Origin of the sequence: Niallia endozanthoxylica (genome assembly GCF_008710145.1) — a bacterium.
Lineage (GTDB): Bacteria > Bacillota > Bacilli > Bacillales > Cytobacillaceae > Bacillus_BD > Bacillus_BD endozanthoxylica.
In genome coordinates, this window is sequence record NZ_VYKL01000020.1 from 1 (window position 1) to 115,343 (window position 115,343).

Below are 115,343 nucleotides of genomic sequence, written 5' to 3' on the forward strand. Positions count from 1 at the left end.
GCTGTTCCATCATTGGCATTTGGCCCGGCATCATCGGCATCTGCTGCCCCATCATTGGCATTTGCGCTCCCGTATCTGGATAACCAGACTCTTCTGATACACCCTGTACCTGCGGGAGCGGCTGCTGTTCATATGACGGCATTTCTTCACCGCCTATTACAGGCGAAAACATTGGCGGCATAAAAGGTGATGACTCTTCATACATATTAGGACCTTCCTGCACCCCGGCTACCATTCCAGGCTGATGTGGAAGCTGCGCCTCCGGCATAAATGCCCCTTGTACCTGCGGGTAAGGTTGATGTCCATGCATCGGCGGATATGGCATGTTCATTCCCATTCCCGGAGGACATGGCATCGGCGGAGCCGGCATTTGTGCTCCCTGCACCTGTGGAAATGGCATCTGCGCCTCTGGCATATAAGCTCCCTGTACTTGCGGGAATGGCATTTGTGCCCCCTGTACCTGCGGATAAGGCATTGGCTGACCTGGATAACAAGGATCAAAACATGGATTGAAATAATTTGGCATATATGGATACATTGGCTGGTATTGACCTCCTACATACTGATTGATTGGTGGTTCCATCATTGGTGACTCATCTATCGGACTTTCTTGAACAGGTACTTCAGGCAGAACATTTATTGGCTTCGGCGGTAATTGTGGTAAAGGCTTTTGCTGCTCATGAACATTGATATTTGCCATATTCATCATAAAGTGATTATTCATATCCGCCTCAGAGATTGGCAGCGGCATTTTAGGCAGATACGGCTTTTTCGGTTGCTCGATTGGCTTTGCCTTTGGAACCTCTTTTACCGGCTCGATTGGCTTTGTCTTTGGAACTTCTTTTATCGGCTCAATTGGCTTTGCCTTTGGAACTTCTTTTACTGGCTCAATTGGCTTTGCCTTTGGAACTTCTTTTACCGGCTCAATTGGCTTTGCCTTTGGAACTTCTTTTACTGGCTCAATTGGCTTTGCCTTTGGAACTTCTTTCGGAACAGGCTTCGGGACCTCTATTGGTTTGGCCTTTTGCACTGGTTTCGGTGCTTCAACAGGTTTTGGTTTTGGAGGCTCTGGCACTTGAGCTATTGGCTCTTCAATTGGCTGTGGCATCTCCTTTGGCTTCTCTTTTATCATCTCTTTTATCATAGGAGCCTCTTGCTTTGGCATTTCTTTTTTAGGACCCATATTAATTTTTGTCCCTTGTACTCCGGTAGGAGCCTCTTTCTTTATATTGCCTCCTGATGTTGGGACTTTTATTTTCATACCGGGCATAATCATATCGGGGTTGCTAAGCTGTGAATTCATCTTTTTCAGCTCTTCGAAATTTACGCCGTACTTCTTGGCTATTTTCCAAAGAGTATCCCCTTTTTGTACGATATGGATTTTCACTCTGATTTCCCTCCCATGCATAAGTCCTTTCATTCTATGTTGAATTGGGCAAATTGTTATCAAATTCGCCCGCCGAATTTGCGCCCGGATTTTTATCGAGCTTCAAAACGCCACATCCTGTGGCTTCGCCCGGCTAGGACGTCCTAGCCGTCGTCGAGCTCGCTCGATAAATTACCTTTAAAAAATCCGAGGCATCCACCGGAGGCTTAACTTCATTCAGCTGGGATTTAACCCGTCTGAATTGGAGAGATTATTTGCATTCATCCTTGAACTTTAAAGATAGAGAACTTCTGCTGATTGAAGTTAGTCTTCATAAAAACTTATGCTATTTTTTGAATAAATATGATTAAGCAAAAAAAGTGTCAGGCACCTTAAAAAGACATCTGTCTTTTCAAGGTGCCTGACACCATGTACATTCTTATTTTTGCAGCATTCTATCAAGTGCTAGTTTTGCTTTTACTGCTACTTCTTCATCTACTTTAATAATATTTCTAGACTCACCCTTTTCGATTGATTCTAGTGACCAAGCAAGATGAGGAAGATCAATACGATTCATTGTTAAACAGGAACACATATATGGGTTTAATGAAACAATATGCTTATCTGGGTGCTGTTGAATAATCCTGTTCACCAAGTTCTGCTCTGTACCGATTGCCCAAGATGAACCCGATTCAGCTTGATTAATTGCTTCGATAATATAATTGGTTGAACCAGCCATGTCACTAAGAGCAACGACTTCACGAGAGCATTCTGGATGCACAATAATTTTCATTTCCGGGTGTTGTTTACGAACATTTTCAACGTTTGCAACAGTGAAATTTTCATGAACAGAGCAATGCCCCTTCCATAAAATCACTTTCACGTTTTCAATTGCCCCTTCATATTCAAGTCTATTCTCCTGTGGATTCCACACAGCCATTTCTTCTAATGGTACACCTAGATTGTAGGCTGTATTTCGACCTAAATGCTGATCAGGCAGGAATAAAATTCTCTCTTTTTGCTCAAATGCCCAGGCAACCATTTTTTCCGCATTAGAGGAAGTAACCGTTGCCCCGCCATGTTCACCGACAAATGCTTTGATGGCTGCCGTTGAGTTTACATATGTTAATGGAAGAATGGTGTCTCCAAAAGTATCCATTAATACTTCCCAAGCTCTTTCTGTTTGGTAAATATCCGCCATATCTGCCATTGAACAGCCTGCACGCATATCCGGTAAGTATACCTTTTGCTCGGATGTTGTTAAAATATCAGCTGTTTCTGCCATGAAATGAACACCACAGAATGCGATAAATTCAGCATCCCGATTCTCTGCAGACAGCTGTGCAAGCACTAGGGAATCTCCTGTTGCATCTGCAAATTGAATAACCTCATCCTTTTGGTAATGATGCCCTGGAATAAACAAACGATTTCCTAACCTTGCTTTTACTTCTCTAACACGATTTTCTAACTCCTCTGCAGACATTTGTTTGTACATGTCTGGTAGCATCGTTCTATTTAATGTTTCTAAAATTGTCATATCCCCACACCCTTTAATTTTAATAGTAATTCTAATAATCTGCCTAGCAAACTAGTATTCTAACCGATTTTAACCTTTACACTGATATCAAGAGCTTTTACTGTATGCGTCAAAGCTCCAAGAGAAATGACGTCTACTCCTGTATCACTGTAATCAGCCAGATTATCCAAAGTAATCCCGCCAGAGGCTTCTGTTCGAATTTCGTCTGGCACCATTCCAATCCAGTCTTTAATTTCCTCAGGAGTACGATTATCAAACATAATAACATCCGCTTTTGCTGCGACTGCTTCCATTACTTGTTCTTTTGTTTCTACTTCTACTTCTATTTTCACCATATGTCCCACTTGGGAACGTGCCTTTTCAACAGCCTTTGTAATGGATCCGGCAAAAGAAATATGATTGTCCTTAATCATAACGGCATCGTACAAACCGTATCGATGATTTGCCCCGCCGCCGCATCGCACCGCATGTTTTTCAAGCATTCGAAGTCCAGGCGTTGTTTTTCTTGTATCTGCAACTTTCGTATGCTGACTGTTTAATAGATTGACAGCTTCATTCGTTTGCGTAGCAATGCCGCTCATTCTTTGCACAAGATTCAGAACGACCCGCTCTCCTTGAAGTAAGCTTGCTACCTTTCCTTTTACACTTGCAAAAGTCTGTCCTTTTTCGATTCTGTCGCCTTCTCTTACTTTAAGATTTATTTCACAATTTGGGTCTAATAAAGGAAAGCCTGTACGGATGACATCCTCCCCGCAAAAAATGCCATTTGCCTTTGCGATAAAAACAATTTCTCCCATTTCCTCTTCACCGAAAATCGATTCACTTGATAAATCCCGCTCGCCAATATCCTCAATAAAAAATTGTTCAAGTTGTAAGCGCAATTTCAGTTTGTTCAATGCGACCACCCTTTTTATGTTGAATAATTTGTGTTTGTTCCCATGATTTATCCTCATTTGGATAATCTGTGCGAAGATGCCCCCCACGACTTTCTGTTCTTGCCATCGCCGCTTTCGTTACTAACCAAGAACTAATCAGCATAAATACTTTATTTAATTCCTCTACTGATAATTGATCTAAATCAGCCTCAAGCCACTGATTAATCGCAAACCCTTCAAGATAGTCCAACTGTTTTTTTAAATTACTTCCAGATCTCATAATGCCTGTTCGTTCCATCATACTATTTTTCAGCCTTGTTATATCAGGTAATAGACTGCGGGAAGGCGTAATCCTTTCATTCGTTCTTTTTCGGATTAACTTCTTTCCTTCAACCTTTGATTGATTAATATAATCAGCTAGCCGTTTTCCAAAAAATAATCCTTCCAGCAAAGAATTGCTCGCAAGCCGATTTGCCCCATGTACTCCTGTACATGCTGCCTCACCGACAGCGTATAGATTGGGAATAGTGGTTTGCCCATTTAAATCTGTAACAATACCGCCCATTAAAAAGTGGCATCCTGGCACGACAGGAATTTTTCCACTTTTCACATCAATCCCGTTCTCCTTACAAATGGAAGCAACCGTTGGAAAATGGTCTTCAAAATCTTCAATCTGCGAAATATCCAAATAAACAGTATGCCCTTTTTTCATCCAATCAAAAATCGTTTGTGAAACGACATGTCTTGGAGCTAAATCTTTATACGGATGAACACCTTCCATAATGTAAGTGCCATCCTCTGCAACAAGCCTTGCACCTTCACCTCTTACCGCTTCTGATACAAGCCCGGCACCCTTTCCGTCCGCATGTAAAAGAGTTGGATGAAATTGAACAAATTCCATGTCCGCAAGTTCAGCACCTGCACGATAAGCTAAGGCCAGCCCATCTCCAGTCACCGTCTGCGCATTGGATGTAAAGCTATATATCTGTCCCAGGCCGCCTGTCGCAATAACCGTATGATCAGCAAACACTTGAATAGTCCGGCCACTCGAATCCTTTGCCTTTACTCCGATACATCTATCATCACTAATCAATAATTCATAGACTGTCATATTTTCAATAACATTTATATGATTAATTTGCTGGTATAAAAAATCAACAACTGTTTTTCCTGTTGCATCTCCTCCGCCATGAATAATCCTTTTTTCGCTGTGTGCACCTTCAAGCCCCAGCTTAAGGCGGCCTGTTGCAGCATCACGATCAAAAGAACATCCCTCAGAAAGAAGTTCATTTATTAATTCAGGAGCTTCCTTTGTCATTAACGAAACAACTTCATGATTGTTATGGAAACGTCCTGCTTCTAATGTATCTTGATAATGTTTAAATGGATTGTCTTGTTCCGATAATGCAACAGCAATTCCTCCTTGGGCTAGATAAGAATTACTGGTTGTTACTTTAGTTTTTGTGATAATAATCACATGCAGGTCACTGCTAAGCTTTTTAGCTAATTGTAAAGCTGCTATCCCGCTTCCAATAATAATTACATTTGCTTGCATATCCCTCATCTGCCCTTCATCTGCTCTTTATAAGTTAACAGGTGTCTTGACACATATATTTACATAGATTTAAACTAATGACAAGCATTTTTTATGAAATTCCAACAGATTACTTTATTTTCTATGAATTTTTTCTTTTATGCTTAATGGTTTAATAGATTTAATCTTTTTTTGTGAATTTATGATCATTTATTCTTTTATTTTAAAATATAGAAAGTTGGTGAATAGTAATGAAATATTTTGATTACGCAGCAACCACACCTTTGGATTCGGAGGCAGCCAAAATATATGTTCAGGCAGCTACTGAATATTATGGCAACACGGGAAGTCTGCACGATATAGGAAGTACAGCAAAAGATATTCTTGAAAATTGTCGGCAAGAATTTGCCCAACTGCTTGGAGTTGCGAAGGACGGCGTTTATTTTACTAGCGGAGGATCTGAAAGCAATTATTTAGGAATACAAGCTCTTCTTTCAGCTAAGAAAAAAAAGGGCTCACATATTATTTCCAGCCTGGCTGAGCATTCTTCTATTCGCAGTACATTGGATGCACTGTCATTACAGGGATATGAGATTACCCTCCTGCCATTTACTGAGAATGGACAAATTGATTTCGAAGAGTTGAAAAAATCAACCCGTGATGACACCGTTTTAATAGCCATTCAGCATGGAAATTCAGAAATCGGCTCCCTGCAGCCTGTAGAGGAAATCGGCAAATGGTGTCAGGAGCAGCAAATATTATTTCATAGCGACTGTGTTCATACATTTGGGAAAATAAATTTGAAAAAGATAACAAAATGGGTCGATAGCTTATCAATCTCATCACATAAATTTTATGGTCCAAAAGGAATTGGCGTTGGTTATATAAACCCTAAGCTTGCATGGAAGCCGCATTACCCGGGAACGACTCATGAAAAAGGCTTTAGGCCTGGCACAGTAAATGTTCCTGCCATTGCTGCCATGGCCGTTGCTGCTCAAAAAAGTATAGAAAAACAAGATGAGTGGTTTACAAATATAAAAAAACTTCGTCAGATGCTATTATCTATTTTACTTGAAGCCCGCAATCACATAACTATTTACGAAAATACCCAAGAGCACCAACTGCCCCACACTCTTGGAATGCGCTTGAACGGATTAGAGGGACAATGGGTGATGCTTGAATGTAATAGACTAGGCTTCGCCATTTCAACAGGCAGCGCCTGCTCTACAGGCCTTACTTCAGCATCAAAAACAATGAAAGCCATGAATATACCAGAGAAAATCGGCAAGGAATTCATCCGCATCTCCTTTGGGCAACATACAACTGAACAGGATGTTAAAGAGCTGGGCGAAACGCTGCTAAGAATTATCCACGATAAGCAATAAGGGGGAACAGAAGAATGAAAGAACAGAAAAAGGTCTTCGGAGAGGAAAGACGAACACTGCTGCTAGCCCTCTTAAAAGAAACGAATGAACCCATGACAGGCAGCGAATTAGCAGCAAAAACAAATGTAAGCAGGCAGGTCATTGTAGGTGATATTTCGTTATTAAAGGCAAAAAACGAGCCAATTATCGCCACAAGCCAAGGGTACCTCTATTTAAAAAGCAATTCCCCTGTTTCGATGTATGAGCGGACCATTGCCTGTAGCCATCCATCCGAGCGAACAGAGGAAGAATTAAATATATGTGTAGACCATGGTGTAACCGTAAAAGATGTCAAGATTGAACATCCTGTATATGGCGATTTAACCGCTTCTATATTAGTTTCAAACCGGAAGGAAGTAAAACAGTTTATCAAAAAAATAAAATCTACCCAGTCATCCTATTTGTTGGAGCTTACAAACGGAATCCACCTTCATACCATTTGTGCTCCATCAGAAAAGTCATTGGATGATGCAATAGAGGCTTTAAGAGAAGCACGCTTTCTAATTGATTCAACCGTTTGAAGCAAAAGCAGAGCGCAGACTAGAAAGAGTCAGACACATCTAGCTTGTCTGACTCTTTCTTTTTACTTTTTTAATTGATAGTATGGGTAACTGCCTAATACCTTTACATGACAGTTGAGAGCCTCTATTTCGGCAATGGCACCAGGAATTAATACGTCATCAAGAGCTGTATCTAAATCAACGATGAAAAAGTAATTTCCCAGACCTGTTTTTGTTGGTCTTGATTCAATTTTAATTAAATTCAATTTTCTCCAGGCAAACGCGGATAATACTTGATGAAGCGCCCCTGAGTGGTCTGCTGGCAGCGTAACCATTAAGGTTGTTTTATAGCCGACATAGTCTGGTTTAATCGGCAGATTAAATGGCTGCTTTGATAAGAAAATAAAACGGGTATGATTATAGGCAAAATCATGAATATCATATTTCGCAATCGCAAGACCATATTCCTTAGCGGCTAATTCATTCGCTATTGCCCCAATTGGCTGATCAGGGTGTTCGGCCACATATTGAGCAGCACCTGCTGTTGATGTAAAGCCTTCCGCTCTCACACCATTTAACTCCTGATGTAAAAACTTATGGCATTGAGCAATGGCATGCGTATGACTATAAATCTTCTTTAATTCTTTCCAGTTATTAAGCTGATCAGGGTGCACCATTAAATGCTGACGTATCGGTGCTGAAAGTTCCCCTCTAATCGGTAAATCCACTTCATGAATTAAATAATCAAGCGTAATGTTAACGGAGCCTTCCAAAGCATTTTCAAGCGGAACAACCGCGATATCTATTTCTTCATTCACAACTGCTTCAATGCAATCAGGAATGGTTGTATAGGCAACGGATGGATATTCCGGAAACATTTCGCGTACGGCCAAATCTGTAAATGTTGCTTTAGGACCTAAATAACCTGTTTTCAATTTATTATTCTCCCTATTTAGTATTTTACAAATACTTTACCACTTAAAAAAATAAATGTACATAGAAAAGCGGAAGCGCCTTGCTCAGCTCCGACAAGCATAAGTTAAGCCGGCATGAAGGTCGTTCTTTAACCTTCTTGACGGATTGGCTTATGACCTCGAGGGGCTAGGCGCTGGAGCTAGACACCTAAAAGCGGAAGCGCCTTGCTCAGAATCTGAACACTAAAACATTTTATAAAAATATTATATTTTTATAAAATAAGCTTTGTTTATTAACATTATTGATTCCTAACCATACAGCAACCTTTCAGCACAGCTGAAAGGCGTGAGAAATGAACATTTCTCACGGATGAGTCAAAAATCTGACTGATCAACATGATTCATTAACATAGCTATCAAATAAAAAAGTGCTGTTTCAAGCGCGTTTCTACGCACCCGAACCCAGCACCTCTACTTTTTCAACGAACTCCAGACGTCTAAGTCTTGTTAGAAGCTCTTCAATATCGATTTCCATACCAACAGTATTAACAGATAGAGTTACGTTCGCTCTCCCTTGCAGAGGAATGGTTTGATGTATAGTGAGTACGTTACAGCCTGCTGAAGCCACTGTTGTTAATAGATTAGAAAGTGCTCCTGACCGGTCCTCTAAATAGAAAAATAAAGTGATGATACGTTCTTTTACAACGGTGTGGAATGGGAAAACCGTGTCTCTATACTTATAAAAGGCACTTCTGCTCAAATCAACACGCTGTACAGCATCCCAGACCGATTCAGCTTTTCCCCGCTCAATCATTTCCTTTGCCTCAAGCGTTTTTTTCATTGCCTCAGGCAATACATCTTCCCTTACTAAATAAAACTTTTTATCAGCTTTATTATGTCTCATTCCTCTACCTCCAAAAACAAATCCGCAAGTTTCTTTACATTTCTCTACTCTTGCGTTTAAACGATGTTTTTCCTACAACGCTAGTTTCACAGGCATTTTCTCTCTTTAACAAACTTATTCAATAAATTCAAATTCAAATTCTAACAGCCTAACAGTGTCTCCGTCTTTTGCTCCTCGTTCACGAAGCGCCTCGTCCACACCCATCCCGCGAAGCTGACGGGCAAATCGCTTAACTGACTCATCTCTTGAAAAGTCCGTCATTTTAAATAGCTTTTCAACTGCATCGCCAGACAAAACAAAGCTGCCGTCCGGGTCTCTTGAGATTTCAAATTCCTTCTGCTCTGCTTCATGCTTATACAGTACATGGTGTACACCATCATCCTCTGTTTCAGCCTGCAGCGGAAATTCAGGGGTTTGCTCAATCTTATCTGCAATGGCAAATAACAGGTCTCTAAGACCCTTTCTTGTAACAGCTGAAATCGGAAAAATAGGGTAATCCTCATTGAGTTTCTTTTTAAACTCCTCTAGATTACTTTCAGCTTCCGGCATATCCATCTTATTAGCCACAATAATTTGCGGTCGTTCCATTAAACGCAAATTATATTGTTCTAGTTCATTATTGATTGTTACATAGTCCTCATAAGGATCTCGGCCTTCCATCGCTGACATATCAATTACATGAACGATAACTCTTGTTCTTTCGATATGACGTAAAAATTGATGGCCCAATCCTACACCTGAGTGTGCACCTTCAATCAATCCCGGCAAATCGGCCATAACAAAGCTTCGCCCATCCTCTGTTTCAACCATTCCTAAATTGGGTACAAGCGTTGTAAAGTGATAATCAGCTATTTTTGGCTTTGCTGATGAAACAACTGATAATAAGGTGGACTTTCCAACACTTGGGAAACCAACCAGTCCGACATCTGCTAAAAGCTTTAATTCTAGAACGACGTCTCTTTCTTGACCCGGTTCGCCATGTTCTGAAAGCTCTGGAGCAGGATTAGCCGGTGTAGCAAAGCGCGAATTCCCTCTGCCGCCTCTGCCTCCCTTTGCAATGACAGAACGCTGACCATGCTCCGTTAAGTCGGCAATAACGGCACCTGTCTCAGCATCAGTCACAACGGTTCCCGGCGGAACTTTTACAATCATGTCCTTCGCACCGCGGCCATGTTGGTTCTTAGACATTCCATGTTCACCGCGCGTTGCCTTAAAATGACGCTGATAGCGAAAATCCATCAAAGTCCGTAAGCCTTCCTCCACTTCGAAGACAACGTCTGCTCCCTTACCGCCGTCGCCGCCTGCAGGGCCGCCCTTTGGCACATACTTTTCTCGACGAAAGGCGACCATCCCATTACCGCCATCTCCGCCCTTTACATACACTTTGACTCGATCCACAAACATATTTTATTTCCTCCAAACAGTATTTAAGAACAAGAACACACTTACTTATAGGGAATCATCACCTCAAGTGTCAATTCCCGTTCATTCATATCAACTTGTTTTACATTAATTCCAAAAGAAGTATTATGTAAAAACGTTTCTATTGACTCTCTATTCTCTATTATTCCACAAAAGTCAAAAAAGAAACGAAGCCCTTCCTGCTGCTGCTCAATGGTCAGGATTAAATGATTATCATAATAGCTTTTCATACTTTCATTTAAAACAGTAAAGAACTCACTTGTCCATGTAGTCAGCTCTTCATCATTAAGCTTCCCGCATTTATGATCATCAATCACTTCAAACTCCAATTTAAATGACTCCGTTTCCCAATTATGCAATAAGAGCAGCGTTGTAAAATGAGGAAGGTTCAAGTTTGATAGTTTGGTTTCATGCTGTGCTTCGATGACAATTTCTCCAATAATTTCTTTTACGCGGTCAATTTTATTTAAATCGATATTTCCTTTAATTAATTGCAGCTTATTTAGCCAATCATGACGTACATGACGTAATACTTCAACCGTATTCCATTCTTTTTTCATCATCAAATACCCCTACACATTTATTTAGTGTCAGAAGACTGCTTTTTGCTAGTATATCAAAAAAGTTAGATAGAGTAAGCAATTTAAAGGAAAAAAGAAGAAACGAAAGTGTAAAACATAGAGTTTCCAGGTAAATACAGGAAGTATAGAAAGCAAAAGAAATCCGATTATTACATTTTTTTCTGCAACATAAAGAAAACTCTAACCGTTACAGTTAGAGTTTTCTTTCTAATTATGCTTCTTGAGCTACAGGGTATACGCTCACTTGTTTACGATCACGGCCTACACGCTCAAATTTAACAACACCGTCAACTTTTGCGAATAGAGTATCGTCACCACCACGGCCAACGTTTACTCCTGGATAGATTTTCGTACCGCGTTGGCGATAAAGAATGCTTCCGCCAGTTACGAATTGACCATCCGCACGCTTAGCACCTAGACGCTTTGCGATTGAGTCACGACCGTTCTTAGTTGAACCTACTCCTTTTTTAGAAGCGAAAAACTGAAGATCTAATTTCAATAACATTGTATTCCACCTCCTACTTTTTGAAGGTTATTTTTATGTGCTCTCCGTATTGTTCTTCAATCGTTTGTAAGGAAATCACCATAGCTTCGAGGATAAGCTGAATTTTCTCCTGTACAGTGTCCGGAATATCTTCTGGAACTGCAACACTCAAAAATCCATCCTCACCCTGCTCGATGGAAGGAATGATTCCTGTTAACTCATGAACAGCATTAATGGCACCGAAGGATACCGCAGATGCTCCTGCACAGACAATATCCTTACCATGTTCATCAAATAATGCATGTCCCGTTATTGTGAACGATTGAATCAATCCAGATCTGTTACGATTAATCGTAATTTGTATCATCTTAAACCTTACGCGTTGATTTTTTCAACTGTAATTTTTGTGTATGGCTGACGATGACCTTGCTTTTTGCGGTAGTTTTTCTTCGCTTTATATTTGAAAACAATAATCTTCTTAGCGCGACCTTGTTTTTCAACTTTAGCTGTAACTGTAGCACCCTCAACAACTGGGCTTCCTACCTTTACATTTTCACCACCAACGAAAAGAACCTTATCAAAAGTAACTGTTTCGCCTGCTTCAGCGTTTAGCTTTTCAATGTAGATTGTTTGACCTTCTTCTACTTTAATTTGCTTACCGCCTGTTTCGATAATTGCGTACATAACTGCACCTCCTTATAAACTCAGACTCGCCAATCACAGGTGTTTTGCTAAAATAACAAACTCTTAATACCTGTTCTGAGCGGTTGTAGCACGGGTGCTACAAACATAACATAAGAAATATTATCACATAAGGAAAGAGAATGTCAATACAGAAGCGTACTGAACAAAATAATTATTGGATGAAGGTTTTGTCTCTATTGTCGTATCTTTCCAATATGATAGAAAGGCCGCTTGCTGGTACGCACATCAAATTGCAGCGTAAATCCCAATATTTCTTCCAACCTGTTCCTATGAACATTTTGTTCTCCGCAAAATACGTTTTTTACTTCTTCTGTTAATTCAATCACAACTTCTTCAAGATCACGGTATCGATACTCATAAAGCTCTCTCTCAAGACGGAAGGCAACCGTTTCAGAGCTGGGAATTTTCCCAGTGCCTTCACACTCAGGACATCTTTCCATAAGACCTTCTGCTAGAGAAACTCTTGTTTTTTTCCTTGTTAATTGTAAGATACCAAGCTGCGTGAAGCCGATTACATCTGTACGGCGGTCATCTTTTTCTAATTCCTTTTTTATTTTCCCAATGACTTGACTGCGTTCTTGATCCGTCCTCATATCGATAAAATCAATCAAAATCATTCCGCCAACATCACGAAGGCGGATTTGTCTTGCGGCCTCGCTCGCTGCAAGCAGATTGGTTTTTAGAACGGTATCCGCTAAATTGTTCTTTCCCGAGTATTTCCCCGTATTGACATCAATAATCGTTAATGCTTCAACCTCATCAATCACTAAATAAGCCCCGTTATCAAGCCAAACCATACGTTTTAATAATCGCTCCAATTCCCCCTCTAGATGGTAGAATGAGAAAATATTTTCTTTCTCTGTATGTATGGTTATGGGCAAATGAGGAAATTGCTTTTTTAGATTTTCCGCCATTTGGCGGTCATCTGCGATTACCTCGATATCGTCTGCAATCGGTTTAATATCTGTTATCATCTCTAATAGGAAATGATCCTGCTCTTGTAATATCCCTGGTTTTTTCATTGCTTTTGCCTGAACTTCAAGCTCATGAAAGACCTGTCTAAGTTCAGCCAATTCCGTACGAATGTCCTGCTCAGATACAGTAAGACTGGCTGTTCGAAAAATTAATCCTTCATCATCTTCTTTTAGTTCATATCCAAATTGCCGCATTTTTTCTCTTTCTTCCAACTGCTCCATTTTCTTCGATACGGCTACATATTTTCCTTTTGGCATGTAAATAATCGATTGACCGGAAAGCTCAATGACAGCATTTAATCTTGGACCCTTTGTTCCTGTTGCATCCTTGTCCACTTGAACTATCAGTCTTTCACCTTGATGAACGAAGGATGAAATACTCTTTTTCTCTTTCTTTGCTTTCTCCTCATCTGAAAGTACATAGGAAGGCAATTTATTACGATAGATAAAGCCATTCTTTCCTTCCCCAATGTCAACAAAGGCTGCATTCATTCCAGGAAGCACTTTCGTTACGGTTCCAATATATATGTTTCCGACAAGAGAGGCATGTCTTGGCTGCTTCACCACAAACTTTTCCATTTTTTGATTATCTACAAGGGCGAAGCGTTTTTCTCTTGTTATATAATTAACCACTAGTTTCTTCAATTCACGTTCCTCGCTTTACCAACTTAAACAAGAGTGAATATCCTAATATTCACTCTTGTTCCTTCACTCTTATTATTATGTCGATTTAATAAGGATAAAGCAACTCTCCGATTTTTGCATGCAGCATTTTCTCAGAAAAGTAGGCATGAAGCAATTCATTTTCATCTAATTGCTCCGTTTCAGCATCTTCCTTTTCAATAATAATTAAATGCTTACAGCCGCGTTGAAACTGCTCCAGTACTCTTATGACAGACTCATCCTCATGGACATAAATATGCTTTAAAGATTTGAATTCCATTTTATTTCCATAGTACCGTTCGAGTAAAAAGCGCACGAATACATAACGTCTTTGTTTCCATTCATAGAAAAGCGAGAAACTAAGAAAGCCAATCACAATCCACATATTCAAATTAAAAGGCTGTATGATAAGTAAGAGCATAAAGAATAGCAGAAGAGAAACAGCTGAAATGATGACTGTTTTACTATGTGCGATAGGAAAGGATTCCTTTTGTGATCTCCATAAATAAACAAGCTTACCTCCGTCAAGCGGCCAAATCGGAAGCAAATTGAACAAAAGCACCATCAAATTATAATCAACAAATATCATATAAAAATACTCCGGCATCAACGACAATTGATATAGAATAAACGCTAAACCAATCATCCATAAATGCTGCAGGGGTCCTGCTAGAGTGACCAGCGCTTCTTCCTTTAACGGCCTATTTCCATGTTCGTCCACTTCCGCTACGCCGCCAAATGGCAAAAGTGAAATCCGTTTGATTCGCCAGGAGAAAAACGCGGCTGCACATGCATGACCTAGTTCATGCATCATAACAATAAACAAAAAAAGAGAAAGTTCAATAAAATGAGCCGTCCAAATGGAAAAAGCCATCACAAGCCATAACAAAGGATGAATATGAATGGATTTCAATACAGTCAACATACTAGTCAAATTGAATCACCTGTATCGGATCAACAAAATCTTCACCCTCTTTTATTGCAAAATAAAAAGAGCCTTTTGTTCCATCACCATAATCGGTGGCCTTTCCAACCTTTGTGCCCTTTTCAATGTATTGGTATAAAGTAACGTTAACCTCGCTTAAATTCCCATACCATGATTCGCTTTTATCTGCATGCTGGATGACAACGGTTTGACCAAACCCCTCCTGTTCTCCAATCATACGAACAAGTCCTTCATTCATGGCCTCAACAGCAGCTCCTTGGCCGGTTTCAATGGTGATTCGCTGCCCATTTTCACCGAAATTCTCTAGTATTTTTCCTGAAGCAGGCAAAGCATACTGCTGCTTCGAATCGACAGGTCCGTTTTCTTCACTTTTTTGTTCATTGACAGGCAGTAATGCCAATGGTTTGCCAAAAGTACTTTCATACCAGTCAGATACCGCTGCAAATTGAAACTCCTCATTCATGGAATTCGTAACAAAATCTCTGGCCGAATCCAACTCTGGTGTCTGATTTCGAAACATTATAGCAATAACCAGTACTAAACAAGCAGAGGCTAATACTTTAAAAATAAACACTTCTTTACGAAAAAGAGGATGATTTTCCTCTTCCACTGGACCGCTTTCATAAGACGCCATTCTGTCAAAGCCATAACGCTCCTCATCTTCTGTCCAAGGAAGTTTGGTTTCCTGCTGCTTATTTGGCCGGTCTCGCTGTTTTTTTCTTTTCTCAATCCTTTTTCGAATGTCATCACTTCTTGAGCGCATGATCCTCCCACCATTCCTTTAAAGGCTTAGTAGTACAAGTCTATGAGCCTGTCAGGCAAAATATGACTAGCCAAAAAGGAACCTAGTACAGCAGGAGCCCGGATTCCCATACGTCTGAAAAAATAAAAAAACCGGAGATTTCCTCCGGTTTATTTAACACCAAAAAATTTCTTTAACTTTTTAAATACACCCGGATTTTCCGGTTCTAATGTTTGAAGCGGAATGGATTCACCCAGGATTCTTCGCGCAATATTACGATAGGCAATACTTGCTCTGTTGTTAGGATTTAATACGATGGGTTCACCACTGTTGGAAGCTTTAATGACCTCATCATCATCCGCAACAATTCCGATGAGTTCAATCGATAAATGAGCGGTCACTTCATCTACATCAAGCATGTCTCCATTTTTCATCATATGACTGCGTATACGGTTAATAATCAGTCTAGGAGGCTCTATCCCTTCCTCCTTCTCCAGCATACCAATAATTCGGTCTGCATCCCTTACAGAAGATACTTCCGGATTGGTCACAACAATCGCTTTATCAGCACCAGCAACCGCATTTTTATACCCTTGCTCTATTCCCGCAGGACAATCAATAATAATATAATCATAATCCTGCTTCAATCCATCAACTAAATCTTTCATCTGCTCCGGTGTTACAGCTGTCTTATCGCTAGTTTGAGCAGCAGGAAGAAGATAAAGGAGATCCTCAAATCGCTTATCCTTTACGAGCGCCTGATGAAGCTTACATCGCCCTGCAATTACATCGACAAGATCGTAGATGATTCTATTTTCAAGACCCATGACTACATCAAGGTTGCGAAGGCCGATATCTGTATCGACTAAACATACACGCTTTCCCTGAAGAGCCAAAGCTGTACCAATATTTGCAGAAGTCGTCGTTTTTCCAACTCCGCCTTTTCCTGATGTAATAACGATTGCTTCTCCCATCCTACCTTCCCCTTTCTAATCTCGTTAAATTCGGTCGAATATGCATTAATACTTGTAATTTATCAATCATCATTTGATTATCTTCATTTATAAAAGCACATTCCATTTCTTTTGATTCCTCTTCATCATAATGATCTGGTGCCCGATTAATATGTTTACTTATTCGCAGCTGAGATGGCTTCATAACAGAAGCGGCAATGATTGCCTCACTATTCCCAAAGCAGCCAGCATGGGCAATCCCTTTTAAAACACCCATGATAAATATATTTCCTCCGGCCATCACCGTGCCGCCCGGATTTACGTCGCCAATTAGTAATAAATCTCCCGGTACCTTTAATACTTGACCGGAGCGGACAATCCCAGTAACAGAAACGATCTCCTGCTCTTGTTTCATTTTCTCTATTTCTTCTTTTGTCATAACATTAGAAGTAATCGAATCAACTATAAAGTTCTTTTTTTTATTAATCAATTCTTCTAACTCTTCAGCATGCTGTTCTGTTAAATAACGATTACCCACTTGGACTTTTACTGTAATTAGCTGATCGCCATCGTGTAAGCGGGAAGTTTCCGATAATTTCCACTGGAGCTCTTTTTTTAGCTCTTCAAAGGAACAACTATCATTCAAGTGAAGAGTAAGCCCTTCTTTTGTTCCTCTTATGGTTACATTTTGGAGTTTTTTCATGAAAAGATGGTCACCTCAACTAGAGCACTATATAAGATCAAATTTGCCTCTTCGAATTTGCGTCCGACTTTTTGCCGAGCTTGCTCGGTAAATTACCTAAAAAAAATCGCATGACTCGCCGGAGGCTTAACTTCATTCAGCAGGGGTTTGAATCCCGCTGAATCGGAGAGATTTTTTCATTCATCCCTTAACTTTAGAAATTAAGAAGTCTGCTGAATAAAGTTAAAATAGATTAAGAGAATTTATATAAAATGGAAGATAGTTTTATCTGATTTTTGACAAATTCACCATTTGATTTTTAAATAATAAGCATGATTACCTAGTAAATAAAAACTGTTTTAATACTTCGACAAAAATCGTAAAATCTCCTTTTTTAAAATAACAAAAAGAAAAGATGAATGATGGCAGAGATTACATTTCAATATCTTACAAGAATGGATTAACAAGCAAAAAAAGGTAAACGACTAAAGCGCGGCGCTTTAATCGTTTCTTAATGCTTCGGCATAGCTTTCCAAATACTTTTTCAATGGAATAGCGATTAGTATGATAAAGATGAGATTAAGAATTAAAGTGGGCATAAGCCTAATATCAACAAAACGGGAAAATATCATGTCTGTTCTGTGAATGATAAAATTCATTTCGTATACTCCTAATTCTAATAGGGTAACCCCTAGCAGAGCAACAAAAGAAACAATAACAATATTACTTTGCATCACCTTCATAATCCAAGAGGTTATATAGGCAACCAATGGGAGCATAAATAAGTAAATTCCTATTATTTCAGTGTAGACAACATCGAACAACAATCCAAAAATAAACCCATACATAAGTCCATGCTTTCGACTTCCGTATATCGTTGTAAAAATAATAGATACCATTAAAAAATGCGGTACGACCATTCTATTGCTGACAAGTGACTCCACCGTAAGCAATTCAACAAAGATACTTTCAAAAATAAAACAGAGGCTGATAATGAGAGGAAGAAAAGCCTTTTTCACTTTTTCTCCTCCTCCTCACCTATCATATCACTCAGCTCCGGCTGGGTCATTCCCCGCTTAACAACCATGACATGTTCAATATCATAGAAATTGGCTCCTGGCTTAACATAGGCCATTTGCGTTAAACCATATTCATCTGGAACAACCTCTTCCACTGTCCCGATGACAAGCTGTGATGGAAACACACCGCCCATACCGGATGTTTGAACAATCTGTTCTTTTTCAATTTTTGCTTCATATGGAATTCTTTTCAACAGAAGCATTTCTTTTTCTCGATCAAAGCCTTCAATTTGACCATAGTAGGTTTCAGTTCCTACAACTTCAGCTGACACACGGTTCGTCGTATCATTTGAGCTTAATAATTGAACGGTTGCAGTGAATTGACGGCTGTTTTTTACTTTTCCAATTAAACCTGTGGACGTAATGACCGACATATCCTTCTCGATACCATCTGTTGAACCTTTATTAATAATTAACAGTTCATTCCAACGGTCAGGATTCCGGCCAATAACGGTTGCTTGAATCGGCTCATAATCGCTTAAGGATTCCTCCTTATCTAAGATATCTTTCAGCTCTTTATTTTCCTCTGTTAAGCTCTGAACTTCTGCTTTCAGCTGTGCCAATTCATTTAATCGTGATTTTAATTGTTTGTTTTCTTCATATGTATTTTGCAAGTCCTTCACATTTTCAAAAAAACCGGCAAAATAATGAGCCGGTCTTGACACAAGGGTTTGAACCCAGCCGGCCGTATCCTTGATAAACTGTTCCGGCCAGGTCAACTCGTCACGTTCCTTAAGTGAAAACCCTATTAATGCCACGAGAATGATAATGCTAACAAGCAAAATAATCAGGCGTTTGTTCAAAAAGAACTGTGGCATTTGGAACACCTCTATTATCAAATTCGTCCGTCGAATTTGCGTCCGGATATTTACTGAGCTCACTCAGTAAATAACCTTTAAAAGATCGCAAGACTCGCCGGAGGCTTACCTTCATTCAGCAGGAGGTTGAACCCCCGCTAAATCGAAGAGCTATTCGCATTCATCCCTTAACTTTAGAAGAGGAAGACTTCCGCTGAATGAAGTTAAGGGTTAGCGAGAATCCCGCGCTTTGTTTTTAAATAAATGAATATGGTCAAGAGCCTTACCTGTACCAATCGCTACACAATCCAAAGGATTCTCTGCAATTAACACAGGCATTTTTGTTTCTTCGCTAATCACCTTATCCAAATTACGCAATAGAGCGCCCCCGCCCGTTAAGACGATTCCTCTATCCATAATATCGGCAGCAAGCTCAGGCGGAGTTCTCTCAAGTGTTACTTTTACAGCATCCACAATTGCATCGACTGTATCTTTTAATGCGGTTGCAATCTCCTTCGCTGTAATTTCAATTGTTTTTGGCAGACCTGTTAATAAATCACGTCCGCGAATTTCCATATTGTCAATTCCTTCTGCATCACCTGCAGAACCAACTTCCATTTTAATTGCCTCAGACGTACGATCACCAATCATCAAATTATAGGTTTTACGAATATAATTCACAATCGCATCATCCATCTCGTCTCCGGCAATGCGGATCGATTGACTTGTCACAATCCCGCCAAGAGATATAATAGCCACTTCTGTTGTCCCGCCGCCAATATCGACGACCATGCTTCCCGTTGGTTCCCAGACTGGCAAGTTCGCTCCAATCGCAGCCGCAAACGGTTCTTCAATGGTATAGGCATCACGAGCTCCGGCCTGACGTGTCGCATCTATGACCGCTCTCTCCTCAACAGCCGTAATACCAGAAGGAACACATACCATAACATACGGCTTCCCTGAAAAAACACTCTTTGTTTTCAGCGCTTCCTTTATATAGTATTTCATCATAACTGCGGTGGTTTCATAATCAGCAATGACTCCATCCTTCATCGGGCGCATAGCTACAACATTTCCAGGTGTTCTCCCAATCATATTTTTCGCGTCATTTCCAACCGCTACAATACTTTTTGTATCTGTTTGTAATGCTACAACAGAAGGCTCTCTAACAACTACCCCTTTTCCCTTCACATAGACTAGCGTATTTGCAGTACCGAGATCGATCCCAAGATCCCTTGTCCCAAATCCAAACATGATTGTATCTCCCTTTCTGAAACAAAATGCAAACTTTCAAGGTAAGGCCTTTTGGTCCTCTTCTATCAGCAAAGCCGACCTATTGATAAAAGTTTCACTTACTATTTGTTAATTCCTATTTCCCATAACTAAACAATTCATGTATGCAATAATCATCTTTATGTCCTAAATATTCGTGAAAATCCGTCAAAAAATCACAAACTATATTATATCCTAACGTCAGATAAAATCATAGTCTTATAAGTACCCTTTCTCCTTTAAAGATACAAATTTATTTTCCCCGATAATGAGGTGGTCAAGAAGCTCAATCCCGAGAATTTTGCCGCACTCGCTGATACGGCGTGTTACTTCAATATCTTCACGGCTTGGTGTCGGGTCGCCGCTGGGATGATTATGAGCACAAACGATAGATGCTGCCGAACGGCGCAGAGCTTCTTTATAGATTTCGCGCGGATGGACAATTGATGCATTTAAGCTGCCGATAAAGATGGTCTTTTTGTGGAGAACTTGATTCTTTGTATTTAAATAAAGGGTCACGAAATGTTCTTGGGAAAGAAATCTCATGTCATTCATGACATATTTAGCACCGTCTTCCGGTGAACGAATGACATAGCGGTCATCATGATGCAGATTGGAGATTCTTCTTCCTATTTCAACAGCGGCCAATACTTGAATGGCTTTAGCTGTTCCAATCCCTTTAATTGAGGTGATTTCATCAAGAGATGCATCTTTTAAAAGTCTTAATCCTTCAAAATGCGTAAGAAGGCGGTTGGAAAGCTGGATAACGGATTCTTCCTTTGTTCCAGTTCTAAGCATGAGCGCAAGCAATTCCTGGTTCGATAAGCTTTCAGGCCCATATTTAATAAAACGTTCCCGCGGCCGTTCATCCTTTGGATAATCACGAATCATTAACTGTTCTGATTGCATAATGGTCTCCCTTTCTAAGAACGCTGGGAGTACGAAGATAAAGTAAAACTTCCATCAGTGGGGGTTTTCTTCATCCCCCACTGATGGTTAATCACGCAGAGCCTGATTGGATTTTCTAAGGGCTGAAGCCCAAAGAAAATCCTATTCTCACCAATCGTACCTTTACGGGCAGTTGATTCCCCACCTATCTTCTTTTATATACTTAGAATCTTGAGGTGGGGGTCTTACTGCCCGTTAAGAGTGGGATAAATGAATTAGCTGCTATACCCGGCCTTTTTTAATTCTCTAATGGTCCGTGCAACCGGAAGACCGACTACAGAAAAATAGTCTCCTGATATTTTTTTCACAAGGAGACTGCCAAATCCTTGGATTCCATAGGCTCCAGCCTTATCAAATGGTTCGCCTGTGTCAAGATAGTCGTTAATTTCATCATCCGTTAACTCCCAAAATTCCACATCTGTTTTTTCGAAAAATTTACATACATTTGACTCTGAAACAATCGCCACCCCTGTATAAACCGAATGAGACCTGCCGGAAAGACTCTTCAGCATAGAAAAGGCTTCCTCACGGTTTTCCGGTTTGCCAAGAATGGTCTGGTCCCTAACAACAACTGTATCTGAACCAATGACAAACGAATCTTTATACTCCTTCGATACTGCTTCGGCTTTGCGATGAGCTAATTCCATGACAATTTCCCCTGGACTCCATGTTGGATTATAATTTTCATCTACATCGCTGCTTATCGTCTGAAAAGTTATTTGAAGATTTTCAAGAAGTTCTTTTCGGCGTGGAGATGATGAGGCTAAAATGAGGTTTTGCATTGTTTCACCTTACCTTTTAAAGAATTTTGGGAGATACAGCTTCATCGTATCATTAATACTATAGACAAACAATTAATTATCCGGCATACCACTCTTATATTAATCCTTTCATATCATTTACTGGATTTTCTAAAAGAATACTCTATTGATTAATGAAAATTAGACGATGAAAAATAAGCGATAAGTAGATAAGCCTTACTTCTGAAAGCTTATCTGCCTATCACTATGCATACATTATTTCCTATTATAATTTCCCGGAAAATACATATATCGATCTTCTATGACAGATAATCAGATTAAAATCTCCCTTACGAATTGACTATAGGCTTATATAAGCAGCCATAAAAGACAATAAACTTTGTTGTAGTTTAAGGAAGGTACTATCTTCAGGATTTTTCTCATAGAGCTTTAATTGTGCTGCGGCTGCTTCAAGTTGAGAATACATATCAAGGACAGCTTTATTTTCTAGCTTTTCTTTATCAATCTGCGACAGGACAGCTGTTTCTTTTTCTATATTTTTCATTGCAGCTTCACTTATGTTGTTTGAAACACCTGCAGTGGTAGCACTTGCTGTGAGGATTTTAAATAGCTGCGGGGATAATTCGAGCAGTTTCTTTTCTTCTTCATGCTGCAAACTAATTTTTTTCTCGCCAATTGTAAATTCCTTTGAAAATGTTTCTCCATTTCCATCTATATTTTTGCTGATTATTTTAGCGTCTGCTACAGTATCGGCCATACTTATGAAAATCGCATATTTCCCATCTATCGGAAGGATGGCTGCCGGGGTTCCCTTCTCTTTTAAGGATGATAAATTATCTTCAGCGATGCTTTGCGATGAATAGATTCCCTCCTGAACAACCGCCGTTGTTAAAGGCGGAAGGGTCACATCTATACTCCCGTTCGGCTTAGGCTGTTCAGTTGTCTGTTCAGTTGTCTGTTCAGCGATAACTGGTGAGTCTTCTTCTCCTCCAACAGCTTGATCGGTTGGTACTAATTTAAGTAAAATAAGTCCAAAAACCGTTCCAAGGATAATAGCAAAAATAACAGAAAGCAGCATGGTCACATTCATTTTTTTAAAGCTTTTTGTTTTTGCTTTTGCGCTTTTCACTTTATCATTTTTCGTTTTATGATTTAAAAGAGATTTGAATGGAATTGGCAGTTTTTCTTTTTTTCTATCATGAAGATGAATAACCTTTGATTCATCCTTCTTAGGGAGATGGTTACCGCTTGGTAAAATCCAGTCAAATGTATCATCCTCTTCGCTAGACTCCCTTGTTGCAGCTGACTCATGTTCCATTGGTTTAGCAGGTTGTTTATCGCCTTTTTCATTCCCTTTTTTTTGACCATCTGGCGGTATTCCTTTGTTGCCTTCTTTAATCGGATTGTCATTTCCGTTGATTTTGATTTTAATGGTATTCCCGTTATTTTGCTTGTCCATCTCTCAACCCTCCCTGTCGCAACTTGGTTGGTTTCATCCTAACATATGGCAAAAAAAAAATAACAAGACTTTTGTCGTCTTGTTATCGAATGTTTCGTCAAATTACTTAGGAGAGTTTTGTTCTGCTGCATCCTTTTCTTTTTCGGCAGGGATTATTAGCTTTTGACCAGCATAGATTTGGTTCCCTATAATTCCATTTGTATCCCTAATCTTTTGCAGTCCTTCATTTGAGTTATAAAATTGAACAGCAATGCTGAAAAGGCTGTCCCCTGGCTTAACGGTATAGATGACATCTTCTCCGTTTCTTACAATTGGATCGTTCGTCGGAGTATATACTGCTGTTACCTTCCCTTTATCATACTGACCAAAATTGCTAAATGGATTTTTCTTATTCGCTGGTTCTGGACTTTCCATTTTCGGCAGATGATCAATTAAATCGGTTAAGGCAGGCATATAAAAAGCCGATACCGTCACCTGATAGGATAGCGGTTTATCTATTTGTTCGGTTTCAATGATTTCATCATTTGCCGTAAAGTCAATGGATTCTATCACCGTAATTCGTTGCGAGTTTTCAAGCGTTTGGAGAAACGTTTCTAATTCAAAATAACTCGGTGACTCAACGGTCATCGTGACCGTCACTTTTTTCACACCTGCAGGCAAAGCAGGAGCAGCTGGTTTTTCCTCTGTTTCATTTTCTGCTGAAGCTTTTTCCTCTTCCTCTGCTTCTCCTTCTACATCTACTTCTAATTGTGGTATCTCTTCTGTCAAGTTTAATTCCGCTTCTGAAAAGCCCATCTGAGAGACAAAGCTGCCTGAGACCACCTCTGCCTTTTCAATATCTAATAAAAATTGCTGCTCTAACGGTTTGACAGGTACCAATTTTTGTAAAGAAGACGTACTTGCAAATGTATTTTTATTTGATGAGACCATATTGCTTTGTAGTGCAGATAAAATTTTCTGCTGGGTGTTTAATTCACTTTCTTTCCGCTCAATTAATCCGATTTTAGGATACAGTACGAAAAAGTATATACCAGTAAACAAAAGGATAATAGTTAATAATGTTCCTATAACCGCCCATTTCCCTTTTGGAAGTTTCAGATTCATGAATCCTCACCCTCCTTCTCGTCGGAGGATGGTGAAACTACTTCACTCTTGATTAACTCTTTATTTAAAGTGAGTTCAATTTCCGCAATGTAACGCGGAACATACTTTTCATTTGCTAATTCTGATTCATCTCTTTCAGATTCTCCCATTTGTTTATCAAAGAAACCGGTCTCAGCATTCACACTAGACATTTTTGCATCCTCTAGCCAGTCCCATTGATGCAGACTATTTAAAAAGTAGGCAGCTTCTCTTGTTGATTCAAACTGGACACTTAATTGAATCGTTCCTGTTTCTGTATAATTAAAGGTTTGAATAAATCCTCTCTCAGGAAGCAGTTTAGTCAATTCCTTTATAATCGGAACCGTTTTAATCGGGTACTGTTTGGCCCATTCAATCGTTTGCTCTAACTGAGCCAGTGAATCCGATGATTGGTAGGAGGTCATTTTTTGCTGCTCGATTGCCACAATCTCTTCTGTTGCAGTAATTTCCTTTTCAATCGAAGAAAGTTTATTTTCATGTGATCGATTTAGCCAAAATGCGAAAAATCCACCAATAAGGAGGATAACAATGGAAATTATAGCAAGCAGTAAAAGGGATTTACTCTTTGTCTCTTTTTCTGGTAATAGATTAATGTCTATGAGCATGTTTTACCCCCCTTTTAATGCAAGCCCTAATGCCAGATAATGTGTATATGGCAAGCTGTGATCATCCTGAATCCCCTCAAGTGAAATGGTCTCAATTGGAATATCAAAACGGTCTTTAAAATCGCTTTGAATCTTTTCAATCATTGGATGATCTCCATTTAGTAAAATCTTTGACACTTTCTTCTTCCCTTGGTGTAAGGAATAGCGGTAAAAATCCATCAAGCGGTTAATTTCTTTATAAATATCTTCAAACTGATAATCTAAGTCACTTTGTTTTCCTATAAAGTTTAACTCATATTGCTCTGCCCGATTTAATTTCGCTTCCCATTTTTCCACATCAAATTCAATTGGCAGATGATGCATAAAAAATGGAATATGGTTTTCAAAAATACAAATATTTACTGTATTAATATCAAATTGAACAGCAAGTAAATCTCCATTCTCTTTATCCTCTTGCAAATGATAATACAAACGATAGAGTGCAAGCGGTGAAATTTCTGCTTCGACAGGATTTAATTTAACCTCTGAAAATAAATCAGCATACTCCATGACATTTTCTTCTTGTGCAGCAAAAATAAGAATTTCTTTTTTCTCTGCATCAGACGATAGGACGACTGCATCAAAAACAGGTTCATCAAACGGTAAATGGATGCTCGAACCCAATTCTAAATACAAATAACCTTTTATTTCGTCATCCTGCACATTCGCAGGAATATTCAATTTACGAATAATAACAAAGGATTCAGGAACTAAAAAGCGTACTTGCCGCTTCTGAATCTTCCATTCTTGCAGACATTCTTCCAAGATCATTACGAGTGTTTCATAATCTTGAATTTTCCCATTACTAATCACTCCAACAGGAATCATACGTTCGCCAAATTTATGAGCAATGGGAGGGTTTGCTTGTTTTAACTCAACATAACGGATGAAATGATCCGTAATAATCATATTCACAATTCGTTTTTTCGGAGATAAAAAGGATAAAGGCATAATAAAACCCTTTCACTAAAGACCTAAAATAAGAAAAGCTCAGGCGCCTTGCTGAGCGATGTGTGGACTGACTTACACAGGATGTGCTGACATCGACGTTCGCCACAGGACGTGTCGGTCTTTAGTCGATGTTCCTCTTACTTTCGGACTGAGATAAAGGAAACACGAAGAACGCGCTAACGTGATTCGATGTTTCCTTATCGTAGAAGGAAGTCTGAAGTCCACTAGCCGCTGAAGCTAGAACGCTATCAAAGTTTAAAAAGTTATACTTTCTTATCTAAATAAAAATTGCAGATACCAGCCAATAATCTCTTCATAAAAAAAGTAGGCTGTGAGCGTTCCGGCAGCAATAAATGGGCCAAATGGAATCGGTTTTCCCCGCTTCACAAGCTTGAATAACAGTCCAATAATGCCAAAAAACGCTCCATAGAACGTAGCTAACATAAATGATAATAACATCGTTTTGGTCCCGACAACAAAACCAATCAGCGCAAATAGCTTAATATCCCCGCCGCCCATACCGCCTTTTGAGACAATCGCAATAATCAGCAACAGTGTAAATCCGATTGCTGCTCCTAACAAAGAATCCCACCAAGGCCTTAGCGGAATAAAGATTCGTTCTATTAAAAAAATCCCTGCAAAAACTAGTAAAATCTTATCAGGGATTAGCATATACGCGATATCAGATACAAAGATAATCATAAATAAAGAAATAAGCGTCCATGCGACAAGTAGTTCTACTGTCCAACCAAGAACAAGTGGAGCAGAAACAAATAATAACCCTGTTATAAACTCTATTAATGGATAAATAGGAGAAATGCCGACTTTACATTTACGGCATTTCCCCCCTTGAATTACATAGGACAGCACAGGTATCAACTCAAGCACTGTTAACTGATGGTGACAGTTCGGACAGGATGAGCGTGGTGCTATGATTGATTTATTTTTTGGAACGCGCAAGCCTACTACGTTGTAGAAGGAGCCTAATGTTAGACCATACAACAATATTAATAAATTTAAAATGTTCAACTCTACACTTCCATTTTTAAATCTTAATTTATTAAATATACTCTAAATAAGATTTAGGAATAGATACTTACTTTTATCCACACTACTGTCTCAAGGTTAAAATAAAAGTAACCTAAGCTACAGTATTATATAATTCTAAACCCTAATATTAATTAAGTCGCTGGTTTTATTGCAGTTTTATTATCATAATCCATCTTATTAATATCACTACGTGTTTTGTCCTTTAGTATTGGTGCACTACCACTTTTATCCGGGTGTTTAAAAGTTACAGATAGTGTAATTACGTTGGTACCGGGATCCTTAGCAATTGTCCAATTCTCTTCCACATTATCTAGAGTTATATCAAGATACTTTGCTGTATTAGTGGCATTTACCTCTTCCCCAGCAGCATCAGCCATTGTGGCGGCGTTGATAATTTGCAATGCATCTGCTTTTGATGCATCAAATTTTGACTTAGCAACAATATTACCAATACTAGGAATGGCAATCGCTGCAATAATCCCCAAAATAACAACTACTGCAAGCAATTCAATTAAGGTCAAACCGCGTTGATCCTTTAAATGCCTTTTGATACTTTTCAACATTTCTTTCTCCCCTTTTAAACTAAAATATTATTATAGTTATTTTTAACTATTACCATTATACTCTACCAAATTTTAAGTCACAATATCACATATTCTGTCAAAAATATATGAATTTTTTCGTAAATTTTTTCAATTTTTAACCAACTTGATTGAAAATCTCAAACATTGGTACCATGATTGCCGTCACGATTGTTCCTACTAATCCGGCAAGCAGTACAATCATTAGCGGCTCAATGAGCGATTTCAAACGGTCCGTACTATTTTCTACTTCCTGTTCATAGAAATCAGCTACTTTTCCAAGCATAGAATCCAGTGAACCAGTCTCTTCTCCGATGGCAATCATCTGTGAAACTAGCGGAGGAAAAGCCCAATGTTTTTTCATCGGCTCTGCTAATGATTGGCCTCTTTCTAATGAATCACGAGATTGTCGAACAACCCGTGAAATAACCTCATTTTCAACTACATTCTCGACAATCGACATCGCTTGAAGAATTGGTACAGAACTTGTAAATAACGAACTCAATGTTCTAGTCATCCGTGCCAGCACAGCCTTCTGTAACATATTTCCAAAAATAGGAATTCTTAAAACGAAATAATCAAGATAATATTTTGTTTTCTTATTCTTGTTAATAACCATAATGAACGCGACAAAGGCAATCATTAAACTGACCATTAACCACCAGAATTTCTGCATAAAATTACTTGCACCCAAGACAAACTGAGTAATCGCTGGCAGCTCCCCGCCAAAATCAGCAAACATATCCACAAATGTCGGTACAACTGATACGAGCAGAAAAATAACAACAGCAATCGCAATAATTCCAACAACAACCGGATAGGCAAGTGCCGATTGTATTTTTGACCTTGTATTGTGTTGCTTTTCAAAATGAACCGCTAGACGTTCCAATGTGTCATCCATATTTCCGCCTGCTTCACCGGCACGAATCATATTAATGAACATCACAGAAAAGATTTTTTTATGCTTCGCAGCCGCCTCCGATAACGGCCTTCCTTCTGTTAGATCCTGTTCCATATCAAGGAGCGCTTTTTTCAATGCTTTGCTTTCTGTTTGCTGTGCGAGAATCCTTGTTGAATCAACAATCGAGACACCCGCTTTAATGAGAGTTGAAAACTGACGTAAATAAATCACCATATGCTGGAGCTTCACAGGTGAGCCAATGGAAATATCCTTTGTTAACAAGGTCTCCGGGATTTCCGTCATTTCTAGTACTCTTACGCCATCTGTCCGCAGCTTCTGCATCGCTTCTCTTTTTGAAGAAGCCGTAATTACGCCTTGTTTCTTTCCTTTACGGTCCCTGCCTGAATATTTAAAGCGTGCCATCTTAACTCATACTCTCCTGTAAATATGGTTCTGCAGTCTCTTTAGAAATCGCACCGGATTGGATAAGTTCCATGATGCTTGTCTCAAGAGTATGCATACCGGCTGCACGTGAAGTTTGCATTACATTCGCAATTTGATGGATTTTCTCATTCCGAATGAGATTGGCCACAGCCGAGTTATTAATAAGAATTTCTGTTGCTGCCCTGCGGCCTTGTCTATCTGCTGTTTGAAATAACCGCTGGGAAATAACAGAAACAAGCACAGAAGCCAATTGAATTCTTATTTGCTGCTGTTGTGATGGCGGAAAAACATCAATCATCCGGTTAATTGTTGTTGGTGCACTTGACGTATGCAGGGTCCCAAAGACTAAATGCCCTGTTTCTGCTGCTGTAATCGCCGTTTGAATCGTTTCTAAGTCACGCATCTCTCCAACGAGAATCACATCAGGATCTTGTCTTAAAGACGCTCGCAGTCCATTAGCAAAATCCTTCGTATCAAATCCCACTTCGCGCTGATCAATAATACTGTGTCCATGCTTATGCAAATACTCAATCGGATCTTCTAATGTAATGATGTGTTTTCTCATTGTCTGGTTCATGTACTGAATAATAGATGCCAATGTTGTCGACTTTCCGCTTCCGGTCGGCCCTGTTACAAGTACGAGCCCTTGTGGTTTTTCGGCTATTTTCTTTAACACATCAGGCATTTTCAATTCCTCAAGCGTTGGGATTCTCGATGGAACCACTCTTAATGCCAAGGAAATGCATGATCGCTGAAAATACGTATTCACACGAAACCTGGAAACACCTGGAATACCATAGGAAAAGTCTAGCTCGCCTGTTTCCTTAAATGTCTCCCACATGTTCATTGGAATGATGGCCTGTGCCATCTCCTCTGTGTCATGAGGATTTAATACTTCTTTGCCAAGTTGCTTTAATTCCCCATTGATTCTAATAATAGGCGGAACTCCTACTGTTAAATGAATATCAGATGCCTTTAACTCAAAGCTTACTCGCAGTATATGGTCAATCTTTTCTTTCATACTTTTGCACCTCTATTCAGGTAATGCCACACGTAATATTTCTTCTGTCGTTGTCAGTCCTTGTTTCACCTTAAGCAATCCATCGTCAATAAGAAAAATCGTTTTGTTCTTAATCGCTAACTCTCTGAGTTTGAGAAAAGAATCTCCGTTCATAATGACCTTTCTCATCTCATCGGTTATTACTAGCACCTCATGGATAGCAATCCGGCCTTTATATCCAGTCATATTACAGGAAGAACAACCCCGCCCGCGGACAATTCTATCTACCTTTAGGCCTCTTTTAGCAAAAATCTCAATTTCCCTTTTTGTAGGAGCTTGTTCTTCTGCACAATCACGACAGATTTTTCTTACTAACCGCTGAGCAACAATTCCACTTAATGCAGAAGCCACTAAGAATGGCTCTACACCCATATCAACTAATCGATTGACCGTTCCAAGCGAGTCATTTGTATGGATTGTACTTAATACTAAGTGTCCAGTTAATGACGCACGGACTGCAATTTCGGCCGTTTCTTTATCACGAATTTCCCCAACCATGATAATATTAGGATCTTGACGAAGAATGGAACGAAGCCCTGCGGCAAATGTCATCCCTACATTCGTGTTAACCTGAATTTGGTTAATCCCTTCAATCTGGTATTCTACCGGATCTTCAACCGTAATAATGTTTACCTCTTCACTATTCAGCTTATTTAAAGCCGCATACAGTGTAGAAGATTTCCCTGAGCCTGTAGGACCAGTAATCAGGACAATTCCAGTAGGCTTTTCAATCATATTGATGATTCGTTTTAAGTTCAGGCTATTGAAACCTAGTTTATTAATGTCATTTAGGGAGCTGCCCAAATCCAATATCCGCATAACAATTTTTTCGCCATATACCGTTGGCAATGTGGATACACGGAGATCAATCGGATGAAATTCCAAGTTAACCTTTATACGTCCATCCTGTGGGACACGGTGTTCTGTAATATCTAAGTTAGCCATGATTTTAATTCTTGCCGTCAAAAGACTTTGCATATGCTTTGGCAGTACTCTTTCTGTTCTCAAAACACCATCGATACGATATCGAATGGCTACTTTCGTTTCCTGGGGATCAATATGAATATCACTTGCTTTCATGACTACAGCATTGGATAATAGCTGGTTCACAAGGCGGACAACCGGTGAATCTTCAGCCGTCATAGTTTCTTCCTGTGCGGCCTCACCGCCCTCTGGAAGAGTTCCAAGCAGCTCCTCGAAGCCGTCTTCAACGTTATAATACTTGTTAATAACCCTTAAGATATCATCTTTTGTTGCAATCGCCGGGTCAATCTGAAATCCTGTTGTCAGACGCAAATCATCAATGGCAAAGAAATCCATTGGATCAGCCATCGCAACCAACAGCCTGTCTCCCTCTTTTTTGAGCGGTATAAGCTGGTTCCGTTTTGCCATTTCTTTCGGAATTAAATTTAATAGCTTTGTATCGATTGGATAACGGAATAAACTGATGTGAGGGATTCCAAGCTGAAATTCCAATACCTCTATCAGCTGCTGTTCTGTTAAAAATCCTCTTTGCAGCAAAGCATCTCCAAGCTTTTGACCAGGGCTTTTTTCATTTAATGTGATTTGAAGCTGTTCTTCTGTAATAAGACCTGATTCAACGAGTAAGTCTCCAAGCCGTTTACGGGTTTGCTTCATCATTAACCTCACCGCACATATTTATAATTTTTAGAAAGAATTCACTTTCTATTTGTCTACTCTAGCTATTCGTTTGTAATTGAGTGACTACTCTACTGTCCCTTCTGCTGACGGATCAGTTGCTGCATCCTTTTTATCTTCGGAAGTATCTGTTGATACTTTGTCTTCTTTCTTCTTATTATCATCTTCGTTTTCTTCAGAGGATGAATCGTTTGTTTCATTATTTGAGTCATTATCTTCCTCTTCATTCATAGTCGAATCCACTTTATTCTGGATTAAGCCCCGAACGACAACTCGATGAATTGGCGGATAGAAATCTTCTGAAATGGTCTCTTTTTTAATAGAGGTGCCATTTTCATCATAGTGCTCCCGATACACTTTAATGATTTGCCCCTCTTTTCCCTCTTCCTTTACAGAACTCTCTGCTGGACTTAACTGTGGATTAAATTGGACGATTTCCTTTGGTTTAAAGCTGTCCTTGCCTTCCAGCTTAATCTCATATCGATTTAGAAACTCAGGCCCTTTAAGTGAAACAGTAAGGGTGCTATCCACATTCTCAAATTCTATAAAATAACTAATCTCGTTCGGATTTGAGAATATTAAATCGTATTGAAGCTTATCATCTACTTTCGCTTCATATCCAAGTTCTGCATATTCAGGCAGTTCGCTGCTTATATGTCTTTCAATCATCACAAAGTTAGTTGGCAAAGCCACTTCATAAATAGCAGTAGCCAGCTTATTTAAAGATAATGGCGAAAGTTTTATTTTTTGATCCTTGAGATATTGAAGCAGTGAAAATTGCGCTAATGATCCCACTTCCATTTTTTCACTTGCTAGTCCTTCCAAATCTGCCACCGTTTCTTCCAGATTAATTTTCGACTCATTAATGACAGCCTGCTTTTCTTCTGTATTCGTCAAGAATGGTTCAAGACGTACTTCATAGCTTCCAGACTGAAGCATTTTAGCATTTACAAGCATTTGTGATTCTAAATCGTTCATATTTATATCACTGCTGTTAAGACTTGATGATAGAGTTGTTAAAGTTTTTTCTAGAGAAACTACCTTTACTACCATCTCATTTTGTTGACCTCGTTCAGCCTGCATGACCGTTTTTTCAACATCAAATATGAAATAATCCTTGTTAACCCCTATGACTTTCTCCCTATATTTAATTGTCAAAGTTGTTTCCTTTTGCCATTTTGTTAACGCCTCTTCTACTGCTTGAAGCGCGTCATTTCGAGTCATACCTTCTATGGATACGGAACCAATCATTGTTCCTTCAGAAAATTTATCATCACTGCCCATCACTGAATCATATGCTAGACTACCAAAATGGGAAAAGCTAAAAATATAAGTTGTACAAAGAAGTAGAATGATAAATAATCCTAACGTCTGCTTATTCCCCATATGACCTATATCTCCTCGTTTATTATGAAACCATTTTCCTATTTCTATGAGTATAATATACTAGTTATTTTACACTAGTATATACTAATAATAAAGAAGATAGAAAATATTCCCATATCCCTTCATCCTATTTATTGCACATAGAGTTCAATAATTTTCAGATAATATTCTAATAATATTAAAACTTTCTAACATGAATTAGAAGTAAGCCTTGTCCATCATGATAAAATCAAATAGACAAGGCTTAAAAATTCCCTTCTTATTAAGCTTCCACATTCATGGATAATTCAACAACCGTACTTGGACTGTCATTTTGTGCTTTCATGATATCCTCAGGTGTTAGTGTAATTCCTTTATCAAATAGTACGTTCCCATTTGAATCATAAATCGTTTTTGATAATCTTTTTCCATTTAATAAGTCGATTTGCTTTTTCTTTAAAGAGGCTAGTTCATTATCTTCTGTTTTTCTTTCTTCTACTGGTAGGATATAGATGCTTTCCTTCACATCATTTACAGCTTCATTAACAGCAGCCGTACTTTCTTTTGTTGGGTCAAGTTCATTGGCATTAGTAATGTAGTTTTGAGTTGCCTCTTCTTTTACAATCAAAATATCTTTTCCATAAGTAAGTACAAATTCAGATGAAATGGTTAACTGTTGATTGGGTGTTTTTAATTCCATCCCAAGAATCTGACCCGTTTCATCATCAACAAAATACTCCGAAACCTCTCCAAGCAGCTGGCCTTTTCTTGTCATAACCCGAGTGTCTTTAATCTGGATTTTTTTGTTTACAAGCTGATTAGCAATAGGAATCTCATTTAAATCAATCACTGCGTTGCTGCTTTCAATTGTCAGTGCAAACTCACCGACACCAATTACTTTTTTATATGGAATAGCTTTAATGCTTGCTTGCCAGTCCTCATGCTCAATTGTTAAAAAGTCAATCGAGCCTTTTTCAGGATTTAAAACTAATGAACGAACTTTTCCAACCTGTACCCCATCTGAAATACTAATAATGGGAAGGCTAATGATTTGTGCACTGCTTTTCATTTATTTCACCACACCTAATTATTGAATTATGACTATTACAATACAGGAAGAAAAAATATAATACTATAATAAATTACTTCTTAACATATTGCTCTTGTAAATAATGAATTTCCTGTAACAAAATTGGAAAATGGGAAAATTCATCCTCCATTTGCCCTAGTAATTGTAATAACAATTGTTCATTTTTTATTTTAATATAATGCTCTGCTAGTAACAAAGACAATGTATATTGTTCTACTGCTGGTAACTTATTACTTAAAAAGCTAATCAACATTTGCTCATATTGATCAGGTTCAAGTGTTTTTTTCGAAATATCCGCCTGTACAAGCATCGTTTGGAATACTTGTTTTTGCTGCTCATTCAGCCCTATTTGTTCCTCTGTTTGGCTTAGAACATTGTCATCCTCTGCTGTCATATCAGTACTATCGTCCGTTTCATGATCTATAGGAAGATGTTCAGGTACTTCACCTATAAGAGTATTTTCAGTCTCCTCATTTACAACAGTCTCCTGTAAGTCAACTTCCACATCCTCTTGTTCAACTAGAGGGATTGGATGATAATCCTTCTTTTCTGTCTCAGCCGTTGGGGACTCCGTTCTCTCTGAAACACCATCTTTTTCTTCCTCTTCAAGTATGAAATCATCTATGTTATCTTCTTCATTCTCTAGAACAGATACTTCTTTTGTATTTTCTCTATGTTCAGTTACAGATGGTTCTATTATATCTTCTAAAGTTTCAAGGATTGATTGGTCATCTATATTCTTTAAAGTTTCAAAGACAGCTGGTTCTTCTATAGCCTCTAGAGTTTCAAAAGCCGTTGGTTCTTCTTTAGACTCTAGAGTTTCAAAAGCCGTTGGTTCTTCTTTAGACTCTAGGGTTTCAGGTTTAGAAATTTCCTCTATAACCTCTAAGGTTTCAAGATTAGAAAATTCTTCTATACCCTCTAAAGTTTCAAAAGCCGTTGGCTCCTCTATAATCTCTAGACTTTCAAGGGTAGAATTCCCCTCTATATCCTCGGGAGTTTCAAGTAACACCGCAACTTGTTCATTCGCCTCTAATTGGGGATGATTTTTCAATAACATTTCCAGCTCATCTACGTTTACTAGCATATCCTCATCTATTATCAATTCAGTATTATCCTTACTGTCTTCCTCCAGCGAGTTTTCAGACAGCATCACTTTTTCTAATTCAGATAAGTAACTCGTACTCCGATCAGAAGGATTCTTGTCATCTTGTACAGATTCAAGATTATTATCTATGGAAGAAGATAACTCCGCTTCATCTACAACCATAACATCTAAATTGTCCAACCAACCATTCTCAACAGCAGGTAATTCGTCCTTTTGAATGGAAAAGTTCTCATCATTTAATACATCCTTAGTGAGGTTTGATTGATCCTGTTGGTCAATATCAGTATTTAACCTATCTTTTTCTTCACTATTTAAATTAAATGGCTCCATTACATCTAAATTGTCCAGCCATTCGTTCTCACCAGCAAGTAGTTCGTCCTTTTTAATGGAGACATTTTCATTATTTAATATATCATCAGTGAATATGGCTTTATCCTTTTGTTCAAGAGTATTTACCCTATCTTTTTCTTCGTCATTTGAATTGAATGGCTTTATATCATATAATGGACTTTCTTCTCTGTTAAACGAATCTAACAGTTCTAACTCAAATTCCGGACTCTTCTCATGGTCTTCAAATAGAAGTGCATCCTGATTTAGTCCTTTATCATGAATCGAATGTGCATGTAAGTCATCTGCTTGTTGCTCCCCTAAGAATGGAAGTTCTGATTTTTCTTCAGGGTGAAGCCATTGCGCTTCTTTCGTTACGATTTCATCCTCTTCATCTTCTTTCATCATCGTTGCTTCAGTTGTTTCAGACTTATTTACAAAAAATGACGAAAATCTTTTTGATAGTATCAACGTAAGCAGCATGACTAATGCAATGATCAATAAAATACTTTGCCACAATGACAAAAATAATTTTGTCAACAAGCCACAAATTAAAGAAATCCCCAAAGAAGCTGCAACAATAATCAGCTTGCCCTTTGTTGTTATTTTAAGAGGAATAAAATAAATGATGGGAATGAGTATGACCATTGATAATAATGAAAAAATAACAACATTCATTTGCCTACCGCCCCCCCTCCTTTTAAGCACTATTTTCCTACTTTCCCTTTTTCAATTTAAGTTAATAAAACCGTTTGTATTTATTTAAAATAGGCCAAAAGAACAGAGTGCGAATTATACACGTGACTTTTGCACTTCCTAAAACCCATTTTTCAACATAATTATACATGTATCGACTCTTTGAATATTGTATAATAAACTCAAGTATTTTAAAAGCAAGCAATTACTCGATTTGCTGTAAAATAATGAAAAAATAGATAAAAATAAATGGTTTACCTAATAGGAACAAAGGGGGAGATAGATTGAATGACAAAAGTCGCTATAGTGAAAATGGGCTAACCTTAGTAGAAGTTCTTGTATCGATAACCATTTTAGCCATCATTTTAACCTCATTCCTATCCTTCTTTAATCAAGCCTATTCCTATACAAAAAAAAATGAGGATAAAACGGTTGGAATAAATGTGGCAAAGAATGTGCTTTATTATTTTGAGCAGCAAGACTATGAAACATTTAGTAATTACATTAGTAAAAATTCAGAGGCTTCAACAATGACTTATAATAGCTGCGCTGATCCAACATTAAATTTTAGCAGTGAAGAAGTTAAAGTTTGCCATGGTTTCTTTTCAACAACCATCAATAATACTCCATTTGAAACAACGGTCACATTGCAAAAACACGAAAGTCTATCAGACTATCTTATCCCTGTAAAGGTGACAGTTACTTGGAATGAGAATAAGCAAACAGCAACAGTTGAGGGAGTCATAAAAAAATGAAAAAAATACTCTCATCACAACGTGGCATAACTTTAGTTGAAGTTTTAGCAACCCTAGTTATAATGGCTATTGTATCCGGAGGCATTTATAGTGTCTTTACTACAGGATTAAAGCTTTATCAAAAAACAGGCATTGAAGCTCAGCTGCGAGACGACGCTGACTATGTTGCGACGATGATTCTTAACGAGATGTATAACAGACCACCAAATTATATAGCTAAATATGAGACAGCCGAAGCTAAGGGTATTGAAATGGTCCGCTACAAACAAAAAACAGTTAATCATTACATTGTTGAAGAAACAGAAGAAAAGGAATACCGTATATTCATTTATTTTGAAAATGAAAAATTCTATATTGAAGAAGTAGATCCGATTTCAGAAGATACTATAGAAAGAATGGAACTTTCATCCGATAGTTCAAGGTTTACAACCTTGAATGGTGAATCTTCATCAATTTCCTTTACACCCACATCATTAGATAGTAATGGCAATGGTGTACATGGGAGAATAGAGTTAAAGCTAATCATAGGAGATAATAGTGAAAATTTATCTAGTTTTCTTAAAACAAAGCCCTTAAAATTGGAGAGTTCTTTCGGGTTTTAATGGGGGTTATTATATGATAAAAAATGAACGCGGCTCAACACTAGTAGTTGTTATGCTTATGCTGATGGTATTTACTGTACTAGGTCTTGCCATTATATCCACTAGTATTGGAGGGGCAAAAAGGACAGAAATAAGAGAAGAACAGGTTACGAATGATTTAGATGCGATTCGTCATCTTAATGAAGCGGTTGCTTATATTAAGGAAACAATCAATCAAGAATTTAATATAAAAAACCCTGATATGTCGATTCGGGCCTATCAGAATCTTATTCAAGATGACATCATAGATAATAAGTATCAATATCAAATTGCTAATATTAGCAATACCTATGAAACCATTAACGAGAGCGAAGATTTTACAAGAGTATTGCAAGTAACCAGTGGAAACTATACCCAAAAAGTCTATATAACCGGAATGCCAAGCTTTCTTAAATATGCGGTCGGTTCAAGAGGAACGTTAACTCTTAACGGATCTACTTATGTAGAAGAAGGCAATATCTATGCTAGTGATAAAATAATTATCGCTAATGAAGCAAAATATATATTTAATGGCGATGATTTAGTAGAAAAAACAACCTTCCCGTCTGTCGCTAGTAATAAAAGCTTATTATTCCTAGAAAATGAAAATATAGACCTTTGCAACTATAATTGTTACTCTGAAAAAACGAAAAATAACGGTTCATTCCATTCTTTAAAACTAGAAAATCTTGACGATGCATTTGATCCTACTTCGCCAACCTATTCAAAAGATAATACCGAATTTGTTGAAGTTGATATTGAAAAAACATTTAAAGAAAAGCTTCAGACAGCAGGTTTTGTTGATGATAATGCTAATCCCTACAACATGGACATTAATCAAATGATTGCTAACGGCAGGAGTCGTTCATCAGTGAAGCTAATTACATCATTTAAAGACATTGACAACGATCCTTCCATCGAAGGTTATTTATATGTCAGTCCAAGTCAAGAAGATACCTATATTGAGATAGACAACCTAACGCTTGATAAATCAAAATGGCTAGTCTTTGATGGAAATGCGATTATTGAAAATATCGGTAGAGACCCAATGAATGTTTCAGCAAATATCCTTGTCACAGGGGATTTAACATTAAGAGGAGCAATTAACTTCAATTCGACAATTTACGTTTTTGGAAATACGACAATCAACAATGTAGATATCAAAGGTTTAAATGATGGAGAGTTAATTTTAATGACACAAGGACAACTAGAAATCGCAAGAATCAATAAATTTACAGAAGACAAAAGCTCTATTAAAGCCTATCTTTATACCAATCAAGATGCTGAAGTTTATGCAATGGGTTCTTATCTTTATGTTGAAGGCGGCATTTTTGCCCGTGGAAACTTAGAAGTTAACGCATATCGCGGTTCTGCTGAGGATGAGGGTACAGGTATAAAGTTTACAGATAATGATAATGAAACCGCCTCACGACTCATTATAAAAAATAATAAAAAACTATTTATGAACCAAGAACAGGGTCTCCCTAAGATTAATCAATTAGAAGTAATGACAGATTTAATGAAAAAAGAATAAGAAAAAGCCGATATGTTTCTATCGGCTTTTTTCTTATTCTCTGACCTATTAGTATTTATCATCATTATTTGGTCTCGATTTTTCCTCTACAATTTTTACTGTCATACCAGCAGAAAACTTATTATTACTATCATCTTTTACTGTAATTTCAATATCTGCTTCACCCAATCGTTTTGGAATAATCTCCCCATCTGATTCTACTTCAAGTATATTCTCATTTGTAGAATTAAAGGTTGGAGTACCTTCAATATTTGAAGCATCTGATGGACGATAGGTAATATAATCATTTACGTTCTTATCAGTAGCACCCTTTTCAATGATTATTTCATCTGGAACATTGATTCCTTCCAGTGGGGACCCTACCTTTACCGTAATAGTGGTTTTCACATCACTGCCATCATCAGCTCTAATTTCAATTTCTGCTGTTCCTGTTTGTTTACCCTGGATATGGTTTGGCCCCAAGATGGAAACAATGGATGGATTTAAAGATTTCCAAATGAGATTTTGATTTGATGCATTTGTTGGTTCAATGTTAATAATAAAATCACTAAATTCATGCAGTTTTTTCATTTGAACAGGATTTGGTGTAACAGTTATCCTAGTAATTAATACTGGGTTGATTCTAACCGGTACCTCTTCCTTAATCTCATCACCAGCAATATCTGTAGTCGTAACAATTAACTTTGTATGACCCTCTTTTAATCCTACAAGTTGCCCATTCTCATATTTAGCAATGGATTCATCTGAAAGCGATACATTAAATTCGCGATTTGTTCCATCTTCAGGTGTTACTTTTATATTCAGTTTAACTGAATCACCTACATTTAATTCAATTGGATTTGGGTCAACGACAACAGATTCTTTAATGATAGTGATTGTTTTTGCAACTGGATTGTCATTAAGAGAAAATCCGCCTTTTGTTCTAACCTGAATGGTTATCTCTCCTTTTAAATTCTTTGGCAATTCAATATAATCGGTTGGGTCAAATGCCGCCCACTCCGTCTGTGAATCGTTTGAAATAAGCTGATATTCGTATACAACACCCTCACCTGAAATTTTATCTGTTATTTTAAAGCCGACACGACCTTTTGTCGTTGCTCCAGGTTGAAGGTCCTCACTTAAAGAAAGATTTTTTAATTTAAAATCAGTCTTTAGCATTAAAACTGCAGTAGTATCATCATAGTATGTGACTTCGATAGCATGACCTTCGTTAATCAGCTTCATTGCTTTTACTGGTTTTTGTATTTTTCCTTGATCATTAGAAAGCTGTGTTTCAGCAATGACCTCTCCATCCTCTGTAACTTTTGTGATAGAACCTAAATAATCACCGATATATTCACTAAATTGCGCACCCATTTTAAGTAAATGAACATTCATAGATATTAGTTGTTCATCAATATTGAGTGTCTGTACTTGATCTCCAAATCGAGAATCAACAAAGCTCAAAGCAGCTTGCGGCATGGTTGTTAACGGTATGGCCCAATCCGCTTTTAATTTTAATTGTACAGTATAATCATCGATTGAGAATTTACCAGATTCATAGGCAATATTGTTGCTGCCTAGACTAATTTCTATATCTTTTCCATTATTAATGATTCTTACTTCAGCACCAGCTATTTCTGCCGGTTCACCATTTTTATACAATTTGATTTGCTCGGTATTAGCTAATGATATTCCCTCAGGTATTGGCTGAACAATCTTCAAATTGCTGATGGTACCTTTTGTCACTGAAGTAAAAACGGTGTCTGGAATTAATTTATATTGCACCGTAAATTCATTAGTCTCCGAATCTTTATCTCCAAACTTTACCAAACCATCTGGTGAATATTTGGCGTTTCCTAGACTATCAACCTCATTTAAGAAATATGGTGCCGTTTCGTCTTTTACAACAACAGTAAAAGGATTATTAGGAAAAGACCTGCTGTTACCATTCGCGTCTGTATAAGTCATCATAATATTATCTTTAAATTCATACGTACCAGCTTTTTTAAATTGTAACGGCAAGGATTGCTGAATTAAACTTGGATCTGGTTTTTCTCCAACAGGAAACGTAATCTTAAACGGTATTTGAACCACTTGATTACTATCTGCTATAAAATTAGAAGTTGGATCCACAATCACTTCTCCATTAAACTTTTTTAAATCAATCGTTACATTCCCCGAAATGGTTGTTGAATTCACTTTTTTAGAGATTGCATCAAAAACACTTGTTAAATTATCAGGATTTCCTTTAACAGCATATCCAGCTGTTTTACTTGACATATCTTGCAACAATTGGAAATTAACTTCCCCTTCATTAGCAAAAGCGATGCTATACATGGTAATATTCCTAGCACCTAGTAAAGCTGCTGAATTTAAAGCTTCTGATTCTATTACTTTTTTTGTTTCATTGTATTTTCTACTACCATCAAAGTAAACTCCAGCATTATAACCGGATTTTCCATCAGAGTGTAACATATAATAGTCTTTACTAGTTTTATACAAAACGCTAGGCTCTCCATCAGTCAGAAAAATAACATACTTATTCCGAAGTGTGCTATCAAACTTTTTCATTGCTTCACTCAGTGTCTGAGTGTAATTCGTTCCTCCCTCTGAAAAATAATCTAAATACTCTATCACGTTTTTAATACTAGATAGTCCCGTTGTCGGCTGAAGATTGAGCCATCCGCCTCCCCATCCGCCTACCCATTTCGTTTTATCGCTAACATTACTATCAAATGGAACAAAGAAAAATCTGTCCTCTTGTTTAGCATTATTTTCAAAGTACTTGATTGCAGATTTTAAGGCATTTTTTGCTGTTGTATCTTTTCTAACTCCATTAAGTGTAAATGCCATTGATCCCGATGTGTCATGAACAAAAACCACATCAATTGGCAATCTTTCATCTTTTGGTGCCATTCCCTTTGGAATTACAGTAATATTGATATTTCCTCTTGCATTTTCGTTTGGGGGTTTAACAAATTCCTCTGCCGATGGTTGAACCGAAAATGCAGCACCAGGTATTGAATTCATGTCTTTTTTAATTGTAATTGTAAATGGCTGATGGACTTTTGGTGATGTTCCATCATATTCAAGTTTTATATTATCAAAGGTATATGTGCCAGCATTTTTAAAGATTAACGGTAAGGATGTTATTAATGAATTTGGGTCTGGCTGCTTTCCAACTGGAAAATTAAATTTAAATGGTATATGTGCAACTTGATTCACATCAACAACGGCGTTTGACATTGGATCAACTGCTACATTTCCATTAAATTTTTTTAAATCAACATTTACTTCGCCGCTAATTGTATAGTTATCAATTTTCTTTGAAATGTCTTCAAAAATACTTGTTAGATTGGCAGGTGTTGCATGTACTGCATCTCCACCCGTTTTTCTTGACATATTTTCTAATAATTGAAAGTCAATTTCGTCTTCTCTCGCAAAACCAATACTGTACATCGTTATATTACTTTGAGATAATTGTTCACTCGTTTGTAACGCCTTACTATGAATGAAATCTTTTGTCTTTTGATAGTTCTTACTAGAAGTCTCTCCTTCATACAGAGCTTTACCGTTTGTATATAGAACATATTTCCTTTTATTATAACTTAATACAGTTGGCTCCCCATCTGTTAAGAAAATAATATATTTATTCTTATTGCTGCTTTGAGTCAATAGATTTTTAGCATATTCAAGAGCTTGTGTGTAATTGGTGCCACCCATATTATTGTTATATTTATCTAAGTGCCTGGCTCTTTGTTCAATCGTTTTTAAACTTTCCACTGCTCTAACATCACCCTTAGTACGGACACCATCACTAAAAGGGATAAAATAGAAATTATCACCCGATTTGTTATTAGACTGAAAGTAATTAATAGCCTTATTGATTGCACTTTGGGCACTAACTGCTTTTCTTATCCCATCAAAGTTATCATTCATTGAACCTGATGTATCATGAACAAACGCAACATCAATCGGCTCTCTCTCTACTTGATTAACATTTCCCTTGGGAGTAATGGCTATATTAAGATTCCCTTTTGCTTCACCATCTGCATTTAATGTATAGTCATTTGCTGCAGGAACTACGGAAAAGTCAACGCTCGGTTGTCCATCAGCTTTTGTTACTAATGGATATGAGAATGAAGATATTATTAAAAATAATATGGTCAAACACACTGAAAATACTCTTAATTCCTTTCTCATAGAGGTTACCTCCTTTTTTATATTTTCTATGTTCAAAAATTAAATATTCTATGCCTATATTACTATTATTATATCAATTCTCCATATTTATTAATAGTTGCAGTTAGTAAGATTGGCTGTTAAACCTAGTAAAAAAGACTGAATTTTTATGATTAATAATCGTGCCTTGCAAAGTTTTGATTTTAATCAAAAAGTTATAAAAATATATAAAAAAAGGAGTGTCATCCCTGACAACTCCTATCACAAAATAGTATATATATACACTTAATGAAAATAAATTTTAAAGACAATTTACAAAGTTGATTCTCGAAGAAAATGTCTAACTTGTGAAATAAAATATAGCGAACCCGTTACTACCAAAATTTCATTTTCGTCTAGCAACATGTATTCATTCGTAATCGCGTCTTTCCAATCGTCCTGCATATACTTTTTCTTAGAACTGCTCAAGCTATACAACGCCTCAGTTGTGGATGCTCTAGGATAATCAAAGCTGACAAACGTGATTTCATTAGCTGTCTTATCCAATTTCTCAATCATCTTATCTAGCTTTTTGTCAGCTAATGCGGAAAAGATGATTTTGATTTTTTTATCGTGATATCTTTTCGTCAGCTCGTTTGTCAAAGCAGTAATTCCTTCTTCGTTATGGGCACCATCTAGAATCAAGACCGGATTTTGCTTAACCATCTCAAATCGGCCCGGCCAAAAAGCGGCTTTCAACCCTTCTCGAATATCCTTTTCCTGTATTTGGATACCATGTTCCTGTTCGAGGAGATTCGCAGCCATTATCGCCAATGCTGCATTCTCCGTTTGGTGTTTACCAAACATTGTAATGGCAGCATCTTTAAGCTCCAGATTTTTACATTGCCAAGAGAATACTTCACCTGATTCAACAGATTTATGATCCTTAATGGAAAAATCCTCATTCAATAAATAAATAGGAGCCTCTAATTCTCTTGCCCGCTTCACAATGACTTCCCTCGCCTCAGGCTGTTTAACGGCCGAAATGATACTCTTTTCTTTTTTAATAATTCCCGCTTTTTCAAACGCAATTTCTTCATAGCTGTTCCCTAAAAATTGCGTATGATCCAAACCTATATTTGTAATAATCGACAAAAGCGGATGAATGACATTCGTTGAATCAAAACGCCCGCCAAGACCTACTTCAAAAATCACGATATCGACTGGATGTACTTCAGCAAAATAATAAATCGCCATCGCTGTAATAATTTCAAATTCAGACGGTCCGCCAAGTTCCGTTGCTTCCAGTTCCACAGAAAGAGGGTAAATCCTATTTGCCAGCTCCACTACTTCCTCGTCTGCAATCGGAGCACCATTTAAGCTGATTCGTTCATTAAACTGCTCAATATAGGGAGAGGTAAAGGTTCCAGTCTGAAAACCGGCATGTTCAAGAATAGAACGTAAATATGTAACCGTGGAGCCTTTCCCATTTGTTCCGCCAATATGTATACACTTAATTCTTCGCTCTGGATGATTCAGCTTCTCCATCATCCATTCCATTCTCATTAATCCTGGCTTAATCCCCAAACGAAGCCGGGAATGAATCCAGTGCAGTGCTTCCTCGTATGTTTGAAACATCGTTGCATCTCCTTAACATAAAGGTGTCAGGCACATCAAAAAGACATTTGTCCATTTATAGTGCCTGACACCAGATTTATCCCACTCTTAACGGGCAGTAAGACCCCCATCTCAAGATTCTGAGTATACAAAAGAAGATAAGTCGGGGATCAACTGCCCGTAAAGGTCCGATTGGTTCAACTAACCATCAGTGGAGGATAGAAAAAAACCACTGATGGAAGTTTCACTTTATTTATTCGCCTTTTAATTCCTTTAAGCGTTCTTCAACAGCCGCTCTTTTTTCTGTATAATCTTTTTCTTTTGCTTTTTCTTCTTCAATGACCTTTGCTGGTGCTTTGCTTACGAAGCCTTGGTTGCTTAGTTTCTTCTGTACGCGTTCCACTTCTTTATTTAATTTATCTAATTCTTTCTCAAGACGGGCAATTTCTTCATCCAGATTGATTAAGCCTTCAAGCGGAAGAATGATTTCTGCTCCTGTCACAATAGATGTCATGGCCTTATCCGGAATCGCAACCTCAGTCGCTAGCGTCAATTCCTCTGGATTACAGAAGCGCTCAAGATACGCTTTATTATTCTCAAGCGTTGCAAGCACATCTTGGTCCTTTGCTTTGACAATCATATTGATTTTCTTGCTCATTGGCGTATTTACTTCCGCACGGCTGTTACGTACAGAACGAATGATTTCTACTAAGAGCTTCATTTCCTCTGCAGCCTTCACATCGGTAAAGGAAGCATTCACTTCAGGCCATGCAGCCACCGTAATGGATTCACCTGAGTGAGGAAGGTTCTGCCAAATTTCCTCGGTGATAAATGGCATGAACGGATGCAATAGACGCATCGTGTTATCTAGTACATAGGCTAAGATAGAACGAGTTGTTTTCTTTGCCGCTTCATCTTCTCCATATAGCGGAAGTTTCGCCATTTCAATATACCAGTCACAGAAATCATCCCAAATGAAGTTGTAAAGCACACGACCAACTTCACCAAATTCGTAACGGTCAGACAGTCTTGTGACATGCTCAATCGTTTCATTTAATCGCGTTAGGATCCATTTATCAGCAACTGATTTTTCCCCGCTTAAATCAATTTCTTCATATTTCAATCCATTCATATTCATTAAGGCAAAACGGGAAGCATTCCAAATCTTATTGGCAAAGTTCCACGTTGCTTCAATTTTTTCCATACTGAAACGTAAATCCTGTCCAGGTGATGAACCTGTTGCAAGGAAATAACGAAGAGCATCTGCACCATATTGGTCAATAACATCCATTGGGTCTACACCGTTGCCCAGTGATTTACTCATCTTTCTGCCTTCCGCATCACGAATTAACCCATGGATAAGAACATCTTTAAATGGACGCTGTTCTGTAAATTCAATTCCTTGGAAAATCATCCGTGATACCCAGAAGAAAATAATATCATAGCCTGTTACAAGAGCATCTGTTGGATAGTAACGCTTAAAGTCAGCACTATCTTGATCAGGCCAACCAAGCGTTGAGAACGGCCATAAGGCAGAGCTGAACCATGTGTCTAATACATCATTGTCCTGCTGCCAATTCTCGCTGTCACTAGGTGCCTCAGCGCCGACATATACTTCACCTGTTTCTTTATGATACCAGGCAGGAATTCGATGGCCCCACCAAAGCTGACGGGAAATACACCAATCACGGATATTTTCCATCCAGTGTAGATAAGTCTTTTCAAAACGATCTGGCACAAAGTTGACTTTACCTTCCTGCTTCTGTAACTCAATCGCTGCATCAGCTAATGGCTGCATCTTAACAAACCATTGCGTGGAAAGATAAGGTTCTACCACCGCACCGCTGCGCTCTGAGTGTCCAACCGAATGCAGATGATCTTCAATTTTAAATAAAACGCCTTGTTCCTGAAGGTCTTTCACAATTTGCTTACGGCATTCAAAACGATCCATCCCTTGATATTTACCGGCTCTTGCGTTCATCGTCCCGTCTTCATTCATCACAAGTACACGCTCTAGATTATGACGATTACCCACTTCAAAATCATTTGGATCATGGGCAGGTGTGATTTTTACAGCTCCGGACCCAAATTCCATATCCACATAATCATCACCAACAATCGGAATTTCACGGCCGACAATCGGCAGAATAACAGTTTTGCCAATTAAATGCTTATAGCGCTCATCTTCTGGGTGAACGGCAACTGCTGTATCACCAAGCATCGTTTCAGGGCGTGTTGTAGCCACTTCAATCGAACCTGACCCGTCTGAAAGCGGATATCTCATATGATAGAATGCCCCTTGGACATCCTTATAAATAACTTCAATATCAGAAATCGCTGTTTTGGTTGCCGGGTCCCAGTTAATAATATATTCTCCGCGATAGATCAGGCCTTTTTCATATAATTTTACAAATACTTCATTCACTGCCTTTGAAAGACCTTCATCCATTGTAAAACGCTCACGAGTGTAATCCAGTCCAAGTCCAAGCTTTGCCCATTGCTCACGAATGAATCCTGCGTACTCTTCCTTCCAAGCCCATGTTTGTTCAAGGAATTTCTCTCGGCCTAAATCGTAGCGGCTTTTTCCTTCTTCACGTAGTTTAGCCTCTACTTTTGCCTGTGTGGCAATCCCTGCATGGTCCATCCCTGGCAGCCATAGAACGTCATAGCCTTGCATACGTTTCATTCTAGTAAGAATATCTTGAAGTGTCGTATCCCATGCATGACCTAAATGAAGCTTCCCTGTTACGTTTGGCGGTGGAATCACAATCGTATACGGCTCTTTTTCCTGATCATCCTTCGCTTCGAAAAACTTCCCTTGTAACCACCATTGATATCTGCCCTTTTCAATCGAATTAGGATCATATTTAGTCGGCATTGTTAATTCATTTTGTTCCATCTTTTATCCTCCTATGTATTACGGTGTCTGACACCCTACTAAAATAAAAAAGCCCCATCCGTCATAAAAGGACGAATGGAGCTGTAGTTCGCGGTACCACCTTTTTTCCGGCACAAAAAAGCTAGCCGGCACTTACATCGATAACGGGTCTTCCGTCTTTTACTAATCAAAGGTTCATCTTCTTTCGCAAAAGAAGCTCAAGGGTGACTTTCCAATGGTTTCACTTAGAAAACCTTTCAGCTATTGGTCTTCCTCTCTAAAAGCAAAAATTCATTGTACTTTTCCCTGTCAACGCAGTTTATGTAATTAGAACTAATCATTATAGTACCTAAAAAAGAGACTTGTCGTCAATAAGGATTACCTTATTTTTTATCATTTATACTTCTTTAACTAAATCCTATTCACCTTAGTAACTTATATATCTATTTAGGCATACACTTGAATAAGGATGCTTTTCAACAAGGGGGAAAAAGGATGAAAAGACGCTATAATCCTTACACGCTTCCACCATGGCTGCGGACATTTCGAGGGGTCTGCCAGCAGTTTGCTATTCCATTTAGTGTGTTCCAAGGAATTCGAACCATTTTGCTTCCAACAACCTTTGATGTCCTATTTTTGGCTGTATTAATATTAATTGCCTGCGCTTTCCATCTTGATTTAATATAATATTCAGCAAGTAGATTCTTGACCCAACCAGGTAAAGCAAGAAAAAAGCCCAGCAGAATGACTAATCCTGCTGGGCTGCTTCTTCTTGCTTTTTTTTCTTTTCAATTTCATCAATGCGAAAAACAAGGTATTCGGTATTTTTCAAATACCAATAGTCTCTTTGCAGCTTTTGTACAACCTGCTGTTCATTCCGCTTTTTTCCTTCCTGAAAAAAACGCTGAGCCGTATTAATTACATTCCCCGGATGCGCTAGATAGCTTAAAAATAACTGCATTTCATCCTCTTTGAGAGGAAAGTATTTAAAATACATATAAAGCCATTCAACCACTTCTTCTGATTGCTTTAAATACCCTTTTAAAGACCTGGCTAAAAACGGCAGTAAATCATGGGTTGGAGACCCAATTCTGGACTCTTCAAAATTTATAAAATAGCCATAGCCCTTTTCATCAAAAACAAAATGATTACTTGCCATTTTCCCATGTACGATGACTATGCGTGCTTTTTCCTTTTCTTTTGTTTCTTCATGCCACTCTTTCAATTTCTGCTTCGAAAAAAACAACGCTTGTTTTACCGTATGATAATAAGTACAAAATGTTAATTCAAACGGTGACATGTATATCTTTCTTTCACAGGCCTCCAAAAACTCATCTAAAAATTCTTCTTCCTGTTCCAGCTCTTTGACTGTTTTCTCATAATGGGCCGTACGCTCCTCTTTTTTCACCTTTATTTCCCGAGCTGAGATGGAATGGAGTCGGGCTAACTCGCGAAATAGCTGCTGCTGGCTTTCAAAAGGATCCCTCTTTTCTTCACTAGAAACCCAGGGCATTAAATAATACAGCGTGTTTTCATATAATACAGCATATCGGCCATCTAAGGTTGGATAAATGGGAACAATCCGATTGTATCCCTTTTGATACAAGGCTTGAATATTCCTAATAAAATCCATCCCGTGCAGTGGATTGATTTTTTTTAACACAAATACACCTTGTTTAGCATACACCTTTTGAATCTTTCCCATTTCTTCAACGAAATATGGTTCAATCCTATAGCTTTCTAAGATTTTAATAGCCTTTTTTAAGCTGTCAGATTCTCTCATATGATCCCTCTATTTTGTTTGGGACTTACCTTTGTGATTGAGCTATAGGAATATATAAGACTTGACCCTCGTAAATATCTTGGTTTAATTCCATTTGATTGACTCTTTGAATCTGTGACACCTGAACATCATATCTCTCTGAAATCGTGTCCAGTGTCTCTCCATTTTGCACAATGCACATCGTTACTCTTATATGCTCTTCCTCCGCCTTCCGAGCAAAAAACTCAGATAACGTCAGACTTTGTTTATTCTTCTTTTTACTCTTTTTCTTTGTACTCTTTTTCTTTGGAGCCGGTTCTTCAGGGGATGATTCCTCCTCCATATCCTCCATCATGTCTTCCATTTCCATAGGCTTGACATGTTCAGGTGCTTCCCCCTTTATTTCTTGTACTTCCTCTATGATTTCCTCCGCTTTTTCCTCTAGCACAGGAGCCTGCTTCTTTTCTTCACTGCGCTTGGCAGAAAAAATAATTTCCGGAGTAGACACCTTTTCAGTCTCTGCTTGAATTTCCTCTTCCTTGTTTACTAGTTCCTGTTGGGACACTTCTTCAGGATAGGTCTGTTTATTTACTGATGGATTTATGTCTTTTCGCTGGTATAGATATTCCGATTGATCAGCTTTGTCCAGATTTGCCTCTTCTTGTTTAAATTCCTCTGCCTGATGATCATACTGTATTTCAGCTTTAGAATCTTTTCTGGCCTCCACCTCAAATGGTTTATATACCTCTGATGATTCTTCGTCAGCAAATTGTGGTTTGGCAAATGGATTTTTCCTTTCACTATAATCTTCTTCCATATACTCTTCTTCCAATTCTTCTTCCGTTTCTCGATACAATGTTTCAAATTCATATATCTCAGGTTCTGGCTGATTTTCAATCAGTTCATGTTGTTGTTCGCCATATAACCCTGTAATCATTAGATCAGCAGACAGCCGCAAACAACTTTTCTCTGGAAACGCATAGTCAAAGGTTTCTACGGTCACGTGAATGTCATGTAAATCCATTATGCGATTTTTGGGAATGGTTATTTCAACCGGAAAATGATGAGAGAATAAATGAACACCTTCTTCTCTTACCTCCACAGTTTGGATCAGCTTTGGATTAATAAAATCATCTATTTCCTCTGCATCAACCGGTTCACGATTATATTCACCTGTTAACTCCAGCGACCCCTTAATCGTTACATACTGGTCACTTTCCTTAATTGTAATAATCGGATCTAATGATATCGAAACTAATTCGTCTACTTCCTGTCCTTTTTGAAACCAGACTGACTCTTCTAGTGAGAATCGTAAATATGATTGATTTCCATGCGACAAAGCGAACTCCTCCCTTCCATTCCATCCAGTTACTCACTATGTCATTAAACACTCTATGAATCAGGAGGACTATTTATGATTTACCACACAAAAAAACACCCATTAGTCCAATGAGTGTTTTCTATTCTTGCCTATATTTAATTACGTAATGTTGAAAAAGAATAATCAATCGCTTGGATGGTTTTTTCAATATCCTCATCACTATGTGCCTTTGATAGGAACAATCCTTCAAATTGAGACGGTGGAAGAAATACTCCCTGCTCAGCCATTCCACGATAATAAGTAGCAAAGAATTCTAAGTTGGATGTCTTAGCACGGTCATAATTAATGACCGCTTCATTTGTAAAGAAGAAGCCAATCATGGAGCCTGCACGGTTTACTGTTGCAGGAATATCATGCTTCTGGGCAGCAGCCTTAATACCAGCCTCCAATCGATCGCCTTTACGCTCAAATTCCTTATAATCATCCTCTGTCAACTGGCTAATTGTTTCGTAGCCTGCTGTCATGGCAAGCGGGTTACCGGATAATGTACCTGCTTGATAGATCGTACCGCTCGGAGCAATATTTCCCATGATTTCTGCTTTACCGCCGTATGCACCAACAGGCAGACCGCCGCCGATTACTTTACCTAGACAGGTAATATCAGGCGTGATGTTAAAATAGCCCTGTGCACAGTTATAACCGACGCGGAAGCCTGTCATAACCTCATCAAAGATTAACAGCGCTCCGTGCTTTGTCGTAAGCTCACGAAGCCCCTCTAAGAAGCCTGGAACCGGCGGTACAACCCCCATATTTCCTGCTACCGGCTCAACAATCACTCCGGCAATATCTTTGCCATATTGTTCAAATGCATATTTGACGCCGTCTAAATCATTATATGCAACTGTAATCGTGTTTTTAGCTACGCCTTCAGGAACACCGGGACTATCAGGAAGGCCTAATGTTGCAACGCCAGAGCCAGCTTTAATTAATAGTGAATCAGATGCTCCGTGATAGCAGCCTTCAAATTTCAAAATAATATTACGGCCGGTGTAACCTCTTGCAAGCCTTAAAGCACTCATCGTTGCTTCTGTACCTGATGAAACCATGCGAATCATTTCCACTGACGGTACACGTTCGTTTACTAGCTTAGCTAATTTATTCTCTGCTAAGGAAGGTGCGCCAAAGCTTGTCCCTAATTCAGTTGTTTTCTTTAACGCTTCTACCACTTGATCATTGGAATGTCCTAAAATCAGCGGACCCCATGATAGCACATAGTCAATATATTCATTTCCGTCAATATCATATATTTTGGAACCCTTCCCTCTCTCCATGAAAATCGGATCCATATTGACCGATTTAAAGGCGCGAACTGGGCTGTTAACACCGCCAGGCATTAAGTGTAAAGCTTCTTGAAAAGCTTGTTTCGATTTTTCGTAAGAGCGCATGATAATCCCTCTTTCCTCCATTTATTCCACTTAATTGATAATGGAAATATTGCGAAATTACTTTTTCTTCGTTATTATTATTACAAATTACTGTTCTCTTAACCAGCGGGCAGCATCCTTCGCATGGTATGTAATGATAAGATCGCTTCCAGCACGCTTCATGCCGGTCAACAGTTCCATTACAACCGCCTTTTCATCAACCCAGCCATTTGCGGCTGCGGCTTTTACCATGGAAAATTCACCGCTTACATTGTAAATAACAATTGGCAGATTAAAGCTGTTTTTCACATCACGAACAATATCGAGATACGGCATACCTGGTTTTACAATCAGAAAATCCGCTCCCTCGTTCACATCAGACTCAGCTTCACGGAACGCTTCGATTCGATTACCCGGGTCCATTTGATACGCTTTTCTATCTCCAAATTGAGGAGCACCATTAGCTGCTTCACGGAACGGACCGTAAAATGATGATGCATATTTAACAGCATAGGACATAATCGGTACATTTTCAAAACCGGCTTCGTCTAATCCTTTACGGATTGCGGCAACAAAACCGTCCATCATATTGGATGGCGCAATAATATCAGCGCCTGCTCGAGCTTGACTGACAGCTGTTTGTGTAAGTAACTCCAAGGAAGGATCATTTAAGACCTGATCACCTTCGATAACGCCGCAGTGACCATGGCTTGTATATTCACAAAGACAAGTATCAGCTATCACAATGATATCCTTGTAGCGTTCTTTAATAAAACGTGTAGCTTCTTGTACAATTCCGTGGTCGTGATACGCACCTGAGCCGCATTCATCTTTTTCAGATGGAATCCCAAATAATAGGACGGACTTAATTCCTAATGAAACAACTTCATCCATTTCTTCTGACAGTCTATCAAGTGAAAACTGATAAATACCAGGCATAGAAGAGATTTCATTCTTAATATTTGACCCTTCAATCACAAAAATAGGATAAATAAAATCCTCCACTCTAACAAAGGTTTCTCTTACTAACGCACGCATATTAGCTGTTTGTCTCAATCTACGGTGACGTGTAAATTGTAAATCCATAGTAAACCCTCCTATAATAATGATTCTTTTCCCAAATAATCAGCAACTGCTTCTAGCATCTTTTCGACTGTGTAAACAGAAGGTACAGCATGGATGGTCAACCCAAAGCTTTCTGCCCTCTTTTGAGCAACAGGTCCGATGCAGGCAAAAATACACGAATCAATCCTATCAGACAGACCGTTTTCCTTAACAACCTCCATAAAATGATTGACGGTTGAGGGACTTGTAAACGGAATAATATCAAGCTTCTTTTCTTTAAGCATTTGTGCTAATTTCGCTTTACTTTCATCAGGAAAAAAGGTTTCATAAATAATTATTTCATCCACCTTTGCCCCAACCTTACTTAATCCAGTTGAAATATAGTCTCTCGCTAGATTTCCCTTCGGAATTAATACCTTCATTCCTTCTTTCATCAAGGGGGAGAATTCCATTACAAATTCTTCTGCCACATATTTAGCCGGAATAAAATCAACCTTTAATCCCTTTTCTACTAATGCCTGTGCAGTTTTCTCACCAATAGCCGCAATTTGTTTAGGAAGCGGTGAACCTTGTGGCCAATTGGATAAAAAAGTGGCAACTGTCACACTGCTGGTAAAAATAACCCAATCATATGTATGTAACTTGTTCATTATATTCTTAAGTTCCACTGTCAGCTCAGCAGACCTAAAAGCTAGTAGAGGGATTTCAACAGGTGTACCTCCATATTTTCTTACGATATCTGAAAAACCTTTCGCTTGACTCTTTCCCCTCGGAACTAATACCGATTTATTTTTTAGGGGGAAAGAGGCCGTCATTCCTGACCAAGCTCCTCTTTTACGTTATCAATTAAATCCTTGGCACCTTTTTCAATCAATTTTTGAGCAAGCTGTTCTCCAAGCTCTTCAGGGTTTTGCCCGCTTAATTGTTCTTTGATAATCGTTTTTCCATCAGGTGATGCCACAAGCCCAGTTAACACAAGATCAGCTTGGTCGTTGAGCTTAGCAAAGCCCGCAATCGGAACCTGACATCCGCCTTCCATTTTATTTAAAAAGGCTCTTTCAGCGAGAACTGTCTGCTTTGTTTCTATACAAGTAAATTTCTTCAAGAGTCCTAGCAGCTCTTCATCATTCCCGCGACATTCAATGGATAAAGCCCCTTGCCCTACTGCTGGAAGACAAACCTCCGGCTCTAAGAATTCGGTTACCACATCTTTTGCCCAGCCCATTCTAGAAAGACCTGCAGCAGCTAGAATAATGGCATCATAATCTTCATTTTCCAACTTTGCCAATCTTGTATCAATGTTTCCTCGTATCCATTTAATCTCTAAATCAGGACGTTTTGCCAAAAGCTGGGCACTTCTGCGCAAACTGCTTGTCCCTACAATCGAACCCGGCTTCAAATCATTTAGCTTAACACCGTTCTTTGATATTAATGCATCACGAAAATCCTCGCGTTCGGGAATACAGCCGATGACCAATCCTTCAGGCAGAACGGCAGGCATGTCTTTCATACTATGTACAGCCATATCAATTTCTTGATCAAGCATCGCTTGCTCAATTTCTTTAACAAATAAGCCTTTTCCGCCTACCTTAGAGAGCGTAACGTCTAAAATTTTATCGCCCTTTGTAACAATTTCCTTTACTTCAAAATCAAAAGAATCATCTAATTTTCTCAATTGCTCAATAACCCAATTCGTTTGCGTTAACGCAAGCTTGCTGCGTCTTGAACCAACAATAATTTTTCTCATAAAGCGCCTCCTAGATAGTCTACAACCAAATATGAAAGGATGAAAAGCTTCCAATTAAAAAGAAGTTAATTAATAGAATAAGAAATGCAGCGATATTAAATAGCGCAAGTGACTTTCCTGCTATCCCCTTTCTAATTCGTAAATACAAATAAACACAGTATATAGCAAGAACAAATACGGAACCAATTATTTTCGGGTCAACCCATGATACATTTGGAAGCTTAATGTATGCCCATTGAGAGCCAAGAATGACTCCAATTATCAGCATCGGCGCTCCAATTACATTTAATACATATGACATTTGTTCAAGCTTCGACAGATCAGTGATTCGCCATAGTCTCTTTCCCCACTTTTTCCCTTTTAGTAGATTATATTGAAACAGATATAAAAGAGAGAAAACAAACGATAAAGAAAAAGCACCATACGATAATATTGCAGCCGTAATATGAATGAATAGTAATTCTGAAACAAGCTGCTGCGCCTTGACGGTTGAGTCAATTTGGTCAGGAGCAAAGGTATGTACAACCATAAACATGAAACCAATGACATTTGTAAAGAATACAATGAAATCAACACGCAACAGACGGTTAATAATCAGCGAGAGCGTCACTAGTATCCAAACATAAAAATAAAGCCCTTCAAAAATAGTCAAAACTGGAAATCTCCCTACTTTTACCATGTAAAAATACAAAAAGAGAGACTGCAAAACCCATACAAATGAAAGTAACCAGAAGGCAGTGCGGTTTGCCCTCCGGTTATGATGAAGAAAATCAATAAAATATAACAATACACTAACAGCATACAGAATAACCGTTAACTCATGCAGCCGCGTTATTACGTTATCCATCATAAGTCTAGAACCTCTTTACGATTGAAAGGCTGGCTGTGATGAATGAACATTTACCGTTTTTTGTTCGGCCGCTTTCACTTCTCGCTGTTTTTCAACAAGTTCTTCAATATTAAAAATAGACATAAATAGTTCTAGTTTTTTCTCAGCATCTTTTGAACCGGCTAATTCCTTCGCTTGTAAAATCGGATCCTTTAGCATTTGATTAATGATACTCTTTGTATGTTTGTTTAATACTTTCATATCACGATCACTCAAATGTGAAAGTTTTCTTTCCAAGCTTTTCATTGTTTCTGCCTGAATGGTTAAGGCCTTTTCACGAAGGGCTGAAATGACCGGTACCACTCCAAGCATATTTAACCATTGCTTAAATTCCACAATTTCCTCTTCTACCATTAAAGAAATAGTTTCAGCCGCTTTCTTGCGTTCTTGCAAATTTGCTTCCACAATTCCTTCTAAGTCATCTATATCATAAAGAAAAACACTATCCAATTCACTTAAAGCAGGGTCTAAATCGCGAGGTACAGCGATATCCACCATAAACAGAGGCTTTCCTCTGCGTTTTTTCTCAATATTTTCAATCATTGTCTTTGTAATAACAAAGCCTTTTGCGCCTGTAGAACTAATTAATATATCTGCATCCATTAGGGCAGATTGCAGTTCATCTAACGATTTGGCTGTTCCATTAAAACGAGTTGCCAAGGACTCCGCTTTTTCAAAGGTACGATTAATAACCGTTACTTTCTTTGCTCCGTTCCCATGAAGGTTCTGAATGGCTAACTCGCCCATTTTCCCTGCGCCGATAATAAGAACATGCTTATTTTCAATCGTGCCAAATATTTTCTTTGCCAGCTCAACGGCAGCATAGCTGACTGATACTGCATTTGCTCCAATATCCGTTTCAGAGTGTGCCCGTTTTGCAAGAGTCACAGCTTGTTTGAACAGCTGATTAAATACTGTACCTGTTGTATTTTCGTCTTGGGCCAATAAAAAGCTTGAACGAACCTGGCCTAAGATTTGAGTTTCCCCAAGTACAAGTGAATTCAAACCACAGGCTACTTTATAGAGATGCTCAATAGCACCATCCTGATCATAAATAAATAGAAATGGCGAAAATTCACCTTGCTCTATTTGGAACCATTCTGAAAGGAATTCTTTTATATAGTACCGACCTGTGTGTAGTTGATCTACGACTGCATAGATTTCTGTCCGATTACATGTTGATAGAATGACATTTTCAAGAATACTTTTTTTAGCATTCAGCTTTTTCATCGCTTCCCCTAGCTGTGAAGGGTCAAACGTCAAACGTTCTCGGATTTCTACTGGAGCCGTTTTGTGGTTAATCCCAACGACAATAATATGCATGTTATGTTTATCCCCCTATAAAAATAAGCATAATTCCCCTGTCATTATTATAGCATGTGTCATATTTATATTTTTTACAAATATATGAATATATATTAAATTATTTTCAGTTATTTTTTTAATAATATATTTTGAATAATGCAAATTCTGCAGTTTATCCTCGATCAGTGTGGTAAGATAATTAAGAATATCGTTCTAGTAATTAAACTTAATCTGTCTAATTACCTATATCAGTACAGTAACAAAAAAACATATAATATTCAAGAAATCATTATTGGAAGGATTGTCAAATGAAGAACCCACGTATTTTCCCTGGAATCATTTTAATTGGCTTTGGAATCTTCTTTTTTCTGCAGCAAGCGAATCTTCCTTTATTTGCTCAATTTATGACGTGGCCCACACTGCTGATGATTGTAGGAATTGCCTTTTTATGTCAAGGCTATGCCGGAACAGATTATGAAGCCATTTTACCTGGTGTCATATTAACCGGCTTTGGCTTCCACTTTCATGTTGTGAACCGCCTGTCAATATGGCCAGATGCTCTCGGTGTTTTTATCCTAATCATTGCTCTTGGTTTTTTACTTCGCTATCAAAAGACTGGGAACGGGCTGTTTCAAGGTGTTTTATTTCTTTCTTTAGCCGCACTGTTACTTTTCTATAATCAAGTCATGAGCTGGCTTGGTCTAATAGAAAGTAAAATTGCCGCATTTAGCAATTTTTGGCCCGCGGCACTCATTCTTGTCGGAACCTCCCTCTTATTTTCCAGAAAAAAAAGAGAAAGAGAAAGACAAAAATAAAAGCGGAACTTGCTTGTTCCGCTTTACTCTTCTTCAAATTCTTCTATTTCATCCTTCATATAGCTTTTCATCACTGCCCATGCCTGATCTTTTCCATATCCTGTTTCTGATGAAAAAAGAACAATGGTATCATTTGGGTCAAGCTCCAGCGTTTCCCTTGTTATTTTCAAATGCTTTTGCCATTTTGATTTTGGAATCTTATCAGCCTTTGTATTGATAATAATAACGGGAATATCATAATGCTTTAGAAATTGATACATCATGACATCGTCCGCAGTCGGCGGATGACGCAAATCAATAATTAATATGACTGCCTTTAACTGCTCTCTTGTTGTCAAATACGTTTCAATCATTTTCCCCCACGCAGCACGCTCGGTTTTCGACACACGAGCATATCCATAACCGGGAACATCCACAAAATAAAATGCTTCATTAATAAGAAAGAAATTTAATGTTTGTGTTTTCCCTGGTTTCGAGGAAGTGCGAGCAAGACTCTTACGATTCAATACTTTATTAATAAATGACGATTTCCCAACATTAGAACGGCCGGCTAAGGCAAATTCCGGTAAAACTTCACTCGGATATTGATCAGGCTTAACAGCACTTATGACAATATCAGCACTTTTGATTTTCATTCCTGTCCCTCGCTTTTTAGTGCATGCCGAAGCACTTCATCAACGTGGGAAACTAGTACAAACTCTAATTCTTCCCGAACACTTTCCGGAATATCATCTAAATCCTTTTCATTTTCTTTTGGACAAATGATTTTAGTTAGTCCTGCGCGATGTGCACTTAATGTTTTTTCTTTTAATCCGCCAATTGGCAATACACGGCCGCGAAGGGTTATCTCACCTGTCATACCCACTTCTTTACGGATTGGTTTACCCGTTAATGCTGACACTAGTGCCGTTGCCATTGTAATTCCCGCTGAAGGACCATCCTTTGGTACGGCGCCTTCCGGTACATGAATGTGAATGTCGTACTTCTCATGGAAGTCCGGATCAATCCCAAGCTCTGTAGCTTTTGAACGAATATAACTAAAAGCAGCCTGTGCTGACTCCTTCATCACATCGCCTAGCTTTCCTGTTAGGACAAGCTTTCCTTTACCAGATGACAGGGATACTTCAATTTGCAGTGTATCACCGCCAACGGTCGTATAGGCAAGCCCTGTTGCAACTCCCACTTGATCTTCCAGCTCTGCTTGGCCGTAATGGAACATTTTCTTCCCAAGAAAATCTTCTAGATTTTGCTCAGTAACGATTACTTTTTTCTTTTCACCAGATACAATAATTTTGGCCGTTTTCCGGCAAATGCCTGCTAGTTTTCGTTCTAATCCCCTAACACCGGCTTCACGTGTATAATAGCGGATAATATGAAGGATTCCCTCATCACGAATCTGCAGCTGTGCTTTTGTTAATCCATGCTCTTTTATTTGTTTTGGCAGTAAATGATCCTTGGCAATATGAAGCTTCTCAAGCTCCGTATAACCGGCAATCGAAATAATTTCCATTCGGTCACGAAGCGGACCTGGAATCGTACCTAAATCATTGGCTGTTGCAATAAACATAACCTTTGAAAGATCATAAGTTTCCTCAATATAATGGTCGCTAAAATTATGATTCTGCTCAGGATCCAATACTTCAAGCATGGCAGCAGATGGATCACCGCGAAAATCACCGGACATTTTATCAATCTCATCTAATAAAAAGACAGGATTAATCGTACCAGCCTTTTTCATTCCTTGAATAATTCGCCCTGGCATTGCCCCCACATACGTTCTCCTGTGGCCGCGGATTTCTGATTCATCCCTGACGCCTCCAAGTGAAACACGGACAAAATGACGGTTTAAGGACGTAGCGATTGAGCGGGCAAGACTTGTTTTACCGACTCCCGGAGGACCGGCAAGGCATAGAATCGGCCCCTTCAAAGAGTTTGTCAGCTTTTGTACAGCCAAATATTCGATTACACGCTCTTTTACCTTTTCTAGGCCGAAATGATCCTGATTCAAGATACGCTCCGCTTTTTCAATATTAATGTCATCTTCCGTTGCATTGGACCAAGGAAGTGAAATCAGCCAATCAATATAATTACGGATGACAGCACTCTCAGCAGAACTGGAGGGAACCTTTTCATAACGATCCAATTCCTTTAAGGCCGCTTGTTTAACATGCTCAGGCATGCCAATCTGTTCGATTTTCTCTGTCAGTTCAGCTACTTCACCTGACTTTCCGTCTTTATCACCTAGCTCTTTTTGAATAGCCTTCATCTGCTCACGCAAATAATATTCCTTTTGCGTGCGTTCCATTGATTTTTTGACTCTCTGTCCTATTTTCTTTTCTAAACTTAATACTTCTTTTTCATTATGAATAATTTCAATGACCCGATTCATCCGGTCCTTTACTTCAATCAGCTCTAAAATATCTTGTTTTTCTTTAAGCTTTAACGGAAGATGCGATGCGATGATATCAGCCATTCGCCCCGGTTCCTCTATATCACTGACTGATGAATAGGTCTCCGCAGAGATTTTTTTTGACACTTTTATGTATTGTTCAAAGTATTCAAGCATTGTTCTCATTAAGGCTTGATCTTCCGAATCAATTGTCTCTTGATCCTCATATGTTTTTAAACGAACTAAAAAATAATTCGGTTCATCGATGTACTCAATAATTTCTGCGCGCTTTAAGCCTTCAATCAGTACTCGAATGGTGCCGTTCGGAAGTTTTAGCATTTGCTTTACCTTTGTTAACGTTCCCACCTGGTACAAATCTTCTTCCTCCGGCATATCAACTGACAAATCCTTTTGTGTGGTTAAAAATATAAGATGATTGTCAACCATTGCCTTTTCAAGTGCCTGCACAGACCTGTCGCGGCCAACATCTAAATGAAGAACCATTGTCGGATAAACAAGTAAGCCACGAAGCGGCAGCAAAGGGACGATTACTTCTTCATGATTTGCCATTCCTTACACCCCCATATGGTCATTTTTCCATATATCACTAACATTTTCCTTTTTACAATTTTATCGTATTTAAGTCCACGTGTCTAATAAGGCGGATTCTTGTCAAAAGATTATACGAGACACACTTCATTCTCCATGATAAAAGCTATATAATAAAGCTTCGTCTTGTCCGCAAAGAAACAAACCGAAGCTTCCTTTTTCTATTTTAAAATAGTATGTGAATCCCTGCTCAATTAGAGTGCTTTTTTGCATTCATCTCTAACTTTAGAAGTGGAGGGCTTCTGCTGAATGAAGTTAAATACTTTCTTTCTTTGTCACTTCAATAGATGATGCAGAAATAGATGGACTGGAGCTGTAGTCCTTCTTTAACGCCACGTCAAACACTTCATTTATATGAGTAACAGGGATAATCTCGATATCTTTAATTTCCTGCAGAATCGTTTGCATGTTTTCTTTCGGGATAATCACTTTTTTCACACCGGCTTTTTTCGCTGCCTTCACTTTTGGATATACTCCTCCAATTGGCTTCACATTCCCATGAATGCTAATTTCACCGGTCATCGCTACCGTGTTGTCAATTGGAAGATTATAAATAGCCGAATAAATTCCGGTTGCCATCGCAATTCCGGCAGACGGGCCATCAATTGGAACTCCTCCAGGGAAATTTACATGGATATCAAATTCATCTGCAGGAACACCCATTGAGCGTAACACTGTAATAACATTCTCTATAGAGCCTTTTGCCATACTTTTTCGGCGTATCGATTTTCCACTGTTGCCGATACTTTCTTCTTCTACAATGCCAGTAATATTAATTGACCCACTCTTTTTTGCCGGAATTACGGTAACTTCTAATTCAAGCAGTGTTCCTGTATTTGGTCCGTGTACGGCAAGCCCATTCACAAGACCTATAGCAGACTCAGTGTTTACCTTGCGTTCCATTCTTGGACTGAGCTGGCTGGAATGGACCACCCATTCAATGTCCTCTTCTTTTATGTATTGACGATCCTCAGTAATAGCTAGCCCTGCAGACAGCTGAATCATATTGACAGCCTCCCGTCCATTTCGTGCATAAGAGGCCAGAATCCCAATCCCTTTTTCACTAATCTGCATATTTACTTTATCCGCTGCTTTTTTTCCGACAGCAGCAATTTCCTCTTCCGTTAATTCGCGGAAAAATACCTCCATGCACCGTGAGCGAATAGCCGGAGGAATTTCGCTTGGAGTCCTTGTTGTAGCACCTATTAAACGGAAGTCTGCCGGTAGTCCATTTTTAAATATATCATGAATATGATTTGGAATCTGAGTATTTTCCTCGTTATAATAGGCACTTTCTAAATATACTTTTCGGTCCTCAAGCACCTTTAATAATTTATTCATTTGAATCGAGTGCAATTCTCCAATTTCATCAATAAACAATACCCCGCCGTGTGCATTTGTCACTGCGCCCTGCTTCGGCTGAGGAATACCGGCTTGTCCCATCGCTCCGGCTCCTTGATAAATGGGATCATGAACAGAACCAATCAATGGATCTGCTATCCCTCTTTCATCAAATCTTGCTGTAGTAGCATCCAGTTCTATAAAAACCGAAGATTGTTGAAATGGAGATTTCGGATTCTTTTTTGCTTCCTCTAATACAAGTCTGGCAGCTGCCGTTTTACCTACTCCCGGAGGACCATAGATAATAACATGCTGTGGATTGGGACCGCATAAAGCAGCCTTCAATGACTTTATTCCATCCTCCTGCCCGACAATATCCTTGAAGCTTGACGGACGTACCTTTTCAGAAAGCGGTTCACTTAATTTAATCTCTCTTAGTTTTCTTAACTGGTCCATTTCTTTTTTCGATTCTCGGTCAATAGATACCTTTTGCGTACGCTGATTTTTTAATAAATTCCAGAAATATATCCCTATCACGACACCGAAAAATAATTGTATAAACAAGACAATGCCCGTCCAACTCATCGTATTCCCTCCTGCAAATTAATACTAGTTGATATTTGCTAGTATCTCCTTCACTAAGCAGGAATAAACAAATTTTTGACGTAATAGCATGCCGTTATGGAAAAAAAGCCAAACCGGGAATGGTTTGGCTTTTTTCATAAATCTTGCTCCAGCGCTTACGCTTTTTTTATTATGCAGATGTTTTTCTTTTTTCTTGTACAACAGTTCCATCTGTAAGAACTAACTTTGGATCCGTTTTATCAACAACGGTTTCCTGTGTAATGATACATTTAGAAATATCATCACGTGATGGAAGCTCATACATGACATCAAGCATAATTCCTTCGATGATGGAACGTAATCCACGAGCACCCGTTTTTCTTTCAATAGCCTGCTTAGCTATTTCAAGCAGCGCACCTTCCTCAAACTCAAGCTCAACATCGTCAAGCTCAAGCATTTTTTGGTATTGCTTTACTAAAGCATTTTTCGGCTTAGTTAAAATCTCAATTAACGCATCTTCATCAAGCTGTGAAAGACTCGCGATAATAGGTAAACGTCCGATAAATTCCGGAATAAGTCCAAATCGTAATAAGTCCTCTGGTAAAACTTTAGAAAGCAAATCTTTTTGTTCAACTTCCTGTTCTTTTAAGTCAGAACCGAAACCAATGACTTTTTGTCCAAGTCGGCGCTTAATAATTGTCTCAATTCCATCAAAGGCGCCGCCGCAAATGAATAAAATATTCGTCGTATCAATTTGAATAAATTCTTGATGCGGATGCTTTCTTCCACCTTGAGGCGGCACACTTGCAACCGTTCCTTCAAGAATTTTCAACAATGCCTGCTGCACACCTTCACCAGATACATCTCTTGTAATGGATGGGTTTTCAGACTTACGAGCAATTTTATCAATTTCATCAATATAGATAATTCCTTTTTCAGCCTTTTCAACATCATAATCTGCTGCTTGTATAAGTTTTAACAGGATGTTTTCTACATCCTCCCCAACATATCCAGCCTCTGTTAATGAAGTTGCATCAGCAATGGCAAATGGTACATTTAATATACGAGCTAATGTTTGTGCAAGCAATGTCTTCCCACTACCTGTCGGCCCAATCATCGCAATATTACTCTTTGCCAATTCAACCTCATCAATTTTACTGTTTGAGTTAATCCGTTTGTAATGATTATAAACAGCTACTGATAAGGATTTTTTAGCCTGGTCTTGTCCAATCACATACTCATCAAGTATTTCACGGATTTCCGCTGGCTTTGGTACATCTTTAAATTCGATTTCCTCTTCTGTACCTAATTCTTCTTCAACAATTTCAGTACACAGTTCAATACATTCATCACAAATATAAACACCTGGTCCTGCGACTAATTTGCGTACTTGTTCCTGTGTTTTTCCACAGAACGAGCACTTCAATTGTCCCTTTTCGTCATTAAACTTGAACAATATTTTCACCCCTTGAATTACTTTATGTAATCTATAACTAACGTGGATTGCTCGCAATAAAGTTTCCTAATGCTACTATTTATTGAATTGTAACACATTTTATGAAAATACAGGAAATGATAACCCTTGCATAAAAGCAAATTAGCAGGAGCTTTTTATTGCTGAGCAATCCGTTTCCAAATATGTAATCATTTCATATCAACATTAATAAAATAATGTGTTTAATCATTCGTTTCAATCTTTTATGTATTATATATATTCCTGTATGTTCAAATTAAAACCCCTGCTAAAGAGTTACTTTTATTTATTATATGTATTTTACCATAATATAAAACAAGGTACGATAAAATCGCACCTTGTTTTTAAAATCAATTAATTATACAAGAAATGCACGAATAAATTAAGCTTGTGCTTCAACCGTTTTACTGTTGTCAACTAAGAACTTAACAGTATTTCTTGCTTGAAGATCACTCTTAAGTCCATCAAGGCTTCCAAGCGCATTTTTAATATTATCAACAGTCATGTTATACATTCCTGCCATTTTTTCTAACTCTTCATTGATTTGTTCATCTGTTACTTCAATGTTTTCAGCTTTTGCAATTGCTTCAAGTGTTAAGCTTCCGCGAACGCGTTGCTCAGCTTCTTCTTTCATTTGTTCACGAAGAGCTTCCTCATTTTGACCTGAGAACTGGAAGTAAAGCTCAAGATTCATCCCTTGCATTTGTAAGCGTTGTTCGAATTCTTGAAGCATACGATCTACTTCATTATCAATCATAACGGAAGGAACATCAATTTCAGCATTTGCAGTTGCTTTTTCAACAATAGCATCTTGAATATGGTGTTCTTCTTGATGCTTTTTATCATGCTCTAAACGAGATTTGATTTTTTCTTTTAATGCATCTAAAGTTTCCACTTCTTCGTCTACATCTTTAGCAAATTCATCATCTAGCTCTGGAAGTTCTTTTCCTTTAATTTCATGAACAGTTACTTTGAAAACAGCCGGCTTTCCAGCTAATTCAGCAGCATGATATTCCTCAGGGAATGTTACTTCTACGTCTTTTGATTCACCTGCAGCCAGACCAACTAATTGTTCTTCAAAGCCTGGGATGAATTGACCTGAGCCAAGTTCTAATGAATAGTTTTCAGCTTTTCCGCCCTCAAACGCTTCACCGTCAACAAAGCCTTCAAAATCCATAACAACTGTATCGCCGTTTTCTGCTTTTCCTTCTTCTTTCACAACAAGCTCAGCTTGTCTTTCTTGCAACGATTTAATTTCGTTGTCAACATCTTCATCTGTCACAGTTGTGTCAAATGCTTCTACTTCAAGTCCTTTATATTCGCCTAACTTTACTTCTGGTTTCACAGTAACCTTAGCAGTAAAGATAAATGATTTGCCTTTTTCAATTTGTTCTACATCAATTTCAGGACGGTCAACTGGCTCAATACCAGTTTCATCGATAGCCGCTGAATATGCTTCTGGAAGCATTAAATCGATTGCATCTTGGTATAAAGATTCTACACCAAAACGCTTTTCAAATAATGCACGAGGCATTTTCCCCTTACGGAAGCCCGGCACATTTACTTGCTTTACTACTTTTTGGAATGCAGAATCTAAGCTTTTGCTTACTGTTTCTGCATCTACTTCAACTGTTAGAACCCCTTGGTTCCCTTCTTGCTTTTCAAATTTTGCAGACATACTTTATTTTCCCTCCAACAATCTATTTCATTTACATTTACTAGCGAAATGATGAATGAATATGAATAATATAGCAATCATATTCTAATAGTAATATGATTATTTTTCACAAAAGCACCACTACATTATAACACAGGTTGTCACTGTTTCAACAGGCAGACTTAAAGATTAGGATAAGAAATTTCATCTATCATTCGAATAAATGTTTCTGCCACGTTCAAATCAGCTTGTAAAACATGGTATTCTTCCCGTAATTTACCTTCTGTATTATAATTCCCAAAATATTCATTTCCTAATACATGATAGGCTGCTGCTAAAGCCGCACTATTAAATGAACCCATCCCAAACGGATAAAGCATAAAAAACTGCCTCTCAACCAATGCCTTAATATGGCTATAGAGTACAGGATCTTCATTTTCTAGTTTTTCTCCAATGATTTCAATAATCTCTTGGAGTTGACTGCTTTCGGTTATATAAGGCAATTGTTCCGGAATAACCATTACCTTTTCATCAAATTTCTGAACTTCCACCTGTTTATCATATTCCTGCTCTTTTAGTACATTTAGAAGCAACGTCTTAAAGAAAGCACTTCCCTCTTTTGATTGAAGATAATTAGTGATTTCTTTTACAAACGGACGGATGTTTTTGTTGTTCAGCTGACCTGCCAGCACCATTTGTTCCTCAGGATTTTGATATTGAAACAAATCTATCTTTTGCTGTTCCCATTTGTCCTCAACGGGTTCTTCTTGAATCATATGGATTGGACTATCTAACATCCTTAGACTAAAATCTAGCAAACGATGAAAATGATCCCGTTTATCAGCAGGGATTTTATCCTCTGCTAATAATCCTTCAATTGCCGCAACAACCTCTTCATATTTATGAAGTTGAACAAGATACATAATATAGATGTTCATAATCTCTATGTCATTACCAATTCCCTCGTTTAGCATCTGGTCAACTAAATGAATCGCTTTATCAATCAATCCCCCATCAAAATAGGCAAGCAATAACCCTATATGACAATCACTATTCTTTGAATCTAATTGGACAGCATGCTCGAGCAATTCAATTGCTTCATAATAATTTTTCTGACGCAGACTCTCTAACCCTTTTTCTACCAGTCTTTGCTCTAAATCAGGAAAATAAACTATTTTATTATTTTTACGTTTTTCATTATCCATACGTATCCGCCTCAATGATTTCACTTAGGCTAGTGTAGCATAAGGAAAAAACGAAAGTAAACTTTTTAGTCAAACAGAGTACAACCGCAAAAAAAATCCACAGAGTAACACTGTGGATTTTTACTAAATTTTATCCATTACTTAACTGGTACATTTTCTTGTTCATATTTAGAAATGGCTTCATCAAGCTGAAGTGTAATTTCAATCTCATCCCAGCCATTGATAAGCATTTTCTTCCAATATGGCGATACTGTGAATGAAGCGTTAAAGCCCTGATTATCTGAAACAGTTTCTTCTTCCAGATTAATGGTTAATTCATAAGGCTGGTTTTTTGCTGCCTTAAGCAAATACTCGACTTTTTCTTGTTCCAATCTAATTGGCAGCATGCCATTTTTTAAGCAGTTTTGAAAAAAGATATCTGCAAATGATGGAGCAATAACAACCTTAAAGCCAAAGTCTTGTAACGCCCAAGGTGCATGCTCACGAGAAGAGCCGCAACCAAAATTTTCATTGGCAACCAAGATAGATGCGCCTTGATTTTCCGGCTGATTTAATTCAAAATCAGGATTTAACTTCCCATCTTCAAGATAACGCCAACCGTAAAAAACAAATTGTCCAAATCCTGTTTTTTCAATTCGTTTTAAAAATTGTTTTGGGATGATTTGGTCTGTATCAACATTTACCCGATCAAGGGCAACTGCTTTGCCTGTGTGTGTTTTAAAACCGCTCATGAAGTTTCCCCCCTTAGTTCAATATCTCTGATTTTCGAACATCAACAAATTTTCCATGAAGCGCAGCGTTTGCTGCCATTTCAGGGCTTACTAGATGCGTTCTAGCTCCAGCACCTTGTCTTCCTTCAAAGTTACGGTTAGACGTAGAAGCACAGTGCTCACCTGGTGGAACTATATCATTGTTCATACTTAAACACATGCTGCAGCCTGAATCACGCCACTCAAAACCGGCATCAATGAAAATTTTATCTAAACCTTCTTGTTCAGCCTGTATTTTGATTTGCTGTGAACCAGGTACAACTAACGCACGGACAGATGGATGTACTTTTTTCCCTTTTGCTACTTCTGCAGCAGCACGTAAATCTTCTATACGAGAGTTTGTGCAAGAACCAATGAAAACGTGCTGAATTTCGATATCTTCTATACGTTGTCCCTCTTTTAGGCCCATGTATTGTAACGCACTTGCTAATGCCCTTTTATCTGTTTCAGTAGCGCAATCAGCTAAAGTCGGAATACTTTCACTGATTTTTGCTGTCATGGAAGGATTTGTTCCCCAGCTTACCATTGGTTCAATATCAGTGGCATCGATTTCGATTACAGTGTCATAAACAGCATCTTCATCTGACGCAAGTTCTTTCCATGCTTCTACTGCTTGATCAAAGTTTTCAGGTGCATATTTTCTACCTTTTAAATAAGCGAATGTTGTTTCATCTGGTGAAACAAGACCTGCTCTTGCCCCGCCTTCGATGGACATATTACAGATTGTCATACGTTCGTCCATTGACATGCCGCGAATGGCCTCACCGCAATATTCAATAATATGTCCTGTTCCAAAACCAATACCGTGCTTTGCAATGACATAAAGAATCACGTCTTTAGCAGATACTCCCGCAGACAGCTTGCCTTTGAAATCAAGCTTCATTGTTTTTGGTTTTGATTGCCAAAGTGTTTGAGTTGCTAATACGTGCTCTACTTCACTTGTTCCGATTCCAAAAGCAATGGCACCGAACGCTCCATGTGTAGATGTATGGCTGTCGCCGCAAACAATGGTTTTCCCTGGCTGTGTTAAACCAAGCTCAGGTCCGATAACATGGACAATACCTTGATCAGGGCTATCAATACCTGCTAATGGAACACCAAATTCTTTACAGTTTTTCTCTAAGGTTGTCATTTGATTTTTTGCTACTTCATCATCAATAACCGTACGATTAACTGTTGGAATGTTATGGTCCATTGTAGCGAATGTATTTTCCGGGCGTCTAACTTTTCTGTTTTTCATACGTAAGCCAGAAAAGGCTTGCGGAGATGTTACTTCATGAACTAAGTGTAAATCGATGTATAGTAAATCCGGTTTTCCCTCTTCTTGATGAACGATATGCTTGTCCCAAACTTTATCTATAATTGACTTTCCCATACGATTTCCCCCCTCAAGTTGCTTTGTGATACTATTATCATAGAATAATAATTCAACTATGACAATTTATAATTTTTAGTAATTTTTTTTCATACCTTTAAAGAGCTTTCTTTACTTCTTCGATCATTTCGGTTGTTGATACTCTTGTTTTTCCTTCTGACATGATGTCACCCGTTCTAAATCCTGCATCAAGAACCTTATTAACAGCTTTCTCAATAACTTCTGCTTCTTCTTCTAACCCAAAAGAAACTTTCAGCATCATTGCAGCAGAAAGAATGGTTGCTAATGGATTGGCAATATTTTGCCCTGCGATATCAGGAGCGGAACCATGTATTGGTTCATAAAGATATGGACCTTCCTCTGAAATACTTGCAGATGGAAGCATTCCTAATGAACCAGTTAATACAGAAGCTTCATCACTTAAAATATCACCAAACATATTCTCTGTTACTACAACATCAAATTGTTTAGGATTGCGAACTAATTGCATGGCACCATTGTCAACAAGCATATGCTCAAGAGTAATTTCAGGATAGTCCTTGCTGATTTCAACAGCTACTTCGCGCCATAAACGGCTTGATTCCAATACATTTGCTTTATCAACAGATGTAACTTTTTTCTTTCTTGTTTTTGCTAATTCGAAGGCTTGTCGAATGACACGTTCAATTTCATCTCTTTCATAATAAAGCGTGTCAACAACTGCTTCTTTTCCATTAACTTCTCTTCGTTCTCTCGGCTTACCAAAATAAATTCCGCCTGTTAACTCTCGAACCATCAGCATATCTACACCTTCAATAATCTCTTTTCTAAGAGGTGAAGAATCTGCTAAACTGGCAAAATAAGTTGTTGGGCGTAAATTGGCAAATAGGTTTAATTCTTTACGAATCTGTAGTAAACCTTGTTCAGGGCGAAGATGAACCGGTATTGTATCCCATTTAGGACCACCGACAGCTCCTAGAAGAACAGCATCGCTTTCTTTACAAATATTGATCGTTTCTTCTGGAAGAGGAACTCCCGTGGAATCATAAGCTGATCCACCGATTTCTCCAAATGTGAAAGAAAATTGGTGATTATAACGTTCACCTACTGCTTTTAACACTTCAATCGCACCTTGAACTACTTCCTTGCCGATTCCGTCTCCTGGCAATACTGCGATTCGTTTCTCCATGACAATCCCTCCGACATATCTTGTCAATTTTTTCAGAAATGGTTATAAAATAAGGCTGACCGTAAAGAGTTTGACAACTGCCATTCTTTCAAGCATTGCAGCTTTTGTCATCTTCTCTTCCTAAGTCAACCTTTTCTATTCTTTTTTACTTAACTAACTCTGAATCAGAAGATTCTTTTATATAGAGGACTCTATTAATCGCATTTATATACGCCTTTGCGGATGCTTCAATGACATCCTGTGCAAGACCGCGTCCACTTGTGTCCATTCCTGCACAATTCATTTTTACAAATACTTGTGCTAGTGCATCTCTTCCGGCTCCAACCGATTGAATACGATAATCCAATAAATTTACGTGCTCATCGACCATCTTTTCCAATGTATTGTATACCGCTTCCACACTGCCTTTACCAGTCCCTGTTTCTGTAATGTTTTCATTATTTCGTCCTGAAAGTGTTATGGTTGCAGAATGCTCATTTTCTTTGCTTTGGACTTCAATAGACAGTAACTGGTAATACTGTGCTTCTTTTGAAATTTTTTTTTCCAAAACCAGCGCTGTTAAATCATCGTCAGTCATTTCTTTTTTACGATCGGCAAGGTCTTTAAACGCAGCAAATAATTCGCTGACTTCCTCTTCCTCAACCACTAAACCTAGTTCATCTAAACGGTTTTTAAAAGCATGGCGTCCTGAGTGTTTACCAAGCACTAGGTTATTTGATGCAAATCCAACTAATTCAGGTGAAATAATCTCATATGTGGACTTTTCTTTTAACACACCATCTTGGTGGATACCTGATTCATGTGCAAATGCATTCGCACCAACCACTGCCTTATTGGCAGGAACAATCATACCCGTTAATTTGCTCACGACACTGCTTGTTCGGCTGATTTCCTGCAAATGAAGACGTGTTTCAGCATTGTAATAATCCTTTCGAATCCGAAGGGCAAGGGCTACCTCTTCTAATGCGGTATTTCCTGCTCTCTCACCAATGCCGTTAATTGTGCCTTCAACCTGTGTTGCACCATTTTCTATTGCAGCAAGAGAATTGGCCACTGCCATTCCTAAATCATCATGACAATGTGTAGAAAGATCTACTTTATATATAGAAGGAACATTTTCTTTTAAGTATTTAAAAATTTGACCGTAGTCATATGGAGTACCATAGCCTACAGTATCAGGAATATTAATGACATGTGCCCCTGCTTGAATAACCTTTTCAACGATTTCAGCTAAAAACGGTAATTCAGTCCGGCTTGCATCCTCGGCAGACCACTGAACTACAGGGAATTTGGCAGCTGCATATTTGACAGCTTCAACAGATGCTTCAATAACCTGCTCTTTCGTCATCTTAAGCTTGTACTCGCGGTGAATAGGAGAAGTCGCTAAGAAAATATGAAGTCTTGGGTTTACACCATCCTTTAATGATTCCCAAGCAATATCCATATCCTGTTGAACACAGCGTGCCAGTCCTGTTACTGTACTATTTTTAATAGTTTGGGCGATTTTTTGAACGGATGAAGCATCACCTTTTGAGGCTGCAGGAAAGCCAGCCTCAATGATATCTACATTTAAACGTTCTAATTGTTTCGCGATTTCTAGTTTTTCGGAAAAATTAAGATTGACGCCTGGAGTTTGTTCCCCATCTCTAAGTGTCGTATCATAAATCTTAATTTTTTGCACTACCCACCACTTCTTTCTGCTTAGCGTCATTTACGAAAGGCATCATTTTTCTTAATTCACGGCCAACCACTTCGATTTGGTGCTCATTTTCATTTGCATTAATCGCATTGAACATTGCGCGGTTAGATTGGTTTTCAAGAATCCATTCTTTCGCAAATTTACCTGTTTGGATATCAGTTAATACTTCCTTCATTTTTGCTTTTGTAGAAGCATCTACTACACGTGGTCCGCTTACGAAGTCACCCCATTGAGCTGTATCTGAGATAGAGTAGCGCATGTTTGACATGCCTCCTTCATAGATAAGGTCAATGATTAACTTCATTTCATGTAGACATTCGAAGTAAGCAACTTCTGGCTGGTATCCTGCTTCAACAAGCGTTTCGAAACCTGCTTTAATTAGAGAAGTTAAACCACCGCAAAGAACCGCTTGCTCACCGAATAGATCCGTTTCTGTTTCTTCTTTGAATGTTGTTTCAATTGCACCTGCACGTAATGAACCGATTGCTCTTGCATATGATAACGCTAATTCTTTAGCCTTTCCTGTAACGTCTTGATAAATAGCAAAGATTGCTGGTACTCCGGCACCTTCTGTGTAAGTTCTTCTTACTAAGTGTCCTGGTCCTTTTGGAGCTACTAGTAAAACATCACAATCTGCTGGAGGCACGATTTGGCTGAAATGAATGTTGAATCCATGAGCAAACATTAATGCTTGACCTTTTAAGTTTGGCTCAATTTCTTCTTTATATACTTTTGCCTGCTGCTCATCTGGTAAAAGAATCATTACTACATCTGCTTTAGAAACTGCTTCTGCTACAGGGTATACTTCAAATCCAGCTTCAACTGCTTTATTCCAAGATTTTCCTTGACGAAGACCGATGATACAATTTACTCCGCTTTCTCTCATGTTTTGTGAATGAGCATGTCCTTGTGAACCGAATCCAATTACCGCTACTGTCTTTCCATTTAAAAATTCCGCGTTTGCATCTCCGTTATAGTACATTTTTGCCATTTAAATTACTCCCTCTCTGATTTCAATTTTTAGAATAATAATTTGATCATTTGCTTATTTTATTTTATAAAAACCGTTAAGAGTAAATGTCTATTACGTCCTAACCGGCGTTTTACTTATTATTGGATACCGCTTATACAATCGAGAATTTTTGCGAATTGGATTGCAATTGCATACCTCTAGGAAAAGCAGTCGTACCTGTTCTGGCAAGCTCTTTAATTCCAAATGGTTTTACCAGTTCGATAAAGGCTTCGATTTTTTCAGACTCACCTGTAATTTGAATCACTACACTATCTTTACTTACATCAACTACAGAAGCACGAAACGGCTCAATTAGCGAGTAAATTTCATGCCGGTTATTCGGCAGTGTAGGTACTTTAATTAATGCAAGCTCTCTTGAAACAATTGCTTGGTCTGTAATATCTACTACCTTTAGTACATCAATTTGTTTATTTAATTGCTTTGTAATTTGTTCAATAATACTTTCGTTTTCAACTTGGACAACACAAGTAATTCTAGAAACTCCTTCAAGTTCAGACAATCCCACGGAAATACTTTCAATATTATAATTCCGTTTAGAAAAAAGATTTGTAATTCGGTTAAGAACTCCAGGACGATTCAGAACGGTTAAACTAATAATCCTTTTAATCATGGCTTAACACCTTCCATTTCATGTAGTCCTTTTCCTGGTGCGATCATCGGATAAACTAATTCCTTAGGATCAATTCTAAAGTCTAATACAACTGGTTCATCATTGTGGAGAACTTCATTTAAAATATTCTCTGCCTCTTCATTTGTATTAATTTGATAACCTTTGATGCCGTATGCATCTGCGAGCTTCACAAAATCAGGCTGACCAGGAATTAAACTGTGTGCATAACGTTCTTGATAGAATAGCTCCTGCCATTGTCTAACCATTCCAAGGGCCATATTATTTAGAATAACCATTTTAATAGGTAAATTATGTTCCCTAATTACTTGAAGTTCTTGTGTACACATTTGGAAGCCGCCATCGCCTGAAACAAGGACAACTGTGGAATCAGGAGCAGCGATTTGAGCTCCAATACTTGCCGGAAGACCAAATCCCATCGTACCTAAACCACCAGATGTAACCCATCTATCAGCTTTATTTAATGGATAATATTGAGCTGCCCACATTTGGTGCTGCCCTACATCGGTTACAACAATGGCTTCACCTTTTGTTTTTTCATGAATCATTTCTAATACTTTTTGGGGCTTTAAGTTTTCCTGATCCTCTTTGTTATAATGGTAAGGATATTCTTTATTCCAGTCGTTGATTGTTTGCAGCCAATCTTTATTATCAGGCTGTTTACCATCCTGAGCAATCAATTGCTTTAATGCTTCTTTTGCATCTGCAACCACTGGTATTTTTGTCGGTATATTTTTCCCAATCTCTGCTGGATCAATATCAATATGGGCTACTGTTGCATTTGGAGCAAAATGCTCTAAATTACCTGTTAAACGATCATCAAAGCGAGCTCCAATGTTCAATAGTAAATCACATTCATACATTGCTCTATTTGCTGCGTAGCATCCGTGCATACCGCCAAATCCTACAAACAATTCATGATCCTGAGGAAAACCGCCTAGTCCAAGCAGCGTATGAACAACTGGAACATTTTGCTGTTCGGCATATTCCTTTAATTCAGCAGTAGCTTTTGAATGTAAAATACCTGCTCCTGCAAGGATGAGTGGTTTTTTCGCTGAGCTTATTGCTTCCGTTAATTTGCGGATTTGCAAATAGTTAGGCTGTAACGTCGGCTGGTAACCTGGTAAAGAAATTTCCGGATCATCATTTACCTCAACAACTGTAGTGGCAATGTCCTTAGGAAAATCAATTAATACAGGTCCAGGGCGGCCAGTTGTTGCAATATAAAATGCTTCTTTGATAATACGCGGGATGTCTTTAATATCTCGAACTTGACAATTATATTTTGTTATCGGCGTTGTGATTCCCAGTATATCGGCCTCTTGGAATGCATCTGAGCCAATAACACTTGTCGCCACTTGGCCTGTAAAAACAACTAACGGTAATGAATCCATCATCGCATCAGCCAGTCCAGTTACTAAATTCGTAGCCCCTGGCCCTGAAGTTGCAATTACTACACCGGGCTTTCCAGATATCCGTGCATAACCCTCTGCCGCATGAATTCCACCCTGTTCATGTCGCGGTAATATATGTTTGATTTTTGAATCATAGAGCTTATCATATAATGGTAATACAGCACCGCCAGGGTAACCAAAAATCACTTCCACCTTTTCTTTTTCCAAAGAGTTTAATAATAAATCAGCCCCGCTAATCGGCTGCTTATCAGCCTTTTTCCCGGCAAAGGTAGTTTTCTGCAACATTTGGATTATACCTCCTCTTTCCTAATTTTCTGATAAAATATAAAAAGCCCTTCCATCCCTTAAATGCCAACAAAATTGACTAAGGGGTGAAAAGGCTTTGGAAACCTACTCCACGGTACCACCCTTGTTTACGCAAAAAATCTTGCGCACACTTGTGAACAGCTTCTGCTGCCCGCTTTAGTAACGAGTGGCTTGCACCCGTCCCTCTCTACTGAATAGACATTGTTCAAGAAGGAACTCAGAGGTGAGTTCATCTTATACCGAATTCACCGGTTTCCAGCTTTCCCGGCTCTCTGTAGAATTCTTTGTATAAAACTACTTATCCTCATCATCATTTTCAACTATATTACTTATCACTATATGTCATATGAAACAATCAAAATGAAAAGAACTTTCAAACAATTAAGAGTACAATTTTACTAAATAGAAATTGTTTTCAATCTCTTAAAACTATTTTGTAACTCTTTTGTTGAAATTATCTTACGCTGATTTTGCAATTGAGTCAAGACCAATCATAAGAATTATTAAAAAATTATGTTAAAGTAATAATTTTGTATCCGCTTACAACGCTATTGTATAGGTATTTATACATAAAAATAAATAATAAAATTTTTTTTCATTTAGATTATTACTATTCCAGAAAACACAAAAAAACTCATCTTGGTTAGAAGACGAGTCGATTGGTAGAATATATGTAGGTCAATTGTGTGCATTGTATAGATGGCGTCCCAGGAGAGATTCGAACTCCCGACCGTACGCTTAGAAGGCGTATGCTCTATCCAGCTGAGCTACTGGGACAATATTTCAAAGACATTTTTTATTATAGTAAGTGCACAATCAATTGTCAATAGGAGATACTATAAATTTCATAAAGAAAGTTTTCCTCTATCGATTAATTCGATAGGGGAAAAACTTGTCCAAGCTCTGGTATTTCACCTCGGTCTATATCATAAACCTTTAGTTCGTATCCGTTTTCTAACATATTGAGAATAACATATGTCCTTTCTCTTCTGCCTCTGGGAAGCCTGATACTGCCGGGATTTATAAAAAGAGTTCCATAAATCATTTCAGCCCCAAGGTAATGAGAATGGCCAAAACAGGCGATATCTGCAGCTTCTTCTTTTGCCCGATAAGACAACTTCAGTATATCCGATTTTACTGAATAGCGATGCCCATGTGTAATAAAGAATGTCCGATCTCCAATTCTTTTTACAACATCTTCAGGAAATTCATCATAAAAATCACAGTTTCCCCTAACAATCACAAAATCCTTAATAGCTGGATCATTGGGTGCCAGCTCAGAATCCCCACAGTGAATGAAGTGCTCTACTTCACTATGTAATTCCTTCAATTTTTTAAGTTCCGTTGACATTCCATGGCTATCACTAACAATTAACACTTTCATGATTCTTTTTCCTTTGAAAACAAGTGCGCTAATTGGTCTTCCAACTTTTGCAACGCTTTTGCACGATGGCTGATTTGATTTTTTTCATCCGGCGAAAGCTCTGCCATTGATTTCTTCATTTCCGTTACATAAAAAAGCGGGTCATAACCAAAACCGTTTGTTCCCCTTCTCTCAAATAGAATGGACCCTTCACATTTTCCATTAACCGTTATCGTATCCTTTTCGGGCATAGCAAACGCTAATGCACAATAGAATCTTGCTTTACGATCCTCTTCTTTCACATATTTAAGCTCATTTAATATTTTATCATTATTAGCCTCATCATTTTTTTCTTCACCTGCATAGCGAGCTGAGTAAATTCCAGGTCTTCCGTCGAGGGCATCCACTATTAATCCGGAGTCATCCGCTATAACCATTTGGTTAAACAGTTTACAAACCGTTTCAGCCTTTATAACAGCGTTTTCCTCAAATGTTTGTCCGGTTTCTTCGATATCTTCTATCTCTGGAAAATCAAGCAATGTTTTAACCTCTACTCCATACGGCTTAAACATCCGGATGAATTCTTTGGCTTTACCTGAATTTTTCGTTGCAATAATTACTGTCTTCATACTTTTCCCACCTTTATATTTCCACAAATACTTGATCCATTATATTATGCAAAAGGAATAAGAGTCGGCATTTTTGCCCACTCTTATCAACTTTCTCTATATAGTATATCAAAAAACTCTTTAGAAGCTACCTGTATTTACATTTTCTGGACGAGTTACAGGCTCTGTCAGCTTCTTGCCCTCTTCATTCATCAACTCTGCTTTTCCATTTACCGTAACCACGACACTTTCAATTCCCTGTTGTTCAGTAAGAGTCAGAACAAGGGAATCAAGTACATTTTGAGAAATCATTTTTTTATCAAAGCTGCCAAATATTGATTCATTAAAATTAAGCGTAACCTTTCCATTCTCTACCTTTGGTTCGCCTAGTAACTCAACATCAGAATTAAATTCATTTAGTAAATGAGAGGCGACGCTCGGTCCTTTTATTAATTCATTGATGGCCGCATCAATATTATTCTCGATTTTATTACTTACGCGTTTCGTAACAGGGACAAAATAATAGGAATCAGCTTCACCGCCAATATAATAAACCGTTACAGGTTTTGTATTGGTAATATCCGCTACCTGTGATGTATCAATATTAATTCCATCTTTTCTCGTTAACTCGTCCCCAATTGGTGTACCATTAACAGGCATTTCTTCAAGCGGGTGACCATTCATCTGGAGCTTAACTTGTTCAATAGAATCAAACTGGGTTAAAGTCCAAGTAATTGATTGAAGAATTTTCAGCTCATCTTCTGCCTTATAATCTTTAAATTCGCTTGAGAAGTCGACCGTTGCGACTTTATCCTTTACATTAACACTAATCTTTGTATCATCAGGAATAACAGCCTGAAACCCATTTGGCAGCATTTCCGTCACAGGACCGTTTTTCACTAAATATTCAAGTGCTTGAGTGGCAACTGATTCCGTTTTTGGAAGTTCTAATGTTTGCGGAACTACATAACCATTTTTATCCACTAAGTAAAGCTCTGTTTTGACTGTTTCGCTTGTCTCAGCTTCCTGCGTTTGATCTGCAGCTTCCTTTTCGTTGTTAGTCGTTTTTTCCGTTACTTCCGTCTGTTCTTCTGTATACGTCACTTCTTCCGGCGGATCAATTTTCTCTTTCTCTTCCATTCCAAAGAGTCCGCAGCCTGAAAGAAGTAAGCTTGCGGCAACTACAGTTGATGCTAGAGTCTTTTTATATTTAGATTTAGACATTACAATCCCTCCAAAGACAGTTTGTACTACATGTATACGAGCTGTTTAAAAAAATAGACCGTCTTTTGAGAGAAAATAATCCTGCTAGTCGCGAATCAGTGAATGGCTCCCATTCTTGCGAAAAAAGCAAAAAGAACCTCTACTTTTTCTGAGGTTCCAGCTCTAACTCAATATGAAATACATTCGTAATGGCTTTGCCTAGCCAGTCTGAAGCAATATTGGCAAATATCGTTTTCGAACCGGTTGTGTAAAACGTATGACTAGGGTCTTCCTCCTCCACACTCAATAATCCACTGTGATGAAGGATTGTACTAACCTCACTTGCAGTTTCTTCTCCGGAACTGATTACATTGACCTTGTTTCCCATCACATTTTGAATAAGATGCTCCAAAAGAGGATAATGTGTACAACCTAAAATAAGTGTATCAAGTCTCTTATGTTTTAATGGCTGAAGTGTCTCGGCAACGATTTTTTTTGCAACAGCTCCGTTATATTCTCCACTCTCAACTAATGGAACAAACTTAGGACAAGCAAGCGATGTCACTTTTGTCCTCTTATTAATCTGTCTAAGCGCTTTTTCATAAGCTGCACTCTTGATTGTTCCTTCCGTCCCAATAACTCCAATTCGGTTGTTTTTTGTAGCCTTAATAGCTGCCCTTGCTCCTGGATGGATGACGCCAAGCACCGGAATCGAAAGTTCGTTTCTAATTTCTTCTAACACAACAGCTGTTGCCGTATTACAGGCAATCACCAGCATTTTAATTTCTTTATCCAATAAAAACCTTGTCATTTGCCAAGTAAAGATTTTTACCTCCTCAGCTGATCTTGGGCCATATGGACATCTCGCTGTGTCTCCTAAATAGATAATTTGTTCGTTTGGAAGCTGACGCATAATTTCTTTCGCAACCGTCAGCCCTCCGACTCCTGAATCTATAACTCCTATCGGATATTTCAATTTTACCGCCTCATTCTTATCGCATATCATGGTGTAATCTCATTAAATTATGTTGTATTTGAGCTAAGTCATCAGGAGAATAATCTTTAAAAAGCTCACGTAAATAAGCTTGCCGTTTTTTTATGACTTCATCAATGAGCTTCTGTCCTTCCTGCAATAGGTGAATCCGAACAACTCTCCGGTCATTTTCAGCCCGTACTCTTTTAACCAAATTACTTTTTTCCATTCTATCAATTAAATCTGTTGTCGTACTGAAGGCTAAATACATTTTAGTCGACAGCTCGCCAATCGTCATATCTCCTTCATCAAACAGCCATTGAAGAGCAATAAATTGGGGAAGAGTAATCGAATAGTCGTTTAATAGCTCGCGCCCCTTTTGCTTAATGATACCAGAGATATAACGAAGATCTTTTTCTATATTTGCGACAACATCAATATATTCATTTTGATTAAATTCCATTCTTTATCGGACAACTCCTATATATTCGTTGAACATTCCTAATGGCTGTTCTTATTTTCTATCACTTTAATTTAAAATTCAAGAACATTTACTTAACAAACATGCAAATTATGTAATAATTCATCCTTAAATAAATATCTGAACCAATATGAATAGTAAATTACTCCTATCCATATATTAACCGGTATCCTCAAGAAGAGAATACCGGTTAAATTTCAAAGCTTTAGCTCTCCCATACGAAGGAGCTCTATAACAGCTTGGGAACGCCCCTTTACACCTAATTTCTGCATGGCATTCGAAATGTGATTCCGAACTGTTTTCTCGCTTATAAATAATTCTCCCGCGATTTCTTTTGTTGTCTTATCTTGTACTAACAGTTCGAATACTTCCCTTTCTCGTTTGGTGAGTAACGGCTTGTGTGTATATTCATTCTCCTTCAAGTATTGTAACCCTCCTTGCCTTCGCCAGCTTTGAACTGCGGGATGGGTATATATTTAGTCACCATATCATATGTCAGTAAAAGTATTGAAGTGACAATATTTCTTGAATGATGAGAATAAATTTTAAAATGTGCGCATATTTGTATTGAATTCGTCCCGTCGAATTTGCTCCCAGATTTTTATCTAGATCGCTCGATAAACTACCTCTAAAAAATTAATTCATCATCTATAGTATATGAGTCTAAACGCAGAAAGATTAGTTATATACTTCCCATCTTACCAATCAGGTTCTTCAATGTTACAATAGATAATATTCTAGTAAATAAGGTGATAAAGTATGCTGCAAGAAGCTAAGGAACTGTTACATGAATACTTTGGTTACTCCTCTTTTCGAAACGGACAGAAGGAAATTATTGAAAATATTTTACAACAGAAAAATACACTGGGTATCTTACCGACAGGTGGAGGAAAATCAATTTGTTTTCAAATCCCTGCATTATGTTTCTCCGGAACAACCATTGTTATTTCCCCGCTCATTTCACTCATGAAGGATCAAGTCGACTCACTCTCAAGTGCAGAAATTCCAGCAACGTTTGTCAATAGCTCCCTAACCTCAAAAGAACAGGCTGAACGGATTTCTCTCATCCGCCAAGGTGCCTACAAGCTTGTATATGTTGCACCGGAACGATTGGAGTCAGCACAATTTATTGATTTACTTAATTCAATTGACATCCCCTTGATTGCCTTTGATGAGGCACACTGTATCTCACAATGGGGCCATGATTTCAGACCAAGCTATCGCTCGATTATTTCATCCTTAAGCAGACTGAAACAAAATCCGATTATTGTTGCTTTAACTGCTACCGCTACGGAGAATGTAGCAGATGACATCCGTATATTATTGAATATTCAAAGCGCTGATACCTTTAAAACCGGCTTTGCACGTGAAAATCTCTCCTTTCATGTTGTAAAAGGAATAAATAAGCGTGACTCTATCATTTCTTATCTAAAACAACATCAAAAGCAATCCGGCATTATTTATACAGCTAGCAGAAAAGAAACCGATCAGCTCTACCAATTTTTATCTCAAAAAGGTTTTTCAGCAGCAAAATATCATGCCGGCCTTAGTGAAAAAGACCGGAAAATCGCACAGGATCAGTTTATCTATGATGAAAAAGAAATCATGATTGCCACGAATGCATTCGGTATGGGCATCGATAAATCTAATGTACGATTTGTCATTCATTATAATCTTCCAAAAAACATTGAGGCCTACTATCAGGAGGCAGGACGTGCCGGAAGAGACGGAGAAGAGAGTGAATGCTATCTTCTATTCTCGCCGCAAGATATTCAATTACAAAAATTTTTGATTGAAGAAACGAATCTTGATTCACAAAAGCGAGAGCAGGAATATCACAAGCTAAATCAAATGGTAATGTACTGCCATACAGAGGACTGTCTACAATCCTACATTATTCAATATTTTGATCAACAAAGCAGGCCCCTTTCCTGCGGAAAATGTTCAAACTGTGTGGATCATCGAGAAAAGGTCGATATTACCCGTGAAGCACAAATGATTTTTTCCTGCTGCAAGCGAATGGGAGAACGGTTTGGTGTTACATTAATTGCACAGGTATTAAAGGGCTCGAACCAAAAACGGCTTAAAGAATTACAGTTTCATGAGCTTTCAACCTATGGTTTACTTCGAGAGCAAACAGAAAAAGCCATCGTAAACATGATTAATTATTTACTTGCTGAAGGGTACCTCCTCCTAACGGACGGAAAATACCCAGTTGTGAAAGTAACACAAAAAGCGATGCCCATTTTAAAGGGACAGGAAACCGTTATGATGAGAAAAACTCCTGTTGTGACTAATAAGCCTGAAAATGACGAAAGCAGTGATTTATTTGAGATTTTGCGCGTCCTGCGTAAAGAAATAGCTGATGAGGAACGCATCCCGCCATTTATCATTTTTGCTGATAGTACGTTAAAAGAGATGAGTATGTACTATCCAACAAATGAAGAGGCTATGCTGCAAATAAAAGGCGTCGGACAAACGAAATTTACAAAGTATGGAGAAGCATTCATAGACAAAATATGCGAGTATATACAAGAAAAGAATATTCCTGTAGAAGCAATCCCACCCATTCAAAATGAAAACGAAAAACACGAGAAAGAACTTGAACAGCCAAGCCATATTCTTTCCTACCAGCTTTATATTCAAGGAATGACCATTGCAGAAATTGCAAAAGAGCGGAAATTAACAAACATAACTGTTCAAAAGCATATTATCCGCAGCATTCAAGAAGGGAATGAGGTCAATTGGCAGGACCTGTTTGATTCGGATACTGAGAAAAGGGTATTAGATGCGATGGGAATAACCGGAGGAGAGAAGCTTAAACCTATTTGGGAAGCATTAAACGGAGAAATTGATTATTTTATTATCCAGGCAGTTATGTGTAAAAGTCAGCTGTAACCTAAAAGAAAAAGAGGTTGTCCTATATGGACATCCTCTTTTTCTTTTGAAATCTAATCAAATTCGCCCCGTCGAATTTGCGCCCGGATTTTTATCGAGCTCGCTCGATAAATTACCTTTAAAAAATCCGAGGCATCCGCCGGAGGCTTAACTTCATTCAGCCGGGGTTTGAACCCCCACTGAATCAGAGAGCTTTTTGCATTCATCCCCCACTTATAGAAGTGGAGGACTTCTGCTGAATGAAGTTAAACTGTATCACTGCCAAAGAAATTTTTAAACGATTGAATCGTTGTATCTCTGTTCAGTGCAGCAATAGATGTAGTTAATGGAATACCTTTTGGACAAGACTGTACACAGTTTTGTGAATTTCCGCAGTTTGCCAAACCTCCATCACCCATGATTTGCTCTAAACGTTCCGCTTTGTTCATGGCACCTGTTGGATGAGCGTTGAATAAACGAACTTGAGATAATGGAGCTGGTCCAATAAAGTTCGATTTACTGTTTACGTTTGGACATGCTTCTAAACAAACACCACATGTCATACATTTTGAAAGCTCATATGCCCATTGACGTTTCTTCTCTGGCATACGTGGTCCGGCACCCAAATCATATGTTCCATCGATTGGAATCCATGCCTTTACTTTCTTTAATGAATCAAACATACGGCTTCTGTCGATTTGAAGGTCACGAACAACCGGGAATGTGCTCATTGGTTCTAAGCGGATTGGCTGTTCAAGCTGATCCACAATCGCAGAGCAGGATTGGCGTGGTTTGCCGTTGATTACCATAGAGCAAGCACCGCAAACCTCTTCTAAACAGTTCATTTCCCAAATGACAGGTGTAGTTTTTTCCCCTTTTTTATTAACAGGATTACGGCGTATTTCCATTAATGCTGCAATAACGTTTAAATTGGGACGATATGGTACTTCAAACTCCTCTTGATAAGGTGCTGAATTCATATCATCTTGACGGGTGATAATAAATGTTACGGTCTTTTGTTCAGACATCCCTATTTTCCCCTCTTTTTTGTTTTTTCATTCTTGTTAAACACTCTTAATGACTGCTCTTCGTATAGTCTCTCTTACGCGGCTGAATAAGTGATACGTCAATATCTTCATAATGGAATTCAGGTGCTGACTTGCTATCAACAAATTTAGCCATTGTGGTTTTCAAGAAGTCCTCATCATTACGATCAGGGAATTCAGGCTTGTAATGAGCACCGCGGCTTTCATTACGATTATAAGCTCCAAGTGTAATCACACGTGCAAGTTGAAGCATATGCTCTAACTGGCGAGTAAACGCTGCTCCTTGGTTACTCCATTTAGCCGTATCGTTAATATTGATATTTTGATAACGTTCCAGGAGTTCTTGAAGTTTTTGATCTGTTTGAAGCAACTTATCATTGTAACGAACAACCGTTACGTTCGCTGTCATCCATTCTCCTAATTCTTTATGAAGCACATACGCATTTTCTGTTCCATTCATAGACATAATATTATTCCATTTAGCTTCTTCCTGTTTAACATAACCATCATATACTGAAGATGCTACTGCATCTGAGCTCTTTTCCAATCCATTAATATAGCGAACAGCATTTGGTCCTGCAACCATTCCGCCATAGATAGCAGATAATAAAGAGTTAGCGCCTAAACGGTTTGCTCCGTGCATAGAATAATCACATTCACCAGCAGCAAACAGCCCTGGGATATTTGTCATTTGATCATAGTCAACATATAATCCACCCATTGAATAGTGGACAGCAGGGAAAATCTTCATTGGAAGCTTACGAGGGTCGTCACCTGTAAACTTCTCATAGATTTCGATGATACCGCCCAATTTAACATCAAGTTCATGCGGATCTTTATGAGAGAGGTCTAAATAAACCATGTTCTCTCCATTAATTCCAAGCTTCTGGTTAATACAAACATCGAATATTTCACGTGTTGCAATATCCCTTGGAACTAGGTTTCCATACGCAGGATATTTTTCTTCCAAGAAGTACCACGGCTTACCATCTTTGTAAGTCCAGATACGTCCGCCTTCACCACGGGCGGATTCACTCATAAGACGAAGCTTGTCATCCCCAGGTATTGCCGTTGGGTGGATTTGAATCATTTCTCCATTTGCATAATAAACACCTTGCTGATATGCGATAGCAGCAGCAGAGCCTGTGTTAATAACAGAGTTTGTAGACTTACCAAAGATAATTCCAGGTCCTCCAGTTGCCAAAATAACGGCATCTGCAGAAAAGGATTGAATTTCCATAGTTTTAAGATTTTGCGCTACAATACCGCGACAAACTCCTTCATCATCGACAACAATACTTAATAATTCCCAGCCTTCATACTTTGTAACTAATCCAGCAACTTCATGGCTTCTTACTTGTTCATCTAGCGCATAAAGTAATTGCTGACCAGTTGTCGCACCAGAAAATGCCGTTCTGTGGTGCTGTGTTCCACCGAAGCGACGAAAATCTAGTAAACCTTCTGGAGTACGGTTAAACATAACTCCCATACGGTCAAATAAGTGAATAATTCCCGGTGCAGCCTCACACATTGCTTTTACAGGAGGCTGGTTCGCTAAGAAGTCTCCACCGTATACAGTATCATCAAAGTGCACCCATGGAGAGTCACCTTCACCTTTTGTGTTTACCGCTCCATTAATACCACCTTGGGCACAAACCGAGTGAGAGCGTTTTACCGGTACAAGTGAAAATAAATCGACCGCTGTTCCCGATTCTGCAATTTTTGTTGTAGCCATTAGACCTGCAAGGCCTCCACCGACTACGATAACTTTCCCTTTCGACATTCGTAACTCACTCCAATCCATAGTACGTACATTATTTCGAGTATTCTATCAAACTGTGACTATCATTATGTCTTATACAAAAGCTAATATAGCACGCACGCCTACAATTGAAAGCGCAACAAAGATAGCCATTGTAACATAAGTGGAAATTTGTTGTGATCTTGGTGTCATTGTGATACCCCAGCTAATGCAGAATGACCATAAACCGTTTGCAAAATGGAATACTGCAGAAACAACACAGATAATATAGAACCATAACATAAACGGATTAGACAAAATGTCCTCCATCATCTGAAAATTAACCTCTGCTCCAAATGCTGCAGCAATCCTTGTTTCCCACACATGCCAAACGACAAAGATTAACGTAATAACACCTGTTACACGTTGAAGGACAAACATCCAATTTCTAAAATAATTATATCTGCCTGCATTATTTTTTGCTGTAAAAGCAATATAGATTCCATAAATTGCATGATATAATAACGGTAAGAAAATAATAAAAATTTCTAGAAAATACCTGAATGGAAGACTTTCCATAAAGTGAGAAGCATTATTAAAAGCCTCCTCTCCCCTAGTAGCAAAGTGATTCACAATTAGATGCTGTGTTAGGAATAACCCAACGGGAATAACACCTAGTAATGAATGCAATTTGCGATTAAAAAACTCTCGATTTCCAGCCATTGCATTTTACCCCCTTAGTTTTTTAAACATGATCATGGCCTTGCTCTTGCTCCCTCTCCTCATGAAATTTGAGCACCCGCTCAATTTGAGAAAAGCAAATAGTTTATTTTCTTACAATTGTATGACAACTTCATTTTACTCCCTAGTGAAATATGCGTCAAGAAAACGAATTACATTATTATCGTAATTCCTACATTTTTTTTAAAAAATTCAATCTAATCACAAAATTTTCTTATAACGAACAAATCTTTATGTATTATTTTGTAGTTTTTTAATAAAATCCCCATATTTAACTATTATTTCCAAAAACCTTTTTTTATCACATTCGCTTACTCAAATTAAAAATTGTATATAATAGAGTTATAGAAAGAGGGGAGAGCATTTGAGTAAAAGTACTGCTGAAGAGATACATCAGGAAGTCAGCTCTGAAGAGACCGTTCCTGCATTTGGTTATGAACTAATAAAAGATGTGTTACTACCTGAAATACTGGGAGATGACACCGCTGAGATTTTATATTGGGCCGGGAAAAAGCTTGCCCGAAAATACCCGTTAAACAGTCTTGAAGAGATTGTTGACTTTTTTAATAAGGCTGGCTGGGGCCGCTTAACGATTATTAAAGAATCAAAGAATGAACTTGAATTAGAATTAACCAGTTCAATTATTACAAATCGTATGCAAAATAAAAAATCCCGCGACTCCTATCAGTTTCAATTGGAAGCAGGATTTTTAGCTGAACAAATTGAACTGCAGCAGCAAGTGATTTCAGAAGCCTATGAACATCCGCGAAAAAAAGCTGATAAAGTCCTTTTTACAGTCAAGTGGGATAAAAAAGACGGCATATCCTAATCTAAAAACCTCCATCAGTGAGGTTTTTTATCATCACTGATGGATTCAACTTATTAGGACCTAACTGATGAATGTGACAACCCAAATGTTTTATGCAAGGATTCTACCGCATTTACCATCTGGCCATCTTCAATAACAGTCGATACTTTAATTTCAGATGTGCTGACCATTTTTACTTGAATTCCTTCTTCAGCAAGAATCGCAAACATCTCAGCAGCTACTCCTGGATTGGATACCATACCGGAGCCGACAATAGAAACCTTCGCTAAACCGGACTCCGTTTCAATTTCTTCATACGGAAATAAGCTTTTATTTTTTTCCAATACTTCTATTGTTTCTTTTAGATCATTGCTTTTTATAGAGAAGGATAGATTCGTCCTCTCATCAGAAAAGCTCTGGATAATAATATCAACGTTAATATGATGATTAGCTAAGGTTTTAAACACATCTGAAAGACCTGTTAAGGAATTGGTTAAACCATTTATCGTTACTCTTGTAATTTGATCTTCAAATGCGAGCCCGCGTACAACTAAATTTTCTTCCATTGTTACTTCCTCCTCGATGATGGTTCCAGGTTCTCTTTCAATACTTGAACGTACTTCAAGCGGTACAGAGTAATTCTTTGCGTATTCAACCGCTCTTGGATGCAGTACACTTGCGCCTAACTGAGCAAGTTCAAGCATTTCATCGTATGAAATAGTTTCTAGCTTGCGAGCATTCTTTATATAGCGCGGATCCGTTGTAAAAACACCTGTTACATCTGTATAAATATCGCATTTATCTGCCTTTAAAGCCGCTGCTAATGCAACAGCCGTCGTATCAGAGCCACCACGGCCTAGTGTAGTAATTTCATCATCTTCTGTAATTCCTTGGAACCCCGCAACGACAACAATTTTCCCTTCCTTTAAAGGACGCTCAATCCTGCTCGTATCTATGTTTAATATTCTGGCATTTCCATGAACAGATTCGGTCATCATTCCTGCCTGCCAGCCTGTATAGGAAACGGCTTCAAAACCCTTTTCTAATAAAGCCATGCTTAAAAGAGAGATGGTTACCTGTTCACCTGTTGAAAGCAGCATATCCATTTCTCTTTTACTTGGATACTCTGATATTTCATTTGCCATCTTAACTAGCTGATCAGTTGTTTTCCCCATTGCTGAAACAACAACAACCACATCGTTCCCTCTTTGTTTCTCTTCAATAACCCGCTCAGCAGCATTCTTAATCTTTTCTACAGTGCCAACCGAGGTACCGCCAAACTTTTGCACAATAATCCCCATGATTTCCCTTCTTTCTAATATGTTGTTAATTTCCTAGAGCATCTGCTAATCTTGTGAAAGAAGCTCATTCATGTAAAAAGACATGAATGCCAAAACGCACAAAAAAAGCAATGAGTTTCTACCTCATTGCTGTGATTGTTCAGTATTATTCCAATAATACGCGCACACAAAATGAGATAGCTCTCCAAGACTGATAGGTCTTGACAATCCTGCATTTATTAAATACAGGACCAGCAAAGAAAGCAATGAGTCCTTCTCTACTTCGGCAGACGTCCCTTTTAAAATCCTTCCCAGAAGCTCATCCTTCTCCGGATTTTTACTCATGAAGTCCGCACCTCTACCTTCACTTCAACACTGTATAGTGCCAAAATTATAAAGTTAAGTTAAACCCACTATAACATACTGCGGATAAACTGACAATTATTCTTGAAGTTTATCTAGTAATGCTTTTGCTGTGTTCTTCGGTATTCCGACAGCAGTAATATCCTCAAGCGATGCTTCCTTTAATTTTTTAACAGAGCCAAAGACTTTTAACAATTGTTTTTTCCGTTTCTCACCTATACCTGGAACATCATCAAGTATGGATTGAAAAGCATTTTTTCCCCTTAATTGACGATGAAATGTAATAGCAAAGCGGTGAACCTCGTCCTGGATTCTTTGCAATAAATAAAACTCCTGACTGTTTCTGGCAAGCTCAATGACTTCAAGCGGGCTCCCATATAAAAGCTGGGAGGTTCGATGCTTCTCATCCTTAGCTAGTCCGGCAATAGGAACATCAATCCCCAATTCATTTTCCAATATATCTCTTACCGCTTCAATATGTCCCTTTCCACCATCAATAATAATTAAATCGGGAAACGGCAGGCCGTCTTTTAAGACACGGGTATATCTTCTGCGCACAACTTCCCGCATCGATTCATAATCATCCGGTCCCTGTACTGTCTTAATCTTATATTTCCGGTATTCCCTTTTTTCCGGTTTCCCGTCAATAAAAACAATCATTGCGGAAACAGGGTCTGTGCCTTGGATATTCGAGTTATCAAATGCCTCAATTCGGTGCGGAGTATAAATGCCCATTGCCTGTCCAAGCCGTTCAACCGCATGAATTGTCCGTTCTTCATCCCGTTCAATTAACGAGAATTTTTCAGAAAGAGCAATCTTTGCATTCTTTTCGGCCAATTTAATCAATTCCTTTTTTTGTCCCCTTTGCGGCCGCAGTACCTTCACCTTCAATAATTCCTCAGCTATTTCAACTGATACTGTATCTGGAACAAGAATCTCCTTCGGTTTAAAGTGATTTTCTTTTGTATAGAATTGTCCCAAATATGTCAAAATCTCTTCTTCCGGTTCATTATATAGCGGAAACATGGATACATCGCGCTCAATTAATTTTCCTTGTCTGATAAAAAAGACTTGAACACACATCCAGCCTTTATCGACTGCATACCCAAATACATCGCGATCGGTAAAGTCCGTCGTCGTCATTTTTTGTTTTTCCATCGTTGCTTCAATATGGGCAATTCGGTCTCTGTATTCCTTCGCTCGTTCAAAATCAAGCTCCTCCGCGGCTAGAGTCATTTTTTCTGTTAATTCTTTTTTAATTTCTTTATAGCCGCCATTTAAAAAACGCGTGATTTCATCTGTTATCCGCCGATATTCTTCTTCATTTACTTCATTTACGCAAGGTGCAAGACACTGGTCTAAATGATAATACAGGCAGACACGGTCAGGAAGTGTCGAACACTTTCTTAAAGGATAAATCCGGTCAAGAAGCTTCTTCGTCTCATTTGCAGAATGTACATTGGGATAAGGACCAAAGTATTTTCCCTTATCTTTCTTTACTTTTCTTGTTGTTATCAGCCTTGGATGTCTTTCTGTAGTCAGCTTGATAAATGGATAACTTTTGTCATCCTTCAGCATGATATTATACTTAGGATCATATTTTTTGATTAGGTTTATTTCAAGTACAAGTGCCTCGATATCTGATGAGGTAACGATATATTCAAAATCCTCGATTTCATTTACTAGTCTTAAGGTCTTTCCATCATGGGAACCCGTGAAATAAGACCTCACACGATTTTTAAGAATCTTTGCCTTACCGACATAAATGATTGTTCCCTGACGGTCTTTCATTAAATAACAGCCAGGCTGTTCAGGCAAAAGTGTGAGTTTATTTTTGATTGTATCATTCATCCTGGTTCCCTCCTTTTCCATTTCTTTTTTCATTTTAGTTGTTAGGAGGACAATTGGGCAAGTACGAAACAGAGAAGCACCTAAAAAGAAAATGGAAAAAACCCGCTAACGGATTTGGCTAACGGGTTTTGGTTTATATGGTTATATTGACTGAATTAAAATTGTTGTTGTAAACGTTCAGCAAGTGCTTCTTTAGGTTGGAAGCCTATCACTTTATCCACAACTTCGCCGTCTTTTAGAACGATTAAAGTTGGAATGCTCATGACGCCAAATTTTGCGGCTGTTTCTTGATTTTCGTCAACGTCTACTTTAACGATTTTCACTTTTTCACCGATTTCAGAATCAAGATCTTCTAAAACAGGTGCAATCATTTTACAAGGTCCGCACCATGGTGCCCAGAAATCAACAAGTACTAAACCAGAACCTGTTTCATTAGCAAACGTTTGATCAGTTGCATGTGTAATAGCCATTTTAACAATTTCCTCCTCGAATAACTTAAAATTCTATTGAAAGTATATCATCGTTACATTTAACATGCTAACAATTTGCTTCAACGGTGGTAGTATGTCCAAAATATAACGCTTTAAAACAAAAACGAACGGATTAACCTTCCGCCCGTTTTTCCTTTTTTCTATGATTTATTTAGCAGCTTTCTAAATTCTTCCGTTAGCATTGGAACTACTTCAAATAAATCTCCAACAATTCCATAATCAGCTACATTAAAAATATTCGCTTCTGAATCTTTATTAATAGCGACAATTACTTTTGAATTAGACATTCCCGCTAGATGTTGAATGGCACCGGAGATTCCGCAGGCAATATATAAATCAGGCGTTACGACTTTTCCTGTCTGTCCAATTTGCAAGGAATAATCACAATAATCCGCATCGCAGGCACCTCGTGATGCTCCGACTGCTCCCCCTAAAATTTTTGCTAATTCTTGTAACGGTGCAAATCCCTCTTTACTCTTTACACCGCGTCCCCCAGCGACAATTACTTTAGCTTCAGAAAGATCAACACCCATACTTGCTTTGCTGACAACTTCCTTAATAATAGAGCGTAAGTCTTTTATTTCCATCTTTAATGAGGAAATATCACCTGTTCTCGACTCATCCTTCACAAGCGGAACAATGTTGTTCGGACGAATGGTAACAAAGCTTAGTCCATCTGTAATGATTTTCTTTTCAAAAGCTTTCCCTGAATAAATCGGGCGAGTAAAGATAAGATTGCCCGCCGCTCCTTCAATCCTAGTAACGTCTGAAACTAAACCTGAATTTAATTTCGCTGCCAGCCTAGGTGCCAAATCCTTTCCCAAAGCTGTATGACCAAAAATAATTCCATCAGGGTTTACATCTTGGATAACCGCTAAAAGAGCTTGCGCATAACCATCTGATGTATATTGAGCTAAATTAGCATGTTCCACTGTTACTACACGATCTGCTCCATATTGAATTAAGTCACTTCCTAAAGCATTAACAGATTGACCCACTAATACACCGACCACTTCACCGCCTTGTGCAGCACTTTTGGCAGCCGCTATTGCTTCAAAAGAAACATTACGCAACGAACCTTCACGAATTTCACCAAGCACAACCATTTTTTTTGACATAAGTATGATTACCTCCTGGTTTTATTTACCCCTTGGATTAAATCACTTTCGCTTCATTATGAAGAAGCTGAACTAGTTCTTTTGCTTGGTCCTCTAGCTCTCCCTTCAGCACACGCCCTGCTTCCTTTTTTGGAGGAAGAAAGATTTCAATTGTTTTTGTTTTCGCCTCAACATCTTCCACTTCAAGGTCCAGGTCATCTAATTCAAGTTCAGCAAGCGGCTTTTTCTTAGCCTTCATTATCCCTGGTAACGATGGATAACGAGGCTCATTTAAACCTTGCTGCGCTGTCACTAATAACGGCAGATTTGTTTCAATGACTTCGGAATCCCCTTCCACATCTCGCACAACTGTGACACGATTTCCATCTATTTCAAACTTTGTGATCGTTGTTACATAATTAATCCCAAGCAATTCAGCCACTCTTGGTCCTACTTGGCCTGAGCCTCCGTCAATGGCTACATTGCCGCCTAGAATTAAGTCAGGAGACTTATCCTTTAAATATTCCGCGATTACTTTCGCCGTTGTGAACTGATCCCCATTTTCTATATCCTCTTCAATGTTCAACAGTACTGCTTTATCTGCTCCCATCGCTAATGCAGTACGGAGTTGTGTTACAGCATCTTGACTGCCGACAGAAATAACCGTTACTTCTCCACCTTTCGCGTCTCTAATTTGGATTGCCTCTTCTATGGCATATTCATCATATGGATTAATAATAAATTCAACACCGTCTTCATTGATACGGCCGCTTGACAAGGTGATTTTCTCCTCAGTATCAAAAGTTCTTTTCATAAGAACATAAATATTCATCATTGACCGCCTCCTGACATATTCTCAAATAAAATATTCAATATATTACCGGTAAAAAAAATATATGCAATAGCCTACTAGTTCCCTTTAAACTCAGGTTCTCTTTTTTCTATAAAAGCAGAAATACCCTCTTTTGCGTCGTTTGAGGAAAACACTTCACCAAAGAGCTCTGCTTCTTTTTCAACTCCTGCATAATACTCTTTCGTTTTTGCTGCGTTTAATAACGTAATAACTGCCTTTATGGAGGCTGGACTTTTCTTAGCAATGAATTTAGCTATTTCCTCCGTCTTATTAAGCAGTTCCTGTTCAGGAAAGGCATGATTAGCTAATCCGTATTGTACTGCTTCTGTACCTGTAATGGCTTTGCTTGTCAACAGCATTTCCGCTGCCCTAGCAACCCCGACATACTTTGGAAGCCTTTGTGTTCCGGCAAATCCCGGAATTAATCCTAGCTGCAGCTCCGGCAAACCCAGCTTTGCATCTTCAGCCACTATTCTAAAATGACAGGCCATCGCTAACTCCAGCCCGCCTCCAAGTGCAGCGCCATGAATGCAAGCAATAATCGGTTTAGCAAAGATTTCTATTCTCTCAAATAAATCTTGACCATACTTGCCATATTGAGCAAATTGTTCATTCGATTTAATACTAGTAAACTCTTTAATATCAGCACCTGCAGAAAAAAATCGCCCTTCTCCGTGAATAATGACCACTCTAAGTTCATCATTTTTCTCAATTTCATCCAGTACTGATGAGAGTTCCTTCAGTGTAACTGAAGAAAGAGCATTTGCGGGTGGTCTCTTAAGTGTAATCTTCACTACTCTATCATGATAACTCCACTTTACATTTTCCAATTGAACACCACCTCATTTCTCTTTTTCTTAGACAAACATTTTAAACAGTCAGTACATAATTTCGATGATTATTTATATTATCCCTGCAATCGTTCAGAAATTTCAGATTATGAGAACAATTGCAGGGATACGTCTTCTTGCTCATATAGAAGCTACTATGAATTCTGGCTTTTATCATACCTGCTCATTATCCTGAATCTTATTTCTTTCTTCATCAATTAACACTCTGCGCAATATTTTTCCAACTGTACTTTTGGGTAATTCATCACGAAATTCATAGATTCGCGGCACTTTATAAGCTGCAAGATATTTGCGTGAAAACTCATCAAGTTCTTGTTCATTCACAAAGGAGTTCTTCTTTAACACAATATAGGCTTTTACTGTTTCACCGCGATACGGATCAGGGACCCCTGCAACCACGGCTTCTTGTATATCCGGATGTTCGTATAATACTTCTTCCACTTCTCTTGGATATACATTAAAACCGCCTGCAATAATCATATCCTTCTTCCGATCGACCACATAGAAATATCCCTCCTTATCCATATACCCAAGATCCCCTGTAACAAGCCAGCCATCTTGAATGATATTTTCAGTTTCTTCCAGTTTATTCCAATATCCTTTCATAATTTGCGGACCTTTTATGAGAATCTCACCGATTTCACCTGGCAGAAGAGACTCTCCATTTTCCAGTGAAATGATTTTCACATCTGTATCTGGCCAAGGTACGCCAATACTCCCTTTTTTTCTTTTCCCCCATAGGAAATTTGCATGAGTAATCGGTGATGCTTCCGTTAATCCATAGCCCTCCACTAGTTTCCCGCCTGTTTCCTTCTCAAATTGCTGCTGTACTTCAACCGGTAACGGTGCAGAACCGCTAAGACAGGAATCTATGGAGGATAGATCATATTTTTTCAAATCTGGATGATTGAGTAAGCCAATATAGATTGTAGGCGCCCCCGGAAATAAGGTTGGACGCTGTTTGTGTATCGTCTTTAAAGTTGTTTCAGGGTCAAATTTAGGCAGCAATATCATTTTGTAAGCTTCCAATACTGCCAGTATCATTAATGTTGTTATTCCATACACGTGGAAAAAGGGAATGATTCCAAGAATGATTTCCTCTCCACGTTTACATTTATATAACCAGGCAGAACACATGGAACTATTTGCGACAAGATTTTTATGCGTCAGCATGACACCCTTAGGGAAGCCCGTTGTTCCTCCTGTATATTGAAGAAGAGCAACATCCTCCTCATGATGTTCACTATTTTCTGTATAGGCATTCTTCGATCGTTTTAAGATTTCTTTCAATAAATGATTATTATTCTCGTGTTTGACATTCACAACAAGTCCATACTGTTTTTTCTGGAGAAAAGGGTAGATGATGTTTTTTGGGAAGGGGAGGAATTCCTTAATAGCGGTTACAACAATATGCTGTAAATTTGTACTTGCTTTCACTTTTGTTACCCTTGGATACAAAATATCCAGCGTAATAATTAATTTTGTTCCAGAATCCTTCAATTGATATTGCAGTTCACGTTCAGTGTAAAGAGGGTTCGTTTCCACGACAATTCCTCCAGCCATCAAAATCCCGTAGAAAGAAATGACTGCCTGGGGACAATTAGGAAGCATGATTGCAACGCGGTCACCTTTTTCAATACCTATTTCCTGTAAATAGCCTGCAAGCCTTCTTGCAGCATCATATATATATTGGAATGTAAATTCTTTGCCTAAGAAATGGATGGCCTTTTTATTTGGAAATTCTGCTGCCGTTCTTTTTAAGTAATCTTGAAGAGGTTTATTATCGTAATTTAGCTCGGGAGGGATTTCCTCCGGATAAAGTTGAAGCCACGGTTTTTCACTCATGATGCCCCTCCTTATTCGTGACAAACCTTCATCTAAATGATTGCATTTATCTATATATATGGATTTCTTTCCCCCAATTAGAACATAAAAAAACGAACCCGCATGCTTACAGGTTCGTTTTTCTTTCAGACAAAAAGTACCATATAAATAATCCCAATCAACAAAAAAATACCACAACAGATGAATAGTATTTTTGCAAGTTTTTCCACTTTATGCTCTCCCTCTAAGTAATACTTGCTCCAATGACATAGGACAATCCAATCGAAATGACCAGCGAAATCAAAGCAACTGCTCTGTTATCCTTCTCAATTTCTTCATCTATTTTGAAGGATGGCGTTAGAAATTCAAAAATGAAATAACCAACTAGCAACAGAAGGAAACCAAACACTCCCCAGCCTATCATTGTAAGTAACGTATCGTTGTGTTCAATCGTATAACGAAAAATATTAGTGATGCCAAATATTTTTCCTCCGGTGGCCATTGCGACTGCCAAATTGCCCTTTTTTATTTCCGTCCAATTGTTATACTTTGTCACCAATTCAAAAATGGCTAAGAATACAATGATACAAAGTATCACAACACTGTAATTAGCTGCTGTTTGAATATACTGGTTCTCCCAAAATTGATTCATGAAAAGCCTCACCGTCCATTATTTGAACTCTACTATTGTGACACCGGTACCGCCTTCTCCATGATCACCAAAGCGTATACTCTTGACTGAACGATGATTGCGTAAATATTCCTGTACACCTTGCCTTAAAGCTCCAGTACCCTTGCCGTGTATAATCGACACTCGAGGATAAGCAGCCAACAGGGCATCATCTATATACTTTTCAACCCTGGAAAGAGCATTTTCATATCTTTCTCCACGCAAGTCCAACTCAAGACTGACATGAAAATCCTTTCCTTTTATTGTAGCAATTGGTTTTGTTTCCACTGCTTTCGGCGTCTTAATATACTCGAGATTTTTTTCCTCGACCTTCATCTTTAAAATCCCTATTTGAACCTGCCATGTATCTGATGATACTTTCTCAATCAATGTACCTTTTTGATCAAAGCTTAAGATTTTTACTTCATCACCCGGTTGGTACACATGTTTTTTTGCTTGTTTTGCTGTAAAAGCTCTGGATTTTCTTTCTTTCGGAGCAGCTTCGTTTAATTTTCTCTGTGCATCAATTAATTCATGTTCTTTTATTTCAGCCTGCTTGTCCTGACGCATTTTTCTCAGATCATGAATAATCCCTTCTGCTTCTCTTTTTGCTCTGTCAAGAATTTCGCGGGCTTCATCTGTTGCTTTATCATAGAGCGTATCTTTCTTTTCGTAGTACTCAATCATTTGCTTTTGTAAATCCTTTTGCAGCATTTCAGCATTTTTCAGAATCTCGTTCGCTTCCTGTAATTCCTTTTCTGCCTGACGCTTGCTTTCTTCTAACGAAGCAATCATATTTTCAACCTGATGGCTGTCCGCACCAACAAACGACCGAGCCTTTTCGATTACCTGGTCACTTAAGCCAAGCCGTTTTGATATTTCGAACGCATTGCTTCGTCCTGGAACACCAATCAATAATCGATAGGTTGGACTAAGTGTATCAATATCAAATTCGACACTGGCATTGACAACTCCTTCCCGATTATACCCATATGCTTTTAATTCAGGGTAATGGGTAGTCGCTATTACACGGGCTCCTCTTCGGTTCACTTCATCTAATATGGAAATGGCTAATGCTGCACCTTCCTGCGGATCCGTTCCGGCACCAAGCTCATCAAATAAAACAAGACTTTCAAAGTCTACACTTTTTAAGATATCAACAATATTGACCATATGGGAAGAAAATGTACTTAAGCTCTGTTCAATTGATTGTTCATCACCAATATCTGCATAGACAGCACCAAAAACAGCCATTTCTGAGCCATCTAAAGCAGGAATCTGCAAACCAGCTTGAGCCATTAACGTACAAAGCCCGACTGTTTTAAGTGTAACCGTTTTTCCGCCTGTATTAGGACCAGTAATAACAATCGTTGTATAGTCCTTTCCTAAAGTCACATCATTTGCTACGACCTCATCAATCGGAATTAAGGGATGGCGTGCTTTCACTAATGAAATACGGCCTTCCTGATTCATAATTGGCTTGGTTGCTTTAATCCTATTGCTGTAACGTGCTTTTGCAAACATAAAATCTACATCTGCAAGGATTTCTACTATTGTCTCCAATTCAAAGCTGTACTCTCCTGTTTGGGCAGATAGCATAATCAGAATCCGCTCAATTTCCTGCTGTTCTTTGATCCGTATATTCTGGATGTCGTTATTTAAATCGACAATCGCCTGCGGTTCAATAAATAAAGTTTGGCCTGAGGAACTCTGGTCGTGGATAATCCCGCCATAATGTCCGCGATATTCCTGCTTCACCGGGATAACAAACCGATCATTTCGAATGGTAATAATGGCGTCAGAAAGCATTTTCTGTGCACTTGATGAGCGAATCATGCTTTCTAGGCGTTCCCGAACCCTAGTTTCTTTTGTGCGAAGCTGATTTCTTAGTGAACGCAGTGTTTCACTTGCACTGTCTAGCACTTCTCCATTATCATCAATAGCATTTTTAATCGATTGTTCTAACTCTGCAAGAACGATAATTCGTCCTGCTTTCTCAAGCAGAAGCGGAATGTCTCCATCCTCCTCTGAAAATTCTTCAATAAATCGTTTGATTTGTCTGCTTGCATGAACGGTACTAGCAACCTGCATCAATTCATGGGAACTAAGCATTCCCCCTATCACTGAGCGTTTTACATGCGGGCGAATATCAAATATCCCGCCTAAAGGAATATTCGCTTTAATGCGAAACACTTTTGCTGCTTCATCTGTTTCTTCCTGACTCTTTACAACCTCTTCAAAATCTGTAGAAGGAATAAGCTTTTCAGCTAACTCTCTTCCTAATGAAGACGATACATGTTCAAGAAGCTGCGCCTTCACTTTTTCAAACTCTAGTACCTTTAAAACTTTTTGCTGCATGGAGATATTTCCTCCCTCTATTTTAGAAAGCTCTATTCGCCTTCCGTAATTACCTGTCCTTGAGATATGCCATGAATGTATGAATATCCCATGTATTTACTACACTTGTTTTCTTCATCCAGCCCTTTCTTGCAGTAGAAACCCCAATTTTCATGTGATCAAGTGTTTCCAGCTTATGGGCATCTGTATTAATCATTATTTTTACCCCTGCTGCCTGCGCCTTTTGAATATGGTCAGAGGATAAGTCAAGGCGATTAGGATTTGCGTTTAATTCTAATGCCGTGTTCGTTTCTTTTGCTAATTCAATCAGCCATTCCATATCAACAGAATAACCATCTCTTTTTCCAATTTTCCTTCCGGTTGGATGGGCGATTAAATCTACGTTTGCATTGTATAAAGCTATTTTTAACCGAGACATGATTTTTTCCTGTGGCTGGGAAAATCCTGAGTGAATAGAAGCAATAACAAAATCCATTTCCTCAAGCAATTCATCATCATAATCGAGCGTACCGTCTGGTAGTATATCCATTTCAACACCAGCAAGAATTGTAATATCTTCATACTTCTCATTTAATCGTTGAATTTCTTCTCTTTGTCTTCGAAGCCGGTCAGGAGTCAAGCCATTTGCAACCTTTAAATATTGGGAATGGTCCGTAATAGCCATATATTGATAGCCTTTAGCACGGCATGCTATGACCATCTCTTCAAGGGAATGTGCACCATCACTCCATGTCGTATGCATATGGAGATCGCCTTTTATATCAGGGAGAGAAATCAAGCCGTAATCTTCCTGATATTCTTCCACTTCCTTTCCATCCTCTCTCATTTCTGGAGGAATAAACGGCAGATTGAAATGAGCATAAAACTCAGACTCTGATGTAAATGTTAGTACATCACCATTTTCAGTCTGAACCCCGTACTCACTAATTTTTTCGCCTCTTGCCTTTGCAAGCTGTCTCATACGTACATTATGTTCCTTTGATCCTGTAAAATGATGAAGAGTAGTTGCGAATTCTTCCGGAAGAACCAGCCTGAAGTCTATAGATACATCATAGCCATTGTCCAAAACAACCGATACCTTCGTATCTCCAGCAGCAATGACATCCTTAATATTCGTCAATTTTAATAGTTGTTCCTTAACCGCTAAGGGCTGTTTTGTTGCGATAATAAAATCCAAATCTTTTATCGTTTCTTTCATTCTCCGGAGACTGCCTGCCCTTGAAAACTGCATCACACCGTCCATTTGTTCTAACTCAGCTTCAATCTTTTCCGCTAAAGGCAGCATAAACGCAAGCGGCAACCGTTCAGGTCTCCTGTCTGCCTGCAGCAGCGATGACAAAATCTTTTCTTCAGACTTTATTCCAAATCCTTTTAATTCTTGAATTTTATGATTACGACACGCGTTCTCCAAATCCTCAGCATTTTCAATTCCAAGCTCCTTGTATAACCTTGCAATTTTTTTACCTCCTAAACCCGGCAGCTGCAAAAGAGGAATTAATCCTTTGGGAACCTCTTCTTGCAGCGCCTTAAGAACTGAAGACTTTCCTTCCTTTATGTATTCTTCTATTACTGCGGCAGTTCCCTTTCCAATTCCCGGAAGAATCGTAAAGTCAGAGATCTCTTCCACAGCCGCTTCATGTACTTCCAGTGCTTGGGCCGCTTTTCTAAATGCCGACACTTTAAACGTATTTTCACCCTTCAATTCCATATAAATCGCAATCGTTTCTAATAAACGAATAATTTCTTGTTTATTTGTCATCCATATTCACCTTCAGGCTCATCCTTTTCTCCTTATTATTCCCTTAAAAAGAAAACTTCTCTCGAAAGAGAAGTTTATTTCACCGAAGAGTTCTGTATCCACAAATCTTGAATGTGTTGTGATAGAATCGGAGTTTGCTTTACAATAAATTCTGTCAATATTGAATCCGTTAGAGAAGCTTGAATGGATTCAATTGGAAGGAGTGCTGCTATAAATAGTATAATAAACATGATAAGATAAACTTCAATGAAACCTAATATCCCACCCGCCCAAATATTAAGCTGCTTTACTATTGGGATTTGGGCAACAAAATCTAGCATGTTTCCAATAATCTGCAAAAGAATCTTTACAGCAAAAAAAATCACGACAAATGCAATGGCGCGATAATAAGCATCTTCTAAATTTGCATTTTCAAACAGCATAGCATATGTAGAATTCATGTCTAGATTAGGGAATGGAATCCAAAGAGTTAATCTTGGAGCAAGCTGATTGTAATACAAATACGCAACGATAAAAGCAATAATAAATCCAGTAAGGTGAACAAGCTGAAGGATAAACCCTCTCTTTAACCCTACTAAAAATCCAAAAAATAATATAATGAGTACAGCTAGGTCCAACATGACTTTTTCAGTCCTTTACTCGTTTTAATTCTTCTTCCAAATGTGCAACTTTTTCCTTTAATTGAAGATAGTCATTCACAATATTCATAGCAGTTAATACGGCTAATTTATTGGTACCAAGAGAAGGATTCATGGAGTTAATCTCACGCATTTTCTCATCGACCACTGAAGCAACCCGGCGGATATGTCTTGGGCTCTCTGTGCCGATAACAACATACTGTACACCGTAAATATCAACAGTTATGCGATTTTTCTTTGTTTGTGACAAGCTGCATGCCTCCATTCAAAAGAATCCTAATCATAATCATAACATGAACATAAAACAGTGAAAAGAAAGAAATGTAGGATTAAGTTGAAGAATGTCAAATTTAGTGTCGGATAGTCTGCTATATCAATTAAGGAGGAAATCATTTGAGCCATGTCGTACTAAAGAAAAGCACTAAGGAAATGACCAAAATGATGGAATACTACCAAGCTAACCTAACAGCGAAAATACCGCCTGGAGGATTATTTTCTGCAAAGACGCCTGAATGTACCATTACAGCCTATAAATCCGGCAAAGTTCTTTTTCAAGGCAGCCGGTGTCAGGAGGAAGCAAAAAAATGGGGGTCCTCCGAAGATAGTAAAGAAGAAACAAAAACGAAAAAACCAGCTGCTAAAACAAAGGTTTCGTCCAGCCTGCCAACCAATATCAGCCAGCTATCTGCCATTGGTTCAGACGAAGTAGGAACAGGAGATTTCTTCGGTCCGATTACCGTCTGCGCTGCTTACGTAAGAAAAGAAGACATGCCGCTCATTAAAGAAATTGGCGTCCAGGATTCCAAAAATTTAAATGATGAAAAAATATCTGCTATTGCCAAACAATTAATTACCTTTTTACCGTACAGTCTTTTGGTCCTGCATAATGAAAAATATAATAAGCTTCAAGCATCAGGCATGTCACAGGGGAAAATAAAAGCACTCCTTCACAATCAAGCAATCGGCCATTTGCTGACAAAAATGACACCAGAAAAACCTGAAGCGATTTTAATTGACCAATTCGCCAAAGAAGAAGTCTACTACGGATATTTAAAAGGACAAAAAGTCATTCATAAAGAGAATGTCTATTTCAGTACAAAAGCAGAAGGAGTGCACCTAGCCGTTGCTGCTGCCTCGATTATTGCCAGACATGCTTTTGTCCAGCATTTTGAAAAATTAAGCAAGGCTGCTGGGTTTAAAATTCCAAAGGGGGCAGGTTCACAAGTCGATGTTGCTGCTGCGAGACTCATTAAGGAAAAAGGGAAAGAGGTACTCCCTAAGTATGTGAAGCTGCATTTTGCTAATACTGAAAAAGCAATGAAATTATTGAAAAAATAACTTAGTTCAACAAAAAACCTCCACTATAGTGGAGGTTTTTTGAACTTTATCATATTAACTGCGCAATACGGCGCCAGCCTGTTCTTTTACAGCATGTAATACTTTATCATGTGCTTTTGTAATATCTTCTTCTGTTAACGTACGTTCAGGATCGAAATATTTTAATGAGAAAGCAAGTGATTTTTTGCCTGCTTCCATCCGCTCTCCTTCATATAAATCAAAAAGGTGAACTTCTTTTAATAGGACTCCGCCGGCTTCTGTAATAATACTTTCGAGTTCTCCTGCTGTTTTCTCCTTGTCAACAACCAAGGCAATGTCACGTGTCACAGAAGGGAAACGCGGAATCATTTGATAGGAGATTGGTTCAACCTCTACTTCAGCAAGTGCTTTAAAGGATAACTCAAATACATAGGTTTCTTTAATATCATAATCCTTTTGCACGGTTGGATGAACTTGACCGACAAAACCAATAACCTCATTGTTTAATAAAACTTCTGCTGTACGGCCAGGGTGCATATCTTTAATTGCTGCTTGGCGGTACGTAATTTTATTCTTTACCCCAAGTGAATCAAATAGTACCTCTAACACACCTTTAATAACATAGAAATCGACCGGCTTCTTCTCACCTTGCCATAGGTGCGCTTCCCATAGACCTGTAAGAATCCCTGCAACATGCTCTCTTTCACTTGGCAGCTGGTTTTCTCCCTGCTTAAGGAAAACAGAACCGATTTCATATAATGCTAGTGAATCGATTTGACGGGCCTGATTATATTTAATTACCTCTAATAGTTGAGGCAGGATACTTAATCGAAGCTGACTGCGTTCCTCACTCATCGGCATGGCAAGACGAACGGAATCACTCTGCTCTAATGAAAACTGAGCCGCTTTTTCAGGACTTGTCAGTGAGTAAGTAATTGCCTGGTAAAGTCCTGCACCCTCTAATGTACGGCGGGCAATGCGTCGCTTTTGCTGATAATCCGTTAATCTGCCTGGTGTAGCTGTACCAACAGGAAGTGTTGAAGGAATATTGTCATATCCATATAAACGGGCAACTTCTTCCACTAAATCCGCTTCAATTGTAATATCTCCGCGACGGGTAGGGACCGTCACAATAAATGTTTCATTTTCCGTCTTCACGTCAAATTGCAGACGAGTGAAAATATCCTGTACTTGATCAGCACTTAAATTTGCACCGATTGAACTATTTATTTTATCAAGCGTGATGGAAACAACGGCAGGTTCCATTCTTAAGTCATTAAATTCAACGATTCCTTCCAAGATGGTTCCACCTGCATATTCAGCCATCAGTTTAGCCGCACGTTCACCTGCTTCACGTACTCGTGCCGGATCTACCCCTTTTTCGAAACGGGCACTTGCTTCGCTTCTTAATCCATGGTCTTTAGAACCCTTACGAACGACTGCACCTGCAAAATAAGCTGCCTCGATAATTACATTGGTTGTATCCTCTTTAACTTCAGAATCAGCACCACCCATTACCCCAGCAATGGCTACAGGTTCATTGCCATTTGTAATAACAAGATGCTCTGATGTTAACGTACGTTCTGCTTCATCAAGGGTAGTAATTTTTTCTGCATCTTTCGCTCTGCGAACAACGATTTCTTTTGAACCAAAACGGTCATAATCAAACGCATGAAGCGGTTGGCCGTATTCAAGTAATATATAATTCGTGATATCCACCACATTATTATGCGGGCGGATGCCGGCATTCATCAGGCGAGTTTGCATCCATAGTGGGGACGGACCAATTTTTACATTTTTCACTACTTTTGCGATATATAATGGATTATCCTCAGGCGCTTCCACTGTTACACTGATGTAATCAGAGGCTTCCTCAGCATCTTCTTCTTTATCCGTTTCAGGCCACTTCACATCACGGCCCAGAATGGCAGCGACTTCATATGCTACACCTAACATACTTAAAGCATCTGAGCGGTTAGGAGTGATACTTAATTCAAGAATTTCATCATCTAATCCAAGTGCAGAAAGAGCATCTTCACCGACAACGGCATCTTGAGGAAAATTAAAGATACCGACTGAGTATTCTTTAGCTACTAATTTTGATTCAATTCCAAGCTCCTGAAGAGAACAAATCATTCCATTTGATTCTTCCCCGCGCAGCTTTGCTTTTTTGATTTTGAAGTTTCCTGGCAGAACAGCACCTACTGTTGCAACGGCAACCTTTTGACCTTTACCGACATTGGGTGCTCCACAAATGATCTGTACTGGTTCGCCGGCACCAATATCGACTAGACACTTATTTAATTTATCTGCATTCGGATGCTGTTCACATTCTAATACGTGTCCAATGACAACACCCTTTAATCCTTCACTTTTCTTTTCCACCCCTTCTACTTCAATGCCGCTTTTCGTGATTTTATCCGCTAATTCAGCAGCACTGATTCCAGAAAGGTCTACATAATCCTGCAGCCATTTATATGAAACAAACATAAGAATCCTCCTTGTTAATTGTTAATAAACCTTCAATTCCCCGTATTAAGCATCCGTTTTCTATGATTCAAAATGGTCAAATTGCTTTAAAAAACGGATATCATTTGTATAATAATGACGGATATCATCAACACCATATTTCAGCATGGCAATCCGTTCAACACCGATACCAAATGCAAAGCCTGAGTATTTCTTTGAATCAAATCCAGCCATTTCCAGTACATTTGGATGGACAATTCCTGAACCCAGCACCTCAATCCAGCCTGTTTGTTTACAAACGCTGCAGCCAGAACCTTTACAAATCTTACAAGAAATATCCACTTCTACAGATGGTTCTGTGAAAGGAAAGAAACTTGGACGCAGACGGATTTCACGATCTTGACCAAATATCTTTTTCAGAAAGACTTCAAGTGTCCCTTTTAAATCACTCATGGAAATATTTTCATCAATAACCAATCCTTCAATTTGCATAAATTGATGTGAGTGGGTCGCATCATCGTTATCGCGGCGGTATACTTTACCTGGGCAAATAATCTTCACCGGCCCCTGTCCTTTATGCTTTTCCATTGTTCTCGCTTGAACTGGAGATGTATGTGTACGCATTAATATTTCTTCTGTGATGTAGAATGAATCCTGCATATCGCGTGCAGGGTGACTCTTTGGTAAATTTAATGCCTCAAAATTATAATAATCTGTTTCCACTTCAGGACCTTCTGCCACTTGATACCCCATACCTATGAAGATATCTTCGATTTCCTCAACGATACGCGTTAATGCATGGTGATTCCCCCGCATGACAGGTCTGGCTGGCAGAGTCACATCAATTGTCTCCCCTGCTAGTTTGGCATTGACTGCCTCTTCTTCTAGTACAGCTTGCTTTTCTTCGATTTGTGTTGTGATAGTTTCACGAACAACATTCACAAGCGCACCCATTTTAGGTCTTTCTTCAGCAGAAAGTTTTCCCATTCCGCGTAATACTTCCGTAATAGGACCTTTCTTACCTAAATAAGCAACACGAATATCATTTAACTCTTTTAAATTTGCTGCAGCGGCTATCTTTTCTAGCGCCTCAGCCTGCAGTTCTTGTAAACGTTCCTGCATGACAAATTCCTCCTTTATGTTTAAAGAAAACTCACCAATAAGAGAGTTTCATTTATGCCTTATGCCTTGGAAAACACAAAAAAACCCGCCCCCAAAAAAGGGACGAGGTTTATGTATCGCGGTACCACCCTTATTAGCGCAGATGTATCATCATCCACACTCACTCAATAGGCTAACGGTTCTTCACCGGAACATTTTTCAGACAAATGTCTTCCCAATGCCAACTCGAGAGGTGAATTCACTTAAGCAGCGCCATTAAAATGCTTTCAGTCACGGCATTTTTTCCCTTGAAATGGATTTCCTAAGCTACTCTTCTCTGTCAACGTCTTTTCATATCAAATTCGCCCGTCGAATTTGCGTCCGGATTTTTATCGAGCTCGCTCGATAAATTACCTTTAAAAAATCCGAGACATCCGCCGGAGGCTTAACCTCATTCAGCCGAAGTTTAAACTCCCACTGAATCGAAGACCCATTTGCATTCATCCCCCAATTATAGAAGTGGAGGAATTCTGCTGAATGAAGTTAAAGTCTGTTATATTATATTACAATTTAAAATTGGATTCAAATTCATTTTCGCAAATAATACATTAATATTCCCGCTGCAATGCCGACGTTCAATGATTCACTCTTTCCGTAAATAGGAATATACAGATTTTTTGTTGTCTTTGCTAATAATTCCTTTGCAACGCCCTGTCCTTCATTTCCTAAAAGAAGAGCAAATGCTTCTGCTTTTTCTACCTGTTCAAAAGGTATTCCATTTTCTAGTGCCGTACCATATACGGGTATTGTTAGTTTATCGATGAATTCCGCTAATGGTGCCTTAATAATCGGTAAATGGAACAGACTGCCCTGTGTGGCCCGAATGACTTTAGGATTATAAGGATCTGCACAGCCTTCCCCTAAAATAACCGCATCCATCCCGGCTGCATCAGCAGTACGAATCATGGTCCCAAGGTTGCCAGGGTCCTGTACTCTATCAAGCAGCAACAGTTTGTCCAATTTGATTTCTTCGATTGCAATGGTACGCTGCTCACAGACTGCAGCAATTCCTTGAGGTGTTTCTGTATCACAAATCGCCTTCATGACTTCTTCTTTTACATAGGTTACATCAGTTCCTTCTATTTTAAAAGAAGCAGGCATTTCCATCTCCTGATTGACAATTACTTCAAGAACAACCTGTTCCTTTAATGCTTCTTCGACAAGGTGAAAGCCTTCAATTAAATATTGTGCGGATTTGTCCCGCTCCTTTTTCGTTAACAACTTCTTCCATGCTTTTACTTTTGGGTTTTTTACTGATTCAATATATTTCAACCTTTTTAACGCTCCTTTAGATTCATGCTTTCTTCCATTATAGCTTAATTCCCATACATAATGCATTCTGTCGTGTGGAAGACTATGTTCGTTGGAGACTATGTATACAGGAGGAGTCTGTTATGAATTTAAATCTGCGCAATGCCATCATTAACAATGTTGCTGGGAACACACAGAATCAGCTGGAGGATACGATTGTAGACGCTATTCAAAATGGAGAAGAAAAAATGCTTCCTGGCTTAGGTGTTCTCTTTGAAGTTATTTGGAAAAACTCTTCAGAGCAGGACAAAAAGGAAATGCTGCAAGCACTAGAAAGCGGTTTAAAATAAATCTTTTACCCCTATCAAGATGAAAAGCACCCTGAACTTCCGGGTGCTTTTTTCATGAGGATTTTTTATTCAAATGTAATGCGATTCACTGTTTCACGGTCTAAGCGTTTAATCACTTCTACTACAAGCTTGACTGCATTTTCAAAATCATCACGGTGCAACATCGCAGCATGTGAGTGAATATACCTTGTAGCAATACCAATGGATAAAGCAGGAACACCTTTTGCTGTTACATGAATCGAACCGGCATCTGTCCCTCCTCCTGGAATGGACTCAAATTGATACGGAATATTCAGCTCATCAGCTGTGTCTGTTACTAAATCTCTCAAACCTTTGTGGGAAACCATGGAAGCATCGTACAGCACAATTTGCGGACCGTTACCCATTTTACTGAGCGCTTCTTTTTCTGTTACTCCCGGTATATCGCCAGCAATACCAACATCAACTGCAAAGCCAATATCAGGTTCAACTTTGAAAGTCGATGTTTTAGATCCGCGCAGACCCACTTCTTCTTGAACTGCTCCAATCCCGTACACGACATTTGGATGATTAACCTCTTTTAACTGCTTTAAAACATTGATGGCAATTGCACATCCAATTCGATTATCCCAAGCTTTAGCTAAGAGCATTTTTTCATTATTCATGACCGTAAATTCAAAATATGGTGTCACCATATCACCCGGACGGACTCCCCACTCTTCCGCCTCTTCCTTGCTGGAGGCACCAATATCAATAAACATATCTTTAATCTCATATGGCTTTTTACGTGCTTCAGGTGAGAGAATATGAGGCGGCTTTGAACCGATAACCCCCGTAATATCCCCTTTACGGGTAACAATGGTTACGCGCTGAGCCAGCAGGACCTGGTTCCACCATCCTCCGACAGTTTGAAACTTTAAAAATCCATTCTTGTCAATCTGGGTAATCATGAAACCGACTTCGTCTAAATGACCAGTGACAATAATCTTGGGCCCGTTCTCATCACCAGTCTTTTTAGCAATGAGACTTCCTAAATTGTCCATTGTTACTTCATCTGCATAAGGAGTTATGTATTTTTTCATGACTTCACGCACTTCACGTTCATTCCCAGGAATCCCTTTAGCATCCGTTAATTCTTTTAACATCGTCAAGGTTTCGTCTAAATTAGCCATTGTTTCGACTCCTTTATTTGGTTTCTTTACTATTATACAAAAGGGCATTCTGTTTATACAAAAAATAGCATCTTCCACCTTTTAGATATTTTTCATTGAATAATATCTTTTAGTGAAACTTTTTCCTCTATCAAACGTAAAATAAGAAAACTATTAAAGAGGGGAGAATTTTCTATGATGTGGCTCATACGCTTTTTACTATTCGCCCTCATTCTTTTTCTCATCTATCGAACCATAAAGTTTATCTTAAACCCAAAAAGAAAACTTGAACTTGCACATGAACAAAAGCGTTTTTACCTTTTAGATGATCCTAACAATGTAAGAAAAAATTTCCTTCTTACATATAAAGGCGCACTTTTTGAAGGGGAAAAATATTTAGGAACAACAAACACACAGTTTGATGTCGTATCGATTTTTATTTGGCCTCATAGCGTTAATGCATTGAAAGGGTTTGTTCGGGAGGATTTTCGTTTCCTTGAGCAAATAATCCAAGTTGATTATCCAAATGCCAAAATAGATTGGAAAAGCCCTGTCAAGGAATTTATCCAAAAAAACCATGATCCAGAAACTCCATATGAATAAACAGAGGCTCCCCTTATCGGAAGCCTCTGTTTTATGTTTGGCTTTATTTATAAACAATGTTAATTTTGACTCATCTAAGAAGTGACCTTTCAGCATAGCTGAAAGGCGTGAGAAATGGACATTTCCCACAGATGAGTCAAAATCAGACTTACCAACATGGTTCACCAATAAAGCTTTATATTTATATCATTGGTACCTTTCCCTTACGCTTGACCTGTTTTAAAAAATTCACGCCATTTAATTATAGATGCTTTCTCTCTAAACAAATAAGCAAGAATCATTAAGGAAAATAAGATAATGGCAATAATCGTTGGGGTAAAACCTCTAATAAATTGCCCAAAGACCGAGAAAAAGAATGCTAGCGGAAGATTAGAAAAGAAACAATTCTTTACATAAGCTTTAAATTCATGCTTTTTTTCGATTAAACAAAAATTAAGCAAATGATAATGAATAAAAGGGATTAAACGTAATATCGCCGTTTGTGCAACCGTAATATTTCGGTATTCACCAAACCATTTCTTTTTCAAATAGGATAGTTTTTCATGCGTTTTTGGCAGCTTACCTACCACAAAATAAAAACAAACAGAGCTTATCATCAAGCCAATTAGAGAATAGATTGTTCCAAGGACGGAGCCAAAGAGAATCCCACCCGTCATACAGACCAGCGTTACGGGTATAAATAGAAACTGACGCAAAATATGAAAGAGAATAAAAGCAATCGGAGCCAATATCCCGCCCGCTTTGACGAGAATGAATAAGATCGAAAGACTCTCATCCATGTTTCCACCTTCTCCCTGCCTATTTCTTGTTGTCTTTACAGCTTATCATCAAACAAGGAAGGTTATGACAATTTAGATAAAATAGAATAAAAGAAAGAGGTCAATTACTGCCAGGAGCTGAAATCCAATCTTAAAGGATAAACGCTTTGTTTTGTGTCTGAACATATTCATCCCAACAGCCGTACCAACGGCTCCCCCAATAATAGCTATGATCCAAAGAGTTTGCTCACTTATTCGATATTGATGTTTGATTGCTCTCTGTTTATCCATTTTCATAATTAAAAGACCAATAATATTGATGAGAAAAAAGTATATAACGATAAATCCAGTCATAAAACAACCCCCTATGTATATTTCTCAGCCTCATGCAAAAAGCCACTCTCTATAAAGAGAATGGCTTTTATTAAACGAATTATTTGCTTAAGTTTGCTTTTGCAACAGTTGCTAATTCAGCAAATGCATTTGCATCACTTATAGCTAGTTCAGCAAGCATTTTGCGGTTTACTTCGATACCAGCAAGCTTTAATCCGTGCATTAAACGGCTGTATGAAAGACCGTTGATACGTGCAGCTGCATTGATACGAGTAATCCAAAGCTTACGGAAGTCACGCTTCTTCTGACGACGATCACGATAAGCGTATTGTAATGACTTCATTACTTGTTGATTGGCAACTTTATATAATGTATGTTTTGAACCGAAATAACCTTTAGCTAATTTAAGAACCTTTTTACGACGTTTGCGAGTAACTGTACCGCCTTTTACACGTGGCATATGGTTTCCCTCCTGTTATCATGTACTTTCCTATTACTTGATGTTGTCTAATAAATGACGAATACGTTTGAAATCACCTTTAGAAACTAAAGCACCTTTACGAAGTTTACGCTTTTGTTTCGTAGATTTATTTGCGAATAAGTGGCTTGTATATGCGTGGTCACGCTTTAATTTACCAGATCCAGTTTTTCTGAAACGCTTTGCAGCGCCGCGGTGAGTTTTCATTTTTGGCATTTGGTATTCCTCCTCTTACTTTTCGTTTTTAGGTGCTAAGACCATGAACATGCTTCTTCCATCCATTTTCGGATGTGATTCAATAGTCGCAATTTCTTTACATGCTTCAGAGAAACGGACTAATACACGTTGTCCAATTTCTTTATGTGTGATTGCACGTCCTTTAAATCGGATGGATGCTTTCACTTTATCGCCTTTTTCAAGGAATTTAATCGCATTTCGAAGCTTTGTATTGAAATCATGCTCATCAATAGTCGGGCTTAAGCGAACTTCTTTGATATTGATAATCTTTTGATTTTTACGTGCTTCTTTTTCTTTCTTCTGCTGTTCGAATTTGAACTTTCCATAATCCATAATACGGCCTACTGGAGGTTTTGCATTCGGAGCAACCAGAACAAGATCAAGATTGACGCGAGCAGCAATTTCAAGTGCTTCGTTCTTTGATTTAATTCCTAACTGTTCACCGTTTTGATCAATAAGACGAATTTCGCGAGCACGAATTCCCTCATTTAATAACATATCTTTGCTAATAGTTAAACACCTCCGGGGTTTTATAAGAATACAAAGTTTAGGTCAAGAATCACCTGATCCTGTGACAACAGGTATATATAACATCAACAAAAAAGTGTGGGTGAATACACCCACACTTTACGAAACCGTTCATCACTAATAAAAGTCTTCGCAAAACCTGTCAACTGCCTCATGCGTCAATCAGGTGAGAAGCGGGTGCTTCTTCTTTTCCTAAAAGTATTCAATTTCAACTGTTTCACTATATCACAAATGATATTGTTATGTCAAAGGAATAATTAATTTTTTATCACAACAAAAAGAATCTTAACAAATAAATGAATATCTTGCAATAGTTTTTTGCCATCCATTTATTCCCTTCATCATTTGGATATAGTAAAAACCATTAAGAAGTTACTTATTCACTTCAACTTTTAGTCCGCTGACAAAGTCTGCAAAAGGCACCGTTTCAGATTTTTGCTCGCCGTATTTACGAACATTCACAGCCTCTTCTGCTACTTCCTTATCACCTACAACTAACATGTATGGAATTTTTTGCATTTGCGCTTCACGAATCTTATAGCCGATTTTTTCATTACGTGCATCCAGTTCCACACGGAAACCATTTGCTTTTAATTGATCATGCACTTTTTTCGCATAGTCATAATGTACATCAGGAGAAACCGGAATGACTTGAACTTGAACAGGTGCCAGCCATGTTGGAAGAGCTCCCTTATATTCTTCAATTAGGAAGGCAACAAAACGTTCCATTGTTGAAACAACACCACGGTGGATAACGACAGGGCGGTGCGGCTTGCCATCTTCCCCAACATAAGTTAGATCAAATCGCTCAGGAAGCAAGAAATCAAGCTGAACAGTAGAAAGAGTCTCTTCTTTTCCTAACGCTGTTTTCACCTGTACGTCAAGCTTCGGACCATAGAAAGCAGCTTCTCCCTCTGCTTCGTAATAGTCAACGTCCATTTCATCAATAACTTCCTTCAGCATGCTTTGTGCCTTTTCCCACATTTCATCATCATCATAATACTTTTCTGTATTTTCCGGATCACGATAGGATAAACGGAAGGAGTAATCTGTAAAATTAAAGTCTTTATACACTTCTAAAATTAGCTCTACAACCCGTTTAAACTCTTCCTTGATTTGATCAGGGCGGACAAAGATGTGAGCATCATTTAACGTCATGCCGCGTACACGCTGTAAACCGGATAAGGCACCAGACATTTCATAGCGGTGCATCGTTCCAAGTTCGGCAATTCGAATGGGAAGTTCACGGTAGCTGTGCATGGAATTTTTATAAACCATCATATGGTGCGGACAATTCATCGGACGAAGAACAAGCTGCTCATTATCCATATCCATGACAGGGAACATGTCTTCTTGATAATGCTCCCAGTGGCCGGAAGTTTTATATAATTCAACATTTGCCATAATTGGTGTATAGACGTGATCATAGCCAAGGCTGACCTCTTTATCGACAATATAGCGTTCGATAATACGGCGAATGGTTGCACCCTTTGGAAGCCATAATGGCAAACCTTGTCCAACCTGCTGGGAATGAGTAAATAAATTAAGCTCTTTCCCAATTTTTCGATGATCTCGCTCCTTTGCTTCCTCAAGCAGACGTAAATGCTCGTCCAAATCCTCTTTTTTGAAGAATGCAGTACCGTAGATACGCTGCAGCATTTTATTATTACTGTCGCCGCGCCAATAGGCACCAGCAATACTTAACAGTTTGAATTCTCTTAATTTCCCTGTTGATGGGACATGAACACCGCGACAAAGATCGAAGAACTCTCCCTGTTCATAAATCGTTACCGTTTCATCTTCAGGAATCGCTTCGACAAGCTCAATTTTGTACTCATCGCCAATTTCTTTATAAATTTGAATGGCTTCCCCGCGGCTTACTTCTTTACGGGTAATTGGAAGATTTTCATTAATAATCTTCTTCATTTCTTTTTCAATAAGCGGCAGGTCCTCTGGTGTTAGTGATTCCGGCATATCAATATCATAATAAAATCCACTTTCAATAACTGGTCCAACACCAAGCTTAACGTCTTTATATAAACGTTTAATCGCCTGTGCCATCAAGTGGGCACTGCTGTGACGCAGAATTTCCAATGCCTCTGGCTGATCTTGAGTAATAATCTCAATGGCACCATTCTCTTCAATTGGACGTTTTAAATCATACATCACACCGTCAAGCTTTCCTGCCAATGCCTTTTTCTTTAAACCTGAACTAATAGAAGCAGCGATATCTTCTGTTGTTGTTCCTTTTGGAAACTCCTTTACAGCTCCATCTGGAAACGAAATTTTCACAATCTCTGACATGTCTTTTCCTCCTCAATAGAAATGCGGAGCGCCTGTTCACCCTTAGACACAGCATAAGACGAGCCGGCATGAAGGTTGTACTTTAACCTTCTTGACGGATTGGCTAGACCCAAGAGGGGGGTAGGCGCTGAAGCTAGACACAATTTAACTTCAAAATCCGCTCAAAATAAAAAGCTCCTCCCTAAAAAAAGGGACGAGCTGTTAGACACGTGGTTCCACCCTACTTCTCATTTTCGCATGAGCAAAAACGACTTCGTAGTAAGATAACGGTTTGTTTCCGTCTTCCGATACTCAAACGGTTAAGCAGACAAAATGCTTGCTACTTCATTTTTTCCCGGCAGAAGTTTAGAGGTGGTAAGTAATCAATCCGTGTTAGGAAGGTTTCAGCCTAGCCTTCCCTCTCTATAAACCGTAAAAGAATACTCATGTCCTCATCATTACATTTTTATATCCATTCTATGTACGTATTATAGTAATTACTATTTCTAAAATCAAGAGC

Annotated in this window: 100 protein-coding genes, 1 tRNA gene, 1 riboswitch and 6 other annotated features; of the genes, 12 read left to right on the top strand and 89 right to left on the bottom strand. The window is 38.5% G+C overall.

Annotated elements, in window-relative coordinates:
* The 4 genes from safA to nadB all read right to left on the bottom strand — a co-directional run.
* Positions 1 to 1,387, bottom strand: a 1,387-nt coding sequence (safA, locus tag F4V44_RS13480) for a SafA/ExsA family spore coat assembly protein (RefSeq protein WP_150440547.1), incomplete at its 3' end; no start/stop codon positions are given.
* Between the two features lie 418 nt (positions 1,388 to 1,805).
* Positions 1,806 to 2,903, bottom strand: coding sequence for a quinolinate synthase NadA (gene nadA / locus F4V44_RS13485; protein WP_150440548.1), 1,098 nt, complete (start codon positions 2,901 to 2,903; stop codon positions 1,806 to 1,808).
* Between the two features lie 59 nt (positions 2,904 to 2,962).
* The gene (gene nadC / locus F4V44_RS13490) at positions 2,963 to 3,799 is read right to left on the bottom strand and encodes a carboxylating nicotinate-nucleotide diphosphorylase (protein ID WP_150440549.1); all 837 of its coding nucleotides are present in this window, start codon (positions 3,797 to 3,799) and stop codon (positions 2,963 to 2,965) included.
* Positions 3,768 to 5,333: an L-aspartate oxidase gene (nadB, locus tag F4V44_RS13495; RefSeq protein WP_150440550.1), complete on the bottom strand. Its 1,566-nt coding sequence runs from the start codon at positions 5,331 to 5,333 to the stop codon at positions 3,768 to 3,770. Before nadB ends, nadC begins: the two co-directional genes overlap by 32 nt.
* A 230-nt stretch (positions 5,334 to 5,563) precedes the next feature.
* On the opposite strand from nadB, the gene F4V44_RS13500 reads away from it, so the two are divergent.
* On the top strand, positions 5,564 to 6,697 hold the full coding sequence (locus F4V44_RS13500; RefSeq protein ID WP_150440551.1) for an IscS subfamily cysteine desulfurase: 1,134 nt from the start codon (positions 5,564 to 5,566) through the stop codon (positions 6,695 to 6,697).
* Positions 6,698 to 6,711: 14 nt separating this feature from the next.
* Complete coding sequence (locus tag F4V44_RS13505; RefSeq protein ID WP_150440552.1) at positions 6,712 to 7,257, top strand: transcription repressor NadR; 546 nt, start codon at positions 6,712 to 6,714, stop codon at positions 7,255 to 7,257.
* 62 nt (positions 7,258 to 7,319) lie between these two features.
* Here the strand turns inward: F4V44_RS13505 and pheA are convergent, their stop codons facing one another.
* The 29 genes from pheA to F4V44_RS13650 all read right to left on the bottom strand — a co-directional run bounded on the left by pheA (position 7,320) and on the right by F4V44_RS13650 (position 36,523).
* Positions 7,320 to 8,171 carry a prephenate dehydratase gene (gene pheA / locus F4V44_RS13510; RefSeq protein ID WP_150440553.1) on the bottom strand — a complete coding sequence of 284 codons (852 nt, stop codon included), beginning with the start codon at positions 8,169 to 8,171 and terminating at the stop codon, positions 7,320 to 7,322.
* A 427-nt stretch (positions 8,172 to 8,598) separates the two neighbouring features.
* Positions 8,599 to 9,054: an ACT domain-containing protein gene (locus tag F4V44_RS13515; protein WP_150440554.1), complete on the bottom strand. Its 456-nt coding sequence runs from the start codon at positions 9,052 to 9,054 to the stop codon at positions 8,599 to 8,601.
* A 114-nt stretch (positions 9,055 to 9,168) separates the two neighbouring features.
* A complete protein-coding gene (obgE, locus tag F4V44_RS13520) occupies positions 9,169 to 10,458 on the bottom strand; it encodes a GTPase ObgE (protein WP_150440555.1) in 1,290 nt (429 codons plus the stop codon).
* Positions 10,459 to 10,499: 41 nt separating this feature from the next.
* On the bottom strand, positions 10,500 to 11,039 hold the full coding sequence (locus F4V44_RS13525) for a sporulation initiation phosphotransferase B (protein WP_317978326.1): 540 nt from the start codon (positions 11,037 to 11,039) through the stop codon (positions 10,500 to 10,502).
* A 229-nt stretch (positions 11,040 to 11,268) separates the two neighbouring features.
* Complete coding sequence (gene rpmA / locus F4V44_RS13530) at positions 11,269 to 11,562, bottom strand: 50S ribosomal protein L27 (protein ID WP_150440556.1); 294 nt, start codon at positions 11,560 to 11,562, stop codon at positions 11,269 to 11,271.
* A gap of 13 nt (positions 11,563 to 11,575) precedes the next feature.
* Positions 11,576 to 11,908 (bottom strand): ribosomal-processing cysteine protease Prp, encoded by a 333-nt coding sequence (locus F4V44_RS13535; protein WP_150440557.1) that lies wholly within the window; start codon positions 11,906 to 11,908, stop codon positions 11,576 to 11,578.
* Between the two features lie 8 nt (positions 11,909 to 11,916).
* Positions 11,917 to 12,225, bottom strand: a complete 309-nt coding sequence (gene rplU / locus F4V44_RS13540; RefSeq protein ID WP_150440558.1) for a 50S ribosomal protein L21 — start codon at positions 12,223 to 12,225, stop codon at positions 11,917 to 11,919.
* Between the two features lie 12 nt (positions 12,226 to 12,237).
* Positions 12,238 to 12,320, bottom strand: a sequence feature (ribosomal protein L21 leader region).
* 99 nt (positions 12,321 to 12,419) lie between these two features.
* Positions 12,420 to 13,865, bottom strand: a complete 1,446-nt coding sequence (locus F4V44_RS13545; RefSeq protein WP_150440559.1) for an Rne/Rng family ribonuclease — start codon at positions 13,863 to 13,865, stop codon at positions 12,420 to 12,422.
* Positions 13,866 to 13,950: 85 nt separating this feature from the next.
* Positions 13,951 to 14,817 carry a M50 family metallopeptidase gene (locus F4V44_RS13550; RefSeq protein ID WP_150440560.1) on the bottom strand — a complete coding sequence of 289 codons (867 nt, stop codon included), beginning with the start codon at positions 14,815 to 14,817 and terminating at the stop codon, positions 13,951 to 13,953.
* A complete protein-coding gene (locus tag F4V44_RS13555; RefSeq protein WP_150440561.1) occupies positions 14,810 to 15,592 on the bottom strand; it encodes a M23 family metallopeptidase in 783 nt (260 codons plus the stop codon). Before F4V44_RS13555 ends, F4V44_RS13550 begins: the two co-directional genes overlap by 8 nt.
* Positions 15,593 to 15,741: 149 nt before the next feature.
* The gene (minD, locus tag F4V44_RS13560; protein WP_150440562.1) at positions 15,742 to 16,545 is read right to left on the bottom strand and encodes a septum site-determining protein MinD; all 804 of its coding nucleotides are present in this window, start codon (positions 16,543 to 16,545) and stop codon (positions 15,742 to 15,744) included.
* Position 16,546: 1 nt separating this feature from the next.
* Positions 16,547 to 17,227 carry a septum site-determining protein MinC gene (minC, locus tag F4V44_RS13565; RefSeq protein ID WP_150440563.1) on the bottom strand — a complete coding sequence of 227 codons (681 nt, stop codon included), beginning with the start codon at positions 17,225 to 17,227 and terminating at the stop codon, positions 16,547 to 16,549.
* A 479-nt stretch (positions 17,228 to 17,706) separates the two neighbouring features.
* Complete coding sequence (gene mreD, locus F4V44_RS13570; protein WP_150440564.1) at positions 17,707 to 18,225, bottom strand: rod shape-determining protein MreD; 519 nt, start codon at positions 18,223 to 18,225, stop codon at positions 17,707 to 17,709.
* The gene (mreC, locus tag F4V44_RS13575; RefSeq protein WP_150440565.1) at positions 18,222 to 19,103 is read right to left on the bottom strand and encodes a rod shape-determining protein MreC; all 882 of its coding nucleotides are present in this window, start codon (positions 19,101 to 19,103) and stop codon (positions 18,222 to 18,224) included. The genes mreD and mreC overlap by 4 nt, the downstream gene beginning before the upstream one ends.
* Positions 19,104 to 19,313: 210 nt before the next feature.
* Entirely contained in the window at positions 19,314 to 20,336 is a 1,023-nt protein-coding gene (locus F4V44_RS13580; RefSeq protein WP_150440566.1) for a rod shape-determining protein, read from the bottom strand.
* A 237-nt stretch (positions 20,337 to 20,573) separates the two neighbouring features.
* Entirely contained in the window at positions 20,574 to 21,263 is a 690-nt protein-coding gene (gene radC, locus F4V44_RS13585; protein WP_150440567.1) for a RadC family protein, read from the bottom strand.
* Between the two features lie 254 nt (positions 21,264 to 21,517).
* Positions 21,518 to 22,084, bottom strand: a complete 567-nt coding sequence (locus tag F4V44_RS13590; protein WP_150440568.1) for a Maf family protein — start codon at positions 22,082 to 22,084, stop codon at positions 21,518 to 21,520.
* A 319-nt stretch (positions 22,085 to 22,403) separates the two neighbouring features.
* Positions 22,404 to 23,522, bottom strand: a complete 1,119-nt coding sequence (locus F4V44_RS13595) for a hypothetical protein (RefSeq protein WP_150440569.1) — start codon at positions 23,520 to 23,522, stop codon at positions 22,404 to 22,406.
* Between the two features lie 102 nt (positions 23,523 to 23,624).
* Positions 23,625 to 24,626, bottom strand: a complete 1,002-nt coding sequence (locus F4V44_RS13600) for a LysM peptidoglycan-binding domain-containing protein (RefSeq protein ID WP_150440570.1) — start codon at positions 24,624 to 24,626, stop codon at positions 23,625 to 23,627.
* Positions 24,623 to 25,270, bottom strand: coding sequence for a PilN domain-containing protein (locus tag F4V44_RS13605; protein ID WP_150440571.1), 648 nt, complete (start codon positions 25,268 to 25,270; stop codon positions 24,623 to 24,625). The genes F4V44_RS13600 and F4V44_RS13605 overlap by 4 nt, the downstream gene beginning before the upstream one ends.
* A 3-nt stretch (positions 25,271 to 25,273) precedes the next feature.
* Complete coding sequence (pilM, locus tag F4V44_RS13610; protein WP_150440572.1) at positions 25,274 to 26,260, bottom strand: type IV pilus biogenesis protein PilM; 987 nt, start codon at positions 26,258 to 26,260, stop codon at positions 25,274 to 25,276.
* Positions 26,261 to 26,533: 273 nt separating this feature from the next.
* The gene (locus F4V44_RS13615) at positions 26,534 to 27,283 is read right to left on the bottom strand and encodes a prepilin peptidase (protein WP_396897500.1); all 750 of its coding nucleotides are present in this window, start codon (positions 27,281 to 27,283) and stop codon (positions 26,534 to 26,536) included.
* A gap of 158 nt (positions 27,284 to 27,441) precedes the next feature.
* Positions 27,442 to 27,873: a type IV pilin protein gene (locus tag F4V44_RS28285; RefSeq protein WP_150440574.1), complete on the bottom strand. Its 432-nt coding sequence runs from the start codon at positions 27,871 to 27,873 to the stop codon at positions 27,442 to 27,444.
* Between the two features lie 136 nt (positions 27,874 to 28,009).
* Positions 28,010 to 29,215, bottom strand: a complete 1,206-nt coding sequence (locus tag F4V44_RS13625) for a type II secretion system F family protein (protein WP_150440575.1) — start codon at positions 29,213 to 29,215, stop codon at positions 28,010 to 28,012.
* A gap of 1 nt (position 29,216) precedes the next feature.
* Positions 29,217 to 30,257, bottom strand: coding sequence for a type IV pilus twitching motility protein PilT (locus F4V44_RS13630; RefSeq protein ID WP_150440576.1), 1,041 nt, complete (start codon positions 30,255 to 30,257; stop codon positions 29,217 to 29,219).
* Between the two features lie 12 nt (positions 30,258 to 30,269).
* Entirely contained in the window at positions 30,270 to 31,937 is a 1,668-nt protein-coding gene (locus tag F4V44_RS13635; protein WP_191090676.1) for a GspE/PulE family protein, read from the bottom strand.
* Between the two features lie 84 nt (positions 31,938 to 32,021).
* Complete coding sequence (locus F4V44_RS13640) at positions 32,022 to 33,341, bottom strand: G5 domain-containing protein (protein WP_150440577.1); 1,320 nt, start codon at positions 33,339 to 33,341, stop codon at positions 32,022 to 32,024.
* 262 nt (positions 33,342 to 33,603) lie between these two features.
* Positions 33,604 to 34,389, bottom strand: coding sequence for a PRC-barrel domain-containing protein (locus tag F4V44_RS13645; RefSeq protein ID WP_150440578.1), 786 nt, complete (start codon positions 34,387 to 34,389; stop codon positions 33,604 to 33,606).
* 73 nt (positions 34,390 to 34,462) lie between these two features.
* Complete coding sequence (locus tag F4V44_RS13650) at positions 34,463 to 36,523, bottom strand: hypothetical protein (RefSeq protein ID WP_150440579.1); 2,061 nt, start codon at positions 36,521 to 36,523, stop codon at positions 34,463 to 34,465.
* A gap of 302 nt (positions 36,524 to 36,825) precedes the next feature.
* Here F4V44_RS13650 and F4V44_RS13655 point away from each other — a divergent pair, with 302 nt between their 5' ends.
* From F4V44_RS13655 to F4V44_RS13665, 3 genes are read left to right on the top strand one after another with little or no spacing between them, the layout of a single operon-like run.
* The gene (locus tag F4V44_RS13655; RefSeq protein ID WP_191090677.1) at positions 36,826 to 37,296 is read left to right on the top strand and encodes a type II secretion system protein; all 471 of its coding nucleotides are present in this window, start codon (positions 36,826 to 36,828) and stop codon (positions 37,294 to 37,296) included.
* Positions 37,293 to 37,898, top strand: coding sequence for a PilW family protein (locus F4V44_RS13660; RefSeq protein ID WP_150440581.1), 606 nt, complete (start codon positions 37,293 to 37,295; stop codon positions 37,896 to 37,898). The genes F4V44_RS13655 and F4V44_RS13660 overlap by 4 nt, the downstream gene beginning before the upstream one ends.
* Before the next feature lie 13 nt (positions 37,899 to 37,911).
* A complete protein-coding gene (locus tag F4V44_RS13665) occupies positions 37,912 to 39,450 on the top strand; it encodes a hypothetical protein (RefSeq protein WP_150440582.1) in 1,539 nt (512 codons plus the stop codon).
* Positions 39,451 to 39,498: 48 nt separating this feature from the next.
* Here the strand turns inward: F4V44_RS13665 and F4V44_RS13670 are convergent, their stop codons facing one another.
* The 3 genes from F4V44_RS13670 to F4V44_RS13680 all read right to left on the bottom strand — a co-directional run bounded on the left by F4V44_RS13670 (position 39,499) and on the right by F4V44_RS13680 (position 48,109).
* Positions 39,499 to 43,635 carry a VWA domain-containing protein gene (locus tag F4V44_RS13670; RefSeq protein ID WP_150440583.1) on the bottom strand — a complete coding sequence of 1,379 codons (4,137 nt, stop codon included), beginning with the start codon at positions 43,633 to 43,635 and terminating at the stop codon, positions 39,499 to 39,501.
* Between the two features lie 291 nt (positions 43,636 to 43,926).
* A complete protein-coding gene (locus tag F4V44_RS13675; protein WP_150440584.1) occupies positions 43,927 to 45,231 on the bottom strand; it encodes a bifunctional folylpolyglutamate synthase/dihydrofolate synthase in 1,305 nt (434 codons plus the stop codon).
* Between the two features lie 232 nt (positions 45,232 to 45,463).
* Positions 45,464 to 48,109: a valine--tRNA ligase gene (locus F4V44_RS13680; RefSeq protein WP_150440585.1), complete on the bottom strand. Its 2,646-nt coding sequence runs from the start codon at positions 48,107 to 48,109 to the stop codon at positions 45,464 to 45,466.
* Between the two features lie 64 nt (positions 48,110 to 48,173).
* Positions 48,174 to 48,410 (bottom strand) — a binding site (T-box leader).
* Positions 48,411 to 48,583: 173 nt separating this feature from the next.
* On the opposite strand from F4V44_RS13680, the gene F4V44_RS13685 reads away from it, so the two are divergent.
* Positions 48,584 to 48,775, top strand: coding sequence for a hypothetical protein (locus F4V44_RS13685; RefSeq protein ID WP_150440586.1), 192 nt, complete (start codon positions 48,584 to 48,586; stop codon positions 48,773 to 48,775).
* A 61-nt stretch (positions 48,776 to 48,836) separates the two neighbouring features.
* On the opposite strand, the gene ysxE is transcribed toward F4V44_RS13685, so the two are convergent.
* The 8 genes from ysxE to hemA all read right to left on the bottom strand — a co-directional run bounded on the left by ysxE (position 48,837) and on the right by hemA (position 57,619).
* Positions 48,837 to 49,871: a spore coat protein YsxE gene (ysxE, locus tag F4V44_RS13690; RefSeq protein ID WP_150440587.1), complete on the bottom strand. Its 1,035-nt coding sequence runs from the start codon at positions 49,869 to 49,871 to the stop codon at positions 48,837 to 48,839.
* Positions 49,872 to 49,896: 25 nt separating this feature from the next.
* Positions 49,897 to 51,189, bottom strand: coding sequence for a stage VI sporulation protein D (gene spoVID, locus F4V44_RS13695; protein ID WP_150440588.1), 1,293 nt, complete (start codon positions 51,187 to 51,189; stop codon positions 49,897 to 49,899).
* A 137-nt stretch (positions 51,190 to 51,326) separates the two neighbouring features.
* On the bottom strand, positions 51,327 to 52,616 hold the full coding sequence (gene hemL / locus F4V44_RS13700) for a glutamate-1-semialdehyde 2,1-aminomutase (protein ID WP_150440589.1): 1,290 nt from the start codon (positions 52,614 to 52,616) through the stop codon (positions 51,327 to 51,329).
* Between the two features lie 87 nt (positions 52,617 to 52,703).
* Positions 52,704 to 53,681, bottom strand: a complete 978-nt coding sequence (hemB, locus tag F4V44_RS13705) for a porphobilinogen synthase (protein WP_150440590.1) — start codon at positions 53,679 to 53,681, stop codon at positions 52,704 to 52,706.
* An 11-nt stretch (positions 53,682 to 53,692) separates the two neighbouring features.
* The gene (locus tag F4V44_RS13710) at positions 53,693 to 54,475 is read right to left on the bottom strand and encodes a uroporphyrinogen-III synthase (protein WP_150440591.1); all 783 of its coding nucleotides are present in this window, start codon (positions 54,473 to 54,475) and stop codon (positions 53,693 to 53,695) included.
* Positions 54,472 to 55,407, bottom strand: coding sequence for a hydroxymethylbilane synthase (hemC, locus tag F4V44_RS13715; RefSeq protein WP_150440592.1), 936 nt, complete (start codon positions 55,405 to 55,407; stop codon positions 54,472 to 54,474). Before hemC ends, F4V44_RS13710 begins: the two co-directional genes overlap by 4 nt.
* A 19-nt stretch (positions 55,408 to 55,426) precedes the next feature.
* Complete coding sequence (locus tag F4V44_RS13720; RefSeq protein ID WP_150440593.1) at positions 55,427 to 56,257, bottom strand: cytochrome C assembly family protein; 831 nt, start codon at positions 56,255 to 56,257, stop codon at positions 55,427 to 55,429.
* Positions 56,258 to 56,272: 15 nt separating this feature from the next.
* Positions 56,273 to 57,619, bottom strand: a complete 1,347-nt coding sequence (gene hemA, locus F4V44_RS13725) for a glutamyl-tRNA reductase (RefSeq protein ID WP_150440594.1) — start codon at positions 57,617 to 57,619, stop codon at positions 56,273 to 56,275.
* 290 nt (positions 57,620 to 57,909) lie between these two features.
* Between hemA and F4V44_RS13730 the strand changes: the two genes are divergently transcribed.
* Positions 57,910 to 58,416, top strand: a complete 507-nt coding sequence (locus F4V44_RS13730) for a LiaI-LiaF-like domain-containing protein (protein ID WP_150440595.1) — start codon at positions 57,910 to 57,912, stop codon at positions 58,414 to 58,416.
* A 23-nt stretch (positions 58,417 to 58,439) separates the two neighbouring features.
* Here F4V44_RS13730 and yihA read toward each other — a convergent pair whose 3' ends face one another.
* From yihA to F4V44_RS13830, 20 genes are all read right to left on the bottom strand, one after another.
* Positions 58,440 to 59,051 (bottom strand): ribosome biogenesis GTP-binding protein YihA/YsxC, encoded by a 612-nt coding sequence (gene yihA, locus F4V44_RS13735; protein ID WP_150440596.1) that lies wholly within the window; start codon positions 59,049 to 59,051, stop codon positions 58,440 to 58,442.
* Positions 59,048 to 61,375, bottom strand: a complete 2,328-nt coding sequence (gene lon / locus F4V44_RS13740; RefSeq protein ID WP_150440597.1) for an endopeptidase La — start codon at positions 61,373 to 61,375, stop codon at positions 59,048 to 59,050. The genes yihA and lon overlap by 4 nt, the downstream gene beginning before the upstream one ends.
* 294 nt (positions 61,376 to 61,669) lie before the next feature.
* Positions 61,670 to 63,340, bottom strand: a complete 1,671-nt coding sequence (gene lonB / locus F4V44_RS13745) for an ATP-dependent protease LonB (RefSeq protein WP_150440598.1) — start codon at positions 63,338 to 63,340, stop codon at positions 61,670 to 61,672.
* A gap of 169 nt (positions 63,341 to 63,509) precedes the next feature.
* Complete coding sequence (gene clpX, locus F4V44_RS13750) at positions 63,510 to 64,775, bottom strand: ATP-dependent protease ATP-binding subunit ClpX (RefSeq protein WP_150440599.1); 1,266 nt, start codon at positions 64,773 to 64,775, stop codon at positions 63,510 to 63,512.
* Between the two features lie 400 nt (positions 64,776 to 65,175).
* Positions 65,176 to 66,471: a trigger factor gene (gene tig, locus F4V44_RS13755; protein ID WP_150440600.1), complete on the bottom strand. Its 1,296-nt coding sequence runs from the start codon at positions 66,469 to 66,471 to the stop codon at positions 65,176 to 65,178.
* Between the two features lie 161 nt (positions 66,472 to 66,632).
* Entirely contained in the window at positions 66,633 to 67,655 is a 1,023-nt protein-coding gene (locus F4V44_RS13760) for a tetratricopeptide repeat protein (RefSeq protein WP_150440601.1), read from the bottom strand.
* A gap of 137 nt (positions 67,656 to 67,792) precedes the next feature.
* Positions 67,793 to 68,386: a 3-isopropylmalate dehydratase small subunit gene (gene leuD / locus F4V44_RS13765; RefSeq protein WP_150440602.1), complete on the bottom strand. Its 594-nt coding sequence runs from the start codon at positions 68,384 to 68,386 to the stop codon at positions 67,793 to 67,795.
* A 13-nt stretch (positions 68,387 to 68,399) separates the two neighbouring features.
* On the bottom strand, positions 68,400 to 69,800 hold the full coding sequence (leuC, locus tag F4V44_RS13770; protein WP_150440603.1) for a 3-isopropylmalate dehydratase large subunit: 1,401 nt from the start codon (positions 69,798 to 69,800) through the stop codon (positions 68,400 to 68,402).
* A gap of 97 nt (positions 69,801 to 69,897) precedes the next feature.
* Positions 69,898 to 70,968, bottom strand: coding sequence for a 3-isopropylmalate dehydrogenase (leuB, locus tag F4V44_RS13775; RefSeq protein ID WP_150440604.1), 1,071 nt, complete (start codon positions 70,966 to 70,968; stop codon positions 69,898 to 69,900).
* 145 nt (positions 70,969 to 71,113) lie between these two features.
* On the bottom strand, positions 71,114 to 72,649 hold the full coding sequence (locus tag F4V44_RS13780; protein ID WP_150440605.1) for a 2-isopropylmalate synthase: 1,536 nt from the start codon (positions 72,647 to 72,649) through the stop codon (positions 71,114 to 71,116).
* Entirely contained in the window at positions 72,636 to 73,658 is a 1,023-nt protein-coding gene (ilvC, locus tag F4V44_RS13785) for a ketol-acid reductoisomerase (protein ID WP_150440606.1), read from the bottom strand. The genes F4V44_RS13780 and ilvC overlap by 14 nt, the downstream gene beginning before the upstream one ends.
* A gap of 133 nt (positions 73,659 to 73,791) precedes the next feature.
* A complete protein-coding gene (gene ilvN, locus F4V44_RS13790; RefSeq protein ID WP_150440648.1) occupies positions 73,792 to 74,307 on the bottom strand; it encodes an acetolactate synthase small subunit in 516 nt (171 codons plus the stop codon).
* Positions 74,307 to 76,028 (bottom strand): acetolactate synthase large subunit, encoded by a 1,722-nt coding sequence (gene ilvB, locus F4V44_RS13795; protein ID WP_150440607.1) that lies wholly within the window; start codon positions 76,026 to 76,028, stop codon positions 74,307 to 74,309. The genes ilvN and ilvB overlap by 1 nt, the downstream gene beginning before the upstream one ends.
* Positions 76,029 to 76,107: 79 nt before the next feature.
* Positions 76,108 to 76,369, bottom strand: a binding site (T-box leader).
* A gap of 380 nt (positions 76,370 to 76,749) precedes the next feature.
* Positions 76,750 to 76,826: transfer RNA gene (locus tag F4V44_RS13800), tRNA-Arg, on the bottom strand.
* A 94-nt stretch (positions 76,827 to 76,920) separates the two neighbouring features.
* Positions 76,921 to 77,433, bottom strand: coding sequence for a metallophosphoesterase family protein (locus F4V44_RS13805; protein ID WP_150440608.1), 513 nt, complete (start codon positions 77,431 to 77,433; stop codon positions 76,921 to 76,923).
* On the bottom strand, positions 77,430 to 78,041 hold the full coding sequence (locus tag F4V44_RS13810) for an XTP/dITP diphosphatase (protein WP_150440609.1): 612 nt from the start codon (positions 78,039 to 78,041) through the stop codon (positions 77,430 to 77,432). Before F4V44_RS13810 ends, F4V44_RS13805 begins: the two co-directional genes overlap by 4 nt.
* 120 nt (positions 78,042 to 78,161) lie before the next feature.
* Entirely contained in the window at positions 78,162 to 79,244 is a 1,083-nt protein-coding gene (locus tag F4V44_RS13815) for a GerMN domain-containing protein (RefSeq protein WP_150440610.1), read from the bottom strand.
* 139 nt (positions 79,245 to 79,383) lie between these two features.
* Positions 79,384 to 80,199: a glutamate racemase gene (racE, locus tag F4V44_RS13820; protein WP_150440611.1), complete on the bottom strand. Its 816-nt coding sequence runs from the start codon at positions 80,197 to 80,199 to the stop codon at positions 79,384 to 79,386.
* Positions 80,200 to 80,215: 16 nt separating this feature from the next.
* A complete protein-coding gene (locus F4V44_RS13825) occupies positions 80,216 to 80,659 on the bottom strand; it encodes a MarR family winged helix-turn-helix transcriptional regulator (RefSeq protein ID WP_150440612.1) in 444 nt (147 codons plus the stop codon).
* A gap of 215 nt (positions 80,660 to 80,874) precedes the next feature.
* Entirely contained in the window at positions 80,875 to 81,099 is a 225-nt protein-coding gene (locus F4V44_RS13830; RefSeq protein WP_071395962.1) for a helix-turn-helix domain-containing protein, read from the bottom strand.
* Between the two features lie 337 nt (positions 81,100 to 81,436).
* Here F4V44_RS13830 and recQ point away from each other — a divergent pair, with 337 nt between their 5' ends.
* A complete protein-coding gene (gene recQ / locus F4V44_RS13835; protein WP_150440613.1) occupies positions 81,437 to 83,575 on the top strand; it encodes a DNA helicase RecQ in 2,139 nt (712 codons plus the stop codon).
* Positions 83,576 to 83,820: 245 nt separating this feature from the next.
* Here the strand turns inward: recQ and sdhB are convergent, their stop codons facing one another.
* The 3 genes from sdhB to F4V44_RS13850 all read right to left on the bottom strand — a co-directional run bounded on the left by sdhB (position 83,821) and on the right by F4V44_RS13850 (position 87,064).
* Entirely contained in the window at positions 83,821 to 84,582 is a 762-nt protein-coding gene (gene sdhB / locus F4V44_RS13840) for a succinate dehydrogenase iron-sulfur subunit (RefSeq protein ID WP_150440614.1), read from the bottom strand.
* A 46-nt stretch (positions 84,583 to 84,628) separates the two neighbouring features.
* Entirely contained in the window at positions 84,629 to 86,383 is a 1,755-nt protein-coding gene (sdhA, locus tag F4V44_RS13845; protein WP_150440615.1) for a succinate dehydrogenase flavoprotein subunit, read from the bottom strand.
* Between the two features lie 72 nt (positions 86,384 to 86,455).
* A complete protein-coding gene (locus F4V44_RS13850) occupies positions 86,456 to 87,064 on the bottom strand; it encodes a succinate dehydrogenase cytochrome b558 subunit (protein ID WP_150440616.1) in 609 nt (202 codons plus the stop codon).
* Positions 87,065 to 87,446: 382 nt separating this feature from the next.
* Between F4V44_RS13850 and F4V44_RS13855 the strand changes: the two genes are divergently transcribed.
* Positions 87,447 to 87,911, top strand: coding sequence for a YslB family protein (locus F4V44_RS13855; RefSeq protein ID WP_150440617.1), 465 nt, complete (start codon positions 87,447 to 87,449; stop codon positions 87,909 to 87,911).
* 53 nt (positions 87,912 to 87,964) lie between these two features.
* Here F4V44_RS13855 and F4V44_RS13860 read toward each other — a convergent pair whose 3' ends face one another.
* The 12 genes from F4V44_RS13860 to zapA form a co-directional block, all read right to left on the bottom strand.
* Entirely contained in the window at positions 87,965 to 89,191 is a 1,227-nt protein-coding gene (locus tag F4V44_RS13860) for an aspartate kinase (protein ID WP_150440618.1), read from the bottom strand.
* Positions 89,192 to 89,360: 169 nt separating this feature from the next.
* A riboswitch (Lysine riboswitch) is annotated at positions 89,361 to 89,539 on the bottom strand.
* A 72-nt stretch (positions 89,540 to 89,611) separates the two neighbouring features.
* On the bottom strand, positions 89,612 to 91,384 hold the full coding sequence (gene uvrC / locus F4V44_RS13870) for an excinuclease ABC subunit UvrC (protein ID WP_223881893.1): 1,773 nt from the start codon (positions 91,382 to 91,384) through the stop codon (positions 89,612 to 89,614).
* A gap of 155 nt (positions 91,385 to 91,539) precedes the next feature.
* Positions 91,540 to 91,854, bottom strand: coding sequence for a thioredoxin (gene trxA / locus F4V44_RS13875; RefSeq protein ID WP_150440621.1), 315 nt, complete (start codon positions 91,852 to 91,854; stop codon positions 91,540 to 91,542).
* 161 nt (positions 91,855 to 92,015) lie between these two features.
* Entirely contained in the window at positions 92,016 to 92,993 is a 978-nt protein-coding gene (locus tag F4V44_RS13880; RefSeq protein ID WP_150440622.1) for an electron transfer flavoprotein subunit alpha/FixB family protein, read from the bottom strand.
* A 37-nt stretch (positions 92,994 to 93,030) separates the two neighbouring features.
* A complete protein-coding gene (locus tag F4V44_RS13885; protein ID WP_150440649.1) occupies positions 93,031 to 93,804 on the bottom strand; it encodes an electron transfer flavoprotein subunit beta/FixA family protein in 774 nt (257 codons plus the stop codon).
* Between the two features lie 77 nt (positions 93,805 to 93,881).
* On the bottom strand, positions 93,882 to 94,655 hold the full coding sequence (locus F4V44_RS13890) for an enoyl-CoA hydratase (RefSeq protein WP_150440623.1): 774 nt from the start codon (positions 94,653 to 94,655) through the stop codon (positions 93,882 to 93,884).
* Between the two features lie 174 nt (positions 94,656 to 94,829).
* Positions 94,830 to 96,521, bottom strand: a complete 1,692-nt coding sequence (locus F4V44_RS13895) for an AMP-binding protein (RefSeq protein ID WP_150440624.1) — start codon at positions 96,519 to 96,521, stop codon at positions 94,830 to 94,832.
* Between the two features lie 223 nt (positions 96,522 to 96,744).
* Positions 96,745 to 97,152, bottom strand: a complete 408-nt coding sequence (locus F4V44_RS13900; RefSeq protein WP_150440625.1) for a DUF350 domain-containing protein — start codon at positions 97,150 to 97,152, stop codon at positions 96,745 to 96,747.
* Positions 97,153 to 97,170: 18 nt separating this feature from the next.
* The gene (locus F4V44_RS13905) at positions 97,171 to 99,528 is read right to left on the bottom strand and encodes an endonuclease MutS2 (RefSeq protein ID WP_150440626.1); all 2,358 of its coding nucleotides are present in this window, start codon (positions 99,526 to 99,528) and stop codon (positions 97,171 to 97,173) included.
* A gap of 49 nt (positions 99,529 to 99,577) precedes the next feature.
* Positions 99,578 to 101,287, bottom strand: a complete 1,710-nt coding sequence (polX, locus tag F4V44_RS13910; protein ID WP_150440627.1) for a DNA polymerase/3'-5' exonuclease PolX — start codon at positions 101,285 to 101,287, stop codon at positions 99,578 to 99,580.
* Positions 101,288 to 101,361: 74 nt separating this feature from the next.
* On the bottom strand, positions 101,362 to 101,907 hold the full coding sequence (locus F4V44_RS13915; protein ID WP_150440628.1) for a CvpA family protein: 546 nt from the start codon (positions 101,905 to 101,907) through the stop codon (positions 101,362 to 101,364).
* 7 nt (positions 101,908 to 101,914) lie between these two features.
* Positions 101,915 to 102,175, bottom strand: coding sequence for a cell division protein ZapA (zapA, locus tag F4V44_RS13920; RefSeq protein WP_150440629.1), 261 nt, complete (start codon positions 102,173 to 102,175; stop codon positions 101,915 to 101,917).
* Between the two features lie 143 nt (positions 102,176 to 102,318).
* Between zapA and rnhC the strand changes: the two genes are divergently transcribed.
* The gene (gene rnhC / locus F4V44_RS13925; RefSeq protein WP_150440630.1) at positions 102,319 to 103,263 is read left to right on the top strand and encodes a ribonuclease HIII; all 945 of its coding nucleotides are present in this window, start codon (positions 102,319 to 102,321) and stop codon (positions 103,261 to 103,263) included.
* A 54-nt stretch (positions 103,264 to 103,317) separates the two neighbouring features.
* Here rnhC and pheT read toward each other — a convergent pair whose 3' ends face one another.
* The 3 genes from pheT to F4V44_RS13940 form a co-directional block, all read right to left on the bottom strand.
* On the bottom strand, positions 103,318 to 105,732 hold the full coding sequence (gene pheT / locus F4V44_RS13930; protein WP_150440631.1) for a phenylalanine--tRNA ligase subunit beta: 2,415 nt from the start codon (positions 105,730 to 105,732) through the stop codon (positions 103,318 to 103,320).
* Positions 105,733 to 105,792: 60 nt separating this feature from the next.
* The gene (gene pheS / locus F4V44_RS13935) at positions 105,793 to 106,833 is read right to left on the bottom strand and encodes a phenylalanine--tRNA ligase subunit alpha (protein WP_150440632.1); all 1,041 of its coding nucleotides are present in this window, start codon (positions 106,831 to 106,833) and stop codon (positions 105,793 to 105,795) included.
* A gap of 95 nt (positions 106,834 to 106,928) precedes the next feature.
* Positions 106,929 to 107,165, bottom strand: a binding site (T-box leader).
* Between the two features lie 235 nt (positions 107,166 to 107,400).
* Positions 107,401 to 108,144: a TrmH family RNA methyltransferase gene (locus tag F4V44_RS13940; protein WP_150440633.1), complete on the bottom strand. Its 744-nt coding sequence runs from the start codon at positions 108,142 to 108,144 to the stop codon at positions 107,401 to 107,403.
* 122 nt (positions 108,145 to 108,266) lie between these two features.
* On the opposite strand from F4V44_RS13940, the gene sspI reads away from it, so the two are divergent.
* Positions 108,267 to 108,473, top strand: coding sequence for a small acid-soluble spore protein SspI (gene sspI / locus F4V44_RS13945; protein WP_150440634.1), 207 nt, complete (start codon positions 108,267 to 108,269; stop codon positions 108,471 to 108,473).
* 65 nt (positions 108,474 to 108,538) lie between these two features.
* Here sspI and F4V44_RS13950 read toward each other — a convergent pair whose 3' ends face one another.
* Positions 108,539 to 109,624: a M42 family metallopeptidase gene (locus tag F4V44_RS13950; protein ID WP_150440635.1), complete on the bottom strand. Its 1,086-nt coding sequence runs from the start codon at positions 109,622 to 109,624 to the stop codon at positions 108,539 to 108,541.
* Positions 109,625 to 109,798: 174 nt separating this feature from the next.
* Between F4V44_RS13950 and F4V44_RS13955 the strand changes: the two genes are divergently transcribed.
* Positions 109,799 to 110,206, top strand: a complete 408-nt coding sequence (locus F4V44_RS13955) for a sigma-w pathway protein ysdB (RefSeq protein ID WP_150440636.1) — start codon at positions 109,799 to 109,801, stop codon at positions 110,204 to 110,206.
* Positions 110,207 to 110,409: 203 nt separating this feature from the next.
* Here the strand turns inward: F4V44_RS13955 and F4V44_RS13960 are convergent, their stop codons facing one another.
* The 6 genes from F4V44_RS13960 to thrS all read right to left on the bottom strand — a co-directional run bounded on the left by F4V44_RS13960 (position 110,410) and on the right by thrS (position 114,844).
* Positions 110,410 to 110,985, bottom strand: coding sequence for a TVP38/TMEM64 family protein (locus tag F4V44_RS13960; protein ID WP_150440637.1), 576 nt, complete (start codon positions 110,983 to 110,985; stop codon positions 110,410 to 110,412).
* A gap of 72 nt (positions 110,986 to 111,057) precedes the next feature.
* Entirely contained in the window at positions 111,058 to 111,318 is a 261-nt protein-coding gene (locus F4V44_RS13965; protein ID WP_150440638.1) for a DUF1294 domain-containing protein, read from the bottom strand.
* A 79-nt stretch (positions 111,319 to 111,397) separates the two neighbouring features.
* Positions 111,398 to 111,757: a 50S ribosomal protein L20 gene (gene rplT, locus F4V44_RS13970; RefSeq protein WP_150440639.1), complete on the bottom strand. Its 360-nt coding sequence runs from the start codon at positions 111,755 to 111,757 to the stop codon at positions 111,398 to 111,400.
* A gap of 33 nt (positions 111,758 to 111,790) precedes the next feature.
* Complete coding sequence (gene rpmI, locus F4V44_RS13975) at positions 111,791 to 111,991, bottom strand: 50S ribosomal protein L35 (RefSeq protein WP_071395988.1); 201 nt, start codon at positions 111,989 to 111,991, stop codon at positions 111,791 to 111,793.
* Between the two features lie 15 nt (positions 111,992 to 112,006).
* Complete coding sequence (infC, locus tag F4V44_RS13980) at positions 112,007 to 112,510, bottom strand: translation initiation factor IF-3 (RefSeq protein ID WP_150440640.1); 504 nt, start codon at positions 112,508 to 112,510, stop codon at positions 112,007 to 112,009.
* A gap of 94 nt (positions 112,511 to 112,604) precedes the next feature.
* Positions 112,605 to 112,735 (bottom strand) — a sequence feature (ribosomal protein L20 leader region).
* 177 nt (positions 112,736 to 112,912) lie between these two features.
* Positions 112,913 to 114,844, bottom strand: a complete 1,932-nt coding sequence (thrS, locus tag F4V44_RS13985; protein WP_150440641.1) for a threonine--tRNA ligase — start codon at positions 114,842 to 114,844, stop codon at positions 112,913 to 112,915.
* Positions 114,845 to 115,030: 186 nt separating this feature from the next.
* Positions 115,031 to 115,291: a binding site (T-box leader), on the bottom strand.
* Positions 115,292 to 115,343 lie beyond the last annotated feature (52 nt).

Coding starts and splice junctions, on each gene's coding strand:
- F4V44_RS13905 (WP_150440626.1), bottom strand. CDS start 99,528: ATGCAGCAAAAAGTTTTAAAGGTACTAGAGTTTGAAAAAGTGAAGGCG.
- sspI (WP_150440634.1), top strand. CDS start 108,267: ATGAATTTAAATCTGCGCAATGCCATCATTAACAATGTTGCTGGGAAC.
- hemA (WP_150440594.1), bottom strand. CDS start 57,619: ATGCATATTATTGTCGTTGGGATTAACCACAAAACGGCTCCAGTAGAA.
- uvrC (WP_223881893.1), bottom strand. CDS start 91,384: ATGAATGATACAATCAAAAATAAACTCACACTTTTGCCTGAACAGCCT.
- ysxE (WP_150440587.1), bottom strand. CDS start 49,871: ATGAGAGAATCTGACAGCTTAAAAAAGGCTATTAAAATCTTAGAAAGC.
- trxA (WP_150440621.1), bottom strand. CDS start 91,854: ATGGCTATTACACATGCAACTGATCAAACGTTTGCTAATGAAACAGGT.
- F4V44_RS13535 (WP_150440557.1), bottom strand. CDS start 11,908: ATGATACAAATTACGATTAATCGTAACAGATCTGGATTGATTCAATCG.
- nadB (WP_150440550.1), bottom strand. CDS start 5,333: ATGCAAGCAAATGTAATTATTATTGGAAGCGGGATAGCAGCTTTACAA.
- F4V44_RS13515 (WP_150440554.1), bottom strand. CDS start 9,054: ATGAGACATAATAAAGCTGATAAAAAGTTTTATTTAGTAAGGGAAGAT.
- leuD (WP_150440602.1), bottom strand. CDS start 68,386: ATGAGCGGTTTTAAAACACACACAGGCAAAGCAGTTGCCCTTGATCGG.
- F4V44_RS13760 (WP_150440601.1), bottom strand. CDS start 67,655: ATGGATAATGAAAAACGTAAAAATAATAAAATAGTTTATTTTCCTGAT.
- F4V44_RS13525 (WP_317978326.1), bottom strand. CDS start 11,039: ATGATGAAAAAAGAATGGAATACGGTTGAAGTATTACGTCATGTACGT.
- pheS (WP_150440632.1), bottom strand. CDS start 106,833: ATGCAGGAACGTTTACAAGAACTGCAGGCTGAGGCGCTAGAAAAGATA.
- rplT (WP_150440639.1), bottom strand. CDS start 111,757: ATGCCACGTGTAAAAGGCGGTACAGTTACTCGCAAACGTCGTAAAAAG.
- pilM (WP_150440572.1), bottom strand. CDS start 26,260: ATGCCTTTATCCTTTTTATCTCCGAAAAAACGAATTGTGAATATGATT.
- F4V44_RS13665 (WP_150440582.1), top strand. CDS start 37,912: ATGATAAAAAATGAACGCGGCTCAACACTAGTAGTTGTTATGCTTATG.
- lon (WP_150440597.1), bottom strand. CDS start 61,375: ATGGCAAATCATGAAGAAGTAATCGTCCCTTTGCTGCCGCTTCGTGGC.
- sdhB (WP_150440614.1), bottom strand. CDS start 84,582: ATGTCTGAACAAAAGACCGTAACATTTATTATCACCCGTCAAGATGAT.
- thrS (WP_150440641.1), bottom strand. CDS start 114,844: ATGTCAGAGATTGTGAAAATTTCGTTTCCAGATGGAGCTGTAAAGGAG.
- F4V44_RS13670 (WP_150440583.1), bottom strand. CDS start 43,635: ATGAGAAAGGAATTAAGAGTATTTTCAGTGTGTTTGACCATATTATTT.
- F4V44_RS13895 (WP_150440624.1), bottom strand. CDS start 96,521: ATGAGTGAAAAACCGTGGCTTCAACTTTATCCGGAGGAAATCCCTCCC.
- rpmI (WP_071395988.1), bottom strand. CDS start 111,991: ATGCCAAAAATGAAAACTCACCGCGGCGCTGCAAAGCGTTTCAGAAAA.
- infC (WP_150440640.1), bottom strand. CDS start 112,510: ATGTTATTAAATGAGGGAATTCGTGCTCGCGAAATTCGTCTTATTGAT.
- F4V44_RS13880 (WP_150440622.1), bottom strand. CDS start 92,993: ATGTCAAAAAAAATGGTTGTGCTTGGTGAAATTCGTGAAGGTTCGTTG.
- F4V44_RS13730 (WP_150440595.1), top strand. CDS start 57,910: ATGAAGAACCCACGTATTTTCCCTGGAATCATTTTAATTGGCTTTGGA.
- leuB (WP_150440604.1), bottom strand. CDS start 70,968: ATGGAGAAACGAATCGCAGTATTGCCAGGAGACGGAATCGGCAAGGAA.
- ilvB (WP_150440607.1), bottom strand. CDS start 76,028: ATGTTGCAGAAAACTACCTTTGCCGGGAAAAAGGCTGATAAGCAGCCG.
- rplU (WP_150440558.1), bottom strand. CDS start 12,225: ATGTACGCAATTATCGAAACAGGCGGTAAGCAAATTAAAGTAGAAGAA.
- F4V44_RS13815 (WP_150440610.1), bottom strand. CDS start 79,244: ATGTCTAAATCTAAATATAAAAAGACTCTAGCATCAACTGTAGTTGCC.
- radC (WP_150440567.1), bottom strand. CDS start 21,263: ATGCAATCAGAACAGTTAATGATTCGTGATTATCCAAAGGATGAACGG.
- hemB (WP_150440590.1), bottom strand. CDS start 53,681: ATGGATTTACAATTTACACGTCACCGTAGATTGAGACAAACAGCTAAT.
- ilvC (WP_150440606.1), bottom strand. CDS start 73,658: ATGGCAAAAATGTACTATAACGGAGATGCAAACGCGGAATTTTTAAAT.
- F4V44_RS13595 (WP_150440569.1), bottom strand. CDS start 23,522: ATGGACAAGCAAAATAACGGGAATACCATTAAAATCAAAATCAACGGA.
- F4V44_RS13900 (WP_150440625.1), bottom strand. CDS start 97,152: ATGAATCAATTTTGGGAGAACCAGTATATTCAAACAGCAGCTAATTAC.
- polX (WP_150440627.1), bottom strand. CDS start 101,287: ATGACAAATAAACAAGAAATTATTCGTTTATTAGAAACGATTGCGATT.
- lonB (WP_150440598.1), bottom strand. CDS start 63,340: ATGAGTTGGACGGGCATTGTCTTGTTTATACAATTATTTTTCGGTGTC.
- F4V44_RS13580 (WP_150440566.1), bottom strand. CDS start 20,336: ATGTTTGGATTTGGGACAAGGGATCTTGGGATCGATCTCGGTACTGCA.
- hemC (WP_150440592.1), bottom strand. CDS start 55,407: ATGAGAAAAATTATTGTTGGTTCAAGACGCAGCAAGCTTGCGTTAACG.
- F4V44_RS13635 (WP_191090676.1), bottom strand. CDS start 31,937: ATGATGAAGCAAACCCGTAAACGGCTTGGAGACTTACTCGTTGAATCA.
- F4V44_RS13810 (WP_150440609.1), bottom strand. CDS start 78,041: ATGAAGACAGTAATTATTGCAACGAAAAATTCAGGTAAAGCCAAAGAA.
- minC (WP_150440563.1), bottom strand. CDS start 17,227: ATGAAAAAACTCCAAAATGTAACCATAAGAGGAACAAAAGAAGGGCTT.
- recQ (WP_150440613.1), top strand. CDS start 81,437: ATGCTGCAAGAAGCTAAGGAACTGTTACATGAATACTTTGGTTACTCC.
- F4V44_RS13605 (WP_150440571.1), bottom strand. CDS start 25,270: ATGCTCATAGACATTAATCTATTACCAGAAAAAGAGACAAAGAGTAAA.
- leuC (WP_150440603.1), bottom strand. CDS start 69,800: ATGGGAAAGTCAATTATAGATAAAGTTTGGGACAAGCATATCGTTCAT.
- F4V44_RS13675 (WP_150440584.1), bottom strand. CDS start 45,231: ATGTTTCAAACATACGAGGAAGCACTGCACTGGATTCATTCCCGGCTT.
- F4V44_RS13850 (WP_150440616.1), bottom strand. CDS start 87,064: ATGGCTGGAAATCGAGAGTTTTTTAATCGCAAATTGCATTCATTACTA.
- F4V44_RS13965 (WP_150440638.1), bottom strand. CDS start 111,318: ATGACTGGATTTATCGTTATATACTTTTTTCTCATCAATATTATTGGT.
- minD (WP_150440562.1), bottom strand. CDS start 16,545: ATGGGAGAAGCAATCGTTATTACATCAGGAAAAGGCGGAGTTGGAAAA.
- F4V44_RS13955 (WP_150440636.1), top strand. CDS start 109,799: ATGATGTGGCTCATACGCTTTTTACTATTCGCCCTCATTCTTTTTCTC.
- F4V44_RS13660 (WP_150440581.1), top strand. CDS start 37,293: ATGAAAAAAATACTCTCATCACAACGTGGCATAACTTTAGTTGAAGTT.
- F4V44_RS13805 (WP_150440608.1), bottom strand. CDS start 77,433: ATGAAAGTGTTAATTGTTAGTGATAGCCATGGAATGTCAACGGAACTT.
- F4V44_RS13915 (WP_150440628.1), bottom strand. CDS start 101,907: ATGTTGGACCTAGCTGTACTCATTATATTATTTTTTGGATTTTTAGTA.
- obgE (WP_150440555.1), bottom strand. CDS start 10,458: ATGTTTGTGGATCGAGTCAAAGTGTATGTAAAGGGCGGAGATGGCGGT.
- F4V44_RS13645 (WP_150440578.1), bottom strand. CDS start 34,389: ATGAAAAGCAGTGCACAAATCATTAGCCTTCCCATTATTAGTATTTCA.
- F4V44_RS13590 (WP_150440568.1), bottom strand. CDS start 22,084: ATGCAAAACCTCATTTTAGCCTCATCATCTCCACGCCGAAAAGAACTT.
- sdhA (WP_150440615.1), bottom strand. CDS start 86,383: ATGTCGAAAGGGAAAGTTATCGTAGTCGGTGGAGGCCTTGCAGGTCTA.
- F4V44_RS13860 (WP_150440618.1), bottom strand. CDS start 89,191: ATGGGGATTATTGTGCAAAAGTTTGGCGGTACCTCGGTTGGCACTGTA.
- F4V44_RS13720 (WP_150440593.1), bottom strand. CDS start 56,257: ATGATGGATAACGTAATAACGCGGCTGCATGAGTTAACGGTTATTCTG.
- F4V44_RS13885 (WP_150440649.1), bottom strand. CDS start 93,804: ATGAATATTTATGTTCTTATGAAAAGAACTTTTGATACTGAGGAGAAA.
- F4V44_RS13950 (WP_150440635.1), bottom strand. CDS start 109,624: ATGGCTAATTTAGACGAAACCTTGACGATGTTAAAAGAATTAACGGAT.
- mreC (WP_150440565.1), bottom strand. CDS start 19,103: ATGCCACAGTTCTTTTTGAACAAACGCCTGATTATTTTGCTTGTTAGC.
- F4V44_RS28285 (WP_150440574.1), bottom strand. CDS start 27,873: ATGTTGAAAAGTATCAAAAGGCATTTAAAGGATCAACGCGGTTTGACC.
- nadA (WP_150440548.1), bottom strand. CDS start 2,903: ATGACAATTTTAGAAACATTAAATAGAACGATGCTACCAGACATGTAC.
- F4V44_RS13600 (WP_150440570.1), bottom strand. CDS start 24,626: ATGAATCTGAAACTTCCAAAAGGGAAATGGGCGGTTATAGGAACATTA.
- hemL (WP_150440589.1), bottom strand. CDS start 52,616: ATGCGCTCTTACGAAAAATCGAAACAAGCTTTTCAAGAAGCTTTACAC.
- tig (WP_150440600.1), bottom strand. CDS start 66,471: ATGTCTGCAAAATTTGAAAAGCAAGAAGGGAACCAAGGGGTTCTAACA.
- F4V44_RS13555 (WP_150440561.1), bottom strand. CDS start 15,592: ATGCGCTCAAGAAGTGATGACATTCGAAAAAGGATTGAGAAAAGAAAA.
- F4V44_RS13650 (WP_150440579.1), bottom strand. CDS start 36,523: ATGAATGTTGTTATTTTTTCATTATTATCAATGGTCATACTCATTCCC.
- F4V44_RS13630 (WP_150440576.1), bottom strand. CDS start 30,257: ATGAAAGAAAAGATTGACCATATACTGCGAGTAAGCTTTGAGTTAAAG.
- F4V44_RS13685 (WP_150440586.1), top strand. CDS start 48,584: ATGAAAAGACGCTATAATCCTTACACGCTTCCACCATGGCTGCGGACA.
- F4V44_RS13625 (WP_150440575.1), bottom strand. CDS start 29,215: ATGGCACGCTTTAAATATTCAGGCAGGGACCGTAAAGGAAAGAAACAA.
- F4V44_RS13710 (WP_150440591.1), bottom strand. CDS start 54,475: ATGACGGCCTCTTTCCCCCTAAAAAATAAATCGGTATTAGTTCCGAGG.
- F4V44_RS13825 (WP_150440612.1), bottom strand. CDS start 80,659: ATGGAATTTAATCAAAATGAATATATTGATGTTGTCGCAAATATAGAA.
- pheT (WP_150440631.1), bottom strand. CDS start 105,732: ATGTTTGTTTCATATAAATGGCTGCAGGATTATGTAGACCTTTCTGGA.
- F4V44_RS13500 (WP_150440551.1), top strand. CDS start 5,564: ATGAAATATTTTGATTACGCAGCAACCACACCTTTGGATTCGGAGGCA.
- F4V44_RS13680 (WP_150440585.1), bottom strand. CDS start 48,109: ATGGAACAAAATGAATTAACAATGCCGACTAAATATGATCCTAATTCG.
- F4V44_RS13505 (WP_150440552.1), top strand. CDS start 6,712: ATGAAAGAACAGAAAAAGGTCTTCGGAGAGGAAAGACGAACACTGCTG.
- rpmA (WP_150440556.1), bottom strand. CDS start 11,562: ATGTTATTGAAATTAGATCTTCAGTTTTTCGCTTCTAAAAAAGGAGTA.
- F4V44_RS13640 (WP_150440577.1), bottom strand. CDS start 33,341: ATGGGGAATAAGCAGACGTTAGGATTATTTATCATTCTACTTCTTTGT.
- F4V44_RS13960 (WP_150440637.1), bottom strand. CDS start 110,985: ATGGATGAGAGTCTTTCGATCTTATTCATTCTCGTCAAAGCGGGCGGG.
- yihA (WP_150440596.1), bottom strand. CDS start 59,051: ATGAAAATCAAAAGTGCTGATATTGTCATAAGTGCTGTTAAGCCTGAT.